This window comes from Paenibacillus sp. LK1 (assembly GCF_002750415.1).
Taxonomy (GTDB): domain Bacteria; phylum Bacillota; class Bacilli; order Paenibacillales; family Paenibacillaceae; genus Paenibacillus; species Paenibacillus taichungensis.
Map to the genome: position 1 here is coordinate 288358 of NZ_PEII01000002.1, position 115343 is coordinate 403700.

The following is a 115343-nucleotide window of genomic DNA, read 5'->3' on the forward strand; positions in this document are numbered from 1 at the left end:
AGAGCCCTGATATTCAGCTTTCCGTCCTGTATAAATACATTTTGGCTGCTGTTTGTGTAGTGCTGCAGTTCTGCATTTCCCCATCCCCAGGTAGCAGGATCGTTATTGAGATAATAGCCTGTTTCATAGTTCCATTTACTTGTATCCAGCGTAGTTCCGTTAAATTCATCCTGCCAGATAAGATTCATGCCCGCGATAGCCGGGTCGGTTGGAGTTCCGATTGCGATATCCTCTTGATCGGATACATCCGGACGCGGAGCATTTGGATTGCCGATGAAGGTATAGTTGACGAAGTTGTTACCAATATTTCCACCCGCCTGTCCGTTCAGCGGATATCCGATACGAATCTGCATATTTTCCTGGATTGGCTGGAACCAAAGACCATAGATATAATCGGCCCAGTATCCCCACTGGTTGGCATCAGACATGTTGTTGTAGCCATTAGCCGAGTATGCAAACTTGCTCTGACTGGAGTTACTCAAATCCACCCATTGTCCATTGATGTTAATCTGGTATACAAAGTTGCCCAGTTCCTTGGCGATTGGCGCACCCCCATCAATTTTGGGAAGTGGAATTCCAATCGAACCATTCGCATCTGCTGTGAAGGTTGTACCTTCGTATGGCGTAATGACATATGAATTTCTTGTAGGTTCATTAAACGTAATGGTATAAACAAGGTTAGCCGAGGAAGTCTTTGATTCCAATTTGACGTTGATCGATTCCGTTACGTTAAACCAGTAACCTCCTCCACCGTCGGTGAATTGGCCAAAGTTGTGATCATAAATCCAGCCGCTGGCTGCATTATTGTCAATATCAATCCATGTGCTGCTGTTTACGGGTTTTACATATACCTTCAAATCATCAGCTACGGCTTCATAGGTCACCGCAGAATCATTGTTGAACGTTGGATATGTAAAGCCTGCACCGCCTGTGAAACTTGCTGTAATTTGCGGCCCTTGTGTCGGATTCATCGCTGTGATGGTTGTTTTGTTAATATTTTGGAATACAAGTTGGTATTCAAGCTTAACCCCATTCGCTTTGGAGTACAGTTGAATTTCGGTTGTTGAGGAAAGGGTGAACCAATAACCATTGAATCCTCCATCGCTCCAGTGCCCCCAGTTTTGGTTATAGATATAACCTCCGGCTTGATCAATATCAACCCAGTTGTTACCTACTTTCACATTAACACCAATGTCACTGTAAACATCGTTCCAAGTTGCGGAGCCTCCATTAAACTTAGGCATAACAAATCCGTAGCTGGCTTTGCCAACGCCAGATTTTGAAATCACAGGTCCATCTTCTGGTGAGAAATATTCCATTGAGGTAACTGTCGTTCCAGCTGCTTGAACTTTTGTAGTTGGCAGCACACCAACACTGGCCAGCATCACAACCACTAAGAACAAACCAAGTACCTTTTTCATAAACCGTTTCTCCGTAAAGTGAGATGGTTTCATAATTGCCCTCCTTTGATAGGATAATAGTTTCTCCCAATCTATGCGTTTAAAGGTAATCGCTTACATCGGGGAACATCTTTATTCTATCGAATAGGATAAACTGCTGAAAAGGTACAATTATTTTTGTTATATCCCATTTTTTTGGGTTTTGATTCAATTTATATATTTGTACTGTGGTATTGCACTTCACGTTCTACCTTTTGGCGCATCATTTGTCGATACTCTGTGGGTTGAATTTCCATCGCAAGGCGGAACGCTCGTGTAAAGCTTTTGTAGCTTTCATAGCCTACCATAGCAGCCACTTCAACAATCTTATGGTCGGTTTCGGCTAGAAGACGCCGCGCTTTATCCATACGTACATCTCTCAGGTATTCGGCAAAACCTTTGCCAATATTCTTCTTGAACAGATTTGAGAAATAGGCGTAATTAAGCGACACATGATTGGATACCATCGCAAGGTCCAGCGGTTTATGATAGCTTTCGTGTATAAAACGGATGGCTTCATTTAGATCCTGAGAATTGCGATAACTGTGCTTATATTCAAAATAGAACTGATTCAGTCGAAGCAGCTGCTGTTGCAGCGCTTGAATATAATCGCGCATCCCCGGATAATCAAAGAGATTACGCAAAGATTCAAGATCCAGCGATTCTTCACCCATGTAGGGACGAACAACTCGTTCGTATTCCTCCATCATCTGCACTGTGGCGCCGCAGAGCTGTTGGGTATAGCGGATATGATAGCGTTGCAGCACATTTTTATGAAATATTGCGGACACGCCCTGAGCAATTTTACCACTATCGTCAGTCCCAACAGACTGGAACAGTTCATAAAGCTCTTCATAAGGGAGTTGCCACTGCTGCTCCATATGCTCAATAGCTGCTGGCAGGATGATATATTGATCTGGAAACAGATAACTATGGTGGAATAACTCATGTACTTGTGTATAACTGCCGGGCAACGTCTTCAATCCTTGCTGCGGGTCAGTCATAACGGTTATCGCATCGATCATTCCTTCCTTGAGCGCCGCTGGCAAAGCCTCCGGGCCTATGGCTGCACTCACTGCAAGGATCAGATGCGGGCTGTATTGCAGGCAAACGCAACCTTGTCTACCGAACACACCATAAGCAATAGCTTCCATGCTATGGACGCTGCTGGAACCCGGCTGGTTGATCCAACATTTCTCTCGCAGCAAACATAAGCGATAATTGTGCCAAAGCGAAGGATTTTGTTCCTGGATTTGGAGGATCCAAGCCTCATCGTTTAATGCTCCCCGCATAAACATTCGTAATTCTTTACGATCAGTCTCTCGGGCGAGACGGGAGATATGCTGAATGTTGTGCGTAAGAGCCTGCCGTGTCTGGATTTCTTGCCATACATGCTCTAGTGAAGTTTGCAGATCCTCTCGCTTCAGAGGTTTTAACAAGTATCCCTTTGCCCCAAGTTCGATGGCTTTTTGAGCATATGTAAAATCACTATAACCGCTAATAATGAGGTATTCCACCTCGATGCGCTCCTCTTTGGTCTGTGCCATCAGTGCCAGCCCGTCCATGTCCGGCATCATAATATCAGTAATAACAATGTGAATGTTATGCTGGCGTAAAAGGATTAGCGCCTCCATCCCACTTGCGGCACAGTAAATATTGTTCAGCTCCAGAGGAAATTGATGCAGCATCGCCTGCAGACCGTCACGGATATGCTTTTGATCGTCCACAACCAGAATATTGATCACTCCTACCACCCTCCAAGATTTACATTTTCCCAAGGCAAACGTATGGTTACACAGGTATAAACGCCCTGAACACTATCAATCCAAAGACCGTAATCCTCGCCATAATGAAGCTGCAGCCGCTTATTCACATTTTCCAAACCAAGTCCGTTCTTGCTGGTAACAATCGGCGAATCCGAGTCTCCCCGCAGTGCCCCTTGCAGTCGTACTAACATCTCCTGGTCTACCCCCTCACCATCATCTCGTATGTTAATGAGCAAGCGGTCATTCTCCACTGAAACGGTGATCTGAATACACACACTCCCGCCTGATGGTGCAGCGTGATGCACTGCATTTTCAACGATAGGCTGCATGCACATTTTAGGAATTGCATAGCGGAGCACCTCCTGCGGAAGATCTGCCCTCAATATGATGCTGCCGCCTTCCATTAAATTAATAAATTGAACGTAACTTTGAATGTTAGCAAGTTCCTCGCGAAGCGCAACCGTATCGCTGCGCCACTGCATGCTGTAGCGAAGTTGCGAACCTAATGATACCAATGAATTCGCAATAGCAGGTTGCCGTTGAACCTCCGCGAGCATTCGAATAGATTCCAGTGCGTTATACAAAAAATGAGAGTTGATCTGCGAATGCAGTGAATGCAGCTGTGCATTTTTGGCGATCAATTGTTTATCCACGACCTGTGTCATCAGACGTTTAACCTCATGTAACATTTTGTTGTAGCTCACAGCCACTTCATCAATCTCATCCCCTCTTTCGTTCTCATCAAGGCCGGTATCAATCGTTGCATCCAGTTCTCCTTTTCGTACCTGACGCATTGAAGCCAGTACATTGTCCAGTCGTCGGAAAATGCGCCGAGTTGTATGTGATACGAGCAGCATGATGAGCAGCAGAACAAATAATGTAATCGTTACCACAAATGCATACCAGCTGCGTGGCCCCTTCATCAATGCCTGATGGGAAGCGATATCGACCACATAAGTATTTAGCGGAGCGATATATCGGTACAGTGCATAGTAGCTCTGATCACCGACCTTAATCTTAACGGGACTTTCCTGTGGCAGTACATCCAGCTGGCGATGAATACCACCAAGGATTTCGTCCAGTCCTTCTCCGGCTTTTCGAGAAAACTCATGCTGGGGATTATAAACATATTGGGGAGGATCGCTTTCGTTCATTAAAACAGAAAAGAAGTCTCCCTTGCTCTCCTGGAGCAGATCGCTGAAAAACATACTGTGCGGAACGCGAATTTCCATAATACTAGGCCTTTTTTTCTCCTGACCCTGAAGGCGAACCAGCCGGTAGTATGATAGCGTATGTTCACCATCCTTAAAAGAAAATAAGCGGTAAGCCGCACCACCTTCATCCCGAAGCTTAGCCCAGTAATCTTGCGGCCAAAATTTCTGATAATGATAGATTTCAGGCCAGATTTCATACAAGTTCGGGTTATCCACGTAAAAGCTGAGCTCACTGATCATCGCATTACTCTGAATGATATTTTGCATTTGCTCAAATTGGTTTTGCTTAAACTTCACCAGTCGTAGTCCATCCACAAGCATATTGGAATGAATAAAATCCACAAATGACTTTTGAGTGAGCGCCGTATTGGAAGCGTTCTCAATGATGTCCATTCTGCTGCGCAATTGTTCGTTCAACCATGAAACATGGCTGTTGCCCGCTGACATAGCGTCCTTGTATAGCTGGGTTTCCTGCATGCGAATATATAAAAAGGATACTAAAATAACGGGAATGGCAATCATCAGGCTGAACGCCAGAAACAGCTTTTGGGATATACGGGCATTGCGGTAAAGTTTCCTCAATCTAGTCAGTAGGTAATTCACTCTGAAATCCTCACCACCTTTGTTATACCATATATTACAAGTTAGTCGATAGAAAGCGAGGTTGTTAGGAAATGATTATTCAGCCATCTTAGCTTTTCTCGCTTCCAGCTCGGTCTGACGGTACTCCATTACCTGATTAAAACCGTAATTCACACGGCGGGCCAAGAAATTCTCGAATATTTTATCAAAAGCAGCTTCATCTTTGGCAGTAATCAGTTCAGGCAGAACTTCTTCCCAATTCTGAGAAATACGCGACCAGGATAAGGCTATATCGGAATCTCCAACAGGATCTATTCCCTTATAGATGCCGCTGTCCATATCCGCCTGTTTATTCGCGAACTCCTCCATTTGCTTAACGGATGCCGCCTTTTCTGGTCTCCACTGGTTAACGAAAGCAGGGTTGCGTAGCATCCAGTAGGTATCCATGATACCGTATTCCTTTTCCAGACGCTCCCTATCTGTGTCAAGCAATTGGACCATTTCGGCCGTCAACTGCGGTTTGCCATCCCTCATCGCCCATGTTTCGCCTTCTTTGCCCAGAAATACATCCCTTTGGCCTTCTTCGCTCGCTAAATAGCTCAAAAATCGGATGGCTCTTTCAGGACTCTTGGTGGATTTGCTAATCATCGTAACCATCCAGCCGTCCATGTTGCCAGGAAACAGTCTGGCGGAATCACCTTGACTGTTTTGCGGTCCATCTACAGCGATGTAGTACGAATTCGGATATGCACCCGCAGCCAGGATCGGATTGATAGCCGCCATACCAGTCCACTCGCGAATCATCATAAAATAACGGGCATTACTGGTTTTTTCCTCTACCTGAGCATTCGAGTCCACCAGAAAATCTACATTAATCAAGCCTCGCTCATATGCTGTGCGGAAGGTTTTTAGCCAGGTAATATAGTCCGGGTCGGTCATACGGTCGTTAAATTTGCCGTCCTTTTCATGCGGAATAGCCAGCAGGTTTTGCAGGTAATCAGTCATTCCGTAAGAGACATTCCCCTGAGCAAAGAAAGGACTGATGAGCTGACCTTTATACACAGAATACTGATCCTTTAACAATTGCAGTGCGTTCAGAAAGCCTTCCGGAGTGCTCAAATCCGGTCTTCCCATAGCCTCATACAGATCTTTTCGCACCAAGAAGGTTTGGTTCGCAGCCGTCAAACCAGTGGCCTGCATCAGGCTGGGGCTGTATGAATCATTTGGAATGCCATATGTATTGCCGTTTTCCTGACGATACCACTTCAATGCACCGTCCCCCGCGACCTTGAAAAAGTAAGGATCATATTGCTCCGCCAATTCATTTAAGGCATATACCTGATCTCCTTCCCACAACTTATTAATCGCACTTTCCCACGAACCTATTGTTATTAAATCCGGCAGCTTATCGGAGGCCATCATGAGCGCAATTTGTTCACTGGCTTCGCCGGATGGCATTTCGAATTTAATGTTGACACCTGTTTTCTCAGTTACAATCTTGGAGGTTATGCTCTCACCCCATGTGTGACCATACCAGTTCGCACCCACAAACCAGGTCAAATCCACAGGTGTGTTATCAAGCTTCCATCCGGGTTCATCCGGGTTTGGCCTGTATTCAGCTGGCTGTTGTTTAGGATGAGCGGGTTGTGGGAGTGACGGACTTACATTTTGCTCTGATCGGGAACACGCACTCAACACTAGCATTAAGATTATGGCCCAATAGATAATCACGCTGTACTTGATAAAACCGAGTTTCATTCCATCCCCTCCTTTCTTCGCTACAGTTGTGAATTAACCTTAGCATTAATCATGCTATAACCGATTTTACTATCCTTGGCTCGAAATGGAAATGCCGCTCCCTACCTAAATATGAGTTTAAGTAAGGTCTAATTCAGGTACAGCTATTTAAAAAGGGTTATTACTCTTAATATAAAATAAAACAAAGGCAGCTGATCACTCAGCTACCCTTGTTGGTTTATCTTAGGAAAGAATTTTCCTATTAGATTATAAGTCTCATTCGTAAGCGCCGATATTCACAGCAGCTCCCTGTACTCTTGGTTTCCCCTCAATGTCTAGTGTTCCAATAATTGCATTGTCCGTGTTCCCGGCATCAATTGCTGGAGATGTAGGTTGAAGATGGAAATCGTATCCCGAAGCATTCACAAATTTGGGATCAATGAACAAGGAATGCGCGTCATTGCCAGTTCCCGTTTTATAAGCGGAGAATCCTGTGTAATCTTTATTTTTCCATGTCCAGCTGGCTCCATTGCTTCCGGCAGGGGCAAAATAAAGATTATAATCCACAACGTTTCCGGAATTCTTGGTGTATTCATTGTAAATCAATACATCTGTAGAGCTGGCTACGAAAATGTTGTTCTTAATTACGTTATTTTGTGTGTCGTATTGAACGTAAAGCTGGCCGCTGCCATCGCCAAGCGTATCATTTTTGTATACGGTATTGTTAACGATCTTACAGTTTACGGTAGAGCCGCGTTTAGTATCATACCCGCCCATCGCGATGCCGGTGAGTCGGTTGTTGTAGACTGCGTTGCTGCGTACTGTAATATTGCTGGTAGATTTACCGGCATGCTCTGACGCAATCTCGATACCGATATCATTGTTGTAGCTATAGTTCTGTTCAATAATACTATCCTTGCCACCATCCACATAAATGCCATCGGCCGCATTACTGTTATTCGGAAGTGACTTCCCATACGAAGGATTATTGTTGGAAGTGATATTGTAGACTCTGTTGCTCTTCACGAGTCCGTTCCGCACCTGATCGTAAGCCGTATTCGGCGCTTTCCCCTCAAAACCGATGAGATCAATGCCAATGTTGTCGTTATCGTGAATAACATTATTCGTCACCGAGAAGGTGTCCACGTTCCCGTTGAGAACCAGCGATTCGCTGGAGCCGAGCACAAGATTATACAGTTCATTACCATTAATCGTAATATCGTGAATGGATTCAGGTGCTTTTGTGCCGTATACGGCGATCCCATGTGCGTCACGGCCAAGCAGATCACTGCCAGTTGGAGTGGCCGTGTTTTTAATATCATGGACTTTGTTGCCAGACAAATTGATAAAGCTGCCCGATCCGTGAACATAAATGCCTACGGGCATGACGTCCTTGGTAGCTGTAGTATAATTGCGAATTTCAAATCCTTGAAGAGTAACGTAATTCACATCGGTCAGGTCAATCAACCCTTCAATCCCGCTAACCGAAAGTCCTGTGCCGTCAATAATCGGTGTCTCCGTACCATCGTTAGTGAATACAATCGGCCCTTGTGAAGCAGAGCCTGAGCGGGTGATCTTCAGCTTCTGGTTATACACACCGCCACGAACATGCACTGTACTGCCTGCAGGAACAGCATCCGCTGCGTGCTGGAGCGTCTTCCATGGAGCGCTGCTCGTTCCCGTGTTGGAGTCATTTCCGTTTGTCGCTACGTAGTAATCCGTACCTGCTGCTGCAGCAGATGAGGACCATTCAATGCCTGAAATCAGTCCTATCCCTACCGCCATACTTAATCCCACCAGCAATGTTTTACCGAATTTCAACATATTCTCAACTCCCTTTGATCAATTTGGTTGTGTTAGATTAAAATCAGGATTTATTGTTCATGCTCAGCCTGCAAAAGAAGAACAGCCTCCATCGTCGGCAAACTCCCTGTGCCACCAATGCCAAGTGTGGACAATGCTCCACATGCATTGGCAAATCGCAGCAGTTCATCGCTTCGCATTCCAAGCAAGTATCCATATATGATTCCTGCGTTGAAACAGTCTCCTGCTCCTGTCGTATCGACGGGCGTCAAAGTGTAAGGTTCGGCCGATATTCTACTTTCGTCCAGTTCGCGCAGTGTAGCACCTTTTGACCCTTGTTTGACCGCTACAATACCCGCCACATCAGGAAGCATGGAATCAAGCACATGGCTCACTCCGTCGGCAGGGAAAATGCGCAGCAGTTCATCCTCGCTGGGAATAAACAAATCAGTCACCGTCAGTAGTGCACTTATGCCCTCGCGGTCCCATTGATTGGATACATCCCAACCGGTATCAAAAGACGTGCTGATTCCATCTGCCCGCAATCTTGTAAAGAGCTCTCGCCAATGAGGTCTCATTCCATCCTGTAAATAATAGGAACCAAAATGAAGATGTGCGGCCTGCTGTAGCAGGGACTCCGGGATATAATCCGGTGTTAACAATGGGATACTGCCAGCGTAAGTTAACAACCCGCGGTCATCAGGTGTGGAGAGCGACAGAGTTACACCTGTCTTGATGCCAGATAATCGTCTTACATGCTCTGTATTTACGCCCATACGCTGCAGCTCAGCTATACAGAATTTGCCGAAATCGTCATCTCCCACTACGCTAACGAATCTCACATCCGCTCCCAGACTTGCCAGCGCACAGGCCGTTATTGCTGAAGAGGAACCAAGTACAATCTCGAAGCCATCGACCATTTTCTCCCGATTCCATTCCGGCATGACATCCGTTCCCGATACAATGACGTCTACATTTAGCTCGCCAGCAATGACAACAACGGGACTTGTTTGTTGTCTCTGCATCATTTCAATACCGGAACAAATCCCTGTTCCGCCTCATACAGTTCATCGAACATACTTCCGATCTCCTCCAGGGAGCATACGGCAGCAGTTAGTGGGTCGAGCATCAGTGCATGGCGAGCCATCTCCCTGTCACTCCTCCGCACAGCTTCTACAGCTAGGTCAAAAAAAGCCATGTTCGAGCGGCATAATGCGGCCAAATGCTCGGGCAGTCTTCCAAAGCGACAGGGCTGAACGCCTTTCCCATCAACGAGACAGGCCACTTCCACCACGCCATCAGCCTGCAGATTTTCAATCAGCCCCCGGTTAGGAACGTTACCATAAATGACCTTCGGCTCATTCTTCAATACTGCTTCGATGATGATGGCAGCATATTCATTACTGGATTTCAGCTCAAGCGGTACCGTTCCCTCAAGCTGTGAAACGATCTGCTCATCATTCTCTCTCCGCCAGATCGGCCAGTTGTCAGCGTAGAACCCCGTAGCTCCGTTATAACCTGAGTTGCAGTGCTGGTCGATAAGCGATTGGTGTTTACGGTAATATGGGATATATTCCGAGAAATGGCCGCTGGATTCCGAGACGAATGCACCCAGGTATTTCATCGCATCAAAGCGGACCGGGTCCTGCCGCAGCAGTTCAGGAGTTTTCATTTTCTCCAGTAGTACTGGATATAGATCCCTCCCGGCGTGCGACAGCTCCACAAACCAGGACATGTGGTTAATACCTCCGGCTTTCCATGACATCTCTTCATATGGAACTCCGGCATATTCGGCCAGTTGAGCCGACGTATTCTGAATGGAGTGGCATAGTCCCACTACCGGAATATCCGTAATGCGGGAAGTCAGGAGTGTAACCGCCGACATCGGATTGGTATAGTTTAGAATGATGCAGTCTGGGCAGAGCGCTTCAATGTCCCGTACAATTTCAATCCAGCTGGGAAGGGTACGGAGTGTCTTGAATAGTCCTCCGGGTCCAAGTGTATCGCCAATGCACTGCTTAACCCCGTATTTCAGCGGAATTTCATATTCATAACGAACCGTCTCCAGTCCGCCTACTTCAATTTGGTTAATCACGAACTGTGAACCGCCGATGACCTCTCTGCGATCCGTAGAGGCAAGCACCTCCCACTTCTTTCCTGTCCGTTCTACGATTTGAAGCACCAGCCTACGTGCCAACTCAAGCCGCCGCTCGTCAATATCAACCAGGGCAATCGTGCCACCCTCCAAGCCTTCAATCAGCAGGATATCCATAGCGATCTCTCGCGTAAATGCACTGCCTGCTCCGATAATTGAGATTTTAGTCATAACTCTTCTCCTCACCCGTTATTTCATGCCCGTCATAGCTAGGCCTTTAATAAATTGCTTCTGGAAGATCAGGAACATTATAATAACCGGTATTGTAATCAGTACCGCAGCTGACATAACGACGTTGTAATTGACCTGATGCGTTCCATTAAAATAGACCAATGCCAGTGGAACGGTCATCTTGCTCTCATCATTTAATACAATCAATGGCCACAGATAGTTGTTCCAGGAGTTCATAAACGTGAATATCCCCAACGCTGACAGCATCGGCAGAATAAGCGGCATAACGATACGAAGCATCAGCCTGAATTCGCCAGAACCGTCCATCCTTGCTGCCTCCAGCAGCTCCTGTGGAATCTCTTCTATGAATTGTTTGGCCAGAAATACGCCGTAGGAGCTAACCAGATTAGGCAAAATAATCGCCAGCAAATGGTTAACCAGTCCAAGCTCAGCGGTGATCAGATACGTGGGAATCATAATAACCTGAAAGGGAATCATCATGGTTGCCAGGATCAAAATGAATAGCAGTTTCTTGCCTTTAAACTGATGCTTAGCAAAGACATATCCAGCTAGAGCGCTAGTAAACAAGGTCACCACTGTTATAATGACGGAAGTCACCAGACTGTTCAGCAACCACGTGACGAACGGCGCCTCGCTAAAAACCGTTCGGTATCCGTCCAGACTCGGCTTACTTGGAAAAAAACCGCCGGAACCCGAGACGATGTCCATGTTACTTTTTAGTGATGACAGCACCATCCATACATAAGGCAAAAGCATAACACAAGCTATAACTGCAAGAACTGCGATAGTAAACCCTTCCCACAGGCTGAATTTACGCGGCATCGGTTTCTTCTCCCCTCTCCTCTCAATGTTCCCATTGCGTGCGTCCCCACCGAAGTTGCAGCAGCGTCACAAGCAGGATGATCATTAGAAATACGGTTGCCATAGCAGATGCGTACCCCATATTGGAGCTGGAGAATGCCTGTTCATAGATTTGCAATGACAGCACTCGTGTTTCGTTGAAGGGTCCGCCCTTGGTCATAATCTGAAATTGTGGGAAGGCCTGAAAATAGGAAACAACTGTCGTGATGGATACAAACAGCAACGTTCTGCGCAGCAGTGGCAGTGTGATGTGAAGAAAGACATGCCATCGGCCCGCTCCCTCCAGCGTCGCTGCTTCATAGTACATATCCGGGATAGAATCGAGTCCAGCAATGAAAAGAACGATATTATAGCCAATATCAGCCCACAAGGTCATCATGATGACGGAGTAGAGCGCATAATGCGGATCACTGAGCCACTGGATCGGCGCCATATTCAGCTTGGCGAGAATCATGTTGAACAAGCCGTCATTGTAGTTGAACATGGTATTCCATACGATAGCCGTTCCCGCCAGCGGAGCGATCGTGGGAAGAAAAAATACGGTCCGAAAGCCATTTTTGAGCCAAGGGATGCGGACTCGCTGTATCGCTGAAGCAATCAAAAGTGTAATAACAATGTTGATCAATACGGCGATAAATACAAATTTGAAGGTTACCCACAATGACTTCAGAAAGATGGAGTCCTGAAACATACGAATGTAGTTCTGCGCCCCCACGAATATCGCGTTTGAGCTGAGCGGATCATACTTGAATGCGGACAAGCCCAGGCTCCAAGCGATGGGAAGGAAAGCAAACACCCCGAACAGAAGCAAGATCGGTACGAGTGAGATGATGATGAACCTTCGTTTTGCCCTGTAAGCTGTTGACTTTACCGCTGGGTTAACCTTTTCCGCCTTGTTGGTAGATATAGCAGTACTCATACCCCAGCACCCCTATCACTTATGTTGATCCTGATTATCATTGATTGTCTGTTCGATGTTCGCTAACCCGTCCTGAACATTCTGCTGCCCACTGGCCATCAGTTGGAAATTGTCGTTAACCTGCTTGAAGAAGAAATCCCGGTCTGCTATAGGACCGATCCATTGACCTAACGCCAATATGTCCAGCGAGGGCTTTAGATGAGGATTGTTCTTCAGGAATTCCGGGTTTTCGGCAATTTCTTTTTTGGCTGGAACGGTAAAGGTATCCGTATTCCAGGTCGAGAGGTTGTCCTTCTCCGAGATGAATTGGATGAAATCAAGCGCAGCCTCCTGTTGTTTGCTTTTCTTGGACACCGCTAGCCCCCAACCGGATTCGGCAGCAAAAACAGGTGGATTTTCCGTAAAGGAAGGCACGGAAACGTATTCAAAATCATCAACTTTGTAGTTGTTCTGTCCCGCAGCAATCGTCCACGGACCGCGATAGGTCATGGCTGATTTCCCCTGAAAAAAATAGTCAGAGGTATCCAGCTCGCTTCCGAACGTGGTTAAATCCGCAACTTTGTTATCGGCCACGAGCGAAACCAAGGTGGACATCGCTTTCTCCGCCTCCGGTGAGTGGAAATTAACATGTTCGTCTTCACCCATAAAACTTGCACCTTGCTGCAAAATAAGGGATAAGAAAGTAAACGTAATATTGTCTGCAGATACAAAATCGAAGCCTTTGACTTTGATGACATTGTTCTCACGGACAGTCAATTTTTTGGCGTAGTCCACAAGCTCTGTCCAGTTGGACGGTGCGTGATCGAAGCCTTGGTCTTTGAGCATTTGCGGGTGAATCAACATGCCGCCATTCTCAATGTTGTACTCAAGTGGCAGCCCATATAACTTGTTATCTCGCAAATATCCCCCAAGGGGAGCATCATAGTACTCTTTTTTTACATTTTCACTATCAGGGATTTCGACAAGCAGGTCGTTCTTGGAATATTCGGGCACCCACGTGCCGAAAAATTCGGCAATATCGGGTGGTTTCTTCGCGGAGAATGAGGCTTTCAGCTTCTGGCTGTATACATCATATGGAAAGGTCTGATACTCGATCGTTATATCGGGGTGTAAGGTCTGGTATTTGGATATTAATTTCTTGTATGCGCCCACAATGGCGTCTTCCTGATGACTCCAAAAGACCAGATTCACCTTACCTTGCGGGTCTGCGGATGTATCGCCGCCTGAAGAGGAGGAGCTGGAACAGCCCGCTTCAGCGAATACAACACAAACCATCGCAATGATCAGCATAAACTTGGAAAAATGCATTCGCATATCCTCCCTTGTCCTGCAAATTAGCCAGCATATGAAGGGAAGGACATTTGAGTTTTACGTGTATTTATATAGAAGCAATGTGGTCTGTAGTTGTATGTATCGCAATCTGATGCTCCCGGCACGCCTGCTCAAACCATCCCTCCGGCTGTTTATTCGTAATCACTCCAGTCACCTGAGTTAAGGGAGCAATCGTAAACAAAGCACTTTTCTCAATCTTGCTTTGATCGAATACAGCATAAACCTCGCTGGAACGTTCCATTGTTAATTGGGCAATACGAGCTTCAAGCTCGGAATGCATCGTAAAGCCGAAATTCTGCGTTACTCCGTCCACCCCGAGAAACATTTTCGTAATGTTAATTTTGTCGATTACGCTTTCCGCCAGCGGACCGCATAACTCGTAGCTTTTAGACCGCATAACGCCGCCAATCACGACGACCTGAATATCTTCGGCATCAGCCAATTCATAAGCAATATTCACCGCGTTGGTGACAATCGTAATATTACGGTGCGTTTTGAGTGCTTTCGCAATAAAGAACGTCGTTGTACCTCCCGTCAGGCAGATAATGTCTCCCTCTTTAACAAGGGCTGCCGCCGTGGCCGCAATCCGTTCCTTATCCATCCGTCGGAAATCGCGTTTTGCTGCAAAAGGCAGCTCCGATACCGCCGACGTCAGGCCTCCTTCATATATGGCTCCCCCATTTGTTCGAATAATCTCGCCCGCTTTTTCAAGTGCGTCCAAGTCACGTCTTGCGGTTGCTTCCGAGCAGCCAACCGTCTGGACAATCTCTTGCAGCGATATTTTCCCATGCGATTTAATCAGTTCCAATGTTTGTGCTCTGCGCAGTTCACCCTTTGAATATTGCATAAGTCTCTCCTTTAATATGTCTGGGCCTGTATGATATCCGTTAACTTCAGCCCGTGCTAGCTCTATTGTGTAGGATGAAAGGATGGATTGCAATATGTCGACATGAACTGCATCCCATAAGAAAAGCATCTATCTAACGGTTATTCATGAGGGATATGAAGCTGGTTTTCCAAACCTTCAACTATCATAAAGGTATAATTTGCACCTGATGTACGTACTTCTCAAAGAGTACATGATCGATGTCACCTGCTTTGGAAGACATTGCATTCGCTGCGGCAGCCGCGATAGCCATACGCAGTCTGGAGTCGGGCGAATCACCGCGTTCTCCTGCATATGCCATGCCGGCAACAAAGGCGTCTCCGCAACCTACCGTATTCACAGGCTGAATGGATGGCGGTTTTGCCAGATATGCTTTTCCATTTAAAATAGCCAGAGCACCGTCACTGCCGAGTGTTATGCACACCTCGTCAATGCCCTGATGCGCCAACCTGTGCGCTGCACGGGCCCATCCGTTAATTTCTTTCGGCTTTTGCCCCAGCCACTCGGCCAGTTCCAGTTCATTTGGCTTCACGAAATGGGGCGTTGCACTCAGCCCAATGCTGAAACTTGTTCCACCTGTATCCAGAAAGGCTCTCGTTCCTACTGAACGGACAATACAAATCAATTCTGCGTACAATGTGTCCGGCGCACCTGGGGGTAAACTTCCAGACATCACAACTGCACTGGACTGCGTGGCTAGCTCCTGTACTTTTTTCTTGATCGCTTCAACTTCGGCTTCTGACATGGTTGGGCCCTGCCCAAGTAGCTCTGTAGAGGTACCACAGGAATCGTCCACAATGTTAAGGCAGACTCGGGAGTCTCCCGCTGATTGGATAAAAGAAGTCCGTATTCCCCGTTCAGTCAGACTGCTCTCAATAAATACACCATTGTTGCCGGCAATAATGCCTGTAGCTGTGACTTCACCGCCGAGCTGCCGGATCACCTTGGCTACGTTATTGCCTTTGCCACCTGGCTCATTAACCTGTCTTGTCACTCGATGCACTTGACCTACGCCAAACTTGTCAACGTACAACGTCCGGTCGATGGCCGCATGGAGTGTAACTGTGGTAATCATCGGACTACGCCGGCTTTGCCAGTGCTTCCACATAACCGTATTTTCTCCATGGCAAGCCGTTTAACTGCTTCCTTCGCCGGAGCCATGTATTTGCGTGGATCATTCTCTTCTGGATGGATTACAAATACATCTTTGATAGCTTCGGAAAAAGCAATACGCAGCTCTGTGGCTATGTTTACCTTGGACATCCCCAGTGCAACCGCCCGATGAATCTGTTCAGCTGGAATGCCCGAACCACCGTGCAGCACCAAAGGAACCGATACTCGATTCGCAATGGTTTCAATTCGTACAAAATCTATGTTCGGCTGTCCCTTATAAATACCGTGTGCGGTACCAATTGCTGGAGCGAGGGTAGTTACGCCGGTGCGTTCAACAAATTGCACGCAATCTTCCGGATCTGCTAGGGAAGCATGCTGTTCCTCAACGACAATATCGTCCTCAACGCCGCCAACCTTGCCAAGCTCTGCCTCCACGTTTACGCCAGATGCCTGGGCAACCTCCATCACTTTACGGGTTAGGTTCACGTTTTCTTCAAAAGGATACATGGATGCATCGATCATTACAGAGGTATAACCTGCCCGTATGCATCGGATAATCGTTGAAAAATCAGTGCAGTGATCCAAATGAAGTGCGATAGGGATATCCGTCAAGTCCGCTGCGGTTTTAGCCGCATGAGCAATGTAATCTGGACCCAAGTGGTTGACTGTACCCACCGTAGTTTGAATAATGAGTGGTGACTCGGTTTCTACAGCCGCTTCAACGACAGCCTGAAGCATCTCCAGGGTATGAACATTAAATGCAGCGATGGCGTATTGGTCTCTGCGAGCTGTTTGCAGCATTTCAGTGGACGAGATCAGTGGCATATCCATTCCCCCTTTTAAGGTTTCGTCGCTCGCGACGATTTGAACGATCCTGCACCTCCCTTCACGGGTCAGATGAGTATGGGAAACATTTGATAATTTCTAGCTTGTGATCATAATAATCTTTTTATTTGATTAAATCAATCATTATTTTGGAAAACTATTGCAATTTAGTGCGTTGTAAAGGCATAATTATGATTAACACAATCATATAACTATATATTTGATCGAAAAGATCACAAACTGAAGTTATCAATCTAAATCATTCCCGGGAGGTATTTTTTATGAGTTTGACTTATCGTGAAGTAAAAGAACAATATAAGGCCCTGCAGCAGACGTACAACTATTTACTGGCCAAGCGCACGGAATTTACTGCCTTTGTCCAAGCTCAAGCGATTACCTCCGTAACCTTTGTTGGCGCCGGGTCCAGTTATTGCTTGAGCGAAGCGGCCGCTTTTTCCTTCCGTTTGCGTGCCGGCCTGCCTGCAATGTCACTTGCCGCGGGTGATCTCATGCTCCATGCAGACCGCTATCGTCCCATGCTGGAGGGTAGTCTGATCATAGCGCCGTCACGATCTGGCAGTACGAGTGAAGTCGTTGAAGCATTGCGTTTGCTCCAGTCTGATCGACGTATTCCTTTATTAACGATTTCTTGTGTAACGGACTCGCCGTTATCCAAAAGCGCCGATTTCCCTCTGGAACTGCCCTGGGCTTTCGACCATAGCGTTTGCCAGACCCGCACAGTAACCAATCTGTATGCAGCCAATCTGCTGCTTGCCGCTTTTCTTGCTGGTGATGAGGAGCTGATTATCGATATGCAGGAAGCGATTCATCAAGGTGAAGCCTACATGGCACGTGTAGAGGACAGCATCCGCCGCGTCTCCAACTTCAATTGGACAAACGCAGTCTTGCTCGCAGACGGTGAACTACAAGGGCTGGCAGCTGAGGGCGCCATCGCTCTGACCGAGATTGCCAAGACACAAGCCCACGCATACCATCTTCTTGACGTTCGGCACGGGCCGATGGTCACCGTAAGCTCGGATACTTTAGTGATCGCTGCCTTATCGGACAGTGGTATTGAGCATCAACGCAATCTGTTGAGGGATATTAAGGAGCGTGGAGCCACCATTATTACATTTGCCGATCGGGCGATGGGCATCCCGCAAGAGTTCATAGACCTTGAGATCACAACAAGTCATCCACTTAACACAGCAGTACGGGGTATTCCTTTCATTTTCATCTCGCAAATAGCCGCTTTGGCTAATGCCGAACGGCACGGTATTAACCCGGATCAACCCGATGGCCTGGTAGCCTGGGTCAAGCTATAAAAGAAAGCTTAGTTCTTTTGATCCGCTTGGACGTTTTGAGCAAGGGTAATTTTTAGAGGAGAATCCTAAGACTTCTATTCGAGGCAGAATAGAAGTCTTTTACTTGAAGGTCAAAAATCAATTTTATATGTCCTGTGAGATAATTAGGCAAACATTTGATAAGAATGATATAACGCTAGAATTATGATTTGGTACATAATAAGCATATAAAAAGGAGGGCTTTAACATGGAAAAAGTAATACTTAACAATGGTGTGGAGATGCCCATTATGGGTTTTGGTGTTTATCAAATTGCAGATCAAAATGAATGCGAACAAAGCGTTTACGATGCCATTATGGCAGGATATCGCCTGATTGATACAGCTGCATCATATCTGAACGAAGAAGCCGTTGGTCGAGCCATTAAACGAAGTGGTGTCCCAAGAGAAGAGTTATTTATTACTACAAAGCTTTGGGTTCAGGATACTGGATATGAAAACACTAAAAAAGCATTCCAAAAATCTCTGGAACGATTGCAATTGGATGTGTTGGATCTGTATTTAATTCATCAGCCTTTTGGCGATGTGTACGGCTCTTGGCGTGCAATGGAGGAATTGTATCGTGAAGGAAAGGTCCGTGCCATTGGGGTTAGTAACTTCCAGATGGATCGTCTGATCGATTTAATCATTCATAACGAGGTAGTTCCTGCGGTAAACCAGGTTGAAACACACCCTTTCAATCAACAAATCGAAAGTGCTGCTTTTATGAAAGAGAATAATGTTCAGATTCAATCCTGGGCGCCTTTTGCTGAAGGAAGAAATGATCTTTTCCAGAATGATGTATTGCTATCCATTGCGAAAAAGGTGAATAAATCTGTTGCTCAGGTCGTTTTGCGCTGGTTGACACAACGAGATGTCGTTGTCATTCCGAAGTCTGTTCGTAAAGAGAGAATTGTTGAGAACTTCAATATCTTTGATTTTGAATTAAGCCAAGATGATATGGAATCGATTACTGCATTAGATACGAAGCAGAGTCTATTCTTTTCTCATAACGACCCAGAGATGGTGAAGTGGATCGGTACACGTAAACTTGATATCTGACCCTTCGGGGAGATCGTTCAGTTCCTTTTCATTGAAGCTCTCATTCAGAGGCAAGTAATAAGAAAGATAAACAAAAGGAGCCGTAGTCATATACGGCCCTTTTTTTTGCTTTGGTGAGATAAATTAGTTATTGTTCAGCGATGATTAGCCCTCGCATATAATTTCACTTATTTAAAATAGGTATTTCCCCCAGCAGGTTTTTCAGGTTAATTGCATCCCATGGCATGTGCTCGGTTATACCCAATCCCACCACATCTGTTTCTTCCGATAGTTCTTTGAGTAGATGCAGGAGCTGGGAGATTTGCAAGCTGCCCGCAGGAGAGAACGTATAAGGTCCTTCAGGATTCGCGAATAATAACGAACGAAAAGCCTTAGGATCAAGCACATCTAGATCCAGGTGAATAGCGAGATGCTTAATACCGCTTTCTTTGATCCACTCTTTGATGGATTCCGTACTTTTTGTTAACTCTTCAGCTCCGGAAGTTCTAATGCCAAGTCTTTGAATCATTTCTGCATCTGATTCTACAGTCGTTATACCTAATCGTTCAAACGCTTCTGAGATCACTTCGCCCTCCTGTTCTGTAGGCGTTGCCAACCCCGCGATAAAGACATTTTCAGGTTTTAGAGGAATTTTTACATGTTGTGCAAACTCCTCATCCCCTTCTCCCAAAAGATTGCCCAGTGGTAGCGTATGTCCGTTATCATATCCCACGTAACCAACCAAATCACTGTGCGCATCGATCCAGATCAAGCCTAACTCTCCATTATACCGTTCGTTTAAATAGGCAAACGGAGCTTGTTCGACCAAGCAGTCTCCGCCAAACATGACGATGCGGTCAGGCTTGTGAGCATGAATAATATGCTGGGCTGCTTCCAATTGTTCAAGGAGCTGTTTCCTCCCATTTACACCATTCTCGTTTTCCAGTGGAGTTCCATCATATGCTTGTACAGGAACTTGAATCAGTGGTTGATCATTATCAGGAGCCAGCCAGGCAAGCAGTTCCGCGCCAAAAGAGTAGTTAGGATTATTCCCGCCTTGCCATTGTGGCATTAACAGACGTATTGTTTTTTGATTCATGTTTTCTCTCCTTTACTTCAAAGTAAGGTTAGTATAAACTGAACGCAAATCAAAAAGTAGTACGCACAATTATGACAGGTACTACCCGAAAGGATAGCATAAATATGAGCATGGCTGAATATCAAGGTAAGGTTAAACATATTCAAGATACGCCTTTTGGCTATACATTGTCTGTCATTGGCGGCAAATGGAAGATGGTCATAATTTATCTTTTAGCAGAAAACCAACCGGTACGCTTTAATGAACTGAAAAGACAAATTGGAGCGATTACGTTTAAAACACTGAGTTCACAACTAAAAGAATTGGAAGCGGATGGTATGGTCGAACGGAAAGAGTATCCTCAAGTCCCGCCTAAAGTCGAGTACAGACTGACCGATAAAGCGGAAACGTTATTGCCCGTTCTGGAAGGTTTATGTGAGTGGGGAGTACAAAATCAAAGTGAAAGAGGTGTGTTGGAGGATGATTAACTTTAGAAATAAAACCTATCGCTGTACCTCGGAAATTGTTATGAGCTTACTTAGCGGCAAATGGAAAATTTCTATACTCAATCACTTAACTAAAGGTCCCATTCGGTTTAATGAGCTTCAGCGACTTCTTCCTGACGCAACCCAACGCATGATTACAATGCAGCTCAGAATGCTTGAAAGTGACGGCCTGATTATTCGCAAGGTCTATCCGGTTGCACCGCCAAAAGTAGAATATTATTTGTCCGATCTGGGCGAGGAACTGGCCCCCATGCTACAGATGTTGTGCAAGTTTGGCACGACTTATATCGAGAAATTCCCCGACGAAGTATCTTGCGACAATGATGACTCTCGCCGCGACATCGCTAATGTAAATTAAAGTAGTCGTAATTAGACGGCAGCAGCTCTGTACGAGACGCTGCCGTCGTCATATCATCTGTCACGAATGGTTTATAGCATTACAACACCAAAAATTGCGTTCCATACCCCTTCCCAGAAACCAAAGCTGCTTCCAGCTCCTCTTGATCTCCTTTGTCCACTAACACCACATTTTCGGGATACAGCTTGCCTAATAAAGCCCACTGTACAAGTTCATTTCCGCCTGTTGGTATGACATGGACTCCATTATCCGTATTTGTCACCAATCCGGAATGCGACAAAATGTCTGCTACCTGATGAATGCTGGTTGATGTTCGCTTCACAGTAGCTTCCTTGGAATGGTTGTTCTTTTCAGGCCGATATGAAAATCGATGTCCCCTGAAAAGCTGACCGAGATCCACACTAGATTCTACACTAGATGATGCATGACCTTCTCTCTCCACAGTGAAACGCACGGTTGTTCGATCTGACCCTGTATTCGGAAGCAGCCTTGCGATGGATGGGAGATCACTATGGTCTTCTGAAATATGAAGGTAATCCTTATTGCCAGGTATACCCGTTCCTGCTTCATTTCGTGGTGCAGCATAATAATCGTCATATTCATATTCCAATGAGATGGCAACTATATCTTTTGTATCTTTAGTCTCAATGGTTTGTACCGGATGCCATTTCAGAAGATAACGCGCAGCCGTTCCAGCCGACTCTCCCAATCCAGCGGGCAACACCGTTCCCAAAGGATATTGAAAGCCGTAACCTACCGAAGTCAAACCCGAGCTAAGCACACTCTGTGCATACTGGACAATCGCCTTGTGCGTTAATTCCTTCCCGAGCAATTGAGTTAAAAAGACCTTACGGGCAGGCTCCAGAAAACGTAATCCTTTGAATTGAGCGTGTTCCTTGACTTCAAAAGGTACTTGTTCCCAATTGGCAAAAGGAAGTAATGCATCCCGCAGTAACACAAATTGGTGTAAGTATTCATTATATAACTGCATAACTCTCGGCCCCCCAGCGGGACCCCAAACCTGAGCAATAGCTTCCGGTATTAGGGTATGACCGTAGCAACGACTTCTAAATTCCAGCTCTCCCAGGGTCTCTGGTCCATATTGCGACAGTGCCCTCTTTTCAGAATTAATCTCTCTTGCCCAGTGAACCAATTGTTCACCAATTCGTGCCGCCTGTGTCGTAATTTCAACACCTGCCTTATCCTTCAAAGCTAATGGACCAAGCGGTAGCGATGACAAATCACCGGAGATTGCCAAATTGGCTTGAAGGCTATCCAATAACACCGAAGGATCACCGTTTATCGGTTCGCCCAGCTGAACCAGAATCGCCTCAAGCAGTTTATCCAGCTCTATGACGACCTCTTTTGCTCTATATATGCCGTCAGGCAATTTCCAATCCAAAGCCACATTCTCGCCTGTTCTAATCGAGTCCTGTGGATATGTGCCAATGAGAGACTCCACATCTATTGCGTTTCCCCATACGATCCGTTTATCTTTCAAGTGAAGTTGATACGCTGGCATTTTTCCCACCCCTTCAGTACGTTTTTATATTGAACGACAATGTAACTTGCCCTTCGAATGTCAGATTATCAGGTGCCCTAACCGTTGAATAGTACGCACTTTTTTGTATGATCCGATCATTTTTGTGTCGTAGGATACTTTTTGATCCTGCAAAATAAAGGTTCAAATTGTACGGCAATGCATCACGTTTCCGATCCTGTGCATTTTGAATGAAATACAAGCAATTCAAAAAAGAGATGTCCTGGCTAATCTGCATTAGCATGGCCATCTCTTTATGTTCAACGATCTACTTTTCAGCATATGAGCCCGCCTTAAACTATTTAGATAATTTACCACCTTTCGACTATTCTCCGCGAGCAACACGAAAACCCTGATCGGGACCAAAACCATTTGCATCAAATTTCCCTCGAAAAGCGATCTCGTTATTATTGACACCGCCAATCCAGCCTCCGCCTTTTACAACCCGAAATGATGGTATTTGACTCTCAGCATCGCTGTACCAGTCCCAGCACCATTCTCTTACATTGCCAGACATATCGTAGATTCCAAGCTCGTTGGGCTGCTGGGTACCAATTGATTTGGTTTTGTTTTTGTTGCTCTCTATGGCAGGCCAGTTCCAGTCTCCAGTTAAGATTTTGTCCCCGGCGTTCTTCCAATACCATGCGACTTCATCGGCGTTGTTGCTACCGCTGTATGTGTAATTCTTGCTCTCCTGACCTCCGCTTGCGGCATATTCCCATTCCGCTTCTGTAGGCAGTCGGTAACCGTTAGTTCCCTCATTAATCGTTACTGTCCATTTTATATTATCGTTATCATTCTTATTATTCTGGTCTTGGGTGCCCTTATCGATGTTGTAATGCGGCTTCAAGCCCTCTTGTATGCTTCTTTGATTGCAATACTCTACCGCGTCATACCAACTCACCATTTCTACGGGTAATTGTTCTCCTTTGAATCCTGAGGGATTATTTCCCATGACATCTTCCCACTCTTTTTGAGTTACCTCATATTTTCCGATATAAAAGTTCGACAGGGTCACATTTCTACCGGCAAAATTGGTCTTGTTGTTCTTAAACGTTCCACCTTGCACGAATACAAGGTTATCCTTCGGTTCGGGTTTATCCTGCGAACAAGCACTGATCACTAGCATTGTTGCTATTAAAAAGAACATCAACAGCTTTCTCATTGAAGGATCTCCTTTAAGCTAATGGGAAAATAAGTGGCTATGATGACTGCCATTCTCATCCGGCAACGTCGAAGGCCATTTGTCTGACTGAAACGACCTTCAACATATCCGGACTGATGGTAGAACTGAGGAAAAGGCATTGAGCCTGTCCCTAATGTTTAAAAATCTGTTTTACTTACGTTAAACGGGTCACCGTGGGGTTGCTTACCATGGATTACTTACCACACCGTTACGTTGGAACTTCCGCTGCTTTGATATCCTTCTGTCGCTAACACCTGGTAAGACCAACTGCTACCCAGATTCATTCCTTTGCTTGCCCATGCGTTCACATGGTTACTGAACGTAATAGCGGAGTTAACCCCGGTCGCTCTCTTCGACTGTCTTACGCTCCAGTACTGGGCAAAGGTTTGTGTACCGTCAATGGAAGGTGCATTGTATCGCATCGTTGTATAGATGTCATAGGTTCCTCCATCACTGTTGACAGTACCTTTAAACGTTCCGGTTGGTCGGTATGTGCCCCAACTATCTACAACGTAATATTCAATAAGTGCATTTCTTGTCCACCCGTAGAGTGTCAAATAGCCATTGCCGGATGGAGACCAAACCCCAGCATTATAGTTAATTGTCCGGTTTGGAGATCCAACATTCCAGCCTTTACCAACAACAAAGTTCCCCGTATTTTGCCATGTCACACTGTAATTTCCGCCCGATCCATTCACAGCATTAACCGTACCGCCGCCATCGGTCCAATTCTGCCAATAATCTGTCGCTGCACTTGAGGTTGCTGCAAACACGCCAAAACTCATGGAAGCCGCAAGAATGACCGTCAACATTTTTTTGCTAAATTTAAACATACTCTACCTCCCAATATGATTGTATTTGCCTTATCGACTGCTTTCGTCTGATTCTCGGTTGAAGTTCTCAATTACCATTTGATGCAATTTTTTTTTTTACTTTTACCTCCTTTCTGACTAAATTATAGAATGATAGCGATTACATAAAAACCTGACAAACTAAAGATTAATCTCTAATATGTTTAGATTTATGTCTGTTTTCCTTCTAAAAATCGACTTCTACCTACAGGAAAACAAATATGCAAAAAGCCGCCCAGAAGGGCGGCTGTGAAAGTGATGCTGAGGATATTAGTGATGGATAGACTACACATTAATAAATTATTTTAGCATTACGGACCAGTCCGGGTCTTTGTACCTTTTATCCACTACACGTCTTACCAGGATAAGTTCCTCCGGAATGTGGTCTAACCCCATAATCCGATATTCATAAGGCTGCTGCGTATCGCGATTTCCCATACTAATAAATCCCTCTCTCCAATTATTAGAAAGCGTATTTTTTAAGGTTGAAATCCCCCACTTACTAACGTCATACTGCTTGCCTGCTGAATCGTATGCTTTCCATTCTTCATTGTTTATTTCGTTATCCATTTCCCCGTAGAACGATACGGCGGTTTCAAATGTGGCATCAGGGTTTTGTGAGTCCTCAAGCGACGTCCCAACCAACTCTATGCGGTCTGTTAATATTTGAAAAGCTTTGGGTTCTATCAGGTCCGATGGCCTAAAGGAAATTCTGCTACCGTCTGTTTCCGCGACCGAGTAACCATCCAAAATAAAACGATATGGTTCGTGCTCTGGCAAGTACTTGAAAATATAACTCCAACGTATCTTTCCGTCTCCAATGACTGCATAATCAGTAGACATCAGACTAACCATGTCACCATTCTTTCTCGAATTTACCGAATGAATTTCTTCATTCTCTATGGTTTCAAAGTGAAAGCTCAACATCTGCTTTTCCCATAAATCACCGGGTGACCTTGCCATTGCAGCATCATTGAGTTCAGTCTCCAGTTCAAAACGGACTCCTTGCACCATTCTCGTTAACCTCTTTAAAGTGACTGTCATTCCGTGTGGCGTTGTGTAGCTACCTGATAATTCTTCTATCTTCGTTTGCTGGTTAGCCTCTCTCATATCTATATCAAAGCTAAAGTTCCAATCTCCTTCAATGGAAGGCTCGTTTCTGTTGCCAAGCGTCCCAATATTCCCTTCTATTGTAATCTTGTCTGTTTGCAAGGGCTCATTGAAGAAAGCAACCATATAATAAAAATCATTTGTGTACCCCATATCGTACATGGTGTCCAAGTCTTTACCGTTAGCATCTTTGATTGTAATGTTGTTCAGATCTCCAAGGAGTAACTTATAGCGATCGTGCTTACCTTTTTTATCAAAGAGTTGAAGAGCCATCGTCACTCGGGTAGGGTCTGCAACAGCTTCATCAATTACCAGCGTATAACCTTTGTCCTTTACTTTGATATGAGGATTATGCACTAGTCCCAATTCTTGTGCCCGCAAAAGTCCAATATCTGGGTTATCCTTGGCAAATAAAGACCGGATCATTTCACCAAATGTTGGCACCGAATAAATCGAAACCGCTCCTAGGATGAAAAAGAGGGCTATAACTGCTGCTGCCCATCTCCATTTTTTATGGGGATATTTCTTTTTTACCTTCTGCTCAGAAATGGAGGAAAGTGCGTTCTCCATAGCAAGTTGAACTGCATCAGGAATGATCAGGTCTTTTCTTTTAGCATTTAATAATTGCTTGATCTCACGGTCAACCGGATCATGAAAATTCATATTTGCCCTCTCCTTCCCCTAGAACGAGCTCTGATAATTGTCGTCTGGCCCTGAATAACCTTGACTTTACTGTTCCTTCAGAAACTTCAAGCACTCTAGATATTTCCTTGACCGATAAGTCCTCGATATAAAAAAGTGTCACGATGGTTTGAAGCTGTTCATCCAATTCGTCAATTACCTCAAACAGCTCAATTTGTTCAAAATCCCCCTTATAAGATGTCTTTCTCATATCATAAGGGACAAGGGATACTCGCTTTTTTTTCTTAATAATCCGATTACACTCATTGATTAAAATCCGAATGATCCAAGTTTTAAAATAAGTTGGCTCTTTCAGTGTATGTACATTAGAAAAAGCTTTAGCAATGGTCTCCTGTATCGCATCTGCACAATCTTCATCCGTTTTAACGATTGATCTTCCTATAACAAATAGGCTTTGTTGAACAGCACGTATTAAAAATACAAAAGCTTCCTTATCTCCTTGTCTTGCAAGTTCGGCTTTTTCTGATAAATCCACCAATGCTCCCCCTTTCCTTCATTCCTTCTATTCATTAGATCATCCTATACTTGGTTTGGTTCACAAGAAAACACTAATCTTTTTTTTCAATTCTACCCCCGTATCTTTTTACGGAGTTGATTCGTTTACAAAGAGATACTATTTCTTTCTACGGAGGACTAATATTATGGAAATTTCAAAGGGAGTCGAAATGCTCCATCTAGACTATCATGGGAATGTGATACACCCCATTCTTTTAAAGGACCAAGAAATGAATATTCTAATAGACACTGGTTTTCCAGGTCAATTTGAGGATTTACGTGTGGCAATGGAGAAGGCTGGTGTCTCTCTAGACAAATTAAATGCGGTGATTTTGACCCATCAGGATGTCGATCATATAGGGAATCTTCCGGAGATTTTACAGATGCGTGGCAACACTATTAAAGTATATGCACACGAATTGGATAAGCCGTACATCCAAGGGGAACTGCCTCTGATAAAAGATGGTCACCTGGATAATCCGCCAAAGGGCACAGTAAATCATACTTTAATAGATGGTCAGGAACTGCCGTTTTGCGGTGGGATTCGCGTTATTCACACACCTGGACATACACCCGGTCATATCAGTCTTTATTTGAAGGAAAGTAAAACCCTCATTGCCGGGGACTCTATGTACAGTGTAGACGGTATGCTTGGTGGAATTCACGCCCCGACTACACCGGATATGAACGCAGCAAAACTCTCGTTAAGAAAGTATGCATATCTCGACATTACATCCGTTGTTTGTTACCACGGAGGATTGAGTGATGTAAATGTCAAAGATCAGATAGCAGCACTCAACCAAGATTAGAAATTTTGCAAACTCTCCTCTTGAGAAACTAAGTTACGTTTATAACAGCTAGAAATGGATGCTTGCTAACCGCATAAAAAAAGAACGACAATCCCTGCTAAGGTTTTGTCGTTCCTCTTTCATTTTAATTCTCTTCCGTATATCTTCCCCGCTACAGCAGTTCGAACTGGAGCTGAGGTTCAGCCATCTCATCTTTCCCTTCCAGCTGTACAGCGCCATATCCCAATTCCAGAACCGCAGCAATTCGCTCGTTGCCTAACACGCCAAACTTTTCAGCACGACTCCGGTCGTACATCCAGTCATGCAACGTACTGCGCACACCCAGGCCCTGTTCATGGGCAAGCAAACGAAAATTTTGGATCAGACAGCAGACAGCTGCAAAGTCCTCTTCCCGCTTATGATGATCCGCCTCTTCCTTCACCAAGACCAGAAGATAGGCTGGAGCGTGCTCCTGCATTCCCTGCATAAGTTTCCCATTACGATTATCGGCAAAAATAAATCGCCACGGCTCACGAAGTCCATCATTTGGCGCCCACACGGCGTGATTGAGCAATTCAAGGATTAGTTCCTGTGATACCGGTCGATCCAAAAAATCTTTTGGACTGTGTATGCCTCCTTGCAGATTGGCCAATTCCATTTTTAAATCCTCCCCTTCTACGTAGTCTGACCCTGAAATACAGTCCACTTTTGCTCAGCTGGTGTTCTTTTCCGGCTTCTTGGCGCTTTGTCGTAATATCCCATATGAAGAATGCCAACAAATCTTTCATCCTCACGCAGTCCAATTCCTTTGAAAAAGCCTTCATTCTGAATCATGGATTCTGTATCCCACAGCATTCCTAACCCTTGTTCCCATCCCAGCAGTTGGAAGCTCTGCATCATCCCGCAGGCAGCCGCATAAATGCGGTCATTGGTCAGACGATCCGGTCCTACAGTCGACATAACAATGACATGAGCAGGAATATCGGTAAACCTCTTTTTAAACACATCCAGCAGTTTTCCCGGAATCAACTTACCGAACTTGCTCTGCGACATCTGCTCCAGCATGCAGTCTACCAACCGCTTGCGTGCTTCGGGAGTTCCGGCATAAACAACACGCCATGAGCCAGATTCAACAGATGGTTGAAGCCGTGTTGCCTTGTGAAGCAATTCAACAACCAACTCCTGTTCCACCGGTGTAGAATTACATTTACGAATACTTCTGCGTTCCCTGATCAATTCTGCCAGACTCAAGTGTTTCACTCTCCTTCAGTTTATCTGGATTCCATATCCATGCTGCTGTCTTGAAGAAATTGATGTATTATTTTCAGCTCCGGTTCCGAATATTTGTCCAAAGAACGATAAAACCGTTCAGCCTCAAGTACATGTAAACGTTCATGTAGTTCAAAAATCTTTTTTCCTTGCGGTGACAAACGGAAATAGCTCTCCTTTTTGTTGTCATTCATTTTCGTACGTTTGACGAATCCTTCCTCCAACAGTTTGTTGCCGATCTTGGTAATACTCGCTTTGGACAAATTCATCCCCTCAGCAATACCCGTGTTGTTAATAGGTTCATGCTTGCCAATGCAATCTATCATATGAACCGCGGTCAAATGCTGAGGGATTTTGTCCATGCTTTCCCGCTGAGCGATACTTAGAAAATGTTCAATTTCCGTATCCTTGTGATTCTCATATACATGTAAAAATCGGATGAATTGGTCATACAGTAACTGTTTTGTTCGATCGTTTGAATCCATTCTTCAATCGCTCCTTATTTACTTATAAACAATTAAAAAGCCCTTAAATGATTAAACTAATTCAGGATTTTAATATTAAATAGTTTACTAGTTAACAATATATCACGAGTGATAACAGTTATCAACTATATGATGAAGATTGGGTCTACCAGGGAAACTAATAACCCATACATTTCAAAGAGAAATCCATTAACTATTGAACAATTTTGCTTTTTCAAGTACTATCAATCTAAACAATTTAAACGATCATATGTAACTGGCGAACACGGTGAACCGTGAGGGAGCATATGGTTTTGTAATAAGCCGTACGCCTGGGCAGAGGTAAGGAATATTTATTTCCTTGCCTCTTTTTTATGTTGAAAGGGCGATGTGAAAATGAGTACTGATAAACTGATCTTGAATGGACAAACGGTAGCGGATTTTATGAAGGAAGACATGGCCTCGAAGGTTGCCATTCTGAAGGAAAAAGGTATTCAGCCTTGTCTCGCAACAATTCTCGTCGGAGATGATCCTTCTTCAGCGACTTATGTGCGAATGAAAGGAAATGCTTGTGCTCGATTAGGCGTGCATTCTATTAAGGTCGTTCTTTCTGCAGATACCACCACAGATGAATTAATTCAAGAAATTAACAAGCTAAATGATGACCCTTCCGTACACGGTATTTTGCTTCAGCACCCTGTCCCGAATCACATCGATGAAAGAGCAGCTTTTGATGCCATTAGCATCGAGAAGGACGTTGACGGTGTAACGACCCTCGGTTTTGCACTTAATGCTTTTGGAGATGCAGAATTCCCTTCCTGTACACCACAGGCTATTATGCGTATTCTGGATTTCTACAATATTCAGATCGAGGGCAAACATGCGGTTGTCATCGGAAGAAGTCCAATTCTGGGCAAACCTGTCTCAGCCATGCTGCTAAACCGGAATGCAACGGTGACGACCTGCCACTCCAAAACCGTGAACCTGGAGGAAATCGTGAAGCTTGGCGATATTATAATTGCAGCCGTCGGCAAACCGCTCTTTGTTAAAGGAGATTGGATTAAACCAGGTGCTGTCGTTATTGATGCTGGTTATAACAAAGGCAACGTCGGAGATGTGGATTACGAAGCATGCTTTGTTCCTTCTTCAGCAATTACACCTGTACCAGGCGGTGTTGGTCCTGTAACGATTGCGACGCTCATCGAACATACGATTAAATCTGCCTACAAGCTGTCTGAAAATGCATAATTGAATTGTCCAAAAAAACAAGGTCCCTCTAGTTGACGAGGGGCCTTATTTGTCTTTGATTAAGCACGAATTGAAAATAAGAAAATATATAGATCTTTTTTTCTCTTTTTACAAACGGACCATATCTATATTATTATGAACAAGGCTTAGGAAGGAGATAAACATAACTTGAAACCTTTAGTACAGCTCCTGCATTTCGGTTATCATCAGGCGATGAGTTGCATTTTTCCTGTGGCGATCTTTGGAACGTTGGCCCTTTCTAGCGTAATTCAGATACCCTTTCTCTATCGCTATGATGCCATTCTGCTTGTTTTATTAGCAGTACAATACCTTATGTACCGGAGCGGATTGGAAACACGTGATGAAATCAAAGTCATATGTATATTTCACGTGATTGGATTGGTACTGGAGATGTATAAGGTATGGATGGGATCCTGGTCATACCCCGAGCCTGGTTATACCAAGCTCTTTGGTGTCCCCCTTTATAGCGGATTTATGTATGCAAGTGTAGCAAGCTTTATGTGTCAAATATGGCGCAGATTGCGTATGGACATGACAGGCTGGCCTGGGTTTGCATCTTCGGTTCTGTTAGGAGGAGCCATCTATATCAACTTTTTCACACATCATTTTATTCCCGATTTCCGTTGGTGGTTGACCGCTCTGGTATTTATTGTTTTTCGAAAAACATGGATTATCTATCGGGTACGATTAACTACCTATCGAATGCCGTTAACACTCGCTTTTATCATCGTAGGTTTTTTCATCTGGACCGCTGAAAATATAGCTACATTTTTTAACGGCTGGAAATACCCTGACCAGCATGATTCCTGGCAGCTGGTCAGTTTTAGCAAGATCAGTTCGTGGTTCCTTTTGGTGATTATTAGTGTCATTATTGTGGCCCAACTGAAATATGTCAAAGCCAATCGAAAATAATGAGTAGGAGGATACAATGGAAGACTTTATTTTATGGTTGAAATATGTGTTATTAGGTATCGTACAAGGGGCTACAGAGCCTATTCCGGTTTCTTCAAGCGGACATTTGATTATCGTTCAACGATTGCTTAGCATGGAGCAGAACGGATTATCCTTTGAAATTTTGACGAACACAGCCTCACTGATTGCCATTATGTTTATCTTTCGGGAAGATATCAAAAAACTTATTGTAGGAGGCTGGCGATTCCTAGTCTCTCGCAATGCGGAGTACAAAGCAGATTTTATGTTTTGTCTATACATAATCATTGGTACCCTGCCTGCTGCGATCGGGGCTGTGCTGTTCAAGGATAAAATTGAAGAAATATTCACTTCTGTCTATACGGTTGCGATTAGTTTACTGATTACAGGGGTTGCCCTATGGCTCATTCGAAACCTTCGCGGGCGCAAAAGAGATGGCGATTTGTCTGCGAAAGACGCAGTACTGGTGGGTCTGGCTCAAGCGGTGGCTCTTATACCGGGAATAAGCCGCTCTGGTGCAACAGTCATTGCATCTATTGCTGTCGGGATGAAACAAGAAACGGCGTTGAAATTTTCCTTTATGCTCTACATTCCGATTAGCATCGGCGGGGTAATTTTAGGTGCATCTGACATTGTAACCGATCCGCACCGAGCGCAGTTGGCTGTACCTTACATTTTAGCGTTCATTACGACCCTTATCGTAACCTACTTTTCAATGAGATGGTTCATGGGAATTATGGCAAGAGGGAACTTGATTTACTTTTCATACTATTGCTTCATAGTCGGAATTCTTTTACTTATTTTTTTGTAAACTCGAATTTCCTTGTAACGTATAAGGGAACAACCCTCAACAATGGGTTGTTCCCTTTTTATTGTTTTCCAAACTTGACGATCCCGCCCTACTCGCAGGTCCCGTACGATCACTCTTTAACGCTCTTCCAGAACCATGGAACCCATTCCATTCGGATCATCCATTTGTTTATGGGTGACGAGCTCCCCTTTATCATTGAATCCCTTTATTTCATACGGAATTGTTGCAGACGAGGGCAGTGTTACAAACCAGATTATGCTTTCCGGGCCCACCTCAACCAGCTTGGCTTCCGCAAGTACTGGTTTCTCATTCCCCTCGAACTCGACAGTTACACGCTGAATAGCCGGGTCTAGTATATGTCCAAACAGCATAGGGAAAGGTGTCGATATATGACTCAATTCAGGTATGCTCATGTAATCCATTGCAGACGTGAATTGAGATGATTCACCAATGGAATATCCGCCACCCCATGCCCACTTCCATCCGAATATTATTTTCCGAGCATACTCCATCTGAAGATTGCTGTTATTTTCCTGACCCGTTTTTTGTTTAAACAAAATTATGCCGCCGTCCACCGGTTCTTGATGAATGATTTGTAATGAATCATCATTATTTCTAAACTTTCGGATCGCTTCTTCAGCAGTTTTTCCTATAGGAATATGCATGGTTTTACTCATTCCCATTGCTTTGGACATACGCCGGTCGGCTAGTCCGCCAGGTCTGTCATTCACATAAACAAATGCGATGCATGATATGAGCAAAAGTAAAATGAGTATCGCAGTAATTCGAATGATTCGTTTGCTTCGCATTTTTGGTATTACGATGTCCATTCACTCCTTATGATGACGATGACGACTATTCGCCTTGAACCGTGGATAAGGACACAAGGACCGGACCAGCGAAATCAGAGGCTTCTTCACCTTTGGGATTGTGAAGACGGAATAAAAAAGCGTCACCTTTTTCTGATTTCCAGACCATATAATCGTTTATCCCTTTTTCACCTGAGGCTTGAAGATAAAGCTCAGCGAAACCAAGCGGATGCTCGATCAGTTCTCCACTATAATCAGTCACCGCACCGAATTTTTCCAAGTCCTCTTGCCCAGTTGTCTTAAGCTTTTCCAGATCATAATCTGAGGGCAGCGGTTCAATATCTACATAGTAGTCCGGATTGCTTATCAGCGACAAGCGGCCTTTGGCAGCGTCAAAAGAAAACTTCTCAAACACGTACAATGAAAAACCCTCTCCTTGATGTAAGGTTGCCGTTTGTGAAGAATTTCCCTCTCCTGTCATCAAATCAAAACTTTCTGTTTGCGGTCGTGTCGTTTCAGATGTTTCCTCGTTTTCTGTGGTGGGAGCTTTAACCGATTCATTTGTTTGTGTTGACGTTTCAGTGGTGGACGACGGCTCCGTTTCTCCAGAGCAAGCTGTAAGTGCAACAAACATAAAGAGCATCGGGATTTTAATAAAAACAGAACGAAGTTCTTTCAATTGTATCACTCCTTACGAGTTTAATGGTCAATATGTTATTACCCGTGCAAGCGAATGGAAACCATACGATTGCCCCTTCCCAATCCAATCACCTCTGAACAATATGTTATGTTTAAAACGAAAAAAAGTCGCCATAATGGCGACTTTTTACGAAAATTAGATTGTACAAACTGTAAAATTAATCGAACTTATAGGTCCAAAACGCTTCTCTTCCAAACCGATTTCGGATTTGTTCATCATCCAACTCCCGCTTGCCGACAAGTTCAGGCGCTTGGAATTGCGAACGGTGAGCTCGAATCGATGCCATTTTCTCGGCGAGGAATCCACTCACATCTTCAATCACATCCGCTTTTCCGATGCTCTCCTCGTGATTGTTCGAGAATGCGCAGCAGTACACAATTGGTCTCTCCTCTTCAGGCAGTCGACCAATCGTTCGCGTAACCGCAGCTCCGGTTGCATCATGATCGGGATGCACACTATAGCCCGGATAGAAAGTAATGACCAGTGAAGGATTAAGCTCCTTGATCAGGGCCAAAATATGGCCATCTAGCAGTTCAGGATCTTCAAACTCGATCATTTTATCGTGAAAACCGAGCATCCTTAAATCTTGAATACCAATCGCATTGGAGGACTCTATGAGTTCATCCTTACGGATTATTGGCAAGGTAACCCGGTTGGCAAATGGAGGGATGCCCATATTACGTCCCATCTCCCCTAGAGTCAGGCAAGCATAAGTGACTTGAGCACCGCCTTTTATGTATTTCGCCAATGTTCCCGATGAACTGAACGCTTCATCGTCGGGATGGGGAAACACAACTAAAATGCGCTGATGTTCAATCTGTTTGTTATTCATGCTTATTTGATCCTCCGCTTTCATCAGAACAATTCCCGACTAAGTTGTAAAGCTACAACCAGCTTTCCTTGACTATCGTGACCAGCCAGAATGAGTCGTTCTTGTTCCAGCTCGTCAATGTGTGTAAGTCCTTCAGCGTATATCCAGCCGTGAGTGGTCTTTAAGCCAACTCGATATGGGCCCGTGCCCGAGATAGATCCTTGCGTATATCGTATGACCGCATTGGAAATGAATGCCGACCCCGGATGCCTGGTGCTATCGAAGTGACTGGCGTAAGCACCTGACGTGAGTTCGAGGTGTAAATATAGGTCCTGATCGAGAAGTTTATTGATCCGGTGTTGGATGTCTTGAGGCTCTATTGGCTGCATGGCGGCCTCCTTTTTAGTAAAAAGTAACGTTCTACATCCATTTTAACATATGTCTCGTGAGAATAAACATGGAATGAGTGAGCGAATGTTTGTGATACTCTCTATTTACTGTTTTCTAAAGAATTCTCTTCCTTCTGCACGGGTTCAGAGCACTCTCTTCTTAACAGGGCAATTTCATGTCGATAAGGTGCACTTTTATATTTAATTTTACCAATCGACGGCGTCTCAAGCAATTTTGGAAGTGACGCAAGCTGGGGGTGATGCACAATATAATCCAAGGCCTGAAGCCCGATATGTCCGTGTCCGATGTTCTCATGGCGATCTTTCCTCGATCCCCGCACATTTTTGGAATCATTGATGTGCAGTACTTTTAGTCGATCAAGGCCAAGTACCTTGTCAAACTGCTCGAGTACTCCATCAAAATGATGAACAATATCGTATCCGGCATCATGAACATGACAAGTATCCAGACATATGGAGAGTCGTTCATTCCGTTGCACGCCATCGACAATCTGTGCCAGTTCTTCAAAACTTGTTCCACATTCTGTTCCTTTTCCAGCCATCGTTTCCAACGAAATCTGGACCTCCGGGTAAATTTCGTCCTGTAATACTTCATTTAATCCCCGGATTATTTGTCGAATACCGATGTCTACCCCAGCGTTAACATGGGCACCGGGGTGAAGGACCAGCTGATTGGATCCCAGCGCTGCCGTTCGTTCAATCTCATCCCGCAGGAACTGTACACTAAAATCAAATACTTCTCGTTTGTAACTATTAGCCAAATTTATCAGGAATGGAGCATGTACTACAATGTTGGAAATGCCATGCTGCTTCATGTGCATATGGCCTGCTTCTGTATTATATTGCAAAATAGGTTTTCGTTTCGAATTCTGAGGTGCGCCAGTGTACATCAGAAAAGTAGATGCGCCATAAGAAGCGGCTTCTTTACTAGCCTGGAGAAGCATCTCTTTTCCTCCAAAGGATACATGCGATCCAATCAGAAGTTCACGACTCTTCATTACCAACCACCCTCTCCTGTCGAATCCATCATTCAATTATCAATGAAATGGGTTGGATTGGCTAATGGGAAATGACGGTGGTGAAGGAGATCAGAGGAAGGCATCATTTGGTCGCAATAGTTTATATCGTTTAAGGCAAAAAAGCCGCCAATTGGCGGCTTAATATGCATTCCAGTTCTCGTTACAACGATTTGCATTCTCAACGTTTGGCTTCCGGGTTCAGGGAGTAACCGATACGTTATCGAAATGCGTATGCTTGTTTGCCGTTCTAACACCGATTTTGCCATGCGTGAACGGATTCAGGCTGTTGTCCGTATAATCGATCTTCGGAGTAACCATATCATCCACATAAACTTTGATGTTTGTACCATTAACGGCAACTTTCATATGATACCAGGTATTGGTGGAATATGACTGCGCGTTGCTCTTGAGGAGCGCCCAATTATAATTCATCTTGCCCAGACTGACTCCGCTTGTGGTCAGATAAGCATAATATCCTTGTAAAGCATCATAATTGTTCTGGCCTCGCTCTGTGCCGTGGGATGGATTGTTCACTCTGACAAGTAAACCCCCGTCTCCCCCTGAGTCAATCATCTTAATATCCGCCTCGACCGTATAATCTGCCCATCCTGTATCCCCAAATGTAGATTTCGCAGGTCCGGTGCTCCCTGCACTGTATTCACCATTCTCTACAGCCCAGGTTCCTTCAAACCGTGTCCATCCATTGTCGTTGCCGTCGTTAAAATTATCACTTACACTTGTCACATCAACATTCTTCTGAAACGTCATTCTTGAGAAATCAGCCTCGCCAGTTACGAATTCAACCTTTAATTCCCGTTGTCCAGCATTTAAATAGACCTTTTTCTTGGAGATGTTTTTCCAATTATCCCATCCGCCCGTATTAGGTACATTGACGATACCCGTTAAGTCGGTCGAACCATCCCACACTCGGATCTGAGCCCCGTCCAACGAGGTAGCCATGCGAAAATCAATATCGTAATATCCACTTGACTCTACGTTTACTTTGTATTTATACCATTCTCCCGTCTGATTCCAGCCTAAGTTGAACAGTCCTTCGTTATTCAGGCGAATATCCCCGGCATCGGTCCGATAAGCCCCGCCTAGGTTCCCAGCCGTTGTATCGTGATAAGCGACACCTTCGCCTCCTTTCATATAATGAACGGCCTCAATTGTGCCTGGAATCGGCTTGGAGGCATTCCATGCACTGCTTCCGTTCACATCATTGCTAAAAGCAGTATAGCCGAAGTCCGCATGTGTATCCTCTGTCAGAACACCAATTTTGCCTGCTCCTACATTGGCGGTACGCGTTGCTTTGAACATACCATCTACGTAGTATTTAAACGTTGATCCCGATTTTTCTATCCGTATGTTATGCCATTTCGAATAATTGAAGTCGGCAGGCAGATCGAATGTTTGCCAAGCCTGATCCACACCGTTAATTCGGAAAAATGTCTCAAGTCTTTTGTTTTTCGAACTGATCAGCGCAACACCGTAGTTGTTCTCATTCGTATAGGAGAATGTAGCGCCGTATCTCGGATTGGTTGACGTTCCCCGATTCATTTCCTTCATGTTAAATTCAGCCGTATAATCCGATGCGCTGCTCGAAGCCGTCACTTGTTTATACCAAGTTGAGCTGCCCATTGAATTTTGCCACATGAGTTCCTGATTGTAGATGCCCCAATTACCACCGTTCACGTTGGACCAATTGCTTCCGATTGCAGTACGATCGAAGTAGTCATAGAAAACAGGCATTTCTGGATTGGGTTGATCCGTTGAAGTCGGACCTTGCACGATCATCTTGTCGTTATTCCATACAATTCGGTCCATGTTCAGATGCCGCAGCGGTCCAATGATTCCGTTACCTTCCAAATTGTGATACATCATATAGTGAGTGTCCAGATTAGGTCCTGTTACTACAGTGTTGTGTCCTAATCCCACGGTTGGACCCTCTGTACGAATTAATACCGGGTTTGTGCTATCCGTAACATATCCGGACCTCGGACCTGTGGTGCTAACTGCCACATCCACCCGATATCCTTTGCTAAATACGTGGTTACCTGTATAGGTCATATAGTATTTTCCATTTCGTTTGAAGACGGTTGAACCCTCAGTCCAGCCTCCCATCCCCACTCCTGTAGACGCACTCACTCCGATCTCAGTCGGACTGCTCATCGGTGCTGCATCTATTCGGCCCTGTGCTGCGTGATAGAAGCTGTACGAGCCATCATCGTCAATGAACACATTACCGTCAATCGACTTTCCAAGGTTGCCCGTTACTACATTGAAGGGTCCGGTAGGACTTGTGCTGCTCAGCACGTAATGTCCTTTTCCGGCAGGTGATGTATACATGTAGAACATGCCATTCCAGTAAACAACTTCAGGAGCATAAGCTCCGTGCGTAATGGGATCTGTTGCAGCTAATCCACGGTACGACCAATTCACCAGGTCTTTAGAGCTCCAGACTTTGACACCGTCGTCCGTATCTCTTGTGCTTACATACAGGTAATAGTATCCATTAAATTTCAAAACATAGGGGTCCCCGAGTCCATATTGTCCCCATTCATCCGGTAACGTTTGCGGATTTTGATAGGCTGTGGCAGGGAGTGGCACTGACGAAACCATTAATAAAATGACCAACAGCGTGAACATGAATCGACGACTCTTCCTCACATGATTTCCTCCTAGTCTGTTTTTTGTTACCGCTTACAAATACATCAAGGTTCTCTACTTGCACTTCTGTCTTACATCCGAAGAACTTGTTTTCTTCTGCACAACGGCTAACCCTCATAACCGTATGTACAGACATAATCCAGTCTCTTCATCGGGTGTTGAAATCTAGCATAAAGTAAGCAGTTACAAATAGAAATAACATTTCGTTGTCATTTATTTGGCATTTTGTTGGAAAAAAGTGCTTATTTTTTTAGAACTCACTCGTTCATATTTACAAGAAAAAACCTCAGGAAACTCTCCTGAGGTTTAAACGTCTATCCCGTTTCTTACGTATTAATCCAACAACGGGGTAACGGTGAGACTTAAAAGATTGATCTCACCATGTCCACCTGAAATTTGGATTGTGTTAACATTACCCGGCTCCAAAGGAACGGTGACATTGGTGATTCCGCCGAACTCCTGCAAACCGCCAGTGGATAGCGCATTCAGTAAAGAATAGTCCTGGTCATTAATCGTCAGATGCAATTTGGCTAGTTGTTCACCAGTCGCATAATGAAGCTCAATCGATGCTCTTCCGCCTTCGCCTCCATCTATATTCTTAAACAAGGCGTACGCTTCTGAGGATTGAAGATTCCCTACCACGGTTTGACCGGATTGCAATGTCCTGATTTCAGCTCCTCCAAAAACCTGACAAGCTGCACCTGCATAAACTTTCTGTTGCCGTGCAGGAACCGGAGCTGGACCAACGGACGATACACCTTCCCTTGTCTGAACCACAGGTCTGATGGAACCATCTTCATCGAACTCCAGATAGTCGATACATACGCTGCGCAGCGTACCTTCTCCAGAGATCGCTTGATTGTGATAAAAAAGATACCATTGCCCTTTGAATTCTACTACAGAGCCATGGGTCGTGGAACAGCCTGTCGGCTCCAAAAAAATGCCTCGGTACGTCCATGGGCCAAGCGGATTCTCGCTTGTTGCGTATCTCATACGGTTGTTGTCTTCCAGATTGTCCGCATAGGTAAGATAATAAAGATTGTTTCTTTTGAACACCCAGGCCGCTTCATGAAAATCCTCAAGTCCTTGCATTTCTGTCATGCCGTTCTCCAGTGACATCATATCTTCATTGAGCTTGCCTCCCAGACAGACACTGCCGCCACCATAGTAGATATAGGCGCTATTGTCATCGTCTACAATTACACACGGGTCAATCAGTGCAAACCCGCCAAGCCCCTCGATATACCCTTGATCCGTAAAGCCATGCGCTGGATAGCTACTGGTGGCAACCCCTATCTTCCAGGAATCATTCCAGTTCGAATCACTTGGATGCGGATAATAGAAGTAATAGGTCCCATTCTTGTATGCACAGTCAGGCGCCCACATGAAGCCGCCCTCCGGTCTGCCCCAGGAAACGTCGTCTGAACGGAGTATTTCCCCTTCGTCCAACCAGTGAACCATATCCTCCGAGGAAAAAACATGATATCTGTCCATGAGATCGCAACCTCTGGCTGGGTCCATATCATGAGATGCGTAAATGTAAATTTTACCGTCGTTCCATACATGGGCCGAAGGATCTGCTGTATATATAGATGTGATTGCTGGATTCATGGATGTCGTCTTTTGGCGTGTGGTTTCGAAGCCAATATCATTAGTAGTCATTTTTAATCCTCCTGAACGTATACGAACTTGTTAATATCATGCCATTTGGGCTCTATTGATGACTTGTTGGATGGTTTGCCGTCACTGGAATCTGGTTTTTGAACATGCGATTGATATCCCCTGCAAGTCGGAGATAAAAGTCTGAAGATACGGCAACACCGTCGGCATCCAGCGTTAGAAAATATTGATTGGTTGGAATCATGGAGCTGTTCTCTGCCATCTTGGCAATAGCCGTACCTTCATCGTACTCGTCAAACATCGCGATATATCCGGTATTGATACCGATGCTCTTCAGATTGTAGGACTGCCTCCACATGAAGTCTCCATGCAGACGCGGATTCTCGTTTCTTGGGCCACCAGTCATGTTCGACCAAGCCGAACCCGGCCAGATCACTGGCTGATAGTCAATTCCATTTTGCTGTGTGAAAGCCAGATCAGGTTGAAGCTGATTGGTTTTGAAGCTGTCCGCTTGCTGAATATTGCCGAAGCGGGCAACGGACCAAGGCGAGATCATATCCAACGATTTGTAGACGTTCATAAAATCAGATCGAGAGTCGTTATTTCCCGTTCTCCAATACGTAGGCACGCCACCGATGACATAGATCCCCTGGTTTTTGAACCAACCGATCAAATCGGCCGCCTCTGCTGCAGTACCCGGCCGATCCGTGAAGCCAATACCCCAGATGCAGACAACCATTTTGCCATTCTGCTTCGCATAGGCCGAAGATGATGGCAGGTGCATGTTGTTCACAACATTGGTCGTCCAGTCATGCTTAACTGCCTGTACCCAATTGCTCGCATTCATGCCCGTAATGTCATACATGACATAGAACTTGCGATTATAAGATTCCGCGGCATTTTTAACCTTGACGGCTACGCTGTCCCGGTTGCTTTTCCAGTTGTTAGGTGTGTCACTCTCATCTGCGCCGAAACGTTGCAATGCTGCACCGTCGATATTGTAGGTTTGCATCCACTCAAAATGTTTGTTGACCGTCTCCTGATCGTAAGAGGAGAACAATTTGGCAGGAGAACCATTACCGAGGTTCGCCAAACTTGTCTGATACAGCTTGGAATATTCGCGAAGGTCTGGATACAACTCGAAATTCACGTTGCCATTTGCTGATGGCGCACTGCTATTTTTGGACCAGTGCACCCAGCCCCCGTTCGGTGAACCGTCTCCGGCTGCGTTGAACCAGCCTTGATACCCGGCATACAGCTTGCCTACGACATCGCCTCCGCTGCCTGCGGCGGAAGCACTGAACTTGAACCAGAGTAGATTGAATAAATTGCCGGTTCCGCCCGTGAATTTAAGATAGACTGTGTGTACACCAGTGGCACCACTGATTGACCCGGACTTCGTTTGCCAGGATTGCCACCCGCCCGTAGCTGGAACAGCAACAGTTCCCGCGAGTGTCCCGTTTAGGCTATCCAGACGGACCTCAATCGTACCGCCACTGTTATTACTGGCTACTCTCACGTCGATTGAATTGGCACCGCTGCCAAAATCCACATTGTTGAATACAATGTAATCGCCGTTGTCGATAAATGCGACATTTTGCCCTCCCTCGCTAGAACTTTCCAGTTGGACTCCGGATTGACTGTTATAACTGGAAGCCTGCGTTTGATTAAACGCGGAAGCTGCCGATACGATGGAAGGTGAAATAGACAAACACAACGTAAGAATCAATAATGCCGCACTTGCAAAAGCCAAAACCTTCTTGTTTTTTTGCATGAAATTTAGCATATTATCCCCCTATTCATTTTAGTTGCGCATAAGCTACTCCTGTTCTTCATCCGCCCACGAATGCTTCGGACCACCCCAAGATAGAACGTCTTTCACCATTCCATTACTGACAATGGCTTCTCGACTAGAGAAAGGTGTCCGTAGATCTTTTACATTAGGATAAAAGGTGGCGAGCAATTCTGTCGTTTGCTGATCACTTAACGTATCATTAGCGGTAACATTAACGTGAACAGCCCCATCATAATCGGCGTGCAGAGCAGCCAAACAAGCATCCACGGCATCCCTGATATCAATGTAGCTCCACAATATGTGCTTGAACGTTTCCGCCTTCGCAATAGCCAAATGTCTGTACTCTCCTGGTCCGACAATCATTGAAAAACGGAGGGAAATCACCTGTATCCCACTTCTCCGATGAAACATCTCTGCAGTGACCTCATTAACGATCTTGGACAGGCCGTAACATTCCTGCGGCTGTTGCGGATGCTGTTCATCCACCGGGAAATAATCGGGAGCGAAGGGTTTGTTGGCCCAGGCAAATCCGTAGGATGATTCACTGGAGCCCATGATCACCTTTTTTATACCGAGCAAAGAGGCTGCTTCCAGCACATGGTATCCGGAAAGTGTATTATTAGCGAAAATGTAGCTGTGAGGGTAGTGAAGCGGCGCAGGAATTGCGGCCAGATGGATGATCGCATCCACTCCGGCAAGTGCTCCCACGACTTGACCATAATCGTTCAGATCGACAATAATCTGTCTGCAACGCACCCGGTCAGACAGGTGTTTATCCAGCGATACGACATCATGACCTTGTAATTGCAGCTTCTCAATGACCTGTGAACCCAGCTTTCCGCCTCCGCCTGTAACTGCAATCGTCTTCATTCCTATATCTCTCCTGTCTGTTCTTGTCACTTCGTTAGGGTCGCACCAATGTCCCATCCGCTTTGCGGTCTAGAGGATACGGCCGATGATATTTGTTGTGATCCCATGAGTCACTTAGTAATGATCTGGCCTTCACTTCATCCAGTTCAATGCCCAGTCCCGGTTTGTTGGAAGGATATAGATATCCGCCCTCTCTGACGATATGTCCCGGGAATGCCTGCAACTCATGAGGTTTAAAATGATTGATTTCCTGGATACCAAAGTTCCACAGGGCCATATCCAGATGGACAGCAGCTGCCTGGTTAACAGGATCATTCTCCCCACCCTCCTGCCAGGCTGTTCGTACTCCGTAGGCTTCGCCAAGTGCAGCGATCTTGCGACAAGCACTGATTCCGCCTGCTTTCGATACCCGAACTCTGATAAAATCGATCAACTTCTCTTGAATCAGACCAGTCCACTCCTGAGGATTAACAAATAATTCTCCCACGGCCTGCGGCGTAGCACTCTGTTGACGCAGCTGTCGATACCAACCGATCTGTTCCGGAGCAAGTGCATCTTCCAGAAAGAAAAGATGATAAGGTTCTAGCCGCTTCGACAGCTGAATGGCATGAATGGGGGACAAATGCTCATGCACATCATGGGTAAACTGAATCCCATTACCAAATTCCAGGCGCAACTTCTCGAACATGTCAGGGATCGCATGCAGATACGCATGTTCATCGAATACAGGACCGCTGCTCCAGGGCTCGCGCGGCAAATTCGCGTCCTTGCCGCTAACAAATCCCCCGCCACCGTAACCTCCCATCTGCACTCGAATGACCGTGTATCCTTCTTCCATAAAACGAGATACATCCTCTTTCAGCTCGCTGATATCAGCACCACCGGCATGGCCGTAACAGGGAACTGCCGAACGGCAGGCCCCTCCTAACAATTGATATACCGGTAGATTCGCTTCCTTGCCCTTGATATCCCACAGGGCCATGTCAATTCCACCAATGGCCGTATGAAGTATTGCCCCATTTCTCCAATATCCGCTCATATGCATGAGATGCCACAAATCTTCAATCTGGGATGCATCCCTCCCTATGAGCAATGGTCCCAGCAGTTGCTCGATGACCTGTACCACCGCTTCGGGATTATAAAGATCGGAAGCAGAACCCAATCCGTAAAGACCATCCTGATCCGTCGAAATCTTCACAATGGTCCAGCTTCCGTCGTGCCTTGTACGTATGCATTCTATCCGTGTAATTTTAGCCATGTGTTCACTCTCCTCATCTGCTCCATTTCAATCCTATCGGAAGATTTAAGGCAAACGGTTGTATAAACGATACAGCAGCACTGCGGTCTCAGCACGTGTCATTGTATCTTCCGGATGGAAGCTGCCATTGCTTCCTTCCATTATTGTTGATTTGGTTAATGAATCAATGGCATCGCGGGCATATGCCTTAATCAAATGAGTATCTTTATAGTCATTCAGACCGGATTCACCTTCAGGAGGAGGCTGCATCCCGATAACTTGCATAGCTCGGTAGATCATAACCGCTGCTTCTTCCCGGGTAATTGGAGACGCTGGCGAGAATCGATCCGCGCCTGCCCCTTGAATGATGCCCAGCGTTCTTGCGGTATTCACGGACTGTTCGTAATAAACATGCTCAGGTACATCCGCGAAGCGTTCCACCTTGGTTCCCTGATCTGGTTGTAATTCTAAGGCATTGATAAGCAGAGTTACGAAATCCGCTCGGCGGATCATGGATTGAGGCTGATATTCTGCCTTTGTCATTCCACGAATAACCCCTTTGGACACTAGAACTTCGATGGCATGGCGGGCCCATGATAGTTGCTGTATATCCTGGAATGTTCGATTATCCTGAGTGATTGCATAAACTCCGTTTTGTCGTGTCTTGAAAATCATTTGTTCCGATTTTTTATTGAACTTCCCATTTGGAATGGAGATCATTTGCCCGTCATCCGCGATACGTTGTACTGCGAGTTTTTCCGGGTCCAGCAGTTCAGTTACATTAGGCTGATAGGGTAAACTTACTGTGATTGGCGTAATGGAATTTTGCCATGCAACGGATTTTCCATCCGATATCACAGATAATGAAATCGCCGGCCGCTCTCCTAAGTCTGATTTCATCTTGGCACTCCAAGTGCTTCGATCAGCCTTACTTAATACCAAGTTAATACGCTCTCCAATCGTTCCTTTGGTATTGGCCAGCAAATTGCTCGGAACCAGCAGCACTCCCCATGCTGTTCGAATCTCCAACCAATGGGTAGATGGTACTTCCTGCAAAAAGCTGGATGGAAGTGTCAGAGCATACCCTTCAGCACCATCTACAGATTCGATGTCTACAATCAGCTTCTTTTTCCTGTCCTGATCAGGGGTGATGCGGTTGAATGCATCCTCCATCATCTTGTTGGTGAGCTCGGCTGTTGCTAATGCAGCAGCCTTATCCAGCTTGGGCTGAAGCTGCATTGTAGCACCAGGAGCGGCGGGTGTTGGTTCATTCTTCCCTCCAGTCGTAGGGCCCCCTCCAGCACCTGGCTGCGAACCAGAACCCGAGCCTGGCTGTGGATTGGGTCCCCCGGGATTCGGATTGGAACCTGATGTAAGAACAGCGAGTCTCACGAGTAATGAGGACTTTAACGTGCCGCCTGGTAGCAGAGTGACGAAGTTGGCTGCTGTATCTATAGAGGTAACAGCTTTCTTTTGCTCCGCAGTACGAACACTCGCCTCGGCCGATTGCTCCAACAATGTCACATAATCACCCGTAAGCAGGTACAAGTTTCCGAATAATCGTGCATCTTTACTTGTACCGATCCCTCCATTAAATTCCATAAAGCCTGATCGTCCTTCGCCATCGTTTTCGTTGACAAGCAATGCAAAACCGATAGGTTTGTCAGGTTGGAATGAATATCCTTCCTGATGAAGTGCTGCAAAAGGCAGCGTAATTTGATAATGAGTAATATGAGTCGTCTCGTCCCGGGTAATGTTTGCTGATGCGGATTCCAATAATCCTGGTGCAACCCCTTCCGGAGCTCGCCATCTCCATTTCGTGATGACACCTTCCTGATTCAGTGCAAAACCAAGCTCATTCACCTGTTTGCTGGCCGCACCATCCTCTTTACCAAGGTCAATACCGAGCTGTAAACTGTCTCCTTGCCATATATCGCCATTGGTATTGGATTGATGGTGAATATCGTCTTTGACGTCCACCTTGAGAACCAAATTTTCCGCATCCCAACTTGCTTTAGCTTGAATGCTGAGGTCATTCGGACCTCCCCAGCTTCCACCGACACTGTTGTAATGCTCCGGACTGGAAACCTCAATGAATGGCAGCGTTCCAACAGCATCTTTTTGTGCCGCAAAGGATTGTGACAGTTTGACTGAAGTCTCATAACGGAATCCGTTTTCAAGCGTTACTCTGAATTTGAGCAAGTCACTTGATATATAGGGAAGCGCCACATCCTTGCTTTTCCCAATGCCCAGCCCCTCAAATCGTACTGGCTTAAACATCGCCTGATACACACTCGGTTCAATCAGTTCGACCTGCCCTTTAAGCAAAGCCTCACCTGCAACATTAGTCAAAGTCAGCGTGCTTCCGGGATCACCTGGTCTGGATGGATCATACCCAAGCTGGTTCAGTTTGAGTGCCAAAGGAAACAGATTGGTACCCGTCACTTTTCCAGGAGGGGCTTCATTCTCAATCTGAAAACCGCCATTAAACAGGTTGTTGGATATCACCATCTTCTCTACGTTTGGACCTGCAACCACATGATTCGTACGTGGCTGTTGAAAATAGGAATTGTAGAGGGTAATATCACCACCGATTGCATTAATGCCGATTTCACCAACGTTTGTGAAGTTTCCCTGTTGTATGCGGATATCTCCTCCGTGAATATCAAAAGATCTTGTTGTGTCTCCCCACATGGACGTATTGAAGAACACCGCTTTGGAACCAAAATCTGGCCCAACCTCCACGTATACCTTGTCTGTTGTACTCATGGAAACAAGCTCTGTATTGATAAACGAAAGACCAGCTGTTCCCGCATGTTGTAATACGGCTCCCTTTTTACTGCCATCCGTGCCATGACCAATAACGATAGCTTCGGGCCCTCTTCCATTCTGTTCTTCAAAATGAATACCGTACTTTGATCCGTATACAAATGTATTAAAAATAACCTGATTGGTAACATCCCCTATACGGAAGGCGTCCAGATTCTCTTTTTGATAATTCCAAATTTGATTAAATTCTTCATCATTCGATGGATGATTTGGATAATTGTTCCGACCATAATAATGCGGATTGAACTGCACATTCCGCATGTATCCTCCGTCTGACCCGCCACCAAGATATATGCCTTCCTTGAGCGGAGATCCCGCTACATAATCGATATAATGACCACTTGTATCATGGGTGCCGAAGTCGACAGCCTGATAAGGGTTAACCAAGGTTGTATCGATCAGGTATACGTTTTTCCCTTGACCTTGCACAGTCCAGGCATAAGGCTTCACCGGATTGGCATCAGACCATGTTTGTTGATCGTAATAGACGGATAATCCGCGTAATCCAGCTGCTTGCTTCAGCTGAATGAAGGCATCGGCATCCGGGTCGTTTTCTCCATAGTTCGTAAAAATAACGGTTCCATTCCCGATCGTATGATGAGGTACATCATAATTGCCCCGCAGTTCTACGGCAGTCGGGACCACCAAAGCCTGTTCGACGCGGTATATGCCAGCCGGCATATAGACCGTTCCTCCACCTGCTGCTTCGGCATCATTCAATGCCTGTTGAATGGCTTGGGATGAATCCGTATTCCCTGTGTTATCAGCCAAATAGGGCTGGCTCACTACGTTAAACAATTCGCGAGTACCCGACTTGGGCTGCACAGCAATATCTACTGAAGGAACATTAGGGATCGTTTCCAACACCAAATTTTCTTCCTTATGGATGTTCAGTTCCGCCGAGGTACTTTCATCGTTCACTGCAAGGTTGCCTTCGTATCCGGAATGTATGGCATTGATTGTTGCCACATCTCCCTGAAGAAGCAGGTGCCGATCCGGCTTGGCGAAGGTAGAACTACCCAGTATAAGCGAACCACTCTTCGCAACTATGGCATAATCTCCGCTTCCTTCACCCCAATTCTCGAAAGAGCTACTCTCAAAGGACAACGTTCCACGCCCTTCATTCACCACCGCATGTTTGGGCTCCCCGCCCACCGTTACGCTGTTAAACTGGGCAATGGAGTGAAAACCTTCCGTTGCATAAATGGCAACAGGATTCGGACCAGCACTCGCTTCGAATTGGCTATCTGTCACCAGCAATCCATAATCATTGACGCCTTCAATCTTCAGCGCAACGTTGCAGTCGTCAATCTGAATCTTGTACAGCTGCGCATTGGCTGTTTCTAGGCTTCCTGTTCTTGTCGTGATTCGTATGCCTGTCTTATAACCCGAGATATGAATATTCGACATATACTCCCAGTCCGAGCGCCCCATTACGATACCTTCTGATTGCTGTATCATATATTCACGCAATTGAGATTGCTCAGGTGCTCCTGGCAAACCAGAGTTCGCCCATACATTCGGGGACAGGTGAAGCTCTTCCAGTCTCCCGATGTCTGTTGTGAAATCCAGAAAGATACCGGTTTTCAGTGTGGTGCCGTATACATCCTTCACATAATGAAGTTCGTTCCATTCCGGGCCAATCTTGATCCCCTGGTACGCATTGACGAGTGTTACATTTTTCACCGTAGCACTGTCACCTGGAAGCTGTTCCATCGTCCATGGATAGGCCACCGGGTTATTCATATTCTGTTCGGGATACCAGATCGACACATGTGTTACCCCACTGGAAGGCTCCATCTTTATGAAGCTGTTCCCGTTAGCTTGACCTTTGCCGCCATATACAGCAAGGATTGTGCCTTTGACTAACCCGCCATGCTCGTCGGGGTTCCCCCAATCTCCGCGAAGTGTAACGCCTGTTGGAATAACCAGCTCTCCGGTTAATTTATAGGTTCCGGATGGTACGAACACAACTCCGCCGCCTTGATTTCCGGCTATTGCCAGCGCTTCTTTGAAAGCTTGAGTATCGTCCGAGACACCGTCCCCTATTGCTCCATAATCGGTTACGCTCCGATCTGCAATGACGATATCTGATGTAGGGAATTCCGTATCATAAACCTTCGCCTGAGTACCTCCCTGTTGCTGAGGCTGCTTATGGACAGTTACTTTCGCCAGATGAAGTTCCGGATTGTTGGCTGGTGCCCCTGCACCGCTAACCCCGATTCGGAAATCCGCATCATGGGTGCGGTTACCGAAATTGGCATCACTGAGCTTGAAGGTATGTGTCTTCCAGGTTCCCGTATTTTCATACCGGAACAAAGGAGCATCCTTGAAATTGGATTGCTTCGAATCGTATTGCAGAGACATCGCTCCGCTATTGCTATCGTAATATTCAACAGTGACGAACACGTCCTGATCGGTATTTTCAAACAAATATTCATCCGCAACATTAAAGTAAAAATACAGGATGTTATCGGCCGGATTTGTTGGATTCACGGTCTGATTGGTTTTCCAATACTCCTTGCCGTCAGATATCCCCACTTGAAGCCCTGCTGAAGGTCCATCGCCGGGACGAGCCGTTATGCCCTGCTGCACAGGAGTTTCCCCCAACGTAATACTTACTGAGTCAGGTGACACATCATTTAGATGGACGTCTCCCTGTTCAGTAATATCTTCTCTCTCTGCTGCCGCGTGTGTGGTCGCTGGTGTGATGTATAGCCCTGAACATAACATGACAATAGTCAATATAACTGGAATGGTACACCTGGTACCTAACCATAATCGTTTGTTCACAATCGTACCTCCCATTAACTTGATCATGTAATCAAGCTGCACGAAAACAGGGTTGTCGTATGTGGAACATGATGCATCCGTTTTCAATCCGCAGCAGTGGAGAGAACTCCAAGACTGAATTGTTTATATCAAACGTGTTGTGGGTTGAATGCCGATCGTCTGAATTTTTGCTGGTCCCACATTCAAAACATAACTTCCCTCATCCGCTACCTTCATGGCTTCACCTTGATCTTCAACAATTGTACTTTCGTACACTTCCTTAGCCTCAAACGATGGCGTTACCTTCAGTGAAGTCGTCTCCGATGATACATTGAACACCCTGAACAGCATGTCATCATTTGCCTCGCCCCTTTTAAGCGCACTAAAAGCGAGATGATCACCCTCCCATTGCAAAAACTCGTGGGTAGCGGGTAACCTTCCACCATGTACCCCTGTCTGTTGAACAGTCCAGGGAACCGGGAACTGGTACGCCTGCACATAAGCATCGGACTCAATAACATCCAAATCATGTGAGATGAGCTCCATTTCCAGAATGTGCTGTCCGAGACATTGGGCCTCCGGCGTTGCAAATACCCCCCAATCCCCAAGCTCACGTACCCCACGCAGCAGTGTCACAGCAATGGTATTCTGATTAGCCAATACTTCGTACTCATTAAGACCTTTATTCGCAATCGTTAGCCCTTCACGACCATTGCTGATACTGACAAATGCATTTTGATGCTGCGCATTGCTGGGATTTCTCCATTCCGCTTCCGGCTTTATCGGGCGCTTTGCCAGTTCGTAAATAGAGTCAACGGTAACATGACTTGCTTCGAGTCCCGTTTGGAACAACATGCGAATTCGATGATCCTGAACCGTGTTATTGATATAACTTTTAATGCCAACCGAACGCCCCGTTTTTTCAAGGCTCAGCTCTGTACGAATCCTCACTTCTCTAGTTTCATCAAGCCGCCGGGATTTCCGATAACGAAATGGAACCATGGAGCGGATCTCTTCATCCAGCAGTTCATCTGCGGAGGTCGGGAGATTCCAGTTATGCACGATCTCATAGACGGCTTTCAGTGGTGTATGATGTACCAGCTTAATCTGGGCAGGCAGTCCCTGCGTAGTCAACGGAGCTTCCTGATCCGGTTGTCTGTACATATACTCATTTCCGATATCCCCCGTATCCTCATAAATGCCAAGCCCTGTATAATTACGACCGTTCACTTTATCCAACATGGTAAACGATCCATCCCCCGCAATCTCGATCCGCACATAATCGTTCTCCATCACTTGCTCTTCTGTAACAAGTTCAGTGGTAGTCAGTTCGCTAAGCGCATTCTCTCCAGAAACACTCTTAGGCACAAGAGCAAAACTATGATATCCAAAACCAGGGATGTTCTGGACATGAAGCTCTACATCCACTTGATATGCCCAGTAAGGTTGACGGAATCGATCATCCGGCAAATCATATCCAAATGTCGGTCCAATGGGTGTGATTACGGCTTCCACTTGCTTGCCTTCCGCGTTCAATACAACCCAATCGTTCGAGTCAAAGGCTTCATATTCACGCTTAAACTCCTGATACTTTTCATGCGGAGGCCGGTGGTCAAAGTAACGTCTCTCAATGTCCATCCTAGTTACAATCACATTGGATCGTCGATGTCCCGAAGTGTTAAACACTACAAAAGGCAACGCACAATCTGCGTCAAAGCCAGATGTATCCACGGATTCGGCTATTGTACGAGCACTCTGAACCGATATGACTTCCGCCACTTCTTGCGATTTGGCAAATCGGGTCATCATTTCCCTATGGACCTCGTCAACACTGCACCCACAGATGCTGTCATGAGGATGATTCTTCAGTAACGTCTTCCAGGCATATAACAGCTCATGCCGTGGATAAATGCCTGTGGACAGAGAGGCCATGACTGCCAGCGGCTCAGCCACTTTCTCCAGTAACGTCTGACTTTTTACATTTTGCTGTTTGATATACACCCTTGCTGAAGCCGTATTTACAAGTGTGATCCAGCCGTCGGTCCATTGGCTTCGAAGTTCACCGCGAATGACGTCCAATGATTGGGGTTTCGCTTTTTGCAGAGCCTGAATGTATTCAGGAAAGCTGGAGTGACGAAACGCCACATCTGGCATAGTCTCGGTAGCCGTCTTTAACGCTTGTGTCAGATCCTTCTGAAGCGGCTGATGATCACATCCGTTCATGAACAGGAGTTCCGAACTTGAAGCAAACTCTTCTGCTGCAGCCAGTTTTTCAGCCCAGTAAACTTTCGCCTTCTCTGGTTCCACCGGAATTTCCATGCCATTGTTGTACCAATTGGCGAACAGGATCGCCAGTACACGAGTACCATCGGGAGATTCCCAATACATCTCCGAGTATTTGGAGGTATGTTCATTGCCAGACTGAATTTCGTTATTGAATCCAACTGGCTTCACTCCACGTCCATATACAGCTACCTCAATGCCTGCCTGGCTAATGAGCTGTGGTGCCTGACCCATATTGCCGAAGGAATCCGGGAAATATCCGATTTTCGCATATCCTCCCATTTGTTCTGAGGCTTGAATCCCAATTAACAGGTTACGTGCATTGGCTTCACTGCTGACGAGGAATTCATCTTGAAGGATGTACCATGGACCGACAATCAGCTTGCCCTCTTCAATTAACTTGCGGACCTGGTTCGACCTATGCGGCATGATTTCCAGGTAATCTTCCAGTACAATAAACTGCCCATCCAGATGGAAATTGGTAAATTCCGAGTCATTTTCAAACGTCTCGATTAAATCCTCCATGAGCTGAACGAGCAACATTCGGTGCTTCTCGAAGGATAGATACCACTCCCTGTCCCAGTGAGAATGTGCGACAATATGCGCGGTTTTTGTAGTCATTCATTTCATTCCAATCTTGTATGATTTAGTTGTTGTGTATTTACATTTTTACTGAACCTACCGTCATGCCCTTGACATACATCTTCTGCATGAACGGGAAGGCAAGCAGGATTGGAATGACCGTAATCAAAGCCCCTGCCATGAGTTCATTCCATTTCTTGAATGAAGATGAATCCAGATACATGAGTCCCATCGGTAACGTAAACATATCCCGGCTATCCACGATGATCATCGGCCACAAAATATTGTTCCAGCTTCCGATAAAGTTCAGAATCGCAATGGTTCCGATAGCTGGCAACGCTAATGGCAGATAGATTCTGTAGTAGATTTTGAAATTGTTGCATCCATCCAGTACTGCGCTCTCGTATAACTCATGTGAGATTGTGCGGAAGTAACTGGTGAATAGGAAAATGGCGAAGGGTGCAGCACCATTAATCATGGGCAGAATCATGCCAATATACGTGTTTTGCAGCCCGAGATTGGTCATGTTGATATAAAGCGGAATCAATGTGGTTACACCTGGAACGAGTAGCAAGGCAATAAACGTGTAATAGATGAATTTTTTGCCCCGATAGACAAATTTGGCAAACGAATAGGCCATCATGGTATAGATGAGAATAACGCCTATAATCACGACTGCACTTACGATCACGCTGTTGATGAAAAACTGATAGAAGTTCAATTTGTTCCATACGTCACCAAATGTGGACCACATCGGTGCAGCTTGTGGAAACGGACTCTGTGGATTGGCTAGTGCATCCTGTGATGTCTTCAGCGAAGTGCCGATCATCCAGACAAAAGGATACAGGCAGGTCAATCCGTACAAGATTAGAATGATATGCTTAATATATTTGACCATGTGCTCCTCCTTTTAGATGTCTGCCTTGAATGAGCGAATACTGAATATGGCAATGGCACCTGTAATCAGAAATGATACCCATCCGATAGCGCTGGCCAGACCATAATCATTGTTTAGAAAAGCTGTACGGTACACGAGCGTACCAATAACCTCCGAACTGCCAGCCGGTCCGCCGCCTGTCATGATGAACACATTCTCAAAGGCCTGAAAGGCTCCGTTCACCATCTGAATGACGGCAATAAGCGTGATTGGCTTCAGTAACGGCCAGGTAATTTTCAATATCATGGTTGTTTTCTTGGCACCATCCACACTTGCTGCTTCATACAGTGTCGGATCAATGGAAGTCAGACCAGCGTAGTACAGAATCAGCGTTCCAGGCAGACCACCCCAGATTGATGTCAAAATAATACCGAGTAAAGAAGTAGACGAACTCCCCAGCATTCCACCAGGTACAGCAAGGAAATCCAAACCCATCCATAAGAAGAGTGAGTTGAATGCTCCACTAGGTTCAAACAAACCTTTCCATACATAAAAGATAGCTACGCCAGATGCGATCATCGGCAGAAAATAAATCGTCCGGTACCACGTTGCTGCCTTCGTATTTTGCAGCACAAATGCCAGCACAAGTGCGATTGGAACGACGACCACAACCTGTGAAACGGCAATAATCAGATTGTGCAGAACGGCATTATAGAAATTCCGGGTTACAATCGGATCATCACCGAGCAGGAACTGACGAAAATTCGCCAGACCTTCAAACCTTGCGGTGGAAAAATCGATCCCGGACCAGTTATAAAAACTGAGCATGATCGAGAATCCGACCGAATACACGCCGATGGCTAGAAACAAAAGCACGCCAGGCAGTAAAAAGAGATACGGCATCCACTTATTTCGACTTTTTATCATGATCAATCACCTTTTGCTCTCAATTTGGCAATCGACAGCCCCTTACGGGGCTTGCCAATTGCTTTGGTATTCTAGTTCCCGCTCGCTTTCAGACTTTCCATGGTGTCGTCGAACTTCTTGGCGACTTGTTCAGCAGTCATCTTTTTCTCGATCATGGATTGCATGGACTGGGCATACACTTCCCACTCTTTGTGCTTGCCACGATACGTATTGATTGCTGGTGAGGCTTGACTGTAAGGACCAGGTTCGGCAGCGAATGCATCTGAAATTGATTTCAGGTTCGGGTCCAGATCATTTGCACGATCGCCCAGATTCAGCGCAGGTACTGTATACGCCGCATTAGCAAAAGCAACAGCAGCATCCGGATCACCGGTGAGGAATTTAATGAAATCGAGCGCTTCAGCCTTGTTCTGCGAATCTTTATTTACTGACAACATCGTTAACGTGAATGGATCAGTCGTCCAGCTGTTAATTTTAGATCCTTCAAGCGGAGGTACCGGGAAGGTGAAAATATCGTCAGGACTCATTCCCATAGCCAGTAGCGTAGACATTGTGAAGGAACCACCGAGATCGAAAGCGGCTTTGCCAGCAGCAAACGCCTGGTCTGCTCCATCAATATCCGTTGACAAAATTCCCGGCATAAGCAGATCTTTGTTTGCCAATGTCTCCATCGCTTTTACTACCGGCAGATTTGAAGGGTCGCTTAGTTTGGACTTTCTTTCGAGCAGATCTATATAACCTTGAGGTTCGTTCAGCATGATGGACAGTGCCGAACCGGCCCAGTTTTCCCACAGATCAGGCAGCTTTGCACCAAACACTAGCCCAGGAGTACCTGTTTTCTCTTTGACAGTCTCCATCATGGTGACGAATTCTTCCCATGTTTTGGGCGCTTCGGCTGTCAACCCTGCTTCTTCGATCAGCTTCTTGTTACCATAGAAAGTAAAGAATCCTCCGATATCAAGCGGCAGTCCGTAGAACTGGCCAGTCTTCAGTGACTTTTGAATTGTGGTGGCATTCTTATCTTCTTTCCAAGAGTCAACCTGACTCTGTGTAACGATGATCGGGTCCATTGCTGCACTGTAGTAGCTGTTCAACAGATCATCACTCACTTCACCAGACAGCTCGAGCACCGAGTTCTCTATGGAATCTCCTGCCGTTGCCCACCAGTTCACGATATCCGGCAAATTTTTGGAGTTGGCTGCCGCCTGGAATTTTTGGCGATACGTATCATCTGGTGTAAAGGTCTCGAGTTTGACTTTGATTCCTGTTTTCTCTTCATACAATTTCGCAGCTGCTTCAATCCCTGGCGTGTATGCAACCTTCCACGTCCACATCGTGAGCTCTTTACTCGCTTTGGGTTCCGTCCCCCCGGACTGCGCATCACCGCAAGCGCTTACAATGAGTGAGAAAACAGTTAACAAAGTAACGATCATGCCTGCTCTTTTTTTCATCCCGCAACCACCCTTATCTTTAATTTTGGATCGTTTCTGGCTTAATGAATATTCCACGACAACAAATTGGCGTTAAAAACCGCTGCACCCCCTTTTTAAATTAAAGAACACTTGATAAAAAATTCGAAGCATAGATAAGATTGTGAAGGCTCGTTGGAAACGCTTTATCCAACAAACTTTAAAAACAATATAAACAACATACTTTTACTTGTAAATGTTTATTTTTAGATACAACTTAACAAAGTGTATTCCTAATAAATTGTTTATTCATAAGGTTTTTTTATCATATTTGTTCGTAATTTCAATCTTCTTGTCTTACTCACTTGTTATTGATTTTTAGCACTTGTATATGTTGTATTAATATAATATATTTAGAACGAACTAATAGTGAATGGAGATAAAATGCGATGGTTAGAACCTTCAAGCCAATGTACAAGAAAATCGAAACATATATCATTGACCAGATTCGAAGCGGAAATTGGAAACCAGGCAGCCGAATTCCTTCCGAAAATGAACTGGCTGAGCAATTCAGTGTGAGCCGTATCACAGTGAAAAATGCCCTCACTGCTTTGGTCGATAAAGGAGTTGTCTACCGACTTCAAGGCAAAGGCACCTTTGTTAACGATCACAGCCCCGAGGAGATTCATAACATCACATCAGCGGTAAAAGAGCAGCTCATAGCACCAACGATCGGGTTCCTTCTCCCCCGTCTCGACAATCGGTTCACCGCCAATCTGCTGAGCGGAATTGAGGACACCCTTTCAGAGAATGGCTATCAATTGTTATTTGCCAAGACGAATGATTCACAAGAGACGGAGATTCTGAAAATCCAGGAAATGAAACAGGCAGGCGTTAGAGGACTAATTATCTATCCCGTTGAGGGTGAACACTATAACAATGAGATCCTTGCGCTTACGCTAAATCGCTTCCCCCTAGTCCTTCTGGACCGCAATCTAAAAGGGGTGGAGACCAACTCCATCAGCTCAGACAACCATGAGGCAGCTATTCAGGCAGTTAAGCATCTTCATGAGCTTGGGCACAGTCGAATTGGCTTTATTTCCACTCTTGCTGAGGGGACATCGAGTATTGAGGACAGATTGCATGGGTATGAGAAAGCCTTGGAGGACCGTCATATTCTGATTGATCGCAGTATACAGATGACACGTCTGGCCATGAGTGACAGTGATGAAGAGGTTATCATGATGATTCAGAAGTTTTTACAGGCAAATCCGCAGATGACGGCCCTTCTGTCTTCCAATTTCAGCCCTCATGTTATTCAAGCGGCGATGCAGATGGGGATCTCTGTACCGGAAGATTTATCCGTTGTGTTCTTCGATGATGTCGAATTTCCGGAGTTCTGTACCATTCCACCCACGGCTGTTGTCCAGCAGGAACTTGAACTCGGACGAGAAGCGGGCAGAGTCATCCTGAAACAAGTGGAGAATCCAAGCAGTGAGTATCTACAGGTTAAGTTACCCACGAAGCTTATTCCCAGACAGTCAACAGCAAAGGCGAAATCATAGCTACCGTTACTTGGTATTTAACAGGATACCACTACTGAAAACGTTTATATTTATAGTAATCTATTGAGAGTTCAACGTAATTACGAAGAAGGACCCTTCCATTTGAGAAGGGTCCTTCGATTTATGTGAACTATGACTATTGTAAATTTGCGGAAGTAACATCCTTCCAATGTTTATTCATTCCTATTTCAGCATGTTTTCCAACAAAGGCCATTCTTGCCTCCAAATCATTCATCAATTGATATCTCATCCAAGCTGTCAAATAACCTCTATGCTGTCCTCCATCCTGCTCTATCGCTGTATGTGCAGCTCCTTTAGCCATGGCCATTAAGACCGGAAGATCCGGATTGGTATTCTCCAACGCCAATTTGTTGGAATCTGACGGGGAGATGATGAAATCTCGGGTTCCCCCTATAACAAAAAATGGTACCTTCAGCGCTGATGTATCGTACACATCCTCTGGATCACAATATTTCAGATCAGGCAGAGCAATCGAAACTACCGTTTTGATGAGATCCCCGTTCTCAAAATTGGTATGAGCGTTAATCACACCTGTTGATCCCTGGGAATGCCCTGCCGCACCGACCTGATCTTTTTGAATCCTGTGATAAAACGGACTGACTGTCACTTCATTTTCACTAAGCATATATTCTATCGCAGCCATAATTTCTTTTCCTGTACCCGTGGTTTGGCTATATGTATCGATGACAATAAATCCCCAACCGGCCAGGTGTCTTAACAACTGATCATAATTGTCAGGTAATGCCCCCGTTCCGTTGCCCCAAGCGATGACCGGGTGCAAGACATCCGTTGATTGCGGAGAATAAACCCTGTAGAGCTTCTCGCCTTGTTTGTCCTTGATCTCCAGCGTATCTACCTCGTACGTGCCGGGCAGAGCATATTTTTCTTCAACACTTCCGGCTTCAAAAGTAGCCGATACCGAATTTACGAGGAAAAAGGATAGTACGCAAAATGCAGCGATCAAAATACCGACAACACCCGTTATCCATAGAAACCACTTGCTCCGAATTACTCTTTTCACTTGTGGCACACAATCTCCTCTCACATTAAAGCAGTATACGTACGTAAAACATACCACAGGTATAGCGCTTTTTGTTTAGAGATATTTTTGTTACATCAACCTTTTCGCATTTCATAATAGAACACCCACGAAAAAATGAACATGCCTTAACGAAAGCCTTCGCTATGATGTTTCTTAGTTAATGGTCAATAATCCAAATGTATGACTTGCAATATTAGGAAATCGTGCTAATATAAATTTAAACACTGTTTTAAACATTGTTTAAATAACTTTATTGGAGGTTTTACATATGGAACCAGACAAGAAAAGTGAAACAAAAGAAAAGATTATGCAAGCCACACTGGAGTTCACCAAACAAAGTGGATTTGAAGGCATCACCATTCGAAAAATTGCCGAAGCCTCTGGCACAAATGTATCCCTGGTTAATTATTACTTCGGCTCCAAAGAAAATCTGATCAGTGAATCTATTAAAATGATTCTGAGCAGCTTTCAGCATACCTTTGTTATACTCGATGAATTATCCATCCCCGCCCGAGATCGATTAAAGCAATTCTTAATGGATTATTTACAAGTCATCCGTGAATATCCCGAATTGTTATCCAGAATTATTCTTATGGGTTCAGCAGATTTCTCATCTCAACAGGAATACGGTTCATTTTTAAATCTATTGGGGTTCCCTAAAGTTCAAAATACATTAAAAGAGATAACCGGAGAGCAACAACCGGAACGACTGACCACAATGATGACGCAAATTTTTGGGGCGCTTTTTCTCCCGGCACTTATGAGTCCTATTCTGGAAAAAGGAGCTTCTGTGAAGATTGCTTCTATCGATGCACAAATTGACCTGCTCTTTGAAAGATACTTTCATTAAACAACATTGATGGAGGCGATTCAGTTGAACATGTTAAGAAAACATTGGCAGGACTTGGGATTGATCATTGCATTCCTTGTATGTATTTATCTCATCTTGGATTGGGGAACACTTCCGCGCATTAACAGCATTTTATGGTTAAGCTTTATTGCCATACTCCTGCACCAATTTGAAGAATATCGATGGCCGGGTTACTTTGCAGGATTGTTTAATAAAGCTCTGTTCCAAAGTAAGACACCTGAGAGATACCCGTTAAATCAGCAGTCAGCCATGATTATTAATCTGATTATCGCCTATGTGTTTTATTTACCGCCTGTATTCTTCCCTTCCATTGTATGGCTGGGTCTGGCACCTGTATTAATGGGTTTTTTCCAGATTATCTGGCATGGCATCTTCGCCAATATAAAGGCAAAAAGTATATATAATCCCGGATTATTTTCAGCGATATTTCTGCATTTGCCAATTGGAATCTGGTACATTAAAAGTGCCTATGAACAGAATATGTTAACACCAGCAAATTGGATGTGGAGCACCATTTATTTTGTTGTAGCTGTCTATGTTTTAATTGTTAAAGGCAATATGTGGCTGAGAAACAAAAACTCTGTTCATCCTTTTTCACAGAAACAATTAGGATCTTATACTAAAAAATAAACCTGTGACTTCAATATAAAATAAACGCATCGAGTCTAAGGATTTGATGCGTTTTACGTTTCTCTTTTGAAATGATTAAGTTTCTAAATCTTGAACTTTATTTTAAAACATCTTTTGCACAGGATGCTGTTCACGAAGGGCATTTCCAACACAAAAAAAGCCGCCATTTCAGGCGACTTTCTTCGTGAACAGAAAACAGATCTTAAGAGATTGGTAAATCCGTTTGAGTCAACTGGGCGGAAACTTCCCATAGACGACGGGCTTGCTCAGGATCGATAGCATAGTCCTTGACTCCAAAGAAGGCTCCATCCGCAGGAGCTGGCTCACTGATGTCACAATCCTCGCAATACACGCCACCTTTTCCCTCAAGTTGCGGAGATGTCGCTGCCCATACTTGCGTTGCTGCCCCTTGCTCTGGCGTTTTAAAGTTTGGATTGGCAACTTGACCAGACTCATCAATCCAGCCCAATGCGATCATTTCCTCTTTCGGCATATGTCGTTGCAGCGGCGTCAGAATTCCACCCGGATGTACAGAGAACGCACGCACTCCCTGATCTGCACCACGTCTATCCAGTTCAACGCTAAACAGAATGGTTGCTGTTTTGGACTGTCCGTAAGCAGGAAACTTTTCATAGCCATTCTCAAATTGCATATCGTCCCAGCGAATTGGTGAGAAATGATGTCCTGTTGATGCAACAGATACAACCCGTGCTCCTTCCTCACTTACGAGTGCCGGCCATAATAAGTTAGTTAGTGTGAAATGTCCAAGATGGTTCGTAGCAAATTGTGCTTCCCAGCCCGGCCCTACGCGAGTCTCTGGACAAGCCATAATCCCCGCATTAAGGATCAACATGTCGATACTCTGGTTGCTTGCCAGAAAACGATCGGCAAAAGCACGGACACTGGTGAGATCTGCGAGGTCCATTTCATCGATCTCTACACCAGCTAGTCCTGCAAGAGCCTCTTTGGCGATGGCTGGCCGACGTGCGGTTACAACAACCTTGGCTCCAGCACGAACGAGTGCACGTGTGGTCTCCAGACCCAATCCGGAATATCCACCCGTGACGATGGCAAGTTTTCCGGATAGATCCGTGTTACTCAATACTTCCTCAGCTGTTGTGCGATGGTTGAATCCGGAACCGATTTTATGTTGTAAGGTTTTTGACTTGTTATCCTGGTTCATCAAAATAATCTCCTTCCAGATCTGTCTTCTTCAAGTTTACAACTTAAAGTGTACTCTAAGTCAAATATGAACGAATTCCTCTACCTCAATGCTCCAAGACTTTACGAATACAAAAAAAGCCCGATTTATCACCGAGCCTATAAACAAAAGTATAAGGTTGCAATTTCTATTATATTTCTATATACTTCACCCATTGCTCATACAGTTCAGTCTCACTACATTGAAAGATCCCTTCAAAATCTTGAGGATTACGAATCAGTTTGTTTAATGCCTCTATCCCGTATCGCTCAACCACAAATTCCACCATCATATAAGAGAACTGAAAACCTTTCATCGTTTCAAAATCCCACGTATCGTTATTTAATTCATCAAAAGATGGAATTAACTGGTTACGAATATTATCTTCCGTTGAACCTTTAATGAAATCTTGGGACATCTGTTTAGCTTCATATCCACCAATACCCTGTCTTATCCATTTGGGAGCTGCAGGATTAATGTCGCTGATTAGCCACATGGCGAACAAGTGGACTGTGCCTTTCAGAATGGATTGATACGTATGCTCCGGTCCCGGATTCAATGGAGAGACAATCTTCAGAGTACGCCCTTCATATGTGCCCATAAACCAATTGGGGGCATCTGTTTCGCCAACGGCTTGATGGAATGTTGGTAGATCAGGATAAATTTCAATAACTACCTTTTGTGATGGATGATGTTTATATTTGGTCGACACTCGTTCAACACTATTATTGAGTTCATCGAACAAATCTTGATGCACTTTCGTCGTACGATCATTCGTATCATGGTTTTCACCTTTATTTACAATGGAAATCAGGTCTTGAATAGACATGATGGCAATATCCCCCCACTCTTTTAGTTCTTTTCTTAATTTCTCCAAAGCCCTGTATAGTCTGTTCTTTACTGCACTTTCCCGTCGTCCAACTATCTTGGAAATTTCGGGCAAGGTGCAGTCAACGAAAAAGCGTAATGCAATAATTTCCTGATCAATCTCATCCAGCTTTTGTAACGCAGAGCCAATATCAATGCGAATATCAACATGTTTCGTAAATTCAAGAGAGATCGATTGCGATTCATAATCTGTAAAATCATAAGGAGATTCTTTTTGTCGCGATAACCTGCGATATTCGTTCTTCACCGTGTTCTGAGCAATCTTAAAGATCCAGGTGAATAAATTAGAGCTTCCTTTAAAGCTGTGAATATTTTCGACTGCTTTCAAAAATACCTGTTGGGTCAAATCATCTGCAACCAACGGATTCAATTTCAGTGAGAAGTATTTGCTGATTCGTTGACGATATTGCTCATACGTGTTCTCAAAGATGGCGATGCTGTCCTGTTCATCCGGATAAACAGGTTTCGTGTCATGAGCTCCTGACATGGTGGGGAACCTCCTCTTGATTTACATTTAATTAGACACCGGAGGAAGCAAAATAGCCACGCATGAGAAAAAATAATTTTTGACTTTTTGGCCTCTTTAGTATGAATTCTGCTTTTATGAAGATGAAAAACAAACAAAGGCAGCCGATCACACTGACCGGCTACCTTTGTTCTTTATTGAAACATAAATTTTAATCCTTGCTTATTTCAGGCGGGATCAAGCTTTTAATTGAGTCTGCATGAAGACCAGCTCCTCAGCCAACTTTTCCAGACGACTTAAGGCTTCAGTATCTTTAATGTTATTCTCTGCATCAAAATGATCACTATTCAGATATACATAGCTTGGGGCGACATAAGAGCGGAAAAAGCCGGCAATCGGTTTTAATTGATTTTCCACTACCAAATAATGTTGATAGGTGCCACCGGTTGCTAGAAAACCCATCACTTTATTGTAAATGCTCTGCACAGGCAGAAGGTCGAATACATTTTTCAGTACGCCTGTCAGAGAGGATTGATATATTGGTGTGCCGATCATGTAAAAGTCAGCATCTATCAATTTTTGAACCACCGACTGGGTGTCTTCATTGTAATCCTCCAACTTGCGACCATCGCAAAATTCGATTCCTTTATAATCTCTTAAATCTATGAGTTCAACTTCAATTTCTGGATGATTATTTTTTACGAATTGGAGTACAGCATCCACACCTACTGGTGTCTTTGATCCAATCAGTGACCCGGACAATCCGATTAATTTCACAACATTAACCTCCAATGATTTCTTCTTCATCATCAAACGATTCCACGTTTCCCAACGCACATTCCTTCATCACATGAAGCATACTGCCTAGGGTGATTTTTTCTAACTGCTGCATTAACTGTTGTTCACTTTCTATGAAAATGTTTACGAGCTGAATATCTACCTCTGCTGTTAAATTCCCTTTTGTCATCATGGATGGTTTGGGGATCTGAAGCGGTTTGGAAGATACCAGGGTGTACACATCTTTCAAGGTTATCTCATGCGGGTCTTTGGACAAAACATAACCACCGTCTATACCTTCTTTTGACTTAACGTATCCCACTTTTTTGATCGAGCTAAGGACTCGGCGTATCCTTGCCGGGTTCACCCGAATCATTTCAGAGATCTGAGTACTGGTTAGCTTCTCATTTTCATGTGAACTAAGGAGAACCAGAATATAGATGACAACACTTAGCTCACTGTTCATTGCAGCCTACTCTCCCAAAATAATGACTTCCGTCTCCAATTCAATATTAAATTGATCACGTACTGTTTTTTTAATTAATTTGATTAATTCCAAATAATCCTCAGCAGTGGCGTCATCTGCATTAATGATAAAACCAGCATGCTTCTTGGAAATTTCCGCTCCCCCAATGCGAGTGCCTTGTAAGTTACATTCTTGAATGAGTTTTCCAACATAATGTCCCTCTGGACGTTTGAATACACTTCCGCAAGAGGGAAATTCAAGCGGTTGTTTGGATTCCCTTTTAAACGTTAAATCCTGCATGGTACTCGAGATGTTATCCTTGTTCCCTGGTTTAAGCTTAAATTCCACTTCAAGTATGATGTAGTGATCCGTTCGGAAGATACTGTTTCGATAACCAAGCTGCATGTCATCTCGGACCATGTTAAGCAACTCTCCATGTTTAGTAACCACTAGCGCTCGTTCAACGACCTCATCCATCTGACCACCATAAGCTCCTGCATTCATATATAAAGCGCCACCTGTACTTCCGGGTATCCCACATGCAAACTCCAGACCTGTTAAGCTGTTATCCAAAGCTGTACGTGACACATCAATAATGTTGGAACCGCTCTGCGCTACAATCTTGTCACCATAGACTTTAATCTGATCAAATTCGCTCAGAGAGAGCGTTATTCCACGCACGCCCTGATCTTTGATAATGACATTTGATCCTTTTCCAATGACCGTCAGAGGTATTTGATGTGTTTTTGCAATGTTAATCACGTTAACAATTTCTTCTTTCGTTGTAGGATGGATAAGTATGTCTGCTTTACCACCCAGTTTGATATACGTGTGGTCTTTTAATGGCTCATTCCATTTCAATTTTTCCAAAGGTATGTGATTTTCAAAAATATTCATGACATTCTCTCCCTGAGTTGAAAAGACATGATTGCACGATCGGCCAATAGAAAGCTCCTTCATTGTATGTTTAATATGAGATATTGGTTGAAAATATTCCGTCATCCTGACAATTAATCACATTTTTTGACCTCACCACGGTAATTCGCCATTCGGAAGCTGGCCCCGCATCCACATGAAACTTTTGCATTAGGATTATTCATGGTGAATCCCCCTAACATTCCACTTTCTTCGTAATCAATCTCAAGTCCTTCAATATATGGAACCGAATTGGTGTGAACCAATATACGAAACACACCTTTATCTAATAAAATATCCCCTTCTTCTTGCTGTTCATCTACGATAAGGTTATAGGATAAACCACTGCATCCCCCCTCATCCACCCCGACCCGAAGGAAAGAATTCTGGGTATCCGCACTTGCCAGGATTTCAACGATTTTTTCTGCTGCTGCTTCACTGACCTGAATCATTGTTATACCTCCTTGAGCGTATTTTTTGGCTAAGCTGTTGCTTTTCAAACGCAGCCCATTAAAATCTTAATGATTTCTTCAGGACTCGTATATGCATTAAAATAACCACAACCTGTTGATTGCAGATGGATAGGAATATCCATAAGTTCCAGCGATCCGCTATACAATATCACTCGATATTTCTCGGGAAATTGTTCTATTAACAGCTCAATATTGTCCACATTCATATCTACGATGATCACAGAATTATCCGGAAGTTGATCCATGTTGCCGATCACATCACGAGTAGCCTCCAGTACATGTAACGACGGCTCGGTTTGAATCAACAAACTTAAACTTTTAACAATGTGATGCGTATCTGATAGGATTATCACATGGTTCATTCAGAAAACCTCCGGAAAAAATGATGGCAATCGCAGGATATTCCATTGCGTTAATTCATATTTGTAGTAAACCATTCCATCAAACAGGGTATGAAAGCAGCTAGAGCGGCCCCTTTGGGTGTAAGTTCATACATGATCTGTATGGGATGTGTTAGGACTTTTCTCTTCACCAACTGATCATCCTGAAGACCTTTTAATCGTTTGGATAGGATCGCTTCTGAGATGGAAGGCACATTTTCGTAAATCTCGCTGAATTTCTTAGGACCTTGCGAAAGAGTACATAGGATATGGATCGTCCATTTCGTCCCAATAATACGATAGGCTGTGAAAAGTTTCTCGGTATCCGAAGTCAACATCGTACCATCACACCTTCCTTGGCTTACCCCCGTTTATTTGTTTTTCACACCCAACGATTGCAGTCCCGTTCTTATTTGGTCTGTTACTGGTGCAATCCGAGTACTGGCAATCAAACTCAAGACAATCAACAACAGATGAAAGCCCATCGTTACGATTAATCCTGATTGCAATGACATCCCGCCAGCTTGACACACCACCAGGATGGAACCACCGATCCCGATGACCACGCCCGGTGTAAACGAATCTGCAAATTGCAGATTTGCCGAGGTTTTGCCAACGCCTTCCTCTCCTGTTTGAGAAAACGCAACAACACCGCTAATCGGATGTGCTAATCCAATGCCTATCCCAGCTATGATCTGGCCTATAACCGCTACGGTAACGGTCACAACAGGAACCCAAAATACGATGGTAATTCCGATGGCAAGCAGGAGAACACCAGTAATAATTCGTCTATGACGTCCACGACCCTGATCTGCCGAGTCCCAACGACCTTGCAAATAAGCAATGACACACCAGCTCAGTGCAGCGCTTGCTACAATTAAACCAGCCTGAGAAGGTGTAATGCCTTTGACCTCAATTAAAGCCAATACCAAGAAATTTTGTGTACTGGTATAAGCAGCGAAGAACAATCCACGCGTAGCGAGTATAGCGGGCATACCTCTTCGCAAAGCAAGGGTTCCCTCCGGCAGCAGTTTGCGCAGTGGGTATACCATCAGTACTCCCCCGATAAGGACAATAACAAATCCAATAATTGACGGAAGCTTGCCAAGTCCCACTAATAAAGTCCCCGTACCTATCGTTAATAGCAGTGCCATCCAAGTTGCGGCAGATCCATTCGCCCCTTGGGCAGGTTGTGATTTTAATTTCGTAAATGCAGGTAAGCTAAGGAGTGCTGAAATCAACAAGATTGGTAGAATCCCCCAGAACACAAAGCGCCATGACCACTGATCTGCAATAAGGCCTGCAATGTATGGACCAAGCATGGACGGAAGAACGTAGGCTGTACCGAATGCTCCCAGTATTTTGGCGCGTAATTCATCCGGATAACTTAAGGAAATGGCCGTGTACACGCAAGTCATCATAGCTCCAGCACCCAAACCCTGCATGGCCCGTGACGCGATCATGGTGTACATATCTCCTGCAGTTGCGGCTGCGACCAGGCCGACAATAAACAATAGAAGTGCGAGCGTAAATGGTACTGCAGGTCCCCTTCTATCAATAATCCGACCAACAACCAAGGTGCCTATAATCTGTGCAAGCAAATATGTACTGAATATCCAGCCGAACAGGTTAAGACCGTTCAGGTCTCCAGCAATGGAAGGAGCAATTGTCGTTACCGACAAACCTTCAAATCCAACAGCCATCACTGACAATATAATTCCTATGGATAATGCAAAATAACGCGGACTGAAAATACTTTGAGAATGGGACGACATGATATGGGACCTCCAAGAGAATTTTATGTATACACCGTATCCGGATACTTAGTAAACATTTTACTTTACAAAGTTTAAACTACAGTTCGCCTTTGACTTTGTCAATGTATTTGTTTAAAATGTATGAAATAATGAAGATTCAGTTGCTTAAAAAGGAGGTTCACCATGAGCCGGGATCAAACGAAAAAGGATGCCTCAACCAGTACCCGAAAAGCAATCATTAACCTGCTTAAACAGCAAGGTGGAATGGATGTTGTGGCACTCTCCTCCCAATTTGCGTTATCTGGAATGGCTATCAGGCAGCATTTAAATGCACTGAAAGAAGAAGGATTGGTTACTTTCGAAGAAGAGGCTCGTCCCATGGGTCGACCAACCAAGCTATGGAGATTAACCCCCGCTGCTGATCGTTTTTTCCCTAGTGGATATTCGGAGTTATCCGTCAGTCTGATCAATTCCATGAAAGAAGCTTTCGGAAATGAAGGACTGGACAAGCTGCTCAGTGTTCGGAATAAAAATATGCAAGAACAATATCTTCAGTACATTGGTGATGCATCCGGCGTGAAGGAAAGGCTGGAGAAACTGGCTGAAATTCGAACAAATGAAGGCTATATGGCCGAGGTTAAGGATCAAGGCGATGGTAGCCTCTTATTTATAGAGAAGCATTGTCCCATCTGTGAAGCTGCAGCAGTATGTACCGGCTTATGTAAGAATGAATTGCATTTATTCAAAACGGTTCTGGGGGATCAAGTTCATATTGAACGTGGAGAGTATATTTTGGCTGGAGGAAGAAACTGCATATATACGGTTAGAGAATATCATTCATAACCAAACAAACTTGCATAACTATATAAAAAGCCGCCAACAGGCGACTTTCTGAATGGTTCCGTTTTGTTCCCGTTAAAGTCCAGAAAAGGATTGTATGAGAAATTAATTAATGGAATGAATAAAACGATGAAGATGTTCAGCTAATAACTTTGGCTGTTCCATCGCAGCGAAATGCCCCCCTTTATCCGCTTCCTCCCAGTACGTAACATGATACACACGCTCTACCCAGCTTTGTGGAGGCATCGGCAACTCCTTGGGAAATACGGAAACCCCTGTTGGAACAGTAATGCGCTGGCCTTCCGTGAAATGCAGTGGCATTTTGCCACCTTCAGTATAGATTCGCATGGAAGATGCAATGGTATTGGTAAACCAGTATATCGAGATATTCGTGAGGATATGATCAAGTGAAAAGGAACTCTCAATATCTCCTTTACAGTCACTCCACCCCCGAAATTTTTCTACCATCCAGCTGGCAAGACCTGACGGGGAATCACTCAGTGCAAAAGCCAAAGTTTCCGGCTTGGTTCTATGAATGGCGCTATAAGCGCCTTCTCGTTCCGACCATTCCGCTATGGAGTCAAGGTATGTGCGCTCTTCTTTGCTCATCGAAGGTGTATTCTGAGTAAGTGGTGGCCTGTAGCTTCCAGGAATATAATTAAGATGAAGTCCTCTCACCCGCTCAGGGTAGATGAAGGCTAACCACGTTGAGACTCCTGCTCCAATATCCCCTCCCTGTACAAAATACCTTTCATAACCCAGACGATCCATCAGTTTCGCCCAAAGTGTAGCTACATATTTGGAACCTACCCCAGGCTGGATGGGTTTACTCGAAAATGCGAATCCCGGCAAAGAAGGAATAATCACATCAAATGCGTCTTCAGCCTGTCCACCATATAATGATGGGGTTGTTAGATAAGGAATCAGTTCTAACATTTCTACGAATGATCCTGGCCAACCATGAGTCAGTAGCAGCGGCCGTGATGAAACTCCTTCACCTCGAACATGAACAAAATGTATATCGAAACCATCCACGTTCTCAATATATTGCGGGAAACGATTCAGTCTTGCTTCTTGCTCGCGCCAGTTATACTCCGAACTCCAGTAATCCACTAATCGCTTCAAAAAGGAATGATCTGTCCCCAAAGCCCATGGTTCTTCAGAGAATCGAGAGGGCCATCGAACCTGTTTCAATCTGTTAGATAAATCATGTAATTGTTGCTCTGGAATAGCGATCTTGAACGGTTTCATTTCAATTATCCTCCTACGTTTTGAGTTAAATAAAAATACGTATCGCTGAGTATGTCAACAACAGACACATCAGCAATCGAAATGACCTGTCATGGACAGTTAGAAAGGTTTTGAACATGGAGCCAAACCCCGACCATACAAGTAACGACAACCATCCCAGAAGGATCGATAAACTCAAATAAATAACAAGACTCCCGCCAGAAGGTGAAGAAGGCAAAATGAAAGCACTCATCACCGTTAGAAAAAACAATATACTTTTGACATTGATAAGTTGGAGCATAACACCGGATAAAAATGACGATTGCACATCCCTCGAATCCTTTTCCGAGCTTTTATTCCCCATCATAAGCCACACCAGATAAAGCATATATGCTGCACCAGCCCATTTAAAATACGGCCCTACAACTGGCAACCAGTGATATAGGCTTGTTGTAAATACGCCGCTTATGATCCCCAATAAGCCAAACCCCGCTAAAATACCACCATTAAATCTCCATGATCCAATAAAGCCAAATTTCCGTGCCTCATTCATCATCAAGATGTTGCTTGGTCCAGGTGTTATGGAGGTCACGATAACATACGTTAGAAATGCTACAATATTCAAGCTGTACCCCCCAATGAAATCATTTACGATCTGAAGGACTTTATTGTATGATGAATTAAACCCTTAATAAAATCGAAATTATTTAAAGCACTATCATTTTTATCGATACATGTCTCAAGCTAAGGAGAACTTGGATGGAAATTAGACATCTTGTCACATTTCAGACGATTGTCGAGGTTGGAAGCTATACCGGTGCCGCATCCCAATTGGGCTACACACAATCTACGATCACGGCTCATATACAGTCCCTCGAAGAAGAGATTGGCGGGGAGCTTTTCACATACGAAAAAAGACAATTGAAGCTTACACATCTGGGGAGGGAATTAATACCGCTGGCAGAAGATTTGCTGGCAACTCATGATCAGATTAAAAGTATAAGAAGCGAACAGGAAGTTAAAGGTAAATTAAGGGTAGCTGCACCAGAGTCTTTAACAATTTCCAGATTAAGTCCGATCATCAAGGAGTATTCATCGAAATATCCTCAAGTTCAATTCATCCTTACCAACGGTACATGTGAGCAAAACCAGGTTGATTTGATAAGTGGGCGTGTAGATGTAGCTTTGATGGTGTACCCGGAGCTGCATCCGGAAAAATGCATTCATTACCAGCTAATCGAGGAAAAAATAGTACTGGTTTCCAGCAATGACGGCCCGGAACATTTTGATGCGTATAAACTTGAGAACAACCCCACCTTTTTTATCACCAACGAAGAAGGATGCAGTTATCGAACCATGTTTGAAAAACATCTTGTAAAACATGATATTCCTCCGTTTCAAACGATGGAGTTATGGAGTATTGAGGCCATCAAACAAACCGTTATGAGTGGACTCGGCTTTTCTTTTTTACCTTACATGACAGTTAAAGAAGACGTGGAACGAGGAAAACTTAAGATTGTGAGTCATTCCGAACAGTTTGACCCCCTTTACTCCCATATGCTGATTAAAAAGAAAAAATGGCTCTCTCCAGCCGTTAAAGCTTTCAGTGAGCTTGTTATAAAATCAATCAGTGTATCAGAAAACGAATCGGATTTGATCCATTAAGCTTATAGATATATGGAAACGAAAAAAGAACCTTGGGCTTCCCTCAAGGTTCTTTACGTTCAGTTGTATAGTGAAAAACAAAGTTTAGAAGATGGTTGGTACCATTCCCCCATCCATACGGATTGGAGAACCTTTGAATGCCGATGCATACGGACTGCATACAAATGTGGCCAATCTGCCTATCTCAACAGGCTTGATAAATCGTTGAATTTCGGATTGAGGCAGGTTTTTGCGCATAAAATCCTTCTCTTTTTCTAAAAAAGTCATCGATTCATCAGGGTAGATGCTCTCTATGATTTGTTGCACATTTTCAGAGAGGGTTGGTCCTGGCATGATTGTATTGACGGTAACTTCTGTTCCTACCGTTAATTTCGATAAACTTTTGGACAACGATAATAACATGGATTTGGTCATACAATACTGAGGCATTTGTCCTGAAGGCATGATGGCTTCTTCACTCGCAATAAAGATCATGCGGCCATAATCATTTTGCAACATTTTAGGCATGTAAAATTTGGACAAAGCATTTGCAGCGAGAACATTCGTACGGAAGTATTTCTCCCAAACCTCATCGCTGATATCTTCATATTGCATCATTTCATAAATTCCCATATTGTTCACTAGGATATCAATTTGGGGGTATTTTTCAAATAAGGCTTCTCTTTGACCAATGTCCACCAGATCAGCTGTAGCTTTTTGAGGTGAGGTAGCGGGAAACTCGGTCTTTATTTCATGAACTGCGCGCTCAACCTCTGCATCATTTCGTCCATTGATGAGCACATTAACCCCTTCTTTGGCAAGTTCAATGGCAATGGCTTTCCCTATCCCCTTCGTCGATCCTGTAACCAAAGCTGTTTTACCGTATAAACCCATATCCATATCAACTACTCCTTTTATTTTCTTGTAGCGGCAAGCTGAATCGTTATCATGTTATAAACAGTCTTGTGCTCCGGATAGGATTTATATTACCTTGTCTACATAGCCGAGTAACTAGCGTGTTGCGCCAAAGTTCTTGCATCACACGCCAAATGATATAAAGCATTCAGTTAATGAAGAGTTGATGATTCTGGCGATCCTTCGGATAGCGAATTCGTTCCTAAATATTCCGTACGCCAATTCGTTGGCGTATCCCCTTCCCATGAACGAAAGGCACGGTAGAATGAGTTCTGGTCTTCATATCCAATTAAGAAAGCTACTTCTTTAATGTCCAGTGTAGGGTCTGCCAAGTAGGCTCGTGCCTGCTCATGTCTTGCTTGCGTCAATAGATGCTTGAAACTTGTATTCTCTTCTGTAAGCCGGCGCTGCAAGGTCCGATCGCTCATACCCAATTCCTTGGCAACGACCTGAATGTCGGGTCGACCTCCTGTGAGACTGCGTTTCATAATCCATTTGACCATGTCTGTAATAGAACGACTGCCCTGCTGTTCATTCAGCGATCGGTCCAGGGCGGGAGTAAGGATCTCCAGTAACTCTTCGTTGTATGAAAGAAACGGACGGTCCAAATCTTTGCGATGTAAGGTGAGCCGGTTACATGTTGCACCAATCCGAATTGGGCAGCCAAAATAAGTCTCAAGGGTTCGAACATCACCCATGGTATGCGAAAATTCGACAAGCCGCGCAGTCAAAGGTTGACCTGTTCCCCGGCGCCCAAGTTCGAGGAGAAATGCCAGTGTGACTCCAACCAGCAATGACGGACCTGGTTGTTCGTTAGACCATTCCAGTTCAATTGAACAATCATCGCCCTCCTCAGTAATACGCAAGCTTTCAGGGGGACAAAGTTGTTTGTAGCGAGCCATTCGTTGTAGTGCATCACGGTAGTCACGTGCGTGGTAGGTCGCTAAGACACTCGGCGGGTATTTCCCTGTTTCAAAGACGGTTGCAAGTTTGATGATTCCTTCGGCAGTGTCACCGACGAGATCGGAATATGCCTGCCAGATCGCAAAATATTGAGCGGTCGTAACAGCTGGTTCAGTTATAATCGTGAGCGGCAGTTGTGCTTTACGAGCTACATCGTGGGCGGCAATCCCTAATTGATGCAAGCCTGTCCAAAACCCTGCCGGGAATTTAATACGCTCAAAGGTGTGGGACTTCATAGATACCCTCCTTCTTGGAGTCTTTGTTGCTTAATGATTCATCCACTGTACAGGGACTCTGATTCTTTTGCAATGTCTCTAATATTTCCCGGTCTCCAGAATAAAACAAGAAACCAATGCGGGAACATTCCGCATTGGTTTCTTGAAATTAGGTTTAGCGTTATTTCGATTGTTCAAGAAGCCCAACAATAAGTGTAACTGCTTCAGCACGGGTAGCTGTCTGCATCGGAGCAAATCGATTGCCACCTACACCGCCCACCAGACCTGCTTCCACGGCAGAAGCTACATAGGATACGGCCCATGCTGGGACATCCTTTGCATCTTTGAAATCCAGTTTCGCATTGGAATTCGTTTGAATTCCGCCAGCGCGTGCAATCATAGTTACCATCTCCGCCCGGCTCAGCGTCTTGCTAGGACCGAACGAGCCATTCTCGTAACCATTGACAATGCCAGCGGATGCAGCTGCTGTAATATAAGGCTTCGCCCATGAAGGAATCTTGTTATCATCCGTATAGTGAATAGTCTCGCTTACGGTATTCAGATTCAAGGCACGGCCCAGCATCGTAATGAACTCGGCACGTGTGACTTTCTGATTCGGACGGAAGGTCTGATCACCATAACCATTGACGAATCCAGCCGTCACGGCTTTATCAATTGCTGATTTTGCCCAGTGTCCGGCTGTATCTTTCAAGGCTGGCGCAGTGCCTCCGTTTCCGTTATTGCCAGATCCAGTATCCGGTTTGTTGCCGGAATCAGTTCCGCTACCACTACCGCTGTTCGAACCGTTTCCGGTTGTTGTATCGCCACCGGTTCCTGAAGAACCATTACTGCTACCGGAACCATTACCTGAACCTGAACCTGAGCCGGGATTCGATGTTCCCGGATTGGACGTTCCTGGTCCCGGATTCGATGGTTCCGTCTTCTTCACGATACCGAATTGATCAACAATGAACGGCGCTGCTCCATTTTGATTTTGGTCAATTTCATACGTTACAGCTGTCAGTTTGCTGCCGTCAATCGTAATGCCCACAAAATTCTGTACCTGACTGCGCATTGGTCGACGGTTGTCATTCGGATCAGGACCATATTTGGCTGCATGATTCTCCTCTGCCAGTTCAAAAAGATTGTAATAAGCATCACCGAGACTTGTGCTCGGATTTTTGTAATACACTTTTGGACCAGCTGTTGCCGGGATCAAATAGATTGTGCCATCCGGATTCACAGAGTACTCGATTTTCTGTCCATTTTGCATCTCCGTGATCATTTCAGGCTGACGCGCTTTCCCCTGCTGATCAATCGGTTTTGTGCGGGCATAGATGTGATCATGTCCCTGGAGTACAAAATCGATGCCAAGCTCCGCCATGATCGGTGCAATCTTGGTACGTACACCGTTTGCTCCCATGATGTCCGAATCCGTTGCGTGATTTGACGTCGTGTACGGCCCTTTGTGAATGTTAACGATTATCCACTGGGATCCATTCTTCTTGGCAGCCTGAACATCTTTCTTCAGCCACTCGACTTGCTCTAATGAGAAGTTGTCATACTCATCCGAATCCTCATTGGAGTTCAACACAACAAAATGCGCATTGCTGTAATTATAAGAATAGTAAGCTCCCGTCTCCGTAGCGGAATTCACCGGTGACTGGATGTTGAAATGATCGATAAACGCATAATTCTTGTCCTCATGGTTCCCTGCGGACGGAACGATGGTTGTATTTAAGAGGCTTTCTTGCGAATGCCCTAGCAGCCAGTTCCACTGTTCCTCTTTCACACCAGTATCCACGATATCCCCGTTATGAACGACAAATTGTGCATCCGGTACTGTAGCCAATGCTTTGGCCAATGTCTCAGAGGATAGAATTGCCTCATCCTCTTCCTTCGCTTGTGTATCCGCCAGATCAATGAAAGTGAATTTGCCTTTCTCCGGTGCTGTACGGAAGGTACCTGTCTCGCTCCATACTTGCTGGGAAGCATCCCCTACACGGAAATAATAAGTTGTATTAGCTTTCAGATCTGTCACTTCTGCTTTGTGCATCAGTTCTGTAGGAGCATTCGCAGGTTTTGCAGAGCGCCCTTGAACCGATTTGGCTTGCGTGAAATCAGGTGTTGCCGCTGTTTTCTCTACAACCTGAAGGTCGCTATTCGTTACTTGATCGGAAGTGTACCACGTGAACCCCTTGCTCTTGGTAGGATCTCCATGGAACGTTACCGTTACCTTGTTTACCTGTTCTGGAACAGGAACTGTATCCGATTCCTTGATAATCCCGAACGTGTCCACGACAAATGGTTCTGCATTCTTATTTTGGTCAATCTCATACGTTACGGCGGACAGCTTGTCTCCGTCAATAGTCAATGAAACGAAGTTCTGAACCTGCCCTCTGGCTGCGCTCGTGGTGTCGCCATATTGCCGTGAGTGGTTTTCTTCCGCACGCTCGAACAAGCTGAAGTACGCTTCACCAAGTTCTGGTTTTACGTTTTTGAAGTATACTTTGGCCCCGGCGGTAGCAGGAATCATATAAATGGTTCCATCCGGTTGGACCGCGTATTCGATACTCTGTCCATTGAAGGTCTCCGTTATTTTGGACACATCTTCAGCGGTACCATCGCTCTTGATCGGCTTCGTCCGTGCATAGATATGGTCATGTCCCTGAAGGACCAGATCAATCCCCAGTTCGTTCATGAGCGGGGCGATTTTTTTTCGTTCCCCGTTTGCACCAATAATGTCGCTATCCGTGGCGTGATTCGATGTCGTATACGGGCCTTTATGAATATTAACGATAATCCACTTGGCTCCTGCGGCTTTTGCTTCCGCTACATCCTGCTTCATCCATGCGACTTGCTCATTCGAGAAGTTGGCGTAGTCCGATGAATCCTCGTTAGAGTTCAATACGATAAAATGAGCTTTGCTGTAATTATACGAATAATATGCGCCTGTTACCGTTGCAGCACCGTCTGGCTGCTTCACATTAAAATGCTCGTAGAACGCATAATTTTTATTCTCATGATTGCCAGCAGATGGTGCAATGGTCGTGTTCATAAGACTGGCTTGCGAATGACCAAGCAGCCAATTCCATTCTTGCTCTGAAGTGCCATTCTCCACAACGTCTCCGTTATGGACGACAAATTCAGCATTCGGAACAGTCGCGAGTGCTTTGGATAGAGTAGAGCCGGACAGGATCGCCTCATCCTCTTCCTTCGCTTGTGTATCCGTCAGGTCAATAAAGGTAAATGCTCCATCAACCGGAGCCGTTTTGAACGTTCCAACCTCACTCCATAGGCCCAGATCCTGATCACCAACACGGAAAGAATAGTCGGTATCTGGCAAAAGACCCGTTGCTTCCGCCTTGTGTACCCGTTCTCCCGGAGAGTTGGAAGCCACGGATTCACGCCCGTAGAAGCTTTGTGCCTGACCGAAGTCAGTAACACCTCCCTGGTTACGTACCACTTGAACCGTGCTCTGTGCAGAAGCAAGCGGCGTATACCAAGTGAAACCTTTGGTGCTGGTTGCATCACCGTAGAAGGTAACTGTTACTTTGCTGATATCCAGCGATGGCGCATTAGCCAAGGCTTTAAGCTCCATGTCAAAATACAGGTCAGAGCTGCTGTCGCTCTGTTGATGCACTTCGACCGCAATTTCGTTTGAGCCTTCATGCAAATTGACTTTCATTGGCTCAGTCAGGTCGATATTCTCATACATAACCGGCAAGTCCTTATTTGAGGTTGCTTGAGTAGAGTACACAATCTCTCCATCCGGCATGCCAAAACGAATGACTTCCACACCATTCACATAGATCACTGCACCGTCATCAATACCGAATGTGCCAAGAATTTGCCCGTAACCGTCAATTTGATCTTTGTTAACGGTTAGGTTTGTCCGGAAATAGGTTGTGCGGGGTTTATTTTTTTTGTCCAGACCGTAGCTGACTTCCGTTTTGAGTGATCCAAAATAGGAAGTGCTTACGCCATTACCGTTGTCTTTGTAACCAAATGGAGCCTGTCCTGAATTCCAGGACGAATCATCGTATGAAGCGCGCCATTCCGCTTGTAGATCCTGACCCTGATCGAAATAATGCCAATTGGCATTACGCTCTAACAGCATCTCAGGCTCAGACAATGATGCGGCTTGGGCTGAATTAACTCCCCCAAATCCCGCAAGCCATCCGAATATCAAAGCAATCGATAACAGGATGGATAACATCTTTTTGTAGAGGTGACTGATCATAATTCTCTCCTTTGTATGTATGATTGGTTGGCTTATGTAAATCCAAACAGGCCTAGCATAACAAGGGAAGATCAGCATCCGGTTAGCGGGAAGTAAAACTTATGTAAACTCTTACATTTATTTGACTTATAATATGGACAATGTTTTAGTTAACATAATAATCAATATGGTTTTCCTCCCATTTGGATCAAAATATACAGACTATTTTTAAAGGTTTGATGAATTGGCTTTTAGGAAGTAGACTAATGAGGATAGACTATACAAAAGTTAACATGTTCTGGGAAAGGGGAATCATAATGTCATCTAGTGTCATCGACATGCTGCAGCTTGAATATCAACGTTTTTCAACGAAAGAAAAGGAAATAGCTGATTATGTGATGCGTAATAAATCATCCATTAATAATATTAATATTAGGGATTTGGCTGCTTACACCAATGCTTCCATGTCAACCATTACTCGATTTTGTAAAAAAGTAGGTTGTTCTACCTTTGTAGATTTTAAAATTCGACTTAACCGTGAAGTGGATCAACCCCGCAATCAAACGGATTTCTTTATAAGAACACAGCAGATCCACAATGATATCATCAACGCAACCGCAGAAATGCTGGATACCGACAGAATCGAACAAGTGGTCCAGTACATAAAAAAAGCTCGCAGAATCTATGTGTATGGTTTGGGAAGTTCAGGTTTATCTGCTCTGGAGTTCAAATACAGACTAATGCGGATGGATATCGTCATTGATGCGGTGACGGATTCACACATGATGATCATGAGTGCTTCTCTTTTGGGGGAAGATGATCTGGTTATTGGTTTATCCAATTCAGGACGAACCTTAGAAGTCAGTGATGCATTAAATGCTGCCAAAAAAAGAGGAAGCAAAGTTGTTGGAATTACTAATTTTGATCACACCCCCCTCTCCGAAATCTCGGATTTGTGCATTTTCACACCGGATATTGGGCGAACCGGAGATGTGAACTTTATCAACAGCCAGTTGGCCATTATTTACATCCTGGATGTGATTTCACTGCTATTACTTGAGGATGAACATTTACTTAGTGCGCGGCAGCAAACGTTAAAAGCTCTATATTCTGCTGAATAACAAAACAGCCAACTTGATTCGTTGGCTGTTTGTTAACTTCTCTTTTTTATAGGACAGAAGGAGAAGTTTTTTTCAATTTGGCAATTTCAGAGACAAAACGCTCCGTAATTTGTTGAGGACGCGTAATGGCTCCACCAACAACGACACAATAGACTCCAGCTTCCAGACACGTTGCCGCCATCTCCGGTGTCATGATATTCCCTTCCGCAACAACAGGCGTCTGTACGCTAGTTAGAATTTCTTTCAAAGCTGCAAATTGATTATCATACAGTTTAATCCCTGCTGTCTCCTCTGTATATCCGACCAATGTAGAGGAGATCAGGTCAAAACCAAGTCGTTCTGCATTAACGGCTTCCTCTTTCGTTGCAATATCCCCCATTAATAGAAGTTGAGGATGTTTGGTGCGAATTTCATGTACGAATTCATCCAGTGATTTACCGTCCGGCCGTGCACGCAAAGTGGCATCAACCGCAACAATCTCTGCATGGACCTCGGCAAGTTCATCCACTTCCAAGATCGTTGGTGTAATAAATACGGGATTGGTTCCGTAGTTTCTTTTCACAATACCTATGACGGGAAGATCAACCTGTTCTTTGATCTCTTTCACATCTACAGCAGTATTCGCACGAATACCGATCGCTCCCCCCTCTTTTGCCGCGACTGCCATGCGTCCCATAATCAGCGAACTATGAAGTGGCTCGTGCTCCAAAGCCTGACATGATACAACGAGACCACCTTGTAAACCTAAGTTATCTAATTTTTCTACATTCATTGCAATTACTCCGTTTCCATAATTTCTTCGATTTCATTTTTGATCACGGTAACCTGAGGGCCATAAATAACCTGCACTCCGTTACCGACAAGTACTACCCCTTTGGCTCCCGTAGCTGTAAGCGCATCCTTTTGAACCTTCTCGATATCCTTCACGGATACACGAAGCCGTGTTGCACAGCAATCCAATTCGTTAATATTGTCTGCACCGCCAAGTCCATTCAGAATGGCGATAGAGCGTTCTTCACCTTTCGTTGATGCGGGTGTATTGGAGAGCTGACTTTGCGTTTTGGCGTCTGGCTTTGATATTACCTCTTCCTCACGTCCCGAAGTTTTTAAATTGAGCTTCACGATCAAGATTCGGAAGGTGAAGTAATAAAGGAAGAACCAGACCACACCGATGATGGGAACGATAATCCAGTTCGTTTTGGCATTACCCTGAAGTATCCCGAATAAGATAAAGTCGATTAATCCACCTGAAAAAGTCTGACCGATTGTAATCTCAAAAATATGTGAAAGCATAAATGCCAATCCATCAAATACGGCGTGAATGACATACAGGATTGGAGCAACAAACAGGAATGAGAATTCCAGAGGCTCCGTAATTCCTGTCAAGAACGAAGTGAGTGCCGCAGACAACATCAATCCGCCAACTACTTTTTTACGTTCAGGCTTGGCCGTATGATAAATAGCGAGTGCCGCACCGAGCAAACCAAACATCATCGTGATAAAACGTCCTGACATAAATCGGGATGTACCCGAGAAAAACTTCTCGGTTGCAGGATCTCCCAGTTGAGCAAAGAAAATATTCTGTGTTCCTTCGTAAACTTTTCCCGCAACCTCCATTGTTCCTCCAACTCCCGTCTGCCAGAAAGGCAGATAAAAGATGTGGTGCAACCCAAGTGGACCCAGCATCCGTAAAACAAATCCGTATAACAGTGTTCCGATATACCCAGTTCTATCGACCAAACCTCCAAGCTGCGTTATGCCGAGCTGGATGGTTGGCCAGATCAAGAACAAAGCAATACCAATAAAGATGGCCGCAAAAGATGAAACGATAGGAATGAAACGTGATCCTCCAAAGAACCCTAAGAATTGAGGAAGTTCTATTTTGTTGTACCGATGATGAAGCCATGCGGTAACCAATCCGACAACAATCCCTCCGAGTACACCAGTTTGCAAGGTTTGGATTCCAAGTACCATACCTTGACCAGCACTAGCCAAATGATCCGCGGCAAGTTTCCCCGAATTGACCAGCATCGCATTGATCGATGCATTCATGACCAGATAGGCAAGTCCAGCTGCCAATCCTGCTGTACCTTTGTCCGCTCTAGCGAGTCCAACAGCCACACCTATAGCAAAGATTAATGCCAAATTATCAAACACAATACTTCCTGCACTGCTCATCACCGTAAACACTTGCTGCAACCATGTGATCTGCAAAAATGGATACGAGTTAATCGTATTGGCGTTGGACAAAGCCCCTCCAATCCCCAGTAATAGACCCGCCGCCGGTAAAACAGCAATAGGAAGCATAAACGATTTACCAAACTTCTGAGCCTTCTCAAAATATTGCTTCACAGTGATATCCACCTCTCTAAAACTATTTTCATTTACATAATAATTATGAAAATGGTTTTCGTCAACACAATTTTAAATCGCTTTCATTACGTGTGAGGTCTTATCATTTGATGAATAACTCGGTTCAAATATAATTATTTCCAGCGAAGTAAAGCTCAGTCTTTTTGTTCAAATGCAAAAAAAGCCGCCAATATGGCGACTTTAATGTGTTCATATTCTTTCCCGACGAATCCAAAACCTAAACCTGATTCGTGCATTATTTTAATATTTTAGTTACAAGTTTTACCTGCCCATTCATGCCCGAAGGTAGTGATGACTTTCCGTATAGATTCTCCAGTGTATTAGCCACATGAATGTCGATTACATTATTACCTGGCAGCATGTAAGACATGACGTTCCAATGATAGGGTGGCCATAACCGGATGCCAACCTGCTCCCCATTCACGTACAGGCAAGCCGTCTCTCTAATGTCTTCCGCTTCCAGCCAAATTTCATTGGCCGTATTCAAGCTGATACCAGACAAATCCACTTGCTGTGTGTACACTCCTGCTCCCGAATAGAAAGGATAACCTTCAACATTCCAAACCCCAGTCATTTGTTCAGGTTCAGTGGTTAATGTAGTCTGATTTTGTATAGCAAATGAACCAACCAGATAAGCAGGAAAGGAAATGGCTGGCATAGGTTCCAGCAATGAAACCGTGAGAACTTCAAGCTCATTCTCGCCTTTCACCAGATGTTCGGTAATATCCACACCAGCGTAATGAGTATCTTGCCACAGTGAAGGCTGGAGTGCTTCCATCCGTATTCCATTAATAAAGATTTCAACATTACGTCTGCGTTGGAGGAAACCAATATGGGATGGGATTTTTTGCTCGATATCGTCAAGGATTAGCTCGATCGTGAAGATCTGCTCATTTCCAGGTTCGTTTAAATAGACTGCATCTCGCTGTGATTTCACAAGCTCGATCCATTCTTCTGTTACGACAAATGTTGTCCGGTACGTGTTGACTTGGCCTGGCATCGTTGCATTCATTCTGGACTGACGGTCATTCAATGTGACCTTCCACTGATCTAACACAAGCACATTGGGTTCGACGGTCTGAAACTGCCAAGGATCACCTAGTACCAACACATCGGTGGTATGTTGCACTTTATGATTTATAGGCTCTTGCGGTTTGGGATGCGTCGAATCTTCAGTGTGAAGCGGATCAGGTACATGATCCGGTCTAACGGATAGAACCCGAAGCTCTCCCGGTACAAATGTTAGAACAGCATCTTGACTCAACGGGTTTATATCCCCGTTTTCCAAGTTCCATTCTTCCATCTGTTCTTCTATGTGGTCTTTCACAGGTTTCTGATGGAGTTGAATGGTCACGGGCTGCTCCGACCAGTTCATCAGCCATGTGTGCACATGATCTTCAATTTTGCGTTCAACCCTAATGAGATCCTCAGCTTGCCCCTCGATCTGTTTCCAGGCAATGGCTGGTGATGATGTCGTTAACTCTCTTAACTGAACACAAAAGTTCATAAGTGTGTCGTTATGAGCTGTGTTTTTCATGGAATAGAATAGGCTGTACCCTTTGCCAATCGCTTGTAATTCCCCTGGCTGAGGATCGGAGCCATATAGTTCGTTCATATACTTCCGTAATTCCGGATCTTGGCGCTGTCGCTTACTATCACAAGGAATTGCCCCAACCGCTATAAGCGTTCCACCACGGTTTACAAAGGTCACAAGCTGTTTTGCGATATCTACAGACATGACCGTAATTTCCGGCAAAATCAAAATCGAATATTCGTTTAGTACTCCGTTAAACTGATATCCTCCAGCATGAGTAATCTTCGCCTCCCTGAGCTGACACTCATCCACATAATCGTAATCAATAGAGCTGCGCAGCATGCGGTCTGACAATAATGAAAACAGTTGATCCGCAGCTGGATGCTGGTTCGATTCACCGGATAAGAACATATGCTCATATACCGTGTGGATCGGTGATAACAGAAGTACTTCAGGTGTACGCTTCGTGGAAGAACCCAGTACACTCAACCGACCAAGATAATCGGCAAAAGTCCGATAATGTGGCCAATGCGGTGCATGCTTGAATTCCGTAGGTGGAAAATCCGTTTTCCGATACCCTGCAAATGAATAGTAAAATGCATGCGGGATAAATAAATTAACACCCAAAAATGCCATGAAATTGGCATCAAGCCGCCTTTGTCGCATGGCATAGGCATGACCGCTTGCACCAAATGACTCACAAATAACTCTTTTTTTCCCATCCAACTGTGCGACAGACGCGGCCGTCTTTACGGATACGATACGATGTGGATTCTCCTTTGTACCGATTCCATGTGTTAGGTAGTCCACACCCGCATAATGGAACTGCTGCAAGACACGGGTTTGATTACCCTGCGACCGAGCCTGCCCCCAGACGGGTTCTTCCAGCGTATGGCCGATGTACAGCAAGCTGTGTGATTCACACCACGAACGAATAGCTTCATGATAACCTTCCACATACCAACGGGTAATCGTATCATAATAGTCCTGCCTCGCAGACCTGCAGCCATCGGCCATACCATATAACAACGCGCCTAATCTTGGAATCAGATCATATCCGTTCTCCTGCTCATACCGCTCCACCATCCCATGTGTCCAAGCGAATACGATTCCGGGCAGAGTTGCATTCACATCCTGAACCGACGTTCGGATGGCTTCGACTCCAAAAAAACCGTCGTGGATCATGAGCCCAGGTTCATCCGTGAATACACCTTGAATGGTCACACCGAAATGAGGCTGAAATTGCTGAAACGGCTCGTATGCCGACTGAATGAAAGCCTGCACGGCTTCCGGGTTCAACGTGTCCAGATAATACCCTTTTGCAAACGTGATCCCTTCAGCAATTTCACAGGACCAGCAGGCAAGTATAATATAATCCTCGTCGTTATCAGGCTTCCATTCCTGTCCGCATAACTCTGTAATATCCTCAGGTTGATCATATATCAGCCATTCCCCTTCTTGCTGGATGGCACGATAAGCGAGAATTGCGATGAGTTCATTGTTAGCGTAGGTGGCAAAATCGAGAGATAACATTTCCTGCTGTGCATCGTGTAAATATCTTCGTTCCTCAACCCTCAAGTATCTCATCCGATATTCGGGATACTGCCTGGTCAGTTTACCTCCCAGTGTTCCGCTCGGCCAATTGTCCTCATCATACAGCCAGACAACCATATCACGCTTCTGGCACTCTTTTGTGCAGAAATCCAGCGTATCCATGAACTCTTCTGACAGGTACGAGGCCTGCATCCCGTGACGTGCATGCAATACAACGCCGCCAACCCCCGCTTCAACCATGGATTGAATTTGGTTTTCTAGCTCTGGCTTGCTAAAACTGTGGTTCAGAAACCAAAAGGGCTGTGGACGATACGTCGCCTCAGGATTTTTGAACTGCTGTTGTAATTTATGAATATCCGTGATTTTCAACTCCAATTCATCACCTGATCTCATCATGATTTTGATACAGATGTCTTTCTCAGCAAAGGAATGAAAAATCCACCGACAACCGACCGATTTTGAAAATTTAACTGCTTTCCGGTGATGGTGTCATACCAGTCTGTTACAGGTACACGGCTCGATGTTTCATTCATAAAGTCCCACAGAGGTGAAATCATCTGTTCGAACTGAGGCTGCGTTTCGCTCATGGAGGCACACCATACGAGCCAATCGGACTTGGTGTATGTCTCACGGCTATCCAGCGGTACGCCATATCGATTCTGTTTTAGCTGATAATACGCCAACTCTTTAGCAGCCACTTCTTTTGGGAAAAGGTTGAGGTCCAACAAACGATCCCACACCAGATTGTATTTCATGCTCCATGACTCATCCGAGCTGTCAAAAGTCAGCTTGTAGTGATCACCTGCTGTCGCCATGGAGGACCACTCCTCTGCCATTTTTGCAGCCGCTTCACGATAAACGGCACCATCCGGCAAACCAAGTTCATCACACATATACGCATAGGCGGCAATGCCTAATATCGCTTTAATCGATAAGTTCGCATTGTGTGCCAGATGTCCGGCAAAGTCGTCCGTGCACAGTTGATTGTCAGGGTCCAGTCCATGTTGCAGCAAATATGAAGCCCATGTTGTGAGAAGTCCCCAGTTCTCACGTGCAAATTCCGCGTTCTTCTCATATTTGCCTACCGTTGCTGCCATCAGGAGCATATTGCCACATTCCTCGATAGGCATCTGGTATTCAAGTTTGTTCTCTCCGTAAACCTGGCCGTTAGCTTGAGGGTATGTCCCCACGTCATGTGGAGCAAAATCAAACGTCCAATCCGTGCTTTCGGCATACTTATAGATTGGACGCATCATACCTTTGACCAATTCGATGTTATACCTCAGAAACAACGGAATCGAGGGGTAGCTCACATCCACCGTCGCGATACAGCCGTTACTAAAATTCTCTTTGGAGAAAAATAATACTTCTCCTGCTTCATCAGCAACCAGTTTATGTGCAGCAATCGCTTGCCGATAGGTCAATGCCAGAATGTCTCTATATTGGTTCCCACCTGTAGCCTGACTCTCCGTTAAGAGTTCCCGATTAAAGCGGTCGCATCGTTGTACTACCTCTTCATATTGATCCGCTGCTTTTACCAGCATCTCCTCAAATGTCATACCATTTTTCTTCCAATACGCATTCAGCGGTTTGTGAAAATATTCAATCGCATGAATATCATCATAGGCGAGCATCAGGTAGCGGGATGCTGGCTCTTCATGGATAAGACCCAAATCCATTTCAGTTGCCATAATAGCCATATCGCCAGATATGGACTTTGGCTGGATAGAATCATCTCCTGTCTTAAAAAGACCTGACCGGGCATACTCCTCACGCTTGGATACCGCATGGATGACCGATTGAGATTGATGAGATCGCTGAACCACCAGATACATATAACCCCAGTCTATTCTCGTATCATCTCCGGCACGTTTTAATATAGGTTGTTCCACCGTTCCTATAGACATGGCGTGTAACTGTTCATTAATTACATGAGACTCCCAGGTGACTTGCTGATCAGGAGTATGTACACACCATTCACCTGTCACATCAAAATAGATTTTCACTTGATGGCCTTGACCATCTATCGCTCGAACATGGAACGTAACATACGTCACAGGTCTGGATAACAGTTCAAGATCATCGAGCAATAGGGGTGTGGTAAAATGAACCTCAAGTTCGATGCCTTCTCCTTCAAAGGTGTAACGGGTAGTCACCGGCTCAACGGTTAGATTCGTCTGATTGAGCACGTCAGGCTCCTCAACGGTTGAAGCTTCGCGAACGCCTACTTTCCCCATAAACCTTCTGATTTTGCCGTCAATGATAATCATGCCAACCATACCTTGAGTTTTGTTCGTCCAGTGCCTGGTGTGATCATCATAGAGATGGTCAGCAGCAGACCATACGCTAAAATAAGGGTCTACCGTGATCAAAGGTACGGAAGGTGGTCTAAACGTCGTCATTTATTACATCTCCTTCAATTCATTTTTCCAACGAAAACTGTGCTTCTTAATCCAAAGAGGAAAGGCTTCGCTCGCCTTGTTAACCAAGGCGCTGCAAAGCCTATTTGATTTCCGTAATAATCGGTAATTTAACCCTTCAGCATCAGTTCGGCATTTGAACAGTTACGATATCTTTTCCTTTCAGATTCTCATTGGTGAACTGCATCGCTTGATCGTAACCAGTCTTCCGAAGCTGTTCCCTGAGGTCGTTGATAATGCTAAGGGCCGCTTCATCCGATTTTGCGAAAATGGCTTCCTTCCAGGCATCTCCCATCCGGTCCATGGAAGGCTTCAACATTTCCCATTCCGGTGATTTGGTGATCACATCGCCCGGGTTGTAGGCTGTAATTACCTGAATGCCGTTTGGACGCAGGATTTTCCGGGCATTTTCCATGGCATCTAGTCTTTCCTGGTCTGCCCAGATGTCGCCACCTGCTGCCGAATTGATCCGGTCAAGCCCCGTAATCGATTCCAGCCCAATGGAAATGCCCTCGTTTTTGCGAACTTTACCGGATTGATCTGCTGTAAACTTATCGAACCATTCTTTATTCGGTACAGGTTTACCATCCTTCATATCCCAATGAACCCCTTGAACTCCGTACCGGGCCAGCATGAAGCCTTCGTCAGAAGCCATGTAATCGAGAAACTTGAGCGCTGCATCTACACACGCGCCCTTGCAGCTACTGGTGATAGCCGTTACGTTGTTTCCTTGAATGCCAAGATCAACAGGCCGGCTCGGGTCAACATCAGCCCTCTCCAATGGTCCGAGTGGGATGTAATCGCTTCCAGGATGTGAAGTAACATATTCTTTGGAGGCGTCCAAAATGGCCGGATAATGTGCGGCAAGGATAGCAATGCGTCCTTGATTAATTTTTTCTTTAGCAATAGGATCCGTCTGAGTAAAGGCTTCGGGGTCCATCAGCCCTTCTTCGACCAGTTTACGATAGAACAGCGTGTATTCTTCGTATCCTTTGGTGAAAAAGTTATGTTCTACCGTTCCGTCACCTTTGTCTACATAGCCTGCACCCGAATAGAACATCGTGTTTCCGATGCCTACGGACCATCCGTTACTAAAGCCTCCCAGTGGAAACACGGGCTGACCGCTCTCCTTCAGGTTGGCATCTTTGATTTTTTGGAGGAAGTTATAGAAGTCTTCCTTCGTCACGACAGACTGAGGATCCACGCCGACTTTCTCAGCGATGTCTTTGCGAACATAGAAGCCATACAGCCAATCCATGCCGTCTTCGTTCGTTGCGGGCTGATTTTGTAAAAGTAAATATTTTTTGCCGTCATACGCATCTATCGCTTTTTCATACAATGCTGGCGGCACATTCTCTTTTGCAATGGATTTCGCCAGGTTTGGGTAATCCCCCAATTTATCGGATATATCTACCAGCTGTCCTTCTTTGGCAGCCTTGATGATCCCGTCCAGCTCGCCGCCCCATGCAGGTCCGGTGTAAATGTCCGGCAAATCCTGTGTGGCGAAAATCTGGTTTACTTTCTCCGTCTCGCTGCCTTTCGTATATTCCCACTCTAATGTGACGCCAGTTTTCTCTTTGATGACTTCCTCGACAGGGGTTATCCCATTATCCGATCCGCCTGAGCCATTCCAATTGTGCAAGATTTTGAGTTTACTTCCGTTCTCCCCTTCTGCGCCTTCCCCATTCCCTGATGAATCCGTGCAACCGCTCAGCAAACCTCCAACCATGATGGACACGAGCAAGATGGATGCGCCTTTCGACCAAATCCTGTTCAAACCAATCGCCTCCTTGAATAAATGATCTCGGTAAAGCTCTAGCAAATTCAGGTCAGGATGATCTACCCTTTAACCGAACCAATCATAACCCCCTTCACGAAATATCGTTGCAGAAACGGATATATACATAAGATTGGGAAAACCGTAATGACAAGCAATGCCATTCGAAGTGATTCAGGTGTTGCTCCTGCTCCACCGACTCCACCAACCGTCTGACCACCCTGCTGTGCTGCACGCTGCATCGAATTGGATAATGCCTCTGCTTCTGTCAGCATTTCTTGCAGTAGGGTCTGTACCGGTATCAAATCTTTGTTAGATACGTAGTAGGCGCCAGAGAACCAGTCATTCCAGTGGGCTACCCCAATGAACAGCGAGATCGTTGCAAGTACCGGCCCGGAAAGAGGCAGAATGATACGTACGAAGATTTGAAAATCTCCATACCCATCAATACGCGCCGATTCCTCCAGTTCCTCCGGTATGCCTTGCAGGAATGTCCGAATAATGATGATGTGCATGAAGTTGAACAACATGGGCAGAACGTATACCCAGAAACTATTAATCAGATGCAGTTTTTGAAGCGTAATGAAGAACGGGATGAATCCTGCGCTGAAAATCGTAGGCAAAAAGATGTAAAAGGTAAAAAAGGAGCGACCTGGCAATGTTTTTTTGGAAAGTGCATAGGCCATGAGTGTACACAATACAACGTGGAGAAAAGTACCCAGCACGGTGCGCATAATCGTAATTTGATATGCCTTCCAGATCCGTGCGTTATCGAATACCTGAGCATAGTTATCCAATGTGAATTGGCGGGGAAGAAAATAAATCGCGCCTTGCATCGAATCCTTACCGTCGTTCAGTGAATAAGCCAAGATATATATAAACGGGTAAATCATCGAGAATCCAACCAAAGCAAGAAAAATATAGTTAAGCACCGAGAATATGGACCATTTTCGTTCCATAAGGTCACCTCCTTAGAACAGGGATACATCACTGACTTTGCGGGCGATGCGATTAACGGTTACAACCAGAATGAGTGCAATAACACTTTGGAATAGTCCGACAGCTGCAGCGTAACTGAGACGTCCTTCTCGAATCCCAGAGTTAATGGCATGCACGTCCAGTACACTGCCAAGGCTTGCGGTTGCCGGTCCATTCAGGAGAAGCAGTTGTTCATAACCTGCGCTCATCAGACTGCCCACAGCGAGTATGAATAATATGATAGCTACATTGCGGATACCTGGAAGCGATACATGCCACATCTGTCTGAAGCGTCCCGCACCATCCATTTTGGCAGCTTCGTAAAGCTGCTGATCAATACCCGCAATCGCGGCCATAAAGATGATGGAATTCCAACCGATATTCTTCCAAATGTCTGAACCGACGATCATCTGATAGAACCATGTTGGATTGTTTAGGAACTGGATCGACTCGGCTCCAAATGAACCTAATAAGTCATTGACTGGTCCCCCATATGGCGTTAGGAGTCGTTGCATCAGCGTAACCACAACGATCCAGGATACGAAATAAGGTAAGTAGGAAAGGGTCTGAACCGTCTTTTTGAATTTAATCATTCTAACTTCATTTAAGAGGAGTGCAAGAATGATTGGCATCGGAAAGCCAATTAGCAGTTTCATGAGACTGATGATGATCGTGTTACGGATGATGTCACCGGATTGATAGTAATTGAAGAACTGTTGAAAGTACTTAAGGCCTGCCCATGGACTTCCGGTGAATCCACCAACGAAATTGTAATCCCTAAAAGCAACCTGAATTCCATATAACGGTACATAGGAGAACAGGAAAAACCAGACGATTCCGGGCAGCATAAACAAATAAAAGAGTTTATGCTGCCAGATTCGTTTCATCAATCGATTGTTGCTCACTCGTGTCTTGATCACATTCCAACCTCTCCTTTCTCATGATGGACGGTCAACCATCCCAGCTATAACTGTCCTAACTTCAATCGTAACGTGATGATTTCAAATGGCGTGAAGGATAAAGCCATCTCGGATGCTCCTTCAAATGAAACGGGTGAAATGATATTTTCCATAAGATCAGTCGTCCAGGCTTCTGCTATATGGAATCCAAGATGTAATGCCGTGGTGACATGTGTTCCCGAAGTTTCATATAGACGGACGATGATGTCGTCTCCATCCTCGGCTTTTTTGACGGATTCCACCATGATGTGCGGATGATCCGGCTGAAGAAATGTTTTCGAATATGGGAGCTTACCATTCTGCTTACCAGATACAGATGATAAGGAATCTGTACGAAGCGGAATGTTCAGTTCATTACCTCTTCGATAGATCTCAGCCTGAACATGGTTGCCTTGATGCGGATATAACGAGTAGGTGAACGTATGCTCCGCTCGATCCGCTTCCGGATCAGGATACGAGCTGCTGCGCAGCAAATTCAGACCAAGCACATTATCGATGGTTCTATGACCATATTTACAATCATTAAGCAATGCGACTCCATAATCCGGCTCCGATAAATCAATCCACTGATGAGCACATATCTCATCCTTGGCGAAGTCCCACATGGTATTCCGATGAGTTGGTCTGGTCAAACTGCCAAATTGGATCTCACAGTGAACCTGATCTGTACGGATATTCACCGGGAATGAAGTTCGAAGCATTTTCCCGTTCTCTCTCCAATTCACGGTAGTCTCGAAATCAATCCGTCTGCTGCCTTCTGTCAGAACCACGGTCTGGATCAGAGTGGATTCTCCATAGTTATACTCGAAGACCAGCCCGACTTTTGGACCCTCACGAAGCTCGCGAATGTCATGAAGCGTTAATGGCATACCTGTATGTGTGGAATAGTCATGACTGAAATCCCAAGCATCTCCTTCATCGTGATACACACGAAGTGCATTTCCGGGATGACCTTGCGGAATGACTTCACGCGCTTCAGCCTTGTCCCGGATGGAGATAATGGCTCCGTTCCGATCAAACTTCACGATGAATGTGTCGTTCTCCACACAGCGTTCTTCAGCGGAAACGTGAAATTCCGACTCTTGTATTCCCGGAACTAACTGGGCACATGATGCGATCTCATCTATAGCGCCCTGGTCCACATGATCTGATACCACTGCGTATCCCATGGATGGAACCTGAACCTTGCGCCAGCTTCCATTCGTGTGAATCCATTCCTGACGCTCCCAAGGCAATGAATTGAATATCACCACGGAGGAGCTGGATGAGGATTCGATATTTGAAAGGATCTGGTCTGCCATATGGCTGTAGGTTTCGTTGATCATATTTTCTGTCTGATCTAAAAGTTCTTTATATCGTATGAGTGACTCATCGTACACACGCTTGATGGAAGAGCCGGGAAGGATATCATGGAACTGATACAGGAGGACTTCCTTCCATATCGTTTCCAGTGACTCGGACGGATAAGACTTGCCTAGCTGTGAAGCCACAAGTACTGAGGCGAACTCCAATTCGCGCAGTGCTTTCTCCATCTTCCGGTTATACCGCTTGCTTCGCGCCTGACTAGTCAGTGTTCCTTGATGCTTCTCCAGGTAAAGCTCACCGCGCCATGTCTGGAACCGTTCACGTTCTTCATTAAGTCGTTCGAAAAATTTCCAAGAAGGTTCCTGTATAACTGGGGACAAGCCAAGCAGGTTTTTCTCCCGTGTCAGCCGCTCCAAATGCTCTTCGCCAGGCCCTCCGCCTCCGTCTCCTATACCAAAGAGCATTAGCGCATGGCTTGATACATTTTTATCCAGATACCCCTGTTCGGCTTTGATGATCGAACGCGGAGCTGCAGGACTGTTGTAAGTATCCTCTGGCGGCATATGTGTTAATACAGCTGAACCATCAATTCCCTCCCACAGAAAGGAATGATGAGGATGCCGGTTATACTCACTCCAGGAGAGCTTCTGGGTCATCATGTAATCCACACCGGATTTCTTTAATATCTGGGGCAAACTTGCCGAGTAGCCGAATACATCAGGCATCCAGAGCGATTTCATTTCCAGGCCAAATTCCTGCTGAAAATAACGCTTGCCATACAATATCTGGCGTACGAGTGATTCACCACCAGGCACATTGGTATCCGATTCTACCCACATGGCGCCTTGCGGTTCCCATCTGCCTTCACGTACACGTTCCTTGATCTGCTCAAACAGCTTGGGATAATGCTGCTTGATCCAATCGTACAGCTGCGGTTGGCTCGCTCCGAACACATAATCGGGATAACGCTCCATCATGCGAAGCACGGTTGAGAACGTTCTAGCTCCTTTACGGATCGTTTCACGGATCGGCCATAACCAGGCCAAATCTATATGAGCATGACCCACAGCGCTAAGAGTTAAGACCGGATCGCCTCCCTGCAGGGTTAGCTGTTCATTTAGTCGTTTTTTCGCTTGCTCGACATTCTCTTTCGAGAAATCGATCAACTGTACTGAAATATCATAGAGCGTCTGATAGATTCTTTCCTTCCGGGCGGAACCTTCATGGAGCTGCTCTGCGGTCTCCAAGAGCACCTCGGTATCGTAATAGAGATCCCGAATATCTCCCCTGCAGAAGGCGATGAGTGCTTCTTTCAATGTTCCTCCCCGATACTTGCCGAACAGATCGTTATTGCCTGCATCTGCCCACACTTCAACTTCCTGGCCATTCACAGACGTCTCATTGAGCTGCACGACTCGTTTGCCAGGGAGACCTAATGAAAAATCAAATTCGGAGTTAATCGTCGTCAATCCTTGGATAGGTGATCCTTCATGGTCAACCAGACACAGCTCTCCATTGACATCCAGCAAGAGGACCGTCGTTTGGTTACCTGTGACTGCCGGAAGATTACCTGCAAAACGGAACCAGGCACAGTCCCATAACTCCCCCCATTGTTCTCCTTGCTTGAGTCTCACTTTCGTGCCGGTCATCCGTTCCTCGTAAGGTACGGGCTCTGGTGTAACCCAAGCCGTCACTTCCAATTCGGCAATCGGCTCATATATGGCTTCCCGAAGTTTGTTTAACATCTGTTTTAACCGTTCTGGCCTTATCGGTTCGTAGGGCATGCTAGTATACTCCTCTCTGTTACATCAATCAGGTTGTATTGTGAATTCAGGAAGTCCAGCGGACATGAACCTCTGCATTGTTCTCGTTGCCATGTTCGTACTGAAGAAGCACTGTCTTTGAATCCGGGTCCCATTCCCATACCACTGGGGCCATCTGCTCTCGAACCACATACTCGGCAGATAATGGTTTACCCTTGCAGTACAACCTTGCCGTTGCCTTCATGTTGGCAGGTCCTCTTGCAATGAATCGAAAACCTGTGTTCGACTGGGATAGACCTTCTATTCGGGAAGAAGCAGCAATGACGGATACTTCTCCAGCCGTTGGACGACCCGCTTCAATATCATAGAGCAAGGCTTGCTCTCCCGGATTTAGGGTCAACTGACTCAGCACTGAGAGCTTTGAATCAAACAAATCCACAATTGGTCCTGGAATGACTACTGCCTCTTCGCTGACCGATTCATCGAGAACCGATACGATTAGATAGGGACCTCGTCTAATTTTGAAATAAGGCTTCGATTCCCACTGTAGTTCTGGTCCGTGGACAGCTTCCATTGTTTCTTTGACAGAATGGCGTAGCCGATCAGCCCCTGCCTTGGATAAAGTGAAGTCAGTCGGATGTTCTTTCAACCAGCAAACTACCCCTTTTCCTACCTTATTGACACCTTGCCTCTTATCTTTTAGACCTAGCTGTTCAAACAAATGTGATCGAGGGGAGTTATACGACTGATCTGACTGCCCTTGCTTGCGGTCATGATTCCACCACGCACGAATTTCGTGATACGGGTCGCTGTCATCGCCTACATAGATTAACGCTCCACCATCCTGTACCCACTGTGCAAGGGCATAATGAATGTCCGGATATTCCGGTTTGATAAATTCATAGCTCAGTATGAGTACACGATAAGTTGCCAAGTAACCCGGATACCGCCTTACATTATCCAGTTGAAGTGGACGGACAGGAATACCATGTTTTAATAACGGCAGTGTCAGACCGTAAAAAGGAGAGAAATCTAGCAGTTCTGTATCGCCATCCTCCTGAAATCCTTCAGGATCTGTTCCATCATATTTACCGGCATGAGGTGCATTAGGGTCTGGCTTCATTCGTTGAAACATCGCTGAGTCTGCAATAAAAACGCCAACTTGTAATGGCTCCTCTGCTGTTTCAATCACATCCTGATTCATGTTACCAAGGGTGTGCATGACCTGAAGCAAAGTTGTGGCATAGTCTGACGGAATTTGCTCCTTACCAGTGCCATCCTCGGATGGATAAGTGCCTTGAAAGATGCGTCGAGGCCAAGGCGCGACTTCATAATGAGCGACCCCGGGATGCAGCAGTGAGGCAACCACCGTTTTTAAATAGTTCTGGCGGTAATCAGCCCAGGTGTAATTTGGGTTATCTTCGATCGGATCATGCAGGAACCACATTCGTCTGTCGGTCCCACGAACCAGTTCCTGCATGACGCCGTATTCGAGGTAAGCGGTTTCAAACGTACGTTCCTTACGCAACCCTTCATACACATTGGGGGTTCGGGATGTCCCGGTCCAGATCTGTGCAATATACCCATCGATGGAGGGCAGCTCTAAGAGTTGAGATTGTGGACTGACAATACGCCACTGTGTGTAATTAATCAGACTATGGGTCGGAACATAAAAGCGAAGAACACGATCATAACGTTTTAACGCGTAGTCCTTCATCTCGGCACATAATCGGTCCAGGACACGTGTATATAAATATGCCTTTAATTTGGAAGCTCGAAATTGTGCATCAGGTGAAGCGTGTGGCGGAATCCAAGGCTCTTTGTAATACAACTGCCATTCCCGTTTAAAAGCTTCCGAATAGCCTCCATTTACCCAGAATTCAGGTTCCTCCAGATGGATGGCTTCCACACCGGCGTCAACGGCAATACGTATTCGATCCGCTATGTAATGACCAAAGGAAATGGTAGGCACCATGTATGGAATAACTGGTTCGCTCCCATGAAGAATCATGTTGCCTTCCCGGTCCATTTGAGCTTCATCCCAATGTACTGCCCCATCGACCTCGCCATCCAGATAGCTGTTATAGGTCCCCCAAGCAACTCCAGTCATCAAATGAACCACATATCCTTTTTCTTTCCACTTCAGAATGCGTTCCTGCATCGACTCATCAATCCCGTAAACCATCACAAAGTCAGTCTGCAGATCATAATCCGGATGGTAAGCAGCAGATTCTTGAAATCCGGTACGCTCTTCCTTTCGATCTCGTGCCATTTTCTTAACCTCCCCAAGCTCGTATTTGATTTGGGTTGCAATGTATGACTATCCATCATTTTCTAGACTATAATATATGATATGAATATATTCAATATGTTTTTTATACAAACATAAAAAAAACCTTCTCCGCTTCTCTCCGGAAAAGGTTTTCTTTTCTTGTGAAAATTAAGCTTGAGGAACCGTTCCGGTGGTTTGACGTACGACCAGTTCGGGTTCAATCAGCATTTTGCTATAACTTTTCGCTTCCCCATGACCACGTAATACTTCAAGTAATTTAGCAGCCGCCCGATACCCCATATCCCGCTCAAATTGCTTAACATGGGTAAATATACTGAATTCCTCCACGATTGAGGTGGGATCATCGAAGCTTACAATCGATACATCTTCAGGCACTCGAAGCCCGGCTTGTTTGGCCATTTGATAGATTTGCACACCTAACCTGCCGTTAAGCGAAACATAGGCTGTGACCATCCGGTTTTGGATATATCGATACAAAGGGTGGGCCTCCGCTTCCTTAAGTTCAGTTAGCGGTTGGAAATCCGTGATCATATGAGCGGGATTGATTAACGCGCCTTTGCCTTTTAAAGCCTCAATATAACCTTCAATCCGCTCCTGAACCGTAACTGTCTGAAGGGGAGAATCCGAGCAAATAGCGATATCCCGGTGCCCCAGCTCCCATAGATGCTCCACAGCTAGCCTTGTGCCCCGTCTGCCATCTGCCGCAATATAATGTGTCTCGACCCCTGGCAAATAACGGTCCATCAGTACAAAAGGAAAACCCGAGAGCTTCATGCCGAGGATCTCCTCATTGTAGTTCTCTTCATCCACAGGAAAGATTAATAGACCTTCTGCCCCAAGCGCCTTCATTTCCTTGATGACATCCTTCTCTTTATCCACCTTGCCATGCGTAAACATGATCATGCTGCGATATCCTTCGTCACGCAAGGCTTGCTCAATTCCCTCAACGAGCCGGATGGCAAAATAATCATGGATGGAGGGCACAATGATGCCAATCATTCCTGTAGACAGTGTCCCCTCTCTACCTTTCATTGTGTTCGCTTGCGTTGAGGTCATAGAAGCACTATCCGCTTCTTCAGCTACAAAACTGCCTTTCCCCGGCACACGGGCAATTAACTTTTCATTTGCTAATCCGGTCAAGGCATTGGCAACTGTAATTTTACTGACCTGAAACTGATCCATCAGTTCCTTCTCTGTCGGTATGCGATCACCGGGTTTCATATTTTCTTGAGTTATGACATGTCTGATATAGTCCTGGATTTGTTGATACAGTGGAATTCGATCATTTGTACTCATTTTGATCACATCACCAATTCATTCATAATATTTGAGATATATAATATATCCTTTCACCTGCAAGTGCAATAAACAAGCTGAGCTTATCTGCAGTTAAAAAGAACATCTCCTTGATATCATCGCATTTAAAATGCCTGATTTCCAGGAATAATGGGAAGTTTTGTCGAACCCCTTGTAAAATTATATATGAATATATTTAATATGTGTTGGATAGAGATGTGTGGATTGGCTTTTGACCAAAAAAGGAGGGTGGGTATTACGAAGGCACAGCTCTAATTCTTGACTATAACAAGGAGTGAATTCGCCATGGCTCGTAGATTCACGATGCTCTGTTTAGCTCTCATATGCGCTTTTTCATTAACCGCCGGCGCTGCTTCAGCTTCGAAAACGGATGTGCAGACTGCCAAACCTGATGGGTCCAAACACCGTGAACTGCCAAGTTTCAAAAAGCCTAAACATTTGGATGCAGCCGACATCTATGATGCGCCAGGTGACATCAAATTGTTGCTGGGAACATTACAGGGAATCGTTAACAGAGAACAACCCCGAATCTATCTGATTGAGTCCCAGGAAGAAGGTAAATTGACCTGGCTTAAGGACATCAATGTACCTTACACGCTTCATCAGGATTATTGGGAAGTGTTCTCTGCTTATCGCAACGAAGTCAAAGGCATGGTTGTATATGATCCCCAAGTACCTGATACAATCAACGTAGCAACCACGCTCGCAGGATTGAAAAATGCTGTGGTTGCCAGTCCCGAGTTAGCAGTCAAATTGTCCAAAGCCCCTTACAAATTGAAGATTGTGGATGACCTGCGGGGTAAATTCAATAGTAGGATAGATGCCTATACCTGGCAATATGAGAATCTGTGGAAGAAAACGAACCACCAAATGTTAATTGGACTTGATCCGGATACAGCGATTCGCATCCCTTCCGGGATGCCTGAATCCTTTGTTACGATAACGGAGGAAAAACAACAGATTCGAGATGCAAGCAACCGTAATACGTATTCCCTGGATCTTTCTACACTCTTGGGAAAATCTTCAGTATATCTCCGATTTGATGACGCCTTTACTCAAGATGGCTGGGGACCGGCTGTACATGAGGTTACGGTCAAGGCGGATGGAAAAGAGATCGCTAACTTCATTGCAGGAACACCGGAAGAAGAACAATTCCTGTATGATAGACAAAATTCCAAGGTTGCTGAAGGAGAAGGCGGCCACCGTTTCGCCGATAATGGCAATTATTTTGTGTATGAATTCAGTCCACCTGTAGGTACTCAGAACCTGACGGCTGAAGTGGACATGTGGAATCAGTATAAAGTATCCGCGGGTAATATCCGCCCTCTCTCCGCTGAGCAACGGGAGCCTTATGCATATTTAAGGGATTATGCAGTCGCTAATAAAGCGATGGTATTCTGGCTGGATTCCAATATACCTGAGCAAAAAGCACTCTTCGAGAAGATCATGTCTGATGTAAAACCCGGAACTCCCTACCTTGGCTGGTTTAGCAATGATGTCGAAGGTGAGTTCAGCTCCGTTGAGATCGCATCTCGATATGGCGTCTATGTTCTCGCAGCCGATTGGTTCAGCAACCTGACTGTTTTCTCGGGGACAAAACCGAATCTCACCCCGGTGAAAAAATCTCCGCGACCTGCGCTGGAGAACAAAATCTATGTAACGTATACCTTTACGGAAGGCGATAATTTTCAGTATAACCAGCATCGCATGCGTGTGATGTGGGATGATCCGGCCAGAGGTAAGGTTCCGATTAACTGGACTTCAAGTCCGCTTCTCTACGAAGGTGCACCAGCAATATTGAATTATTATGTAAACACTGCGACCCCAAATGACCTGCTGATCGCAGGACCGTCCGGTGCAGGATACTTCTATCCAGAGGCATGGCCCGACTCAAGCTTCCGGCAATTTTTGCAGCAAACCGAAAAATATATGAAAAAGACCGGCATGACCATTCCTTATGTGTTGAATCGTATAGACAGCGAGAATGTACCTCTCACGCCTTTTAAAGCCAAGGCTTATGCACAGGATTATCATGCGCCCGGCTTATTCATCAGCTATGAAGACAACTATGGTGTGGAAATCGTTAACGATAGCCTACCCGTATCCACAATTCGTGGAATAAGTACGGTGCAGGACGGATTACAAGTGCTGAATGAAGCGAAAGCGAATTGGGATGGTAAGTCCCCATTGTTCGTTTCCCTTGGATTGCTTGCATGGAGCACGACTCCATCCGATGCACTGGCAATCACCGAAGAACTCGGAACAGAATTCAAGGTTGTCCGTGCTGATGACTATTTCTCCTTAATCCGAGAAAGCTACCACTTACCCCCTAGCAAGTAATAACCATACTTACAATGAATCTGCAGACGCATAAAAGCATCGTACCCTGAGTAATTGGGTACGATGCTTTTTTCGAATGAAACCTCACCGCTGATCTACCGTTTAACAGTGACACCGGAACATAACAGCACCGCATGATCTTTCTTTTGGAAAAAATCATGCAGGCGCTGACCTCTAATCATAACTATCCTATTAACCTATCATCCACTCAAATGCCTACTTCTTCACTGGTTTATCCGGTTTACCTGGTTTATCCGCTTTGCCTGCTTCCAGTTTAGCCGCTCCTTCCAGCAGAAATACGCCGCTTAGCTGAGCGGTAAGGTCGAGTGGGTTCTGGGCTGCTTTCCCCCAAGCTTGACCGAATAATCCATTGTCCCGGCTACCTTTCAGTAAGGCATCGGCATTGCGATAAACCGCCTTTTTAAGGCTCTTGTTATGCCCGACTTCATACAACTCGACCATGTAGCGGATCAGTATGCCTTTGAACAACGCACCGTCCCCGTCGCCGTCCTCTTTAAATATGCCCGTCTTCTCATCCGTTAAGGTCTTCAGAGAACCTGCTGCCGTTTTCTCGGCATCTTTCAAATACGTCTTCTTCCCTGTTATCCGGTAGAGTTCAACACCCGCTCCGATAAACGTGCCTTGATTGTACGTGAATATCCATGCTTCATTCACATCCAGTGTGCCATCCTCCTTCAGCACCAAACCATCCGCTACCAGGCCCGTTTGCGGATTTACCAGATATTGTTTCTCCCAATCATATATTTTTTTGGCCCATTCCAGATCCCGCTCATCGCCAAAACGTTCATACAGCCTTGCAGCCAAGATGGCGGCAGGCCCACTGGAGCATGCATTTCGGTTATATCGCTGATCCTTTTTCCAAGCCATACCGCCAAGCTCATCTTCCCACCAGGCGGTCTTGATATCATCCCACAAATCCAATACGTATCCCTTCATCTCTTCGCTGCCTGTTGCATCATACAGACGAAGTCCAGCAAGAGCAAGCCATTCCATATCATCGTAAAATTCATTGTGAAGTGAACCGTTGCGAGCAATGATACTACGAACGAGTTCTTCCGCACGTTCAGTGTACGCTTTGTCTCCTGTACGTTCATATCCGTCCACCAATGCATCAACCGCATGAGCCTTCCACCAGTAATTCAAGGCCTGTTCACCTTCTGGTGTTGATGGATAAGCATTATTCATCATTTTTGATACATCATTCCAGTAGTATTCATGCAGCTTCTCTTGCGCCCACTGCGCCTGATCGGCATAGCGATTCTTGCCACCACTTGTTGCCCCCATGGTGGTAACCAGTATAATGCTGAGTACCAGCGTGAGGCTCACCATTTTCCTTTTGTTCATCAGATCCCTTCCCTTCTCCAGTCGACGTTTAACTAACAGTTCACTCGTAAAGCTGTGTCAATCCCTTGCTCCAGCTCAGAACATTCCTGTACCTGACGACGTTGCGTGCCTTCACCCCCTTCCACATTTCTCAGACAGACGGCTAATGATGCTGATAATCAGAACTATTCTTTTACGGCTCCGAGTACGATTCCGTGGATTAGATAACGTTGCAGAAAAGGATAAATCAGCAGAATGGGAATCATGGATACCAGAATTTTGGCAGAATTCAACGTTGTATTGGAGATTTTATTGAACTGCTGCAGCTGTTCGACTGAAAGATTCTGCATCTGATCCCGTGTGAGGCTGAGCTGCTGCAGATAGGTCTGGAGCGGGATTTTGGAGCTGTCGTTAATCAGAATGATCCCGTCAAAGAAATTGTTCCAGTGCCCGACAATGACAAACAGCATGATGGTTGCCAGACTCGGCATGGAAATGGGGATGAAGATTTTGAGCAAAATTTTAAGCGGACTGGCACCGTCAATGAATGCGGCCTCTTCCAGTTCCTTTGGAATTCCCTTGAAGAAGTTCATGAGGAGAATTACATTAAAGACAGGAACTGCCCCCGGCAAAACTAGCGCCCAAATGCTGTTGATCAACCCCAACTTGCTGATGACCATATACCAGGGTACGATTCCGCCGCTGAACAGCATTGTAAACACAATAATCCACATATATGTGTTTCTCGATCTGAATTGTGTGACGCTTCGTGACAACGGATAGGCCATGAGAATGGTCAAAAACATATTGATTGCTCCTCCAAGCACCACCCGCTCGACCGAGATGACAAAGGCCTTCCAAAACTTCGTATCATTCAGAATCTGGCCATACGATGAGAAATTCAGCTCCACTGGAAAAAAATAGACCCGACCTGCATTAACAGCCGTACTACTGCTGACAGACATCATAATGGTATTGACAATCGGCGCCAAGGACATGAACGTAATCAGAATTAACGCAAACATAATCAACAGGCGGGATAGCCTGGAGCCGAGCGATTTGGATTGAATCATGCTAACCCTCCTAGAAAATTCTGTACCCCGCATACCTCGAAGCCAGTCTGTAGGAAATCACAATCAGAACAAAGCTGATCACCGATTTCATCAGTCCAATCGCTGTTGCAAATGAATATTGCATGTTGATCAGACCCATACGGTACACAAAAGTATCAATAATATCGCCCGTTTCATATACCAGCGGATTATACAGGTTAAACACCTGATCAAAACCCGCATTCAGTACATTACCAAGACTCAGCGTACCCAGCAGGATAATCGTCGGGAACATACCCGGCAGCGTGATATTCAGCGTCTGTTTCCAGCGACTTGCGCCGTCCATTGCGGCAGATTCGTACAATGCAGGATTAATTGCCGTTAATGCAGCTAGATAGACTATCGTCCCGTAGCCAAATTCCTTCCACGTGTCCGTCACAATGAGCAGCGGCCTGAACCAGTCATTGCTCGCCAAGAACATAATTCGCTCCAAGCCTAGAAACTCAAGGAAGTTGTTCACCATGCCATCGAAGGAAAAGATCATGGTCAGCATCGTGCCCAGAACCACCCAGGACATAAAATGCGGCAAATAGACGATGGTTTGAATCGTACTCTTGAATACCTTCAGACGCACCTCATTTAACAGCAGAGCGAATACGATAGGTACAATCAACCCTAGAGCAATCTTTCCAACTGCGATGACCAATGTATTAATGAAAATCTGCTTCGCGTCCGGGAGTTGAAACATATACGTGAAATTGGATAGCCCTGCCCATTTGGACCCGAATATTCCTTTGGCAGGAATGAACTTTTGGAATGCCATCACAACCCCGAACATCGGTACAATTGAGAAAATGAACAGCATGATCATGCCAGGCAGCAGCATAAAATGATAGGTCATTTCATCAAAAGTTTTACGTTTCTTTTTCCTCCCGTAACGCACTTCCCGCTCTTCACTAACGGTTGTTTCCATTTGAGCCATCGTCCTTTCCACCTCCATCATGTGCCTAATTGGACAGGATTTATCGGCGAAAGCCCGTGCGAAAGTCCACGATCAGGCTTCCGCACCTAAGCTCACGCAATCGTCATCTTTTACTCATCTCGTTAACTTCTTCTGTAATCTCATCGCCACCCGTACGTTTCCAAGTGTCGACAAACTTATCGAATTCATCTACAGGCGCTTCCCCCATAATGATCTTGAGCATGGTTTCCTCTTCTAGCTTCTGCAGATTCGCCCACTTCAGCTTCATCGTCTCAGTTGTTCCATAAAAGCCTGCGGGGATCACTTCCAGGTTCGGATTGTTCGCCTCACGCTGCCCTTCGATCCGGGAGAGGTATTCACCGTAGGTATTTGCATCAATCGCATTTCCTTTCTCTTTGAATGCCTGATAGGCCTTGAAAGAAACGACTCGGTCTTCCTGAACAGCAGAAGCATCACCTGCCTCATCTGCTTTGATCAGATCATCGTAATAACGCTTGAGTACATCATCATAATCGACTTGCATCGGAATCTGGGTAGGATCATTGTTCCAGCGGCTTGCATCGGTCAGCAACTCGTCGGGATGCTCTTTCTTGTAATTGATTGCGTCTTCCGTTAAGGAGTACAGAAAATCCGTTGTTAAATTAACTGATTTCATGATCGCTTCAGGATGCGCAAAGTCCTTCTTCACAACGACGATGCCGCCGCCCACCGGATCTTGCCGGATCGTCTTGAACTTGCCATTCTCATCTACTGGTGCGGATACGGCAACCCAGACTGCTTCAGGATCTTGCTTAATGGAATCCTTGTAGTTGGTGTAGCCAATCCACCATGGATTAAATACCATTCCTGCCTGTCCGTTGATAACTAGGGCTTCCTTCTCTTCGTTCGACCGGACAGCAAACTGTTTATCAATCAAACCTTCTTTATACATGGCGCTCAGCTCTGTCAGCGCTTGCTTCACTTCGGGTTGAACAGATCCATATTCAACCTGACCGTCTTTCTGAATCCAGTTCATCGGAAAGGCACCGTGTGCAGCAAAGATCGGCGTAAAATTCATCGCATTGGAATCCATGACCATGCCTACCGTCTTGCCTGTTCCCGAAACGTCCTTCTCCACAAACGTTCTTGCGAGATTCCATACATCCTCAACGGATTCCGGGAGCTTCGCGCCTACTTTATCCACCCAGTCCTTCCGGACCCACAGCAATTGGTGCTGGTTTCCGATATTCGTCATAGGCAGACCCATGATTTTTCCGTCCACCTTTACCTGATTCAGTAGCAAATCTCCGTAGGAACCATAAATATTTTTAACACCCTCGGATGCTGTCTTCTCGTAAACCTCTGTCATGTCGGCAATGAGATCGTTATCCACCAGTTGATTAAATATTTCGCGGCTGACAAGCATTACATCCGGGAGGTCACCTGTCGTCATCGAGAGTGATAGCTTCTGATCCATATCATCTGTTTCCCAAGCTACCTTGGCCTTGACGTTCACCCGGTCTTCTACATAGCGTGTAGCCAGATTGTTTTCAATAGTATCGCCGGCAGGCAGATTGTTCACATGATTGGTATTTCGGCCAATCGTAAATTCCACGGGTGTCTCATATTTACCATAAGGTTCATAGTCCTGTTGTGAAATTTGCGGTTGTGCACTCTCGTTATTGCCCCCTGTACAGCCACTGATTACAGCCAACATCATGCTTCCAATCAGCAGCGTAGCCATCTTAGTGCGCTTCTTCATCCTGTCATCCCCTTTATCTGATTTGCTTTTGATAACCAAATTGTATGCGTTTTCAAAATTGGCGTATATGCCACATTTTTCGGATATGTAACACTTTTTTTATGACCTCCAATTTACTTTATTTCTCTGTGTTTAAATTTTATAAACAGTAACAAATAAGCGGTCGCAACAGCAACCGCTTCAGTACTAGCGCTATGTTTTTAATATAATTACACGCAATCATGTGGCAGGAAGTACGATTGACACTTCCGTTCCGTTGCCTGGTTCACTATGAATAACAAGCCCGTAATCCACACCATAATACAGCTTGATTCGGTCATTAACGTTTCGGACACCACACCCGCCGTTCTCTCCTGTTAACAAACCTGCTGTCTGTATAGGCGTCATGCCAACACCGTTATCACGAACGGTTAATTTAATCCCCTCTTCCACCCGGCTAACCACTATGTGAATGTGACAATCGGACGCAGCTGCCTCCACAAAACCATGTTTGATGGCATTCTCCACAATTGGCTGCAAAATAAAATGAATCACCTCTGTATGTAGTACATCGTCATCGATATGATAATCCACATCAAATCGACCATCGTTCATGATGAGCTGCAAATCCAAATATGCCTTAATATGCTGCACCTCAGCCGCAATGGTGGCCATATTCTTCCCCTGGTTAAGTGTTGTCCTATAGAAACGGGCTAATGCAGATACCATATAACTCGTTTCTATATCCGCCCTTTTCTCGGCCCTCCAGCGTATAAATGAAAGTGTATTATACAGGAAGTGAGGGTTGATCTGACTAATCAACTTGTTATATTCACTTTCCTTCTTGGCAATTTCGGCGTGATACACCTGGGAGATCAGGCTGTTGATCCTTGTCAGCATTTTACCGATACCGTTGGTCAGCTCACCAAATTCATCCCTGGATGAACTTCGGATAATCACATCCAGATTGTTCCGCTCAACCTTGTCCACCTTGTTCTTGATATGGATAATTCTTTGCGTAAAGTTATTAGAAATAACATAAATGAGCAAGAAGGTAATAATCAGGCTGAGGATGATGACAAACAGCGTAATTTGAAAAATACTCATTGCATTGGCGTACGCATTGGTATTCAGCAGATTATAGTGAATGGTCCAGCCGTTGTTGGCGAGTGAGCGGCTAAGACTCAAATCACCAGACTCCTCAACTTTCAAACCTGCGACCGCAGCAACATGCTCATGGTTTTCCTGAAAGATCACATGCTGCTTCGCATCCTCAATATAAACGGCTACATGTTCCGACAGATTGTCCAGGTCTGCAAAGATGCTATCATGCTGAATGGAGATCACCATAAAATTGCTGTCTTTCGGATTGCTGATCAATTCCTGAACGAGATAAAGCTTCTCCCCATCCACAATCCAGCGTCTGCCTCGAAATCCGTCATACCAGGACTTGCTCTTGAGATCCCCAATTGGCAAAATATTATTGCGGATTCCCAATAACTCCCCGGATGTATAAAAGGTAATGTCTTCAATATCATCATCCATCAGCCGGATGTTCGAGATCAACGGCTCCAGGATATCCCGGAAATCCAGGTACATATTATAATAATTTTCTTCGTAGTCTTTCGTAAATATTTGCGATAAATCCCTATTCAGCACCATGAACTCACTTAACGTGTTGTACCGATTAATCTTATAATCCATAATGTTAGACACCTGTTCCAGACTCGCTTCTGCTTCACTCCGCAACTCCTTGATTTGAATTCGGTAAGATTGAATGAAGGAGAGCAACCCCAGCAGAAGAATCGGAATGAGTGCGATCACCAAATGCGACAGCAGCAGCTTGTTTCGGAACTTGATATCATTGAATTTGCTCTTGATCCATCCGATCATGAAGCACCCCGCACTCTCTGAACTGTAACGGACTGACACCGAATCTGTTTCTGAACAGCTTGGCAAAATAAGAATGATTGTCTATGCCAACGGCCCCTGCAATATCATTGATTTTCATATTCGAATGAGCCAGCAGATGGCTTGCACGCCGCAAACGGTAATCGGTCAAATATTTCGAGAAGTTTTCCCCGGTCTCTTTTTTAAACAAAATGCTCAAATACCCTGGAGATAGATAAACATCGTGGGCTGCCTCGGACAATGAAATATCTCTCTGATGGTTATCCTTCACATAATCCTTCACCTGTTGAATGACCTTCGATTCCACTGATTCCGGTTCGGGACCTCCGCCATAAGCACGGATATGCGTAATATCTTCCATCACCTGTAAGAACTCTTCCCTGACCAGTGGCTTGAGCAAATAATTAACTACACCTAGCCGAATCGCACTGCGGGCATATTCGAATTCATCATAACCGCTGCAGATGACAATCTTTATGTTCTGCTGCGTTTTCCTGGCTTGTTTGCTAAGCTCCAGTCCGTCCATAAGCGGCATTTTGACGTCGGTGATAAGGATATCAATCGCGTTCTGAACCAGAATTCGCTCTGCGCTCATCCCGTTCTCAGCTTCCAATACTTGAAAGGGAAAGCCGTAGTGAGAGATCAAATCCTTAATGCCTTCTCTTTGAACGCTCTCATCGTCAACAACAAGAACATTAAACATCATGACATCTCCTTTACAAGTGAAAGTGAAGAAAACGATAAGTGGAATATCTTTTTTCCATGGTATGCCAGTCATATCGTAGTATATCATAGATTTTTGGAAAGGCTTTCAAAATGGTATTCCGCCACTTTTGCAATAGGCATAACTTGTAAACAACAAAAAAGCCGCCAAGAAGGCGACTAGTTCCGTACACATGTTATCCTTTAACCGCACCCAAGGCAACACTGCCTATAATTTGTCTGGAGAATATCGCAAAAACAATGATAATAGGCAAGATCGAGATCGCAACACCCAAATATAACAGTCCGTAATCCATTCCATAATATCCTTGTACCAGTGCAACGAGTACCGGAAGCGGATATTTATCCAGCGAGAAAAACAGGACCAGCGGCGTGAGAAAATTATTCCACGAACCGATAAAGGTGAATATGCCAAGCGCCGATATGGCTGGGCCCAGAATGGGCAACACAATCTGATTGAACGTGCGAAACTCCCCTGCACCATCTACACGTGCAGATTCAATAATCTCGTCTGGAATGCTGCTCTCCATAAATTGTTTGATAAAAAATACATTAAATGCATTCGCCGCTGCCGGTAAAATGATCGCTGCATAGCTGTCCAGCAAACCTAACGTACTGAACAGACGATACATCCCGATCAGTGCGAGCTGCCCAGGCACCATCATGGTTGCAAGCAAGAACAGGAATAGCCAGTTGCGTCCTTTGAATTTGAACTTGGCGAAGCCATATGCCGTTAGGGAACCAATATACAAGGATAACACCGTAGACGTTCCGGCAATGAAAAAGCTGTTGGCAAACCCGCGCCAGATATTGATTTTGGAAGCCATGTTCGTATAATTATCCAGCAAGAAGGGGCCGGGCAGAAACGTAAATGTCGATGCAATCGTCGCATTATTATGCGTGGAATAGATGAGCATGAGATAAAATGGAATGATACAGAGCACGGCTAGGCTAATCAAACACAGATAAATAATGACTTTGCCCAGTGTCAGACGCCTCACAGTATCGTATTGCTGTAGAGTAACTTTTTGTTGTTCGACTGGTTTGACGGTTGGCATTTCATTTCCCCCTCCCTATGCACGGCTCTTGCGCTTCGTCATCATGAAGGATACGACCGATAGCAGGATAATGATGATGAACAGACAGAATGCAATGGCCGCTCCATAACCAAAACGTGTACTTTGGAATGCCACATTATACAGATACATAATACTCGTCATGGCTGCACGATCCGGACCACCCGTTCCATTCGTCAATGTAAACGGCTGATCGAAAATCTGAATGCCCCCAATAATGGATGTGATCATCTGAAACAGAATGATTGGACGCAGCATTGGAACGATGATATGAATGAAAATATGTTTCTTTTTCGCCCCATCCATTTGAGCAGCTTCCTGCAGTGACGGATCAATACCCTGAAGCCCTGCCAGATAGATGACCATGGAGTAACCAAAGTATTGAAAGAACAGAATGGATGAAACAATCAGTCGCATAAACCAAGGATCATTTTTCCAGTTAATCGGATCATCGATGAGTCCAACTTGAACCAGAAAATGATTCAAACCGCCGGATTGCCAATCAAAGATCAGACTCACAAGTAGACCCAATGATGCTGCCGTAACGATATTGGGAAAGAAATAAACCGCTCTGAAAATATCTCTTCCCTTAAGCAACTTGTCGTTGAGAATAAAGGCGAGTACAAGCGAAACGGTTAGTTGTGGGACTACAGAGACACCCCAGATAAAAAGGGTATTAAATAACGTCTTGTAGAACAAAGGATCTTGCAGAACCGCAATATAGTTACCCATTCCGACGAAGTCCGGCGTGGTAATCCCATCAAAGTTGGTGAAGCTGATATAGAGAGAATACAGAATAGGGTATAGTCCAAAAATGGCGAAAAGAATGAAAAACGGAGCAATGAAATAGTATCCGTAATGGTCTTTGCGGATTGACTTGGCAAACATGTTTTGTACCCCCAGTCATCGGATGATTAAAAGGCATTTGCTTACTTCTAAGCTAATCCACTTCCAGCTCCGGAAATCTCAATTTGACATCACGATTGATTCGTTTTACGGCTTCTTCTTTGGTCTGAATGTCGTTATTGAGATACAACTGGAGTACATTTTTGAAGATATCATTGTTAATGATTGAGTCATATTTGGTTCGCTCATATACAGGAACCTGCTTCGCTGCTTCCGAGAAAAACTCAAAATGCTTCTGCCCGCCCAAATACGCTGAAGATACGGAGCCTGCAAGCTGATCATTCACGACCATATTGCTTGTAAAATAGTCCTGTTCCGTCGCAAGCCCAGACAGAAAATCATGATCAAAGTTATAAAACTCAATAAACTTCCAGGCTATATCCTTTTTTTCACTTTTGCTATACATCGCAATATAAGTTCCTCCGGCACTAAAAGCGGATGGCCCCGGCGCGAGACCCCACAATCCTTCGGTATCCGGAGCGTTCGCCTTAAAGGTGTATTGCAAGGCCCAGGTTGCTCCTGGATAGAACATCACCTGACCTTTTTGCATTGAAGCCGCATATCCGGCACTACCATCATCCAACTCTGCAAGCACATGCCGCTGACGTGCTTCACGAACAAGGTCAAGCACCTTCATATAGGTGGGATCGATGACTAACTTCCCATCCTTAACCCATGGGATACCATCATATGAATTAGATATTGCATTCCAGTTGGCAAGGGCATGAACTTTATTTCCACTTTTCTGCTCTACCCTCTCTCCAATCTCGAATATCTTCTCCCATGTATCAATTTGCGGCGCTACCTTCTCCGGATCGTCCGTTCCTAGATATTCTTTCGCCAGATCTCTCCGATAATAAATGCCTCCAGGCGTTCCCTGATAACCGATCGCTCTAACATTTCCTTCGCTATCCTTCTCATTAGCTTGCACAAAAGCATATTGCTCTGTAATTAGTTCATTGGCGTTATACGGTGCCTCAGATAAATTCTCCAAGTACGGCACATCAATCAGCTCTCTTATATTTGCATTCTCGATCATAAACACATCCGGAGCCTTGGACGTTGTCTGTAGTGCAGACTTAAGCTTGGTGATGTAGAAATTGCCCGGAATATTGACAAAGTTCACTTTAATGTCCGGATATTTCTCCTCGAATTTCTCAATCGCATAACCTGCTTCATCCGTAAAACTCCAGACGGTGATCTCCTCCTGCTTGGACTGGTTGGCTCCACTTGGTTGGCAGCCAGACACCATTATCACTGCGCTTACGAGTGCAATCATGGAGATATATTTAAGCTTAAACTTCTTCATGGGCCCCCTCCTTCAAAAAGGAAACGCTTACAATTTATTAGAGTATATGGATTTTGGAGAAGGCTTTCTCTTCAAATATTGTGAATTATCCTTCATATGTTGTGATATTTGTACGGTGCTTCTTACGAAATTCAGAAGGAGTGCAGTCATTATATTTTTTAAAAAGACGGTTATATGAGTTCACATTGTTGAACCCATGACCAATGGCAATATCCAGAATGGATTCTTCACGAAACAATAATGCCCATTCCGATTTGATGATACGAAAATGGTTCAGGTATTCCATCAAAGTGATTCCTTTGATCTCTTTAAACAGTTTACATACGTGAAACTTGCTGAATTTAATGTGCTCCGCGACCTGATCGAGTTTAATGGGTTCTGCATAGTGCTCTTCCAGGTATTCACAGACCGATTCAAGAAATTCAAATTTTTTGGAAGAGGAACATGGCCATCCTGAAGTTAATTTATCTGTAATCGGTGCATTTGTGCGCAGCATATGAACAATAAGGTCATATAATCTGGCAACCATTAACCAGCGATACCCTGCCTGTTGATCCTTCTCTTCATTCGCTAAAGCATCTATATACTTCCCCAGATTTTTTTCGTTACTGATGTTTGACGGAATGACCACCGTTTTATTGAAAAGCTCTCGTAGATTCTGTGCTTCGTTATCCGTTATGAAACTTCCCGTCAGCAACTCCAATCGAAACTGGATAATGGTAAGATGATTGGTTCCCGGCAAGAAACAGTGAACATCCCCTGGTTTGATAAGCAACACATCTCCTTGTTTCAGCTCATACACATGGTTGTTCACGCCTATTCTTCCGTTCATTCCATCCACCACTACCATTTCCACCTCTTCATGCCAGTGGGCGGCAAAATTAAACTGATTCTCGGTATGAATCACCCGGATTGGAAGACCCTCTGTCATATGACCTGTTTCAAGAAAAGTAGGTACAGCCATTGAATCACCCTTTCCACATTTTCCAGTTCAATCATGATCTAGTTATCATTATTATGCATCAAGTATAGCTGTCCCTTCTAATCGAGCTTAAAAAAAACGGTCGGACAAACAAAAAAGCTTCTCAACATTTGTTAAGAAGCCCCTATTATGAGTCTATCAACTTTACGAATTCTCCGAGATAAATAGAAATGTTGAACGAGCATGACATTCAATCGTTTGGCTGCCTTTGATCGGTTCTACTTTTACCACTTTTCTCGATCCATTCATAGATGCTTTGCACATTGGACTTGAAATACGTAGTAAAGAACCAGTCCTGATAGGCTGATGGTACAGTGATTTCGTCCAAGTTTTCGTTTCTTTGAGCAGCGTCGGTCACGATTTCCAATAGATCCGTTATGTAGGCTTTGACTTCATGCAATGCATTTAATGAGCACACTTCTCCATGCCCCGGTACGATGATTTCTATATCCAGCTGTTCGACTTTGTTCAAAATATCCATCCATTGCTGAGGATTGGCATACATGAGAACCGGATGATGTTTAGATAACACCAGATCCCCCATTATGGCAATTCTGTCTTTCGGAATAAAGACCAGGGCATCGCTCTGGGTATGACCTCCGCCAAAAGTAATAAGTTCAACACTGCGCTTACTGCCGTGAATAGTCATGTGCTGATCAAAAGTTAAGTTCGGTAATGAATATACTAGATCGGGGAGCATCTTCATATATTCACGATCACTGGCATTATCCCATTGCATTTCCTGCCTTAACTTTTCGTTTGTCTCTCGTTGTATTTTTTCATCGAGTTCGTCTATAGCATCATATATCGCTTCTGGTTTTGCCAACTGCTGCGTTATTCTGTTCCTAACAAAAGTATCCATAATTTCGCGAGTAATCGATGTGGAAATAATCTGAGCTGCAGGGACAAATACTTGATTGCCACATGTGTGGTCACTATGCCAATGTGTGTTGATTACATAAGAAGCCTTTCTTCCCGTGAGGTACTCAGCCGCTATCTGCAAATCCTCTGCTGCCTGCACCGTCGTGAATGTGTCCACAACTAGCGTTGCATCGCCTAAATCAACGATTGTGGCATTGCCCAATGAACCTGTACCGGGAACTGCAATCGCAGCAAATACACCCTCAGCAACCTCATTCAATCGGAAATGCCTTGAACCTGTGAATGCCTCTATTCCACGTATCATCGAATACCTCTCCCTTCCTGAATCAAACGTCATTATATACTAAAACGATCGATTAACCCAGTTTGAATCCAACAGCGGTGTTCTCGACCCTGCGGGTATAGCCATAGGCTATAGCTAGATATAACTTAATGGAATTACATTATAACTCCGGATATGTGATAACTTTTTGGTAACATATTGTAGAGGAGTTTTACGTCATGGCAAAAAGCAGTGTATTGGGATATCCACGAATTGGTGCGGATCGGGAATGGAAGAAAGCCTTGGAGGCATTCTGGTCAGGTAAGCTCGAAGAAACAGATTTTCAAGCAAAATTGCAGGAGATTCGGTTAGATCACCTGCGCAAGCAGCAAGAAAAAGGTATCGATTTTATTCCTGTTAATGACTTCAGTTACTATGATCACATTCTGGATACTGCCGTTATGTTCGGCATTGTTCCAAAACGGTTTGCATATGACGGTGGCGCTGTACCTTTGTCCGTCTATTACGGAATTGCTCGGGGAACAAAAGATGCAGCAGCAAGTGAAATGACAAAATGGTTTAACACGAACTATCACTATATCGTACCTGAACTGGACGGTGCTTCCCCTGCCCTCACGGAAAATAAACCACTTATTGCTTATCGCGAAGCTAAAGAGAAGCTCGGTATTGAAGGCAAACCGGTTCTTGTTGGACCGTTAACCTTCCTGAAACTATCCAAAGGATACGATAAGTCCGAAACAAACGTTTGGCTGGACCGCTTGCTTCCGCTCTATGTACAAGTGCTTAAAGAGCTTGCAAATGAAGGAGTTCAGTGGGTACAGATTGACGAGCCAATCCTCGTTACCAAAACAAGTGACGCTGACCTAGAGCTGCTGAACAAAATTTATGAGACATTTGCAGCTGCTGTACCAGGTCTGAACATTATGCTGCAAACCTACTTTGAATCCGTAGAGAACTATAGCAACATTGTTGCCCTACCGGTTCAAGGTATCGGACTTGATTTTGTTCACGGCGCTACCGGTAACATTCAATCCATTAAAGCATCAGGTTTCCCAGCGGATAAAGTTTTGGGTGTTGGGGTTATTGACGGCCGCGGGATCTGGAAAGCCTCTTTGCCAGGAAAACTGAAGCTGTTGGATGAACTGGCTGAACTCGTAACACCTGAACGTTTAATCGTGCAATCCTCATGCAGCTTGCTTCATGTTCCGGTAACGACAGAGCGTGAAACTAAACTCACATCCGAACTGAAAAATGCTCTGGCATTTGCAGATGAAAAGTTGGACGAGATCGTTCTGTTGACGAAAGCATTGTCTTCAAGAAACGCTGAAATCATCGCTGAAATTGAAAATTCCGATCGTACGATCCAGGCTCTCCAGCAATCCGAAGAGCGCAATCGTGTTGCTGTTCAAGAAGCCGTGGCAACACTCAGCGTTCAACAGCCGGAACGTTCCCGACCGTTTGCCGAGCGTCATATCGCGCAGCAAGACAAATGGAAATTGCCACTTTTCCCGACAACGACTATCGGCAGCTTCCCACAATCCGCAGAAGTGCGTAAAGCACGTCAATTGTGGCGTAAGGGTGAGTTGAACAATGAGCAGTATGCTGCGTTCATCCGGGATCAGATTGATATCTGGATCAAAATTCAGGAAGAGATCGAGATCGATGTTCTCGTACATGGTGAGTTTGAGCGTACCGACATGGTAGAGTTCTTTGGCGAAAAACTTGCTGGGTTTGCCTTCACACAATTTGGCTGGGTACAATCATACGGTTCCCGTTGCGTCAAACCACCAATTATTTTCGGAGACGTTGCATTTACTGGAGAAATGACCGTTGAAGAAACCAAATATGCACAGTCCCAGACACAACGTCCTGTAAAAGGTATGCTTACTGGACCGATCACTATCATGAACTGGTCATTTGTGCGTGAAGACATCCCGCGCGAGCATATCGCATATCAATTGGCGTATGCACTGAGACAAGAAGTCGAAGCGTTGGAGCAAGCAGGTATTGGCATGATCCAGGTCGACGAGCCTGCGGTTCGCGAAGGACTGCCGTTGAAGGAAAACGAGCAAGCCGATTATCTGGCTTGGGCTGTCAAAGCTTTCCGTATTTCCACTTGCACGGTTCAAGACACGACTCAAATTCACACACATATGTGCTATTGCGAATTCCATGACATGATCGATTCCATCGAAGCGATGGATGCCGATGTTATTTCGATCGAGACATCCCGCAGTCACGGTGAACTGATTCACAGCTTTGAGTTGAACACTTATAAACTGGGCATTGGACTTGGCGTATACGATATCCATAGCCCACGTGTTCCAAGTGTGGATGAAATGACGAGCATGATTGAACGCGCCTTGCGTGTATTGGACCCTAAATTGTTCTGGATTAATCCGGATTGCGGTCTCAAAACTCGTGGACTCGAAGAAACCGTTGCTTCCTTGCGCAACATGGTTGATGCAACCAAGATTGCTCGTGAAAAGCACGTTGCAACAACGGTTTAAGTTGAATAGATAAATAATTCAAAAATTCTTTTATAAAAGGCGGACATTCCTATGTTATGGAATGTCCGCCTTTTAATATCATTATAAGCAGAGTTCCAAATGGGGGCATTATTGACCTTAGCGGATTCTGTCATCGATCATAGGATGCTGGCGGCATTTGAAAATGCAATGTTCACTTTTCCTTTATCCCTGGCGTAAAGAGTAAGTGTGGCGGTAAGTCCTCCTCCAGCGCTTTCTCCGCCTACCATGAGCTGATCTTCTCTAA

90 protein-coding genes and 1 riboswitch (2 of these 91 only partly in view) are annotated in these 115343 nt (G+C 45.0%); of the genes, 16 read left to right on the plus strand and 74 right to left on the minus strand.

Annotation, left to right across the window (positions count from 1 at the left end; genetic code table 11):
* The 13 genes from CS562_RS05070 to fba all read right to left on the minus strand — a co-directional run.
* On the minus strand, positions 1 to 1454 hold the 5' portion of the coding sequence (locus tag CS562_RS05070; RefSeq protein WP_257219374.1) for a glycoside hydrolase family 16 protein. 595 nt of this gene lie to the left of the window's left edge; the window shows 1454 of its 2049 coding nt (coding positions 1–1454); the start codon lies at positions 1452 to 1454; its stop codon lies beyond the left edge, outside the window.
* Positions 1455 to 1612: 158 nt separating this feature from the next.
* Positions 1613 to 3184 (minus strand): response regulator, encoded by a 1572-nt coding sequence (locus tag CS562_RS05075; RefSeq protein WP_125477239.1) that lies wholly within the window; start codon positions 3182 to 3184, stop codon positions 1613 to 1615.
* Positions 3185 to 3186: 2 nt separating this feature from the next.
* Complete coding sequence (locus CS562_RS05080; protein WP_180287033.1) at positions 3187 to 5022, minus strand: sensor histidine kinase; 1836 nt, start codon at positions 5020 to 5022, stop codon at positions 3187 to 3189.
* Positions 5023 to 5097: 75 nt separating this feature from the next.
* Complete coding sequence (locus tag CS562_RS05085; RefSeq protein ID WP_099854102.1) at positions 5098 to 6759, minus strand: extracellular solute-binding protein; 1662 nt, start codon at positions 6757 to 6759, stop codon at positions 5098 to 5100.
* A gap of 255 nt (positions 6760 to 7014) precedes the next feature.
* Entirely contained in the window at positions 7015 to 8562 is a 1548-nt protein-coding gene (locus CS562_RS05090; protein WP_099854104.1) for a right-handed parallel beta-helix repeat-containing protein, read from the minus strand.
* A gap of 50 nt (positions 8563 to 8612) precedes the next feature.
* Positions 8613 to 9566 (minus strand): carbohydrate kinase family protein, encoded by a 954-nt coding sequence (locus CS562_RS05095; protein ID WP_180287034.1) that lies wholly within the window; start codon positions 9564 to 9566, stop codon positions 8613 to 8615.
* The gene (gene melA, locus CS562_RS05100; protein ID WP_099854108.1) at positions 9566 to 10867 is read right to left on the minus strand and encodes an alpha-galactosidase; all 1302 of its coding nucleotides are present in this window, start codon (positions 10865 to 10867) and stop codon (positions 9566 to 9568) included. The genes CS562_RS05095 and melA overlap by 1 nt, the downstream gene beginning before the upstream one ends.
* An 18-nt stretch (positions 10868 to 10885) precedes the next feature.
* Entirely contained in the window at positions 10886 to 11710 is an 825-nt protein-coding gene (locus tag CS562_RS05105; RefSeq protein WP_076288557.1) for a carbohydrate ABC transporter permease, read from the minus strand.
* Positions 11711 to 11732: 22 nt separating this feature from the next.
* On the minus strand, positions 11733 to 12668 hold the full coding sequence (locus tag CS562_RS05110; RefSeq protein ID WP_076288556.1) for a carbohydrate ABC transporter permease: 936 nt from the start codon (positions 12666 to 12668) through the stop codon (positions 11733 to 11735).
* A 15-nt stretch (positions 12669 to 12683) separates the two neighbouring features.
* Positions 12684 to 13976 carry an ABC transporter substrate-binding protein gene (locus tag CS562_RS05115; RefSeq protein ID WP_076288555.1) on the minus strand — a complete coding sequence of 431 codons (1293 nt, stop codon included), beginning with the start codon at positions 13974 to 13976 and terminating at the stop codon, positions 12684 to 12686.
* 70 nt (positions 13977 to 14046) lie between these two features.
* Positions 14047 to 14847, minus strand: coding sequence for a DeoR/GlpR family DNA-binding transcription regulator (locus tag CS562_RS05120; protein ID WP_076288554.1), 801 nt, complete (start codon positions 14845 to 14847; stop codon positions 14047 to 14049).
* Between the two features lie 184 nt (positions 14848 to 15031).
* A complete protein-coding gene (locus tag CS562_RS05125; RefSeq protein ID WP_083678871.1) occupies positions 15032 to 15994 on the minus strand; it encodes a 1-phosphofructokinase family hexose kinase in 963 nt (320 codons plus the stop codon).
* Positions 15958 to 16824: a class II fructose-1,6-bisphosphate aldolase gene (fba, locus tag CS562_RS05130; protein WP_076288552.1), complete on the minus strand. Its 867-nt coding sequence runs from the start codon at positions 16822 to 16824 to the stop codon at positions 15958 to 15960. The genes CS562_RS05125 and fba overlap by 37 nt, the downstream gene beginning before the upstream one ends.
* A 281-nt stretch (positions 16825 to 17105) precedes the next feature.
* On the opposite strand from fba, the gene CS562_RS05135 reads away from it, so the two are divergent.
* Positions 17106 to 18149 carry an SIS domain-containing protein gene (locus tag CS562_RS05135; protein WP_099854110.1) on the plus strand — a complete coding sequence of 348 codons (1044 nt, stop codon included), beginning with the start codon at positions 17106 to 17108 and terminating at the stop codon, positions 18147 to 18149.
* A 226-nt stretch (positions 18150 to 18375) separates the two neighbouring features.
* On the plus strand, positions 18376 to 19227 hold the full coding sequence (locus CS562_RS05140; protein WP_076288550.1) for an aldo/keto reductase: 852 nt from the start codon (positions 18376 to 18378) through the stop codon (positions 19225 to 19227).
* Between the two features lie 163 nt (positions 19228 to 19390).
* Here the strand turns inward: CS562_RS05140 and CS562_RS05145 are convergent, their stop codons facing one another.
* Positions 19391 to 20305, minus strand: a complete 915-nt coding sequence (locus CS562_RS05145) for an arginase family protein (protein ID WP_099854112.1) — start codon at positions 20303 to 20305, stop codon at positions 19391 to 19393.
* A gap of 104 nt (positions 20306 to 20409) precedes the next feature.
* On the opposite strand from CS562_RS05145, the gene CS562_RS05150 reads away from it, so the two are divergent.
* Positions 20410 to 20772: a winged helix-turn-helix transcriptional regulator gene (locus CS562_RS05150; protein WP_076288548.1), complete on the plus strand. Its 363-nt coding sequence runs from the start codon at positions 20410 to 20412 to the stop codon at positions 20770 to 20772.
* On the plus strand, positions 20765 to 21148 hold the full coding sequence (locus CS562_RS05155) for a winged helix-turn-helix transcriptional regulator (protein ID WP_063565020.1): 384 nt from the start codon (positions 20765 to 20767) through the stop codon (positions 21146 to 21148). Before CS562_RS05150 ends, CS562_RS05155 begins: the two co-directional genes overlap by 8 nt.
* A 79-nt stretch (positions 21149 to 21227) precedes the next feature.
* Here CS562_RS05155 and CS562_RS05160 read toward each other — a convergent pair whose 3' ends face one another.
* The 5 genes from CS562_RS05160 to CS562_RS05185 form a co-directional block, all read right to left on the minus strand.
* The gene (locus CS562_RS05160; protein WP_099854114.1) at positions 21228 to 22670 is read right to left on the minus strand and encodes a hypothetical protein; all 1443 of its coding nucleotides are present in this window, start codon (positions 22668 to 22670) and stop codon (positions 21228 to 21230) included.
* Between the two features lie 343 nt (positions 22671 to 23013).
* The gene (locus CS562_RS05170) at positions 23014 to 23853 is read right to left on the minus strand and encodes a formylglycine-generating enzyme family protein (RefSeq protein WP_099854118.1); all 840 of its coding nucleotides are present in this window, start codon (positions 23851 to 23853) and stop codon (positions 23014 to 23016) included.
* A gap of 218 nt (positions 23854 to 24071) precedes the next feature.
* Positions 24072 to 24707: a glycoside hydrolase family 11 protein gene (locus CS562_RS05175; protein WP_076288544.1), complete on the minus strand. Its 636-nt coding sequence runs from the start codon at positions 24705 to 24707 to the stop codon at positions 24072 to 24074.
* A 318-nt stretch (positions 24708 to 25025) separates the two neighbouring features.
* Positions 25026 to 26498: a DUF4179 domain-containing protein gene (locus CS562_RS05180; protein WP_099854120.1), complete on the minus strand. Its 1473-nt coding sequence runs from the start codon at positions 26496 to 26498 to the stop codon at positions 25026 to 25028.
* Entirely contained in the window at positions 26485 to 27012 is a 528-nt protein-coding gene (locus CS562_RS05185; protein WP_076288542.1) for a sigma-70 family RNA polymerase sigma factor, read from the minus strand. Before CS562_RS05185 ends, CS562_RS05180 begins: the two co-directional genes overlap by 14 nt.
* Before the next feature lie 166 nt (positions 27013 to 27178).
* Between CS562_RS05185 and CS562_RS05190 the strand changes: the two genes are divergently transcribed.
* Entirely contained in the window at positions 27179 to 27841 is a 663-nt protein-coding gene (locus CS562_RS05190) for an MBL fold metallo-hydrolase (RefSeq protein ID WP_099854122.1), read from the plus strand.
* Between the two features lie 151 nt (positions 27842 to 27992).
* On the opposite strand, the gene CS562_RS05195 is transcribed toward CS562_RS05190, so the two are convergent.
* The 3 genes from CS562_RS05195 to CS562_RS05205 are packed head-to-tail and all read right to left on the minus strand — an operon-like array spanning position 27993 to position 29574.
* Positions 27993 to 28478, minus strand: a complete 486-nt coding sequence (locus CS562_RS05195; RefSeq protein WP_099854124.1) for a nitroreductase family protein — start codon at positions 28476 to 28478, stop codon at positions 27993 to 27995.
* A 17-nt stretch (positions 28479 to 28495) separates the two neighbouring features.
* Positions 28496 to 29071 (minus strand): nitroreductase family protein, encoded by a 576-nt coding sequence (locus CS562_RS05200; protein ID WP_099854126.1) that lies wholly within the window; start codon positions 29069 to 29071, stop codon positions 28496 to 28498.
* Positions 29072 to 29091: 20 nt separating this feature from the next.
* A complete protein-coding gene (locus CS562_RS05205) occupies positions 29092 to 29574 on the minus strand; it encodes a MarR family transcriptional regulator (protein WP_099854128.1) in 483 nt (160 codons plus the stop codon).
* Between the two features lie 242 nt (positions 29575 to 29816).
* A riboswitch (ZMP/ZTP riboswitch) is annotated at positions 29817 to 29898 on the plus strand.
* A 51-nt stretch (positions 29899 to 29949) separates the two neighbouring features.
* Here CS562_RS05205 and CS562_RS05210 point away from each other — a divergent pair.
* From CS562_RS05210 to CS562_RS05220, 3 genes are all read left to right on the plus strand, one after another.
* Positions 29950 to 30801, plus strand: coding sequence for a bifunctional 5,10-methylenetetrahydrofolate dehydrogenase/5,10-methenyltetrahydrofolate cyclohydrolase (locus CS562_RS05210; RefSeq protein ID WP_099854130.1), 852 nt, complete (start codon positions 29950 to 29952; stop codon positions 30799 to 30801).
* A 168-nt stretch (positions 30802 to 30969) separates the two neighbouring features.
* Positions 30970 to 31734 carry a DUF817 domain-containing protein gene (locus tag CS562_RS05215; RefSeq protein ID WP_099854132.1) on the plus strand — a complete coding sequence of 255 codons (765 nt, stop codon included), beginning with the start codon at positions 30970 to 30972 and terminating at the stop codon, positions 31732 to 31734.
* 16 nt (positions 31735 to 31750) lie between these two features.
* Positions 31751 to 32563 carry an undecaprenyl-diphosphate phosphatase gene (locus CS562_RS05220; RefSeq protein ID WP_099854134.1) on the plus strand — a complete coding sequence of 271 codons (813 nt, stop codon included), beginning with the start codon at positions 31751 to 31753 and terminating at the stop codon, positions 32561 to 32563.
* Positions 32564 to 32679: 116 nt separating this feature from the next.
* Here the strand turns inward: CS562_RS05220 and CS562_RS05225 are convergent, their stop codons facing one another.
* From CS562_RS05225 to CS562_RS05295, 15 genes are all read right to left on the minus strand, one after another.
* Complete coding sequence (locus CS562_RS05225; RefSeq protein ID WP_099854136.1) at positions 32680 to 33393, minus strand: hypothetical protein; 714 nt, start codon at positions 33391 to 33393, stop codon at positions 32680 to 32682.
* Positions 33394 to 33418: 25 nt separating this feature from the next.
* A complete protein-coding gene (locus CS562_RS05230) occupies positions 33419 to 34060 on the minus strand; it encodes a hypothetical protein (protein WP_373561681.1) in 642 nt (213 codons plus the stop codon).
* A gap of 169 nt (positions 34061 to 34229) precedes the next feature.
* Positions 34230 to 34904 carry a bacillithiol biosynthesis deacetylase BshB2 gene (gene bshB2 / locus CS562_RS05235; protein ID WP_099854589.1) on the minus strand — a complete coding sequence of 225 codons (675 nt, stop codon included), beginning with the start codon at positions 34902 to 34904 and terminating at the stop codon, positions 34230 to 34232.
* Positions 34905 to 34927: 23 nt separating this feature from the next.
* A complete protein-coding gene (locus CS562_RS05240; RefSeq protein ID WP_099854138.1) occupies positions 34928 to 35272 on the minus strand; it encodes a YojF family protein in 345 nt (114 codons plus the stop codon).
* Positions 35273 to 35373: 101 nt separating this feature from the next.
* A complete protein-coding gene (locus CS562_RS05245; protein ID WP_099854140.1) occupies positions 35374 to 36291 on the minus strand; it encodes a deoxyribonuclease IV in 918 nt (305 codons plus the stop codon).
* 219 nt (positions 36292 to 36510) lie between these two features.
* The gene (locus CS562_RS05250; protein ID WP_257219378.1) at positions 36511 to 38982 is read right to left on the minus strand and encodes a family 43 glycosylhydrolase; all 2472 of its coding nucleotides are present in this window, start codon (positions 38980 to 38982) and stop codon (positions 36511 to 36513) included.
* A gap of 333 nt (positions 38983 to 39315) precedes the next feature.
* A complete protein-coding gene (locus CS562_RS05255) occupies positions 39316 to 40644 on the minus strand; it encodes a family 43 glycosylhydrolase (protein ID WP_099854144.1) in 1329 nt (442 codons plus the stop codon).
* A gap of 52 nt (positions 40645 to 40696) precedes the next feature.
* Positions 40697 to 42388 (minus strand): carbohydrate-binding protein, encoded by a 1692-nt coding sequence (locus CS562_RS05260; RefSeq protein ID WP_099854146.1) that lies wholly within the window; start codon positions 42386 to 42388, stop codon positions 40697 to 40699.
* Positions 42389 to 42421: 33 nt separating this feature from the next.
* A complete protein-coding gene (locus CS562_RS05265; protein ID WP_099854148.1) occupies positions 42422 to 43267 on the minus strand; it encodes an NAD-dependent epimerase/dehydratase family protein in 846 nt (281 codons plus the stop codon).
* Positions 43268 to 43301: 34 nt separating this feature from the next.
* Positions 43302 to 44525, minus strand: coding sequence for an enolase C-terminal domain-like protein (locus CS562_RS05270; RefSeq protein WP_072732826.1), 1224 nt, complete (start codon positions 44523 to 44525; stop codon positions 43302 to 43304).
* A 45-nt stretch (positions 44526 to 44570) separates the two neighbouring features.
* Complete coding sequence (locus CS562_RS05275; RefSeq protein ID WP_180287035.1) at positions 44571 to 50126, minus strand: glycosyl hydrolase family 28-related protein; 5556 nt, start codon at positions 50124 to 50126, stop codon at positions 44571 to 44573.
* A 123-nt stretch (positions 50127 to 50249) separates the two neighbouring features.
* Positions 50250 to 53009 (minus strand): alpha-mannosidase, encoded by a 2760-nt coding sequence (locus CS562_RS05280; protein WP_099854152.1) that lies wholly within the window; start codon positions 53007 to 53009, stop codon positions 50250 to 50252.
* Between the two features lie 40 nt (positions 53010 to 53049).
* On the minus strand, positions 53050 to 53868 hold the full coding sequence (locus CS562_RS05285; RefSeq protein ID WP_024631711.1) for a carbohydrate ABC transporter permease: 819 nt from the start codon (positions 53866 to 53868) through the stop codon (positions 53050 to 53052).
* Positions 53869 to 53880: 12 nt separating this feature from the next.
* Complete coding sequence (locus CS562_RS05290) at positions 53881 to 54774, minus strand: carbohydrate ABC transporter permease (protein ID WP_024631712.1); 894 nt, start codon at positions 54772 to 54774, stop codon at positions 53881 to 53883.
* A 71-nt stretch (positions 54775 to 54845) separates the two neighbouring features.
* Positions 54846 to 56225 (minus strand): ABC transporter substrate-binding protein, encoded by a 1380-nt coding sequence (locus tag CS562_RS05295; RefSeq protein WP_076288522.1) that lies wholly within the window; start codon positions 56223 to 56225, stop codon positions 54846 to 54848.
* A gap of 407 nt (positions 56226 to 56632) precedes the next feature.
* On the opposite strand from CS562_RS05295, the gene CS562_RS05300 reads away from it, so the two are divergent.
* A complete protein-coding gene (locus CS562_RS05300) occupies positions 56633 to 57748 on the plus strand; it encodes a GntR family transcriptional regulator (protein WP_099854154.1) in 1116 nt (371 codons plus the stop codon).
* A 136-nt stretch (positions 57749 to 57884) separates the two neighbouring features.
* Here the strand turns inward: CS562_RS05300 and CS562_RS05305 are convergent, their stop codons facing one another.
* Complete coding sequence (locus CS562_RS05305; RefSeq protein WP_099854591.1) at positions 57885 to 58790, minus strand: poly(ethylene terephthalate) hydrolase family protein; 906 nt, start codon at positions 58788 to 58790, stop codon at positions 57885 to 57887.
* A gap of 289 nt (positions 58791 to 59079) precedes the next feature.
* On the opposite strand from CS562_RS05305, the gene CS562_RS05310 reads away from it, so the two are divergent.
* Positions 59080 to 59661 carry a TetR/AcrR family transcriptional regulator gene (locus CS562_RS05310; RefSeq protein ID WP_099854156.1) on the plus strand — a complete coding sequence of 194 codons (582 nt, stop codon included), beginning with the start codon at positions 59080 to 59082 and terminating at the stop codon, positions 59659 to 59661.
* Positions 59662 to 59685: 24 nt separating this feature from the next.
* Complete coding sequence (locus tag CS562_RS05315) at positions 59686 to 60312, plus strand: HXXEE domain-containing protein (RefSeq protein WP_099854158.1); 627 nt, start codon at positions 59686 to 59688, stop codon at positions 60310 to 60312.
* 202 nt (positions 60313 to 60514) lie between these two features.
* On the opposite strand, the gene CS562_RS05320 is transcribed toward CS562_RS05315, so the two are convergent.
* The 9 genes from CS562_RS05320 to CS562_RS05360 all read right to left on the minus strand — a co-directional run bounded on the left by CS562_RS05320 (position 60515) and on the right by CS562_RS05360 (position 67653).
* Positions 60515 to 61495, minus strand: coding sequence for an SDR family NAD(P)-dependent oxidoreductase (locus CS562_RS05320; RefSeq protein ID WP_099854160.1), 981 nt, complete (start codon positions 61493 to 61495; stop codon positions 60515 to 60517).
* 169 nt (positions 61496 to 61664) lie between these two features.
* The gene (locus CS562_RS05325) at positions 61665 to 62888 is read right to left on the minus strand and encodes an RNA polymerase sigma factor (protein ID WP_099854162.1); all 1224 of its coding nucleotides are present in this window, start codon (positions 62886 to 62888) and stop codon (positions 61665 to 61667) included.
* A gap of 216 nt (positions 62889 to 63104) precedes the next feature.
* Positions 63105 to 63644, minus strand: coding sequence for an NADPH-dependent FMN reductase (locus CS562_RS05330; RefSeq protein ID WP_099854164.1), 540 nt, complete (start codon positions 63642 to 63644; stop codon positions 63105 to 63107).
* A gap of 4 nt (positions 63645 to 63648) precedes the next feature.
* Entirely contained in the window at positions 63649 to 64110 is a 462-nt protein-coding gene (locus tag CS562_RS05335; protein ID WP_099854166.1) for an Rrf2 family transcriptional regulator, read from the minus strand.
* Positions 64111 to 64116: 6 nt separating this feature from the next.
* Positions 64117 to 65007 (minus strand): UDP-N-acetylmuramate dehydrogenase, encoded by an 891-nt coding sequence (gene murB, locus CS562_RS05340; protein ID WP_099854168.1) that lies wholly within the window; start codon positions 65005 to 65007, stop codon positions 64117 to 64119.
* A 113-nt stretch (positions 65008 to 65120) separates the two neighbouring features.
* Complete coding sequence (locus tag CS562_RS05345; protein ID WP_099854170.1) at positions 65121 to 65477, minus strand: HesB/IscA family protein; 357 nt, start codon at positions 65475 to 65477, stop codon at positions 65121 to 65123.
* Between the two features lie 44 nt (positions 65478 to 65521).
* Positions 65522 to 65860: a hypothetical protein gene (locus tag CS562_RS05350; protein WP_099854173.1), complete on the minus strand. Its 339-nt coding sequence runs from the start codon at positions 65858 to 65860 to the stop codon at positions 65522 to 65524.
* A 50-nt stretch (positions 65861 to 65910) separates the two neighbouring features.
* Positions 65911 to 66216 (minus strand): winged helix-turn-helix transcriptional regulator, encoded by a 306-nt coding sequence (locus CS562_RS05355; protein ID WP_099854174.1) that lies wholly within the window; start codon positions 66214 to 66216, stop codon positions 65911 to 65913.
* Between the two features lie 33 nt (positions 66217 to 66249).
* On the minus strand, positions 66250 to 67653 hold the full coding sequence (locus CS562_RS05360; protein WP_099854176.1) for an MFS transporter: 1404 nt from the start codon (positions 67651 to 67653) through the stop codon (positions 66250 to 66252).
* A 165-nt stretch (positions 67654 to 67818) separates the two neighbouring features.
* On the opposite strand from CS562_RS05360, the gene CS562_RS05365 reads away from it, so the two are divergent.
* Entirely contained in the window at positions 67819 to 68478 is a 660-nt protein-coding gene (locus CS562_RS05365) for a helix-turn-helix transcriptional regulator (protein ID WP_072732814.1), read from the plus strand.
* A gap of 102 nt (positions 68479 to 68580) precedes the next feature.
* Here CS562_RS05365 and CS562_RS05370 read toward each other — a convergent pair whose 3' ends face one another.
* Both CS562_RS05370 and CS562_RS05375 read right to left on the minus strand, forming a co-directional pair.
* Complete coding sequence (locus CS562_RS05370; protein WP_218966722.1) at positions 68581 to 69726, minus strand: epoxide hydrolase family protein; 1146 nt, start codon at positions 69724 to 69726, stop codon at positions 68581 to 68583.
* A gap of 25 nt (positions 69727 to 69751) precedes the next feature.
* Complete coding sequence (locus tag CS562_RS05375; protein ID WP_076288507.1) at positions 69752 to 70330, minus strand: LysE family translocator; 579 nt, start codon at positions 70328 to 70330, stop codon at positions 69752 to 69754.
* Positions 70331 to 70464: 134 nt separating this feature from the next.
* Between CS562_RS05375 and CS562_RS05380 the strand changes: the two genes are divergently transcribed.
* Positions 70465 to 71370 carry a LysR family transcriptional regulator gene (locus CS562_RS05380; RefSeq protein ID WP_072732813.1) on the plus strand — a complete coding sequence of 302 codons (906 nt, stop codon included), beginning with the start codon at positions 70465 to 70467 and terminating at the stop codon, positions 71368 to 71370.
* 84 nt (positions 71371 to 71454) lie between these two features.
* Here CS562_RS05380 and CS562_RS05385 read toward each other — a convergent pair whose 3' ends face one another.
* The 3 genes from CS562_RS05385 to CS562_RS05395 all read right to left on the minus strand — a co-directional run bounded on the left by CS562_RS05385 (position 71455) and on the right by CS562_RS05395 (position 77685).
* Positions 71455 to 72249, minus strand: coding sequence for an SDR family NAD(P)-dependent oxidoreductase (locus CS562_RS05385; protein ID WP_076288505.1), 795 nt, complete (start codon positions 72247 to 72249; stop codon positions 71455 to 71457).
* Between the two features lie 167 nt (positions 72250 to 72416).
* Positions 72417 to 73463 (minus strand): AraC family transcriptional regulator, encoded by a 1047-nt coding sequence (locus CS562_RS05390; protein WP_076288504.1) that lies wholly within the window; start codon positions 73461 to 73463, stop codon positions 72417 to 72419.
* Between the two features lie 160 nt (positions 73464 to 73623).
* Positions 73624 to 77685: an S-layer homology domain-containing protein gene (locus tag CS562_RS05395; protein ID WP_099854180.1), complete on the minus strand. Its 4062-nt coding sequence runs from the start codon at positions 77683 to 77685 to the stop codon at positions 73624 to 73626.
* A gap of 245 nt (positions 77686 to 77930) precedes the next feature.
* Between CS562_RS05395 and CS562_RS05400 the strand changes: the two genes are divergently transcribed.
* Positions 77931 to 78785, plus strand: a complete 855-nt coding sequence (locus CS562_RS05400) for a MurR/RpiR family transcriptional regulator (protein WP_218966723.1) — start codon at positions 77931 to 77933, stop codon at positions 78783 to 78785.
* 46 nt (positions 78786 to 78831) lie between these two features.
* On the opposite strand, the gene CS562_RS05405 is transcribed toward CS562_RS05400, so the two are convergent.
* The 10 genes from CS562_RS05405 to CS562_RS05450 form a co-directional block, all read right to left on the minus strand.
* Positions 78832 to 79557 carry an N-acetylmannosamine-6-phosphate 2-epimerase gene (locus tag CS562_RS05405; protein ID WP_099854184.1) on the minus strand — a complete coding sequence of 242 codons (726 nt, stop codon included), beginning with the start codon at positions 79555 to 79557 and terminating at the stop codon, positions 78832 to 78834.
* A gap of 5 nt (positions 79558 to 79562) precedes the next feature.
* Positions 79563 to 81137 (minus strand): glucose-specific PTS transporter subunit IIBC, encoded by a 1575-nt coding sequence (gene ptsG, locus CS562_RS05410; RefSeq protein ID WP_099854186.1) that lies wholly within the window; start codon positions 81135 to 81137, stop codon positions 79563 to 79565.
* 256 nt (positions 81138 to 81393) lie between these two features.
* Positions 81394 to 84615: a glycosyl hydrolase gene (locus CS562_RS05415; protein WP_257219382.1), complete on the minus strand. Its 3222-nt coding sequence runs from the start codon at positions 84613 to 84615 to the stop codon at positions 81394 to 81396.
* A 23-nt stretch (positions 84616 to 84638) separates the two neighbouring features.
* Positions 84639 to 86648, minus strand: a complete 2010-nt coding sequence (locus CS562_RS05420) for a glutaminase family protein (RefSeq protein WP_099854190.1) — start codon at positions 86646 to 86648, stop codon at positions 84639 to 84641.
* A 142-nt stretch (positions 86649 to 86790) separates the two neighbouring features.
* Complete coding sequence (locus tag CS562_RS05425; protein ID WP_099854192.1) at positions 86791 to 88443, minus strand: extracellular solute-binding protein; 1653 nt, start codon at positions 88441 to 88443, stop codon at positions 86791 to 86793.
* A gap of 62 nt (positions 88444 to 88505) precedes the next feature.
* The gene (locus CS562_RS05430) at positions 88506 to 89402 is read right to left on the minus strand and encodes a carbohydrate ABC transporter permease (protein WP_099854195.1); all 897 of its coding nucleotides are present in this window, start codon (positions 89400 to 89402) and stop codon (positions 88506 to 88508) included.
* A 12-nt stretch (positions 89403 to 89414) separates the two neighbouring features.
* The gene (locus CS562_RS05435) at positions 89415 to 90341 is read right to left on the minus strand and encodes an ABC transporter permease (RefSeq protein ID WP_082935088.1); all 927 of its coding nucleotides are present in this window, start codon (positions 90339 to 90341) and stop codon (positions 89415 to 89417) included.
* Positions 90342 to 90385: 44 nt separating this feature from the next.
* Positions 90386 to 93469 carry an alpha-mannosidase gene (locus CS562_RS05440; protein WP_099854198.1) on the minus strand — a complete coding sequence of 1028 codons (3084 nt, stop codon included), beginning with the start codon at positions 93467 to 93469 and terminating at the stop codon, positions 90386 to 90388.
* A gap of 46 nt (positions 93470 to 93515) precedes the next feature.
* Positions 93516 to 95720, minus strand: coding sequence for a hypothetical protein (locus CS562_RS05445; RefSeq protein WP_099854200.1), 2205 nt, complete (start codon positions 95718 to 95720; stop codon positions 93516 to 93518).
* 168 nt (positions 95721 to 95888) lie between these two features.
* Positions 95889 to 97037, minus strand: a complete 1149-nt coding sequence (locus CS562_RS05450; RefSeq protein WP_076288496.1) for a GntR family transcriptional regulator — start codon at positions 97035 to 97037, stop codon at positions 95889 to 95891.
* Positions 97038 to 97343: 306 nt separating this feature from the next.
* Between CS562_RS05450 and CS562_RS05455 the strand changes: the two genes are divergently transcribed.
* Entirely contained in the window at positions 97344 to 99398 is a 2055-nt protein-coding gene (locus CS562_RS05455; protein ID WP_099854202.1) for a GxGYxYP domain-containing protein, read from the plus strand.
* 216 nt (positions 99399 to 99614) lie between these two features.
* Here CS562_RS05455 and CS562_RS05460 read toward each other — a convergent pair whose 3' ends face one another.
* From CS562_RS05460 to CS562_RS05510, 11 genes are all read right to left on the minus strand, one after another.
* Positions 99615 to 100763 (minus strand): glycoside hydrolase family 76 protein, encoded by a 1149-nt coding sequence (locus CS562_RS05460; RefSeq protein WP_099854205.1) that lies wholly within the window; start codon positions 100761 to 100763, stop codon positions 99615 to 99617.
* A gap of 164 nt (positions 100764 to 100927) precedes the next feature.
* Positions 100928 to 101815, minus strand: a complete 888-nt coding sequence (locus CS562_RS05465) for a carbohydrate ABC transporter permease (RefSeq protein WP_099854208.1) — start codon at positions 101813 to 101815, stop codon at positions 100928 to 100930.
* 10 nt (positions 101816 to 101825) lie between these two features.
* A complete protein-coding gene (locus tag CS562_RS05470; protein ID WP_217504772.1) occupies positions 101826 to 102776 on the minus strand; it encodes an ABC transporter permease in 951 nt (316 codons plus the stop codon).
* Between the two features lie 103 nt (positions 102777 to 102879).
* A complete protein-coding gene (locus CS562_RS05475; protein WP_099854210.1) occupies positions 102880 to 104517 on the minus strand; it encodes an extracellular solute-binding protein in 1638 nt (545 codons plus the stop codon).
* A gap of 219 nt (positions 104518 to 104736) precedes the next feature.
* Positions 104737 to 106389: a sensor histidine kinase gene (locus CS562_RS05480; RefSeq protein ID WP_099854211.1), complete on the minus strand. Its 1653-nt coding sequence runs from the start codon at positions 106387 to 106389 to the stop codon at positions 104737 to 104739.
* Complete coding sequence (locus CS562_RS05485) at positions 106358 to 107110, minus strand: response regulator transcription factor (protein WP_246318150.1); 753 nt, start codon at positions 107108 to 107110, stop codon at positions 106358 to 106360. Before CS562_RS05485 ends, CS562_RS05480 begins: the two co-directional genes overlap by 32 nt.
* A 196-nt stretch (positions 107111 to 107306) precedes the next feature.
* The gene (locus CS562_RS05490) at positions 107307 to 108188 is read right to left on the minus strand and encodes a carbohydrate ABC transporter permease (RefSeq protein WP_064638483.1); all 882 of its coding nucleotides are present in this window, start codon (positions 108186 to 108188) and stop codon (positions 107307 to 107309) included.
* 15 nt (positions 108189 to 108203) lie between these two features.
* On the minus strand, positions 108204 to 109094 hold the full coding sequence (locus tag CS562_RS05495; protein WP_076288490.1) for a carbohydrate ABC transporter permease: 891 nt from the start codon (positions 109092 to 109094) through the stop codon (positions 108204 to 108206).
* Between the two features lie 52 nt (positions 109095 to 109146).
* Positions 109147 to 110421, minus strand: coding sequence for an ABC transporter substrate-binding protein (locus CS562_RS05500; RefSeq protein ID WP_257219384.1), 1275 nt, complete (start codon positions 110419 to 110421; stop codon positions 109147 to 109149).
* A gap of 85 nt (positions 110422 to 110506) precedes the next feature.
* A complete protein-coding gene (locus tag CS562_RS05505) occupies positions 110507 to 111385 on the minus strand; it encodes an AraC family transcriptional regulator (protein WP_099854213.1) in 879 nt (292 codons plus the stop codon).
* A 208-nt stretch (positions 111386 to 111593) separates the two neighbouring features.
* Positions 111594 to 112589, minus strand: a complete 996-nt coding sequence (locus CS562_RS05510) for an MBL fold metallo-hydrolase (RefSeq protein ID WP_099854214.1) — start codon at positions 112587 to 112589, stop codon at positions 111594 to 111596.
* A 197-nt stretch (positions 112590 to 112786) separates the two neighbouring features.
* Between CS562_RS05510 and metE the strand changes: the two genes are divergently transcribed.
* A complete protein-coding gene (gene metE / locus CS562_RS05515) occupies positions 112787 to 115078 on the plus strand; it encodes a 5-methyltetrahydropteroyltriglutamate--homocysteine S-methyltransferase (RefSeq protein WP_099854215.1) in 2292 nt (763 codons plus the stop codon).
* A 137-nt stretch (positions 115079 to 115215) separates the two neighbouring features.
* Here the strand turns inward: metE and CS562_RS05520 are convergent, their stop codons facing one another.
* A protein-coding gene (locus CS562_RS05520; RefSeq protein ID WP_099854216.1) for an alpha/beta hydrolase crosses the window boundary here: on the minus strand, positions 115216 to 115343 show its 3' portion. It continues 28 nt past the right edge of the window; the window shows 128 of its 156 coding nt (coding positions 29–156); the start codon falls outside the window, past its right edge — the gene reads right to left on this strand; its stop codon occupies positions 115216 to 115218.

Bases quoted from the DNA above. Each gene is read 5' to 3' on its own strand.
- CS562_RS05295 (WP_076288522.1), bottom strand. From the start codon at position 56,225: ATGAAAAAAAGAGCAGGCATGATCGTTACTTTGTTAACTGTTTTCTCA.
- CS562_RS05450 (WP_076288496.1), bottom strand. From the start codon at position 97,037: ATGAGTACAAATGATCGAATTCCACTGTATCAACAAATCCAGGACTAT.
- CS562_RS05430 (WP_099854195.1), bottom strand. From the start codon at position 89,402: ATGGAACGAAAATGGTCCATATTCTCGGTGCTTAACTATATTTTTCTT.
- CS562_RS05480 (WP_099854211.1), bottom strand. From the start codon at position 106,389: ATGATCGGATGGATCAAGAGCAAATTCAATGATATCAAGTTCCGAAAC.
- CS562_RS05385 (WP_076288505.1), bottom strand. From the start codon at position 72,249: ATGGATATGGGTTTATACGGTAAAACAGCTTTGGTTACAGGATCGACG.
- CS562_RS05380 (WP_072732813.1), top strand. From the start codon at position 70,465: ATGGAAATTAGACATCTTGTCACATTTCAGACGATTGTCGAGGTTGGA.
- CS562_RS05240 (WP_099854138.1), bottom strand. From the start codon at position 35,272: ATGCAGCCAATAGAGCCTCAAGACATCCAACACCGGATCAATAAACTT.
- CS562_RS05090 (WP_099854104.1), bottom strand. From the start codon at position 8,562: ATGTTGAAATTCGGTAAAACATTGCTGGTGGGATTAAGTATGGCGGTA.
- CS562_RS05125 (WP_083678871.1), bottom strand. From the start codon at position 15,994: ATGTGGAAGCACTGGCAAAGCCGGCGTAGTCCGATGATTACCACAGTT.
- CS562_RS05140 (WP_076288550.1), top strand. From the start codon at position 18,376: ATGGAAAAAGTAATACTTAACAATGGTGTGGAGATGCCCATTATGGGT.
- CS562_RS05145 (WP_099854112.1), bottom strand. From the start codon at position 20,305: ATGAATCAAAAAACAATACGTCTGTTAATGCCACAATGGCAAGGCGGG.
- murB (WP_099854168.1), bottom strand. From the start codon at position 65,007: ATGAATATTTTTGAAAATCACATACCTTTGGAAAAATTGAAATGGAAT.
- CS562_RS05095 (WP_180287034.1), bottom strand. From the start codon at position 9,566: ATGCAGAGACAACAAACAAGTCCCGTTGTTGTCATTGCTGGCGAGCTA.
- CS562_RS05470 (WP_217504772.1), bottom strand. From the start codon at position 102,776: ATGGCTCAAATGGAAACAACCGTTAGTGAAGAGCGGGAAGTGCGTTAC.
- CS562_RS05350 (WP_099854173.1), bottom strand. From the start codon at position 65,860: ATGAACCATGTGATAATCCTATCAGATACGCATCACATTGTTAAAAGT.
- CS562_RS05490 (WP_064638483.1), bottom strand. From the start codon at position 108,188: ATGCCAACCGTCAAACCAGTCGAACAACAAAAAGTTACTCTACAGCAA.
- CS562_RS05180 (WP_099854120.1), bottom strand. From the start codon at position 26,498: ATGAATTTTCATGATCCGGTTGACCGTGAGATCAAGCAATTATTAAAT.
- CS562_RS05280 (WP_099854152.1), bottom strand. From the start codon at position 53,009: ATGACTACAAAAACCGCGCATATTGTCGCACATTCTCACTGGGACAGG.
- CS562_RS05405 (WP_099854184.1), bottom strand. From the start codon at position 79,557: ATGAATGTAGAAAAATTAGATAACTTAGGTTTACAAGGTGGTCTCGTT.
- CS562_RS05255 (WP_099854144.1), bottom strand. From the start codon at position 40,644: ATGACTACTAATGATATTGGCTTCGAAACCACACGCCAAAAGACGACA.
- CS562_RS05400 (WP_218966723.1), top strand. From the start codon at position 77,931: ATGAGGATAGACTATACAAAAGTTAACATGTTCTGGGAAAGGGGAATC.
- CS562_RS05360 (WP_099854176.1), bottom strand. From the start codon at position 67,653: ATGTCGTCCCATTCTCAAAGTATTTTCAGTCCGCGTTATTTTGCATTA.
- CS562_RS05155 (WP_063565020.1), top strand. From the start codon at position 20,765: ATGATTAACTTTAGAAATAAAACCTATCGCTGTACCTCGGAAATTGTT.
- CS562_RS05110 (WP_076288556.1), bottom strand. From the start codon at position 12,668: ATGAGTACTGCTATATCTACCAACAAGGCGGAAAAGGTTAACCCAGCG.
- CS562_RS05115 (WP_076288555.1), bottom strand. From the start codon at position 13,976: ATGCATTTTTCCAAGTTTATGCTGATCATTGCGATGGTTTGTGTTGTA.
- CS562_RS05220 (WP_099854134.1), top strand. From the start codon at position 31,751: ATGGAAGACTTTATTTTATGGTTGAAATATGTGTTATTAGGTATCGTA.
- CS562_RS05495 (WP_076288490.1), bottom strand. From the start codon at position 109,094: ATGTTTGCCAAGTCAATCCGCAAAGACCATTACGGATACTATTTCATT.
- CS562_RS05335 (WP_099854166.1), bottom strand. From the start codon at position 64,110: ATGAACAGTGAGCTAAGTGTTGTCATCTATATTCTGGTTCTCCTTAGT.
- CS562_RS05325 (WP_099854162.1), bottom strand. From the start codon at position 62,888: ATGTCAGGAGCTCATGACACGAAACCTGTTTATCCGGATGAACAGGAC.
- CS562_RS05500 (WP_257219384.1), bottom strand. From the start codon at position 110,421: ATGAAGAAGTTTAAGCTTAAATATATCTCCATGATTGCACTCGTAAGC.
- CS562_RS05120 (WP_076288554.1), bottom strand. From the start codon at position 14,847: ATGCAATATTCAAAGGGTGAACTGCGCAGAGCACAAACATTGGAACTG.
- CS562_RS05440 (WP_099854198.1), bottom strand. From the start codon at position 93,469: ATGCCCTACGAACCGATAAGGCCAGAACGGTTAAAACAGATGTTAAAC.
- CS562_RS05445 (WP_099854200.1), bottom strand. From the start codon at position 95,720: ATGGCACGAGATCGAAAGGAAGAGCGTACCGGATTTCAAGAATCTGCT.
- CS562_RS05420 (WP_099854190.1), bottom strand. From the start codon at position 86,648: ATGACGACGTTTAGACCACCTTCCGTACCTTTGATCACGGTAGACCCT.
- CS562_RS05310 (WP_099854156.1), top strand. From the start codon at position 59,080: ATGGAACCAGACAAGAAAAGTGAAACAAAAGAAAAGATTATGCAAGCC.
- CS562_RS05370 (WP_218966722.1), bottom strand. From the start codon at position 69,726: ATGAAACCGTTCAAGATCGCTATTCCAGAGCAACAATTACATGATTTA.
- CS562_RS05365 (WP_072732814.1), top strand. From the start codon at position 67,819: ATGAGCCGGGATCAAACGAAAAAGGATGCCTCAACCAGTACCCGAAAA.
- CS562_RS05395 (WP_099854180.1), bottom strand. From the start codon at position 77,685: ATGATCAGTCACCTCTACAAAAAGATGTTATCCATCCTGTTATCGATT.
- CS562_RS05225 (WP_099854136.1), bottom strand. From the start codon at position 33,393: ATGGACATCGTAATACCAAAAATGCGAAGCAAACGAATCATTCGAATT.
- CS562_RS05320 (WP_099854160.1), bottom strand. From the start codon at position 61,495: ATGAACCAGGATAACAAGTCAAAAACCTTACAACATAAAATCGGTTCC.
- CS562_RS05260 (WP_099854146.1), bottom strand. From the start codon at position 42,388: ATGCTAAATTTCATGCAAAAAAACAAGAAGGTTTTGGCTTTTGCAAGT.
- CS562_RS05345 (WP_099854170.1), bottom strand. From the start codon at position 65,477: ATGATTCAGGTCAGTGAAGCAGCAGCAGAAAAAATCGTTGAAATCCTG.
- CS562_RS05505 (WP_099854213.1), bottom strand. From the start codon at position 111,385: ATGGCTGTACCTACTTTTCTTGAAACAGGTCATATGACAGAGGGTCTT.
- CS562_RS05460 (WP_099854205.1), bottom strand. From the start codon at position 100,763: ATGAACAAAAGGAAAATGGTGAGCCTCACGCTGGTACTCAGCATTATA.
- fba (WP_076288552.1), bottom strand. From the start codon at position 16,824: ATGCCACTGATCTCGTCCACTGAAATGCTGCAAACAGCTCGCAGAGAC.
- CS562_RS05135 (WP_099854110.1), top strand. From the start codon at position 17,106: ATGAGTTTGACTTATCGTGAAGTAAAAGAACAATATAAGGCCCTGCAG.
- CS562_RS05290 (WP_024631712.1), bottom strand. From the start codon at position 54,774: ATGATAAAAAGTCGAAATAAGTGGATGCCGTATCTCTTTTTACTGCCT.
- melA (WP_099854108.1), bottom strand. From the start codon at position 10,867: ATGACTAAAATCTCAATTATCGGAGCAGGCAGTGCATTTACGCGAGAG.
- CS562_RS05105 (WP_076288557.1), bottom strand. From the start codon at position 11,710: ATGCCGCGTAAATTCAGCCTGTGGGAAGGGTTTACTATCGCAGTTCTT.
- CS562_RS05245 (WP_099854140.1), bottom strand. From the start codon at position 36,291: ATGAAGAGTCGTGAACTTCTGATTGGATCGCATGTATCCTTTGGAGGA.
- CS562_RS05455 (WP_099854202.1), top strand. From the start codon at position 97,344: ATGGCTCGTAGATTCACGATGCTCTGTTTAGCTCTCATATGCGCTTTT.
- CS562_RS05160 (WP_099854114.1), bottom strand. From the start codon at position 22,670: ATGCCAGCGTATCAACTTCACTTGAAAGATAAACGGATCGTATGGGGA.
- CS562_RS05085 (WP_099854102.1), bottom strand. From the start codon at position 6,759: ATGAAACTCGGTTTTATCAAGTACAGCGTGATTATCTATTGGGCCATA.
- CS562_RS05355 (WP_099854174.1), bottom strand. From the start codon at position 66,216: ATGTTGACTTCGGATACCGAGAAACTTTTCACAGCCTATCGTATTATT.
- CS562_RS05475 (WP_099854210.1), bottom strand. From the start codon at position 104,517: ATGAAGAAGCGCACTAAGATGGCTACGCTGCTGATTGGAAGCATGATG.
- CS562_RS05265 (WP_099854148.1), bottom strand. From the start codon at position 43,267: ATGAAGACGATTGCAGTTACAGGCGGAGGCGGAAAGCTGGGTTCACAG.
- CS562_RS05270 (WP_072732826.1), bottom strand. From the start codon at position 44,525: ATGGCTAAAATTACACGGATAGAATGCATACGTACAAGGCACGACGGA.
- CS562_RS05485 (WP_246318150.1), bottom strand. From the start codon at position 107,110: ATGTTTAATGTTCTTGTTGTTGACGATGAGAGCGTTCAAAGAGAAGGC.
- CS562_RS05205 (WP_099854128.1), bottom strand. From the start codon at position 29,574: ATGGATTCAAACGATCGAACAAAACAGTTACTGTATGACCAATTCATC.
- CS562_RS05510 (WP_099854214.1), bottom strand. From the start codon at position 112,589: ATGATACGTGGAATAGAGGCATTCACAGGTTCAAGGCATTTCCGATTG.
- CS562_RS05300 (WP_099854154.1), top strand. From the start codon at position 56,633: ATGGTTAGAACCTTCAAGCCAATGTACAAGAAAATCGAAACATATATC.
- bshB2 (WP_099854589.1), bottom strand. From the start codon at position 34,904: ATGAATAACAAACAGATTGAACATCAGCGCATTTTAGTTGTGTTTCCC.
- CS562_RS05195 (WP_099854124.1), bottom strand. From the start codon at position 28,478: ATGGAATTGGCCAATCTGCAAGGAGGCATACACAGTCCAAAAGATTTT.
- metE (WP_099854215.1), top strand. From the start codon at position 112,787: ATGGCAAAAAGCAGTGTATTGGGATATCCACGAATTGGTGCGGATCGG.
- CS562_RS05285 (WP_024631711.1), bottom strand. From the start codon at position 53,868: ATGGTCAAATATATTAAGCATATCATTCTAATCTTGTACGGATTGACC.
- CS562_RS05175 (WP_076288544.1), bottom strand. From the start codon at position 24,707: ATGTTTAAATTTAGCAAAAAAATGTTGACGGTCATTCTTGCGGCTTCC.
- CS562_RS05190 (WP_099854122.1), top strand. From the start codon at position 27,179: ATGGAAATTTCAAAGGGAGTCGAAATGCTCCATCTAGACTATCATGGG.
- CS562_RS05150 (WP_076288548.1), top strand. From the start codon at position 20,410: ATGAGCATGGCTGAATATCAAGGTAAGGTTAAACATATTCAAGATACG.
- CS562_RS05170 (WP_099854118.1), bottom strand. From the start codon at position 23,853: ATGAGAAAGCTGTTGATGTTCTTTTTAATAGCAACAATGCTAGTGATC.
- CS562_RS05210 (WP_099854130.1), top strand. From the start codon at position 29,950: ATGAGTACTGATAAACTGATCTTGAATGGACAAACGGTAGCGGATTTT.
- CS562_RS05390 (WP_076288504.1), bottom strand. From the start codon at position 73,463: ATGAAGTCCCACACCTTTGAGCGTATTAAATTCCCGGCAGGGTTTTGG.
- CS562_RS05465 (WP_099854208.1), bottom strand. From the start codon at position 101,815: ATGATTCAATCCAAATCGCTCGGCTCCAGGCTATCCCGCCTGTTGATT.